The following is a 113,248-nucleotide window of genomic DNA, read 5'->3' as shown; positions in this document are numbered from 1 at the left end:
GCGGTGTTGGCTACGCTCGCTAACCCTAATCACATACTTATGTATGCTCATAGGGATTAGCTTACTTGCCGCCTTGCTACAACACGAATTATTTAGGGTAATCCCGTCATATCCCATGCTGTAGCGGCGTTGGCTACACTCTTGCCGCCTTGCTACAACGAAAAGTAATATTTGTAGCGTTGTTGATTATACTCGCTAATTTATTCAGGTAGCTTATTTGTCATTCAGATTACGAATACTAGCCATCTTCGTTAAATGCGTTTTGTATCCATTCAAATTGGTTACCCGTTATTGCGCAGATATCAAAACGGCACGAGCTGGTATCGAAACTTTCTTGCCTTTGCGCAAGCCATAATTTTGCAGCGGCTAATAATTTTCTACGTTTATGCCAGTTTACTGATAAAAGTGCATTACCGTAATCACCATTTTTACGAAAACGTACCTCGATAAATACCCAACCAGTATTATCGCGCATTATTAAATCGATCTCACCGGCTCGATTTCTTGCATTACGTTCGACAAACGTTAGCCCTTGTTGTTTCAGGAAAGTGAGTACTTGGTGTTCATAGTACCGACCTGTTAACCATTTTAAGGGTTTCTGGATTGTTTTCATGACGTCCTTGTCTGAAAAGTCACCTTCTCGATGACTTGTTTATACCCTATTGAGCAGGAAGGATCTTCCCTTGCTTGAACTGTAACCAAGGTAATTCGCGGAAAACAACACAATTAGGTGTTGTTGTGAGTACTCCGGATGCACCATTAATACGTAATTGTTCTGGTTGCTGTAATTTATCGAAATTATTAGCTAATGACCATGCATCAACACCCATTGCATATAAGCGAAATAGTGAGTAGTCATTATTTAACTTTTGTTGAGCCTGTTTGCGTAAACTATTGTTTGCATCAGCTAATAAAGGGACCTCGCTGAACTTAACACCGTCCATTTCGAAGCGGTAATCAGCCCCTGAACCTGCTTGGTTACTACGTGAGCTCGTATAAAGTTCTGGACGTGAACGGGTGCTAATTGCCATTTCTATCATCGGTTTGATAAGCGTCAGCTCGTCACGTGTCGCCACAATATAAACACCATCAATAGCACCTGTTGAATCTTCAATTTGAGGGCTTAATTGTGGGCTAACTGTTTCCCCTGTATTAACAGGTGTTCCAGTCATACGGATACCAGCACCGCGGTTAATGGATTCTTTTAGCGAAGGTACTGAACCAAAGGTTTGCATTAACACGGTCGAGCCGCCTTTCTCTTGCCAACCTTTAGCGAAGGCTTTGGCAATTCTATCGCCAAAGGCATTTGCTGGCACTAATACGAGAGGCATTTGTTTGCCTTCAGACCTCATATAAGCGGCTGCATTTTGCGCTTCATCTTCTGGAGATAACGAAAAATAACAGAGGTTTGGACGAGGTTGTAATTGGTTGCTATCGAGTTCGTTAAGCGCAAGAACGCTAACAGGAGCACCCATTTGTGCTATCACATTTACATCTGTTTTCAGCAGCGGCCCGACAACAAGGTTAAAGCCTTCATTTTTAGCTTGTTCAAGCAGTTGAGGCATTTGTTGATTGGTGGTATCAAAGACTTTGATCGTTTGTGTATTTGTCGGAGTAGCATCAATACGTAAAGCGGAGGTTACCAAGTCATTATCGGTGGTGGCAGGCGCTTCACCCGTAGTCGCTGCGACTTCTGCATAAATTTGGTCGAGTATATCATTACCGCTACTTTGAGCGTTCGCTGTGTTAGCCGGAAGAGATGTGGTTTGCGGGAGCCCTTTTTGAGCATCCATAAACCCTTGCATGATGGCTTGACCGAAAACCTGACCTTGCCCACTCATCGGTAAAAATAGGGCTATTTTCGGGGTTGTGCCAACACGCGGTAACATTGCTTGGAGCAACTGGGTCGGGGGAATTGTGGCCCCTGGGTTATTTGAATAACGCATTTTCCAGTCGTTGAAACCGGTGCGTAGCGCATCAGGGTCATCTTGGTTGTTTTGATAAATATCTAAAAGATCGACCCAACCTTGGAGAATATATTCATCAGCCTCAATTCCGTGGACTTGTTCTGGCGTTAACTGTGTTAACATCTTCCAGAGGCCATCAATATTGGCTTGGCGCTCAGCAGCTGTTTTTAATAAAGGCTCTTGGCTAATATAAGCTCGCAGGGCTTCCATTGAGGGCTTGCCTTGAGCAGCATCAATGATGGCTTGGTAGCTGCTGACATCAGACGTACTTTGCTCAGGTGTTTTTTGGGTGGACGGGAAGTAATCCGATACCATTTGGCACCCTGACAATGCAAATATAGATAGCATTGCTGTGCAGATTAACCCTTTTTTCAAATGCAAAAAAATTGAAGGACGCATACTGTATCCAATGGTGTATTTTTCAATTGCTTAATTTTAAACCGGCTATTCGGATGAAACAATGAACCAACCTAATCAAGCTGTGGTTATGGCATCCACGCTGTATATCGTCCCAACCCCAATTGGTAATATGGGTGATATCACGCAACGTGCGTTGGATGTTCTTAAACATGTTGACCTTATTGCGGCAGAGGACACTCGGCATTCAGGCATTCTTTTACAGAATTTTGCGATTAATGCACGACTGTTCGCTCTACATGATCATAATGAACAGCAAAAGGCAGATCAATTAATTAGCAAACTTCAACAAGGCGATAGTATCGCATTAGTCTCTGATGCAGGTACACCTTTAATTAATGATCCAGGTTATCATTTAGTCAATCGTTGTCGTGAGGCTGGTATCCGTGTTGTGCCTTTACCCGGCGCCTGTGCAGCGATTACTGCGCTGTCTGCTGCCGGTTTGCCTTCAGACCGTTTTTGTTATGAAGGTTTTTTACCTGCTAAAACAAAAGGCCGTAAAGACGTTTTACAATCACTTGAACAAGAAACTCGGACACTGATTTTCTATGAGTCAACCCACCGTTTGTTAGATAGTTTAGCAGATATGGTAGAAGTCTGGGGACCAGAACGTCATGTTGTTTTAGCTCGGGAATTGACTAAAACGTGGGAGTCAATTGAAGGCCGTCCAGTAGGTGAATTGTTGGCGTGGGTAAAAGAGGATGAAAACCGCCATCGCGGCGAAATGGTGTTAATTGTTGAAGGCTATAAGAAGCCAGAGGATGATTCGGCTATTTCCCCTGATGTGGTTCGCACGTTAAATTTATTACAAAAAGAGCTTCCCCCTAAAAAAGCGGCAGCGATTACAGCCGAAATTTATGGGTTAAAGAAAAATATGTTGTATAAATTGATGCTTGATAATCAAAGCAATGAATGATTTTTAGGCAAATAAAACGGTTACATTAATATAAGTGGTAAATTGCAAGTGCTAGAGTCTGTACAAGCTACAACAAAGTGCCTATAATTCGCCGCGGAGTTGGCCAGACAACCGCTGCTTTATCGTTGTCCCTTCGGGAGACGGGTAAAGGGGAGGAAAGTCCGGGCTCCATAGGGCAGGGTGCCAGATAACGTCTGGGAGGCGCAAGCCTACGACTAGTGCAACAGAGAGCAAACCGCCGATGGCCTGTTTACAGGATCAGGTAAGGGTGAAAGGGTGCGGTAAGAGCGCACCGCGCGACTGGCAACAGTTCGTGGCACGGTAAACTCCACCCGGAGCAAGACCAAATAGGGGTTCATATGGTGCGGCCCGCATTGAACTCGGGTAGGTTGCTGGAGCCAGTGCGCAAGTGCTGGCCTAGATGAATGGTTGTCCACGACAGAACCCGGCTTATCGGCCAACTCCCATTTTTTCGTCATACTTAGCGCTGTCACGGCGTTAGCTTCATTCAGCTACACGGGTCACATACTTTTGTATGCTCCCCGTGCTGTCTTCACATCGCTGCCTTGTTACAGCACTAACTATTTAGAAAAAATCTCAGTTTGTAGTGCTTTAAGCTGTCCTATGTTGGCGTTGCTCGTCAACTCGAGTCACATACTTTTGTATGCTCCTTTTTTTCGTCATACTTCAAGTTGTGCCTGTGTTGGCGTCACTCGTCAACCCTAGTCACATACTTTTGTATGCTCCTAGGGATTTCCTCATTTTGCCGCCTTGGCACAACTCGAATTATTTAGAAAAAACCAACGATAATATTTTTCTATTTCTATTTTTCTGGTCAACCTTCACCATTTTGTTGTATCAAACCATCAACGTCACAACCCCCTGATGCAAATCAATATGTTTTCTGAATATGTAAATACAATAATGGTATTTAAAATGCATGTTAAAGAGATGGGCGTATATGACCAAAAAACCACGTATAAGGTATCAACGCCGCCCCGGTACGACAGGGGGAAAGCTTCCTTGGAATGATTGGCGGAACGCATCAACTTGGCGGAAAGTTGTACAATTCACACTCTTGGCGATAAACCTTTATATCGGTATTACTTTCTATTACTGGGTTCGTTACTACGAAACTGGTGGGGCAACGCTTTATCTTCCTCGTCCGGGTGGGATTGAGGGTTGGCTACCTATTGCTGGGTTAATGAATTTAAAATACACATTAGAAACAGGCAGTTTTCCGGTAATCCATGCGGCCTCAATGTTTCTTTTGGTTTCTTTCATAATTATTAGCTTATTATTGAAAAAAGCCTTTTGTTCGTGGATGTGCCCAATAGGGACAATTTCTGAATACACGGGGAAAATAGGGCAAAAACTGTTTCGTTATCAAAATCAAATCGATTTACCTAAATGGTTAGATATTCCTCTAAAAGGCTTAAAATATTTACTATTAGCTTTTTTTCTCTATATAGCATTATCCATGCCTGCACAGATGATCCAGTATTTTATGATGTCGCCTTATGGGATCATCATTGATGTTAAAATGCTCGATTTCTTTCGCTACATTAGCGGTGTTACCTTGGTGAGTGTTATTGTTCTTGTGGTGATTAGTTTGTTTATTCGCAATGCTTGGTGCCGTTATTTGTGCCCTTATGGTGCATTGTTGGGGATATTTTCGTTATTTTCCCCCGTAAAAATTCGTCGAGATGTGGAAAGCTGCATTGATTGCGGAAAATGTGCCAAGAACTGCCCGTCGCGTATTCCAGTCGACAAGCTCATTAAGGTAAGAACGGTGGAATGTACAGGGTGTATGACGTGCGTGGAGTCCTGCCCTGTTTCTTCAACCCTAAATTTTTCATTACAAGTGCCAAGAAAAAAACGCCAAATCCCATTGTCTGGGGTAATTATGTTAGTTTTAACTCTGGGAATGTTATTTAGTGCCATCGGGGTTGCTGCTTACTTTGGTGTGTGGGATAGCCCTGTCCCCGATAATTATTGGTTTCATATTATACCGAATGCACGAATGATAGGTCATTAATATATAATGAAAAAAGCCCCACTACATACTAGATGAGTGGGGCATTTGTTGTTTTGTCATTTGTCACAATGACTGTTTTTTATAACATCTCGCTTATATTTATTTTCCGACTTCTTTTTACTGCTTTAACGCATCAATTAACCGCTTGCTTAACCATCTGCAATAATTGACGAACTTCTTCTGGGCGAGTATTGCCCGTATTTTTATCAATGATTGAGCTATAAATATGAGGAATGATTTTCTTCACGCCTGCATCAAGGGCTATTTGCAAAATTTCCGCAAAGTTATCTAAATCAATACCGCCAGTAGGCTCTAAAGAAAAATCAAATTCAGCACAAGCTTTAGCAATGGCTTTATATTCTTCAATATATTTTAACCCTTTCATATTAAAGAACTTAACAGAGTCAGCGCCCATATCTTTAAGCATCATGATTGCGGTTTCAATGGGGACAATGCCATCTGGGGCTTGTGAGCTTAATGGGCCTGTAGAGATTTTTACCATGCCAACCGTACCTGTCGGTGAGATTAATGCGTTAACGAAGGTCTCGGTTTGGCCTAATAAGGCTCGGCTAATGGGAGCACCTGTAAATACTTGATTTACATGCTGTGGTTGAATTTCCTGTGAAATTAAAGACACCATGGTTGATTGGTTTGGATCGCCAGCCCCAAGACCAACCGATAACGCATTATCCGTCTCTTGCGCGTAGATGCGCATATCAGCTATGGCACTTTCTAAGTCAGGGTAATTTTTGGATAATACACCGACAACGACAAAGGTTTCCGCTGCGACATAAATGTCTTTAGCATTTTGGTGGCTACCAGCCAACACATTTAAGCAGACACGGTCACGGTAAAAATTCGGTGACAATTTCATTTTAAAATCCTTCTACTAGCAAACGAATATTTTTTGAAATGACATCAAGTTGTTCATTGCTTACACTACGGATATCCGCTTCAACTTTTCCTTCATTAGCTTTGTATTCACGGAAATAAATGGCGGTATTCCCCTGTTTCAACTCAGCCATAATCTGATAGGTCGTTTTGCCAATAACATTTTCATCGAAGCTAATTTCAGTACGTGCAATATCGCGTCCTGCGCCATCCCATACCACTTGTGCAGAGATGCCGTTGATATCATTTAGGTCACTGATAAATTTACTCATTCGATTAACCATTTCAGCGCCAGTTTCTTTTGTGGCACTCAGATATTGTTCGATAGCAAGTGTGAGCCCTAAAATACCTTCTTTACCGACTTTCATTGCTCGGCCGATACCTTGGCTTTGGCGTTTAACCCACTCGATATATTGTTTTTTACCAATAACGAGACCGCTGGTTGGGCCTTCAATAGCTTTGGCACCACTGTAAATAACAATATCGCCACCAGTGTGATAATAAGCCGTTAATTCCTCTTCTGCCGCAGCATCAATAATCAGCGGTAGCTGGTGGTCATGAGCGACTTTGGCCGCTTGCTCCACAGTTAACATGCTTTTTTGTACGGTATGATGTGATTTGATATATAAGATGGCTGCGGTTTGAGGGGTGATTTTTGCCGCAAGTTGTGCAGCACTGCATTCATTAGCAAAACCAGCTTCAATGACTTTACCTCCGCCGAGTGTCACCATGGTGTCGACGGGGGCGCCAAAGTTAACATTATGGCCTTTAGGTAAAATAATTTCGCGAGGAACCACTTTGTCGGATGAATGCAGGTTGAGTAGTAAATCATCGTCGTCTTGCACGATCACCGCGGCAACAGCTTGGGCAATACCGGCAGATGCACAAGACACCACAACTGCAGCTTCAACATCTAATAAACTTGCAATGTATTCGCCTGTTTTATTGACTAAATCTTTAATTTCAAAATAGTGATTTAACCCATAAGCCACTCGCTCAACCACTTCAGGTGTTGGGGTCGATACACCAAGGGCAGTCATACGGCCAGAAGCATTAATAACGTGTTTTAACTGATATTTATCATAGATTGATTGCATGTTCAGATTCGCCTTCTGCATGAATAATATGTTTTCCACCGACAATTGCGGCAATAGGAACAAAGCGGTGAGTCCCTATGCGATGTTCACCTTCTGCATCAGTGAGTTCAGTCGGTTCTTCTTTTAAATCAAATAGCGTAATATCTGCATCGAAGCCCGGTTTTAGATAGCCTTTCGCTGGAAGTGACAGCAAGTCAGCAGCTTTTTCTGTGACACAACGTAAAACTTGCTCAGCACTAAAGCCCATGCAGAGGAATTTCGTCATTACAAAAGCAAGGCTATACACTGGCCCATTTACGCGGTTTCGGTGATAGATATCTGAACTGATGATGTCTGGATAAGTCCCAATACGCATGGCTTGCTCTGCAACTTTAAAGCTAAAGCTTTCGCCGCCATGACCAACGTCTAAAATAACACCACGCGCCAGTGCTCTGGCAATTGAGGGTTTTAGGTAGCCATCATCACCTAAAATTTTATTTGGCTTGCCATTAAAGCAGTGAGTAATGATATCCCCACGGGTGAGTAAATCGGCAACTTCATCAATATTTGGGGGGTTATTACCAATATGCACCATTAGCGGGAGATGATGTTTTTTCTGCATTTCTTTTGCTTTGATTAAAGGGGTAATTCCGTTTTCACCCACCACGCTTTTGCTCATACGCGCTTTCATACCAACAATGAAGCCATTATGGCGCTCAATGGCCTCTTGGAAGCAAGTTTCATTGATATTGTTCATATCTGACAATTCATTTTGTGCAATGATGCCAATACGAGAGATATTCAATAAAGAAAAGACATTGGTTTTCGATTTTTGGGTGAGTTGATAAAATTTATCAACATCATCAGCGCCTACACTACCTGCATCAACCAGTGAGGTGACTCCACCCGCAGCACCTGCTAAGTCGGGGTCATCGAAGTAGATAGGCGATTCAACAAAACAATGTGCGTGAGAGTCGATCCACCCCGCACTTACATAGCATTTTCCTTTCAGGTCAATAACTTTGTCTGCTTGTTGATTGTTGGCCAGCTCTGGACCTGCGGCGTCGATTTTTCCATCTTTGATAAGAATATCGATAATTGCACCATCGATACGTTTAGCTTGTTTGATGATTAGAGTGTACATAAGTTGCCTTCTTCATACTCGATGCTTGTCATACTCGTCATACTTCAAACCGCAGCGTTATTGCCTGTTGTTTCACTACCCTAGTCACATACTGGTGTATGCTCCTAGGGATATCGTCGTTTGCTGCAATTTGAATTATTTAGAGTATGTCTAACTGTTTGTTCTAAATGATATAAACCGTAGCGTTTTCGTTAACCTATGTTCCGAGAGAATGCGGATTAAGCGGCGATTGGGAAGAAATAACCGAATAACATCGCACCTAAAATTGCACCGCCTGCAACAGGTTTTTGCCATACATAGAAAACCAATGCGCCGATTAAAGAACCAATACCAATTGGGATGGATGCAGCCATTGCAGCAAGGATAATCAATGGCCCAAGGAATCGACCTGATGTGTTACCTGCACCCATCATGACATCAGCCCCGAAGGTTGAGTTGGCTTGGGCAATTGTGAATTTACGTGCAAATACGATTAACAGACCGATTAACACGCCAAGGAGTAAACCCGTAAGCAGTGACATCCAGAAGTTGGTCACTAAAATATCCCAGCCCGCGGCTAAGAATAGAGCAGGAACACCTAGACCAATCCCCGTTTGTAATGCGCCACCGATATCTAAGATACCGACTAATGAGCCTTCAATGATCCGAGCGAATAGGAAGCTAGCACCGAAAGCCGCTACTGCACCGTAAACACCAGTATCTAACCCTGCACGCAGCATGGCTACGAAGGCCACTTCGTTAAACGCTCCGAAGCCATAGACGACATACATGTGAGTACCTGCAAAGATCCCTGCGGATAACAGCCCAACAAAGATTGGGAAGGACCATTCAGCGTACCAAAAATCTTGTTTGTTAATTTCAGTTGTCATGATTATTTCCCGCTTAGCAGTCCGTGGACGTATTCAAGCCATAATGGTTTATCTAGGTTGAAGGAGGTGATCATCTTCAGGTCAAACTCACGGAAGAAACCACTTAATACAAACAACAACACGACAGTGATCATCATAGTACGAGTGATACGGTTCCAACCGTTGTCATCAACACCTTTACCAATCAAGATACCTAAAACTAAACCAGGGATAGCGTTACCCATAATTAACTGTGCGCAGCCTCCAAATAGGGTGGCCCAGAAACCGGAACGACGGCCCGCATCCATCGCAGCTAACCAGAAAATGACTGGCATTACGGTGTTGACGAGTAAGTTAGCGGCGGGGACTAATACATTGACCGCCGTGGTTTGTAATGCCGCTGGAACAGCAGAGGCGGTGGTATTTAAGAACGCAACCACGACCGCACCGATAATGGCACAAGCAATCGCCATTTTTTTCGGGTTATGCAGTGTGTCTGCTACGCTGCGGTTTTTGGTTAACAATGCGGCCGCGCCCCAGTTTGGGATGATGCGGTGGTCGACATCTTGGGTAAATGCACCAGCTGCAACAGATGAAGCCCATGCGTTAAAGAAGAACCCTAAGCCGAAAGAAAAGTGTGAAGCTGGGTCGCCTTCACAGGCGTTAAGTTCACCCAAAGTACGAAATGCCCCCATACCTTGTACGGTTGGTGCGTGGAACATCCGTGCTGCCCCGGCTCCTAAACCGAAGCCGCAGAGCCCACCGATAATTAGGGACATGCCCAATATTTCTAAAAAAGATGCAGTTTCACTCATGGAATTAACTCCAGACCTGATTGCTATTATTGTTCTGTAAATGGTATTTCGTTGACAGAAAGTAAGGTGACATCCAGCGAAACGTCGAGTACAACACGAAAATGTTCACGCTTGCGTGGCAAAAAGATAAAAAGAAACTTTTCTGTTCGCGATTGTGAGTGAGCACTAACAACCTCAACATCCTTTGGTTCTATCCGCAGGATGATATCTGTATTGTTTTTCAGTACGGTTTTTTGAATTGAATTTAAGGCGTCAGCAATGGCTTTTTGTTTGGTATCGCCTTGCCCTGTTACCCGTACAACCGTTTCGATAGATTTTTTCATTAAGCGTTGCCGTATTTTTTATTAAAAGCTTTAACTAAGCGCTCACCTAACTCTTCCTTGTCCATAAAACCAAAACCTAGCACGTTGCAACCATCCGCAATGGCGGTCTCTCCCTCTTCGATAGAACGCATCCCATAACGAGCTTTGTAACCATATTTAGTTTGAGCGGTAATAGCGCCTGCGCCGCCGCTACCACAAAAAGAGATACCTAAATCGGCTTGCTCTGCATTCATAACGTCACCGAGTTTCATATCCGCAGCAACACCAGGAACGACAATGGCTTTACCTCCCGCAGCTTCCACACCTGCAGCCACTTTTTGCCCTTTACCTAAGCGATCTCCGATAACAACAACCATCTGTTTCATAAAATATTCTCCAAATTCTACAATGTTAAAAATTAATCATTCGCGCGAGCGACTTCAAAGTGAACAGAGAGTAAATAGGTCTCTTCTTGTGCCAAGCCGGGTAACGTGTCGACAACGCGTTGTGCTAGTGCAATTGAATGTGCTGATATTTCGTCAAACAGGCTGATATCGATTTCTGGTAAGGCTTCACCCGTTTTTGCTCTTGCCACCATGGCTCGTAAGTGAGATTGCAACATTTGTTGTTGTACATCTGTAGTGTAGCAGTCCTCCTGCTTGAGCCAGTCAGTAATCACTGCCAGCAGTTTTTGTGTCACCTCATCGATATCGAGGTTATGTTCTAACATCTTAAAAACTACAACTGATTCACTCATAACTATTTAAAATCCAAAGTAATATTGCAAGTTAGACCACTCTGTTCCTTCATGCTTAATACCTTAATACGTCCATACCCATTTTTGCAGGCAATGAATTTCCACTTATAAGTGGAAATTATTTGGAAGTTAGAACTTACAAGAATGGTTCGTTTTTTAGACCATTTGGAAAATAAGTGGAAAAAACGGATGTTTGTCAACTATTGTTGAATAATTAAATTATGGGGTTTTCTTTAAAATTTTATATCTATCAAATAGATATGGTTTTTTATAAACAAGTGGAAATGGAAAATAGAATTGGAGGGTAAAGTGGAAACTCTAAATGGAAGCCATCTAATGTATCTGATAATGACTTCCACTTAGCCATTTAGCGTGTAAAATCACCAGTTTTGGATAGGAAAACATTTGGTGGAGTTGTGGTTAGGATCACGTAAAAACCATCAATCATCATTTTTCCATTACTAAGTGGAAGTTGCTCTTAACCTAAAGAATTCGCGCTAGGCTATCTTTAGCGATCACTTGGAATTCATTAAAGTTTTTGACGCCTATTAGGCGGCGAGTGGTTTTTTCCTTCACAAAGGTGACGAATAAATCATAGATTGCCATGGCTTCTTCATAATCCGCTTTGCTGATAGCCAATAGAAAAATGACATAAGCGTTTTCTTTCGTTTCTTTATTCCATTCAATACCTTGTGGAGCAACGACAGTGGCAACGACGGTTTTATTCGCCAATAACCCTAATGAATGCGGCAGTGCAATCCCTTCCCCAAGTAATGTGGAAACAATGGATTCGCGTTCTTGCAAAGAAGGATAGAAATCTGAAGTGACATAACCTTCCCGTTGTAATTTATGGCACACGGTTTGAAATAACTCTGCTTGGCTAATTTTTTCGTTAACGACCATAAAAAAGCGTTCATCAAAGAAGCGTTCAATGATGTAGGGGCGTGTTTGGTCTACCATGGCAAGGCGGCCCACTTGCTCTAGCTGGTAAGGTGTAGGAAAAGGCGCGATTTTGATGACGGGTTTATTTTTTTCCGAAACACGAACTGTAGTAATGACAAAATCTTCCGTAACTTCATTTAGCGATTCATATTCTTGCAGTGTTAAGCCGCGACTAAATTTAAGTTGTGGAAATTCACGCATAATTTTTGATTCAACGACTCGGAAGGTTGAGTTCCCTGCATCAGTGACTACGAGTACCTCGGTCTGGCGAATTGAACCTGCACCGTAATTTCGCTCAAGGCTAACCCCAATATGTACGGCTAAATAACCTAATTCGTCTTCGTTAATAGGGTGGGGAAGTAATTGCTTACTTGCACTCGTTAAAGCACTTAAGGTGACATCGTAAGCAAAAGGATAATATTGTTTAATATCAGAGAGTAATGGATTTGGCGTAGAAATATGGTATTGCAGGCGGGTGATTAGCGCAGCAAGATGAGTGTTGAGGTCTTTTTTAAGTTTTTCATCATTACGCAAATCGTAGTTATATAACTCGTTGATATAGTTTAAAATATATTCGGATAATTCATTGTGGCTCCCTACTTTTTGGCTGCTCGGGTCTTGATTGCTAATGCGTTGAGCTATGATTTGATCGTGTAGGTAACTGAGCTCAGCCCCTGAAAGGTCATTACCAAGAAAGTAAATTAGGCCTTTCGATATTTCATCACATGCCTTGCGGATCACTTCTTCGCTATCATCATTTTTTACCGTTGTCGTTAGTTCATGGCCGCGAGTAATACGCAAAATAGTTACAGCACAATTAAAAACAAGGTACAAATGGCCTTCATTGCTAATACGAATATCGAACCGATTCATACTGTTATGTAGGACTTTGTCAATATATGTTAGGTCTAAATTATCAAGGCAATCAGGGCGGAAAGACGTTAAGTCTGGGGTTAACTGTGCGGAATATCGGCGCCATAACGTTTCGGTCATGCAAGCACGAACGGCCCATTCACTACCATTTAACCGAATACCTTGATGGGGAATACTTTCTAATGAAATTTGATATTTATGTAATTGTTCCCTGACCGCTCCCATGTCTTGCTGTAAAGTACCTCGACTGATAAACCATTCTTCAGCGATATCATCAAGCTTTACTGGCAGGGATTGCATTAGTAATTTGAGAAGCAAGGCGTCAATGCGTTCTTTGCTTGTACGAGGAATGCTATTTTCCTCTTCAGTTTGCTTGGTGAAAGTGGCAAACAGGGCTTCATCCTCAATTTTTAACCGATAACCATGACCACGCTCATACACAATGTGTGCGCTATATTCCTGAATCAATTCATTGATTTCATTGATATCTGAACGAATGGTTCGTGTTGAAACTGAGCAAAGTTTTGCTAGCTCATCTTGAGGAACGACCTCATTGAGTATTTGTGCAAAAATTTGGTTGTGTCGCTGCTGCGTAAATAGGGCCACTAAAACACCTTTAAAATCAAAATCAAAAAGTATTTGAGTTAGAAAAGAACGTATTTTCTTTCTCTCTAATGGCAGGACTCTATCATAAGGGTGTCAATATGTAGGACATGTAAATGATTAAATTTGCGAATCCGTTCGCAAATTTAATCATGATATTGAAAAAAATTGAGTCTTAAAGGAAAGAATATGATGTTGAGATAGCTATAAAAAACGGTTTAGCTTTGGTCGCCGAGGTCAATCAATAACCCTCGAAAATATTTATCTGCTGTAATAACGATTTCATTATCATTTTGGATAAAAACGCCATCATTACAGCCCATAATTAAACTCTCACCTTGCTGACTGCGTATAGTTGCGCCGCCATGTATGGATTGCAGGAATGCATTGTTACCTTTTAATGTCATGGAAGCTGATTCTTGGGGCTCCAGATGGATATGGTTTATCCAAATTTGTTGGCGTAATTGAATGCTTTGATTTTGACCATCAGGTGACGCAATGAGTTTGTTTTCATCCTGTTGAATCGCTATTTTTTGTAACGGAAGCGATTCTTGTTGCGGGCAAGCATTTAACCAAAGCTGTAAGCGAGTTAATGGTGTTTGTGGGCAAATGTTTTGCTCGCTATAGCTGAGGTCTGAACGGGGTGAGAAACGCACACATTCCCCTTCACTGGCTTGTATTGTATTACCTTGACTATCACGGTATTGCGCATGCCCTTTAAGAATAATGTTTAATATATCAACATGAGGGTACATTCTAGGTTGTAAGGCGTTTTGTGGCGCAATAACTTCTTGATTTAACACTCGTAGGGTTTTAAAACCCATAAAGTCAGGGTCAAAGTAGTGGCCAAATGAGAAGGCGTAACGCGCTTGTAGCCAACCATAGTCTGCTTTTCCACAATGGTTAGCGGGTCTAAGTGTCATCATAATGGTTGCCCCTCAGCTAAAATTAATAAATTAATACTATATTGTTATAATAAATAGCTGGACGTTGAATTGTTAGCCAGTTAATCTGTTTCCTTTATTCAAATTTCCTGAAAGAGATACGTCATGAGTAAAGAGAGAGCATTAACGCTTGAATCATTAAGGGTGATGGATGCAATCGACCGGCGTGGTAGCTTTGCAGCAGCGGCAGAAGAGTTAGGTCGAGTACCTTCCGCGCTTAGTTATACCATGCAAAAATTAGAAGAAGAGCTCGATGTCATTTTATTCGACCGTTCAGGACATAGAACCAAATTTACCAATGTCGGTAGAATGTTGCTGGATAGAGGACGGATTCTACTTGAGGCGGCCGATAAATTGACTTCGGATGCTGAGGCCTTAGCAAAAGGGTGGGAAACACACCTGACAATAGTGTGTGAAGCATTAATTCCAGCTCAGTCATTATTTCCTCTGGTTGAACGTTTGGCTGAGAAATCAGAAACACAATTATCATTAATTACTGAGGTGTTAGCAGGGGCATGGGAACGCCTTGAAAGTGGTAAAGCGGATATTGTGATTGCCCCTGATATGCATTTTCGTTCTTCATCTGAAATTAACTCGAAATCGTTATATACCATTAACCATATTTATGTTGCGAGCCCTGATCATCCTATTCATCAAGAACCCGAGCCGCTTTCAGATGCGGTACGAGTGAAATATCGAGGGATCGCGGTTGCAGATACTGCGCGAGAACGCCCAGTGATCACCGTACAATTATTGGATAAACAGCAGCGATTAACAGTATCGACAATTGAAGATAAACGAAATGCATTGCTGGCAGGGTTAGGGGTGGCAACTATGCCATATCCAATGGTTGAACAAGATATTCGAGAAGGGCGCTTAAAAGTTGTCGGGGCTGAATTTAGTCATGAGACGAATATTATTATGGCGTGGCGCAGAGATAGTATGGGGGAGGCTAAGTCGTGGTGTCTCCGAGAAATCCCCAAATTATTTAGGGTGTAAACTCGTTATATTTTGAGCCGTAGGGGTGTTGGCTTCATTGAGTCACCCGAGTCACATACTTATGTATGCTCACGGGATGACTCAATTTGCTGCCTACCGAGGACACCTCAACTAAGTGATTTTCTCTTCACTGATTCAATACCTTTATTTTAGACAAAAAAATACCTCCCGAAGGAGGTATAAATTGGACAAAAAAATCAAATAAATTCACAAGGGTGATAATGAAATCGGAGTTACCATTTTTTATTTAATAAATGGTCGATACTAAATTTACCCGGACCAGTGACTGCTAACAGTAAGAAGCCGCCCGCAATCGTAAAGTTCTTCATAAACATTAGGCTGTTTGGTGCAACACTAAAGTCAATGTGGAACAGCAATGCTGTTAGTACAGTAAAGCCTGCTGTAAACAAGGCAACAGTTCTGGTTAAGAAACCAAATAGGATTGCTAAGCCGCCGCCAAATTCTAATAAAATGGTTAAAGGTAATAAAAACCCAGGGACGCCCATTGCTTGCATATATTGTTGTGTTCCTGCATAAGCATCACCTAGTTTCCCGTACCCAGCGACAATAAATAGGATTGGCATCATGATACGAGCCAATAATATCGCACCACTTTCTAAATTTTTCATCAAGACTCTCCAGACTAATAAGCTATTAAATTCTATTAAATTGCGATATATGTCGCTTTGTAGTGTTGTTTTCAGCACTAATAGGTAAGAAAACATTTGATGTGCTTATAGTAGTGATTTATTTATTCAATAAAAAGCAAAGCTTATTAACAAACAAGTACAAAAAAATTGAATAATAAATAAATTGTTGGAGTTGATTTCAGGAAAGGGGGATTTTATTAACCTATAGCGATTAATTGATTTCAAAATAGAGGATTATTTTTTACTTGCGTTGAGGGTGCTTTGTACTGTTCGAGCCAAACTCCAAATTGTGAGTGCTTTTTTACCTAACCGTAAAAGTTTTTGAGGCTTTTTCAATGAGTAGATTGACAGTATTCCTGTTGCGGCAATAAACAGAGGGCGGAAGGTAATAAAAAATTTCCATGTGCGGTCGTAGCGTTCAGTGGTTTGTAGCCAATCTTTAGAAGAAGCAGCAAGGTCACTCCGTTGCTGCTCAATCCTTTTGATTAACATTTGTTTTTTGGTGGCTAATAATTGGCGCTTATTTCTGCTCATTATCCTTTCCCGCTAAAGCATTAGCATCTTGGCTTAACTGCTCTCGAGTAGAACCCAATAACGTTGATTGCTTCGCTTTTTTTAATGCCCAAAGGGCAAAAATAATAGCGAGTATGATCAGACTCCCTGTTGTCATTGCCAGTGCTTGATAGCGATAGACGGGGTCGACTGACCAAAAGATTAAACCGATTAAACACATCAAACCAAAAGCAGTAAATAGGAGAGCTAGCCCAACTAACAGTAATAGTTGAATAAAGTTGATTTTCTCCTCTTCAAGCTCAACGGCAATAAGCTGAAGACGAGTTTCAACAACATTCACAGTGATACTTGCGATACGTTGTAATATTTCAAGGACCCCTTTCCCGGGGCCCTGACGTTGTTGGTTTTGTTCCATATACGATTAACGTTTAGCGAGTAATACGCCAAGAACAACCCCGACGGCTGCACCAATACCGATGCCTGTCCACGGGTTTTCCTTCACATAGTTATCCGCTCGTCCCGCGATTTCCTTGGTTTGTTCTGTGATCCGCTCAGTGGTTTGGCTGAGTTTAGCGCGTGATGAACACAATGCATCTTTTGCCTTGGATTTTAGGCTTTCAATCTCTTCTTTCGATTTTTCACCGGTATCATTGAGTACCGCTTCCAGAGAATCTGCTAAAGCCCGTAATTCCGCACGTAAGTCTTCTGATGAATGGTTAGCTGACATGTACAACCTCCTGTTAATAGAAAAATCGTAATTGCTGTATTAACAATAGCTTTTTTTGTACTAAGTGCAATGGATTATTTAGGCCAAGTGCATGTAACAAAGGAAAATTTACATAATGAAATGATTAAGAATAGTTTTTTATCAAGGAGTTAAGGAGGTAACTCTTTGATAAATTAACAGAGGGTAAATAAAAGTAAAACTAAAAATATGGGGGCCAATAGACCCCCATCGTAGATTTAGTTTGCTTTTTTGCTTGAGAGTTTTTTCTTTACAACAACAGCAATACTACCGATTAAACCTATAATCAGCAGACCCACAGGGATTAACATCAAGACATTCATAATATGATGTTCATACTGCAGGAAAATAGGGCTTTTACCAAACCCATAGCCAATAGCGGTTAAAATCAGAACCCATAGTAGACCACTTAGCCAGTTAAAGACTTGGAAACGGCCATTCTGCAAACCTGCAAGGCCCGCGATGGTGGGTAATAATGTTCTGACGAAGGCTAAAAAACGGCCAACTAATAATGCAGCGAGGCCATGGCGATGGAAAAGCCCATATGCGCGCTGGTGGTAGTGTTCTGGTAAATGTGCAAGCCACCCTTTAACTAAGCGTGTATTCCCTAACCATCGCCCTTGTATATAACCAACCCAGCAGCCTAAGCTTGCCCCGGCAGTTAAAATTGCGATCGTCAGTGGATAACTTAGCGTACCTTTAGCGATGAGCACACCGACTAGAATCAATAAGCTATCGCCAGGTAAAAAAGCCGCAGGCAAAACCCCGTTTTCAAGAAACAAGATAGCGAACAGCATGAAGTAAATCGACCAGACTAACGCGGGGTTAGACAGGGTGACATAATCTTGGTGCCAAAGGGCAAAAAAAAGTTCTTTAACTAATTCCATTAATGTTTCCTAAACGGCAATAACAGCAACAAACTTGTTGTTGGGCAGGGAGAAATGGATTAAGTGAATGCCAAAGTGAAAGTGTTGTTTCCTCAGGCTGTTAGTGTAAAGCACGCTCACTTTAACAAAACAGAAAATAACTAAACAGTAAATTTTAAGCTTATTTTTAGAATTCATTTAAGTTTTGGCTTATTTTTACAATTTATCGCTCATTGTATACAGGTTTAAAGTGCTTAAAACCCGCTTTTAACCTATTTTTTAGATGATAAATGTGAAATATGATTGTTCTTTCATTTTTTAATGTGAAAAAAGAGTGATAAAACCCTCGTTGCTAATTATTGCATTTTAAGATTATTTACCGTATCTTATCGCCATAGCAAAGGGGAGTAACTTCTTCTTGTCGGTTTATCGTCATTACGGTGTACAAATTACACCCGGTAGCCGAGCACCACAGTTTCCTAATCTCAGGTAATTTGTGTTGTAAGTGAGACCTTGCCAGAAGGCGAGGTTTGCTCATAATTTACAACCAATAGATAACTCCTTGAGGTTAAACAATTTTAAGCGGCTGATGTCTTCTGGATATCAGCCGTTTTTTGTTTTTAAGGGATAGGAAAATGCATTCAGTCGGTAACCCTGTTTTATGGGGTAGTTTTGCAGTTATTATTTTACTCATGTTACTTATCGATTTGTTTTGGCAGGGAAAACATAAAGGCCAAGCCATGTCGATGAAGCAAGCGGCTGCTTGGAGTATTGTATGGGTGACACTTTCATTACTCTTTGCCGCAGGGTTTTGGTGGTATCTTAATGATAACGTGGGGCGTGAGTTTGCTGATAACCAAACTATCGCATTTTTAACCGGTTATTTATTAGAAAAAGCATTAGCGATAGATAATGTATTTGTCTGGTTAATGCTCTTTAGTTATTTTGCTATTCCAGCAAATTTACAACGTCGTGTCCTTGTGTACGGTGTACTGGGTGCCATCGTATTGCGTACGATTATGATTTTTGCTGGTAGTTGGTTAGTTACGCAATTTAGCTGGATTTTATATGTATTTGGCCTGTTTTTATTATTTACCGGGCTTAAAATGGCATTTGCTAAAGAGGACGATTCCCCTATTACGGATAAACCTCTGGTCAAATGGGTGCGCTCACATTTACGTATGACCGATGAATTACATGGGGAAAAATTCTTTATTAAAAAGAATGGGATATTGTTCGCAACCCCATTAATTTTAGTGCTAATTTTAGTTGAAATTAGTGATGTGATATTTGCGGTTGATAGCATTCCCGCTATTTTTGCGGTAACAACTGACCCGTTCATTGTCTTAACATCGAACCTATTTGCTATTTTAGGGCTACGTGCGATGTACTTTTTATTAGCTGGTGTGGCAGAAAAGTTCTCAATGCTCAAATACGGTTTAGCGGTCATTTTAAGCTTTATCGGTATAAAAATGCTGTTAATTGATATTTTTCATATTCCAACGGCTATTTCTCTTGGGGTTATTGCGTCCATACTAGTTATAACGTTAATTATTAATACAATTGTTAATAAACGAAACGAAGCCAAAAGTTAATTTAGTGGTTTTAGTTGAAGCCTCCGCTGGAAAGTTGGGGGCTTTTTTTGTTTTAACCTTCTGAAAGTATTCACTCATTTTAAAATTCTCTATTCTACTTTAAGAAACAAAACTCTATTGAGATCACAGATGTGTAAAATGTTTGTTAAATAAAGTCAATCATTGTGTATATTTTGAATAATTGCCTTTTCAGGCGACTATTATTCCTTATACTTGCTGTGCAAACACATTTAATTCCTAATAAAGATAACTAATATAGGTCTACTATGGATACAAATAAAATAGGGTTATGGCGAGTAATTAGCCAAGGTAGTCTAGTCAAGCAGATACTGGTTGGTTTGATCGCAGGTATCTTACTGGCATGGTTATGGCCTTCAGCGGCGAAAAATGTTGCCCTACTAGGCGACCTATTTGTTAGCGCGTTGAAAGCAGTCGCTCCCGTGCTGGTCTGGGTATTAGTCATGTCGTCAATTGCGAATCATCGTCAAGGGCAAAAAACCAATATAAAACCGATACTGGTTCTGTATATCTTGGGGACTTTTTTTGCCGCGGTTGTCGCAGTCATTGGTTCTTTCATTTTCCCATCTAACTTAGTTTTAGTGGTGGGAGACTCTCAATTAAACCCCCCAAGTAATATTGCTGAAGTTTTAAAAGGCTTACTGATCAATATCTTTGCTAACCCTATCGATGCATTAATTAAAGGTAACTATATTGGTATTTTGGCATGGGCGATTGGGCTTGGTATTGCATTGCGTCATGCCAACGATACAACAAAGAATTTAGTGCATGATTTCTCTAATGCGGTGACTCAGTTAGTACGCGTTGTGATCCGTTTAGCACCAGTGGGGATTTTTGGTTTGGTCGCTTCTACCATCGCAACAACTGGTTTTGAAACCTTAAAAGGTTATATCCATGTCCTAGCGGTATTAGTTGGTTGTATGTTAGTTGTGGCACTTGTTGTTAACCCATTGATTGTTTATTGGAAAATTAGGCGTAACCCATTCCCCTTGGTATTTGCCTGCCTGCGTGAAAGTGGTGTAACTGCCTTCTTTACGCGTAGTTCTGCGGCCAATATACCTGTTAATATGGCAATGTGTCGCCGTATGAACCTTCACGAAGATACCTATTCTGTTTCGATCCCATTAGGTGCAACCATTAATATGGCGGGTGCTGCAGTGACAATCACTGTATTGACTTTAGCCGCTGTACATACACTCGGTATCCCTGTTGATATTCCAACAGCTCTGTTGCTGAGTGTTGTTGCTGCTGTCTGTGCTTGCGGTGCTTCTGGGGTTGCTGGCGGGTCGTTATTGCTTATCCCATTAGCATGTAACATGTTTGGGATTTCGAATGAAGTTGCCATGCAAGTCGTTGCTGTTGGTGTGATGATTGGGGTATTGCAAGACTCAGTGGAAACGGGGCTTAACTCTTCAACTGATGTCCTTTTCACAGCTGCAGTCTGCTTAGCCGAAGATGATAGACTGGCAAATTCAGAAGCGCAGTTATCTCATCGTGATTAAGTGTTCCTGAATTTAGATAAATAGGGTGGAGGCTGCGAAAGCAAACTCTACCCTTATTGTTTTAACAGCTTATAGATTTAAAACTCATTACGTAGACGACGGTAGCCTTCAACAAGTTGAATGTTCGTAGTTGCGACCTCTTCAGAGAATTGCAATGAAGCGTGATCAACTTGGTTGAATGCCGATAAATCACTGTATGCGTTCACATGTATGCATGACGGAATATATAAACCATCCGGCAGTGTTAAGCCATCGACGACTGCGTTATAGCGGATCACACTGTTTTTACCAATTTTGCAGTTAAATAAAACGCTATTAAAGCCAATAAACACGCGCTCAGCAATTTCACAAGGGCCATGGACAATTGCTCGGTGCGCAATCGATGTGTGTGAGCCAATTTGTACACCCGCGCCACTTTTTGAGTGAATTACCACCCCATCTTGAATATTTGAGTGTGAGCCGATCACGATGGGGGACATATCTGCATTTTCATTGAGTTCATCAGCACGGATCACGGCATATGGACCAACGTAAACATAATCTTCAATAATCACTTTACCGCAGATAATGGCGGTAGGGTCAATATATGCTTTTTCCGATACAACAGGCGAGTGCCCCGATGGGTTTTTACGCAACATACAGACTCCGTTTCCATTGTGTGTGGGCAATCGCATTATGGGCATGTAAGCTTTCTTGGTGATCAATGTGGATCGTCGCTTCGTCAAATTGGCATTGATGGCGAAAGGCATTCACTAGTTTACGAGCGGCATCTTCACAAAACATCAAGTTCTGCCCATTAACAATAGCAAAAGCTTGTTCATCTTTACGTTTCACCACCGTTTGTACTGGGGTGGAAAGAATATTTTCGATTTGGTTGATTAACTCAATAATAGGAAGCTCTTTATAAGTTGTTTTTAGCTTGATGGTTACCCATGCCCAACTGCGTTGACTGTGTGGTATTGCTGGGACCCCTTGTTTAATTAACCAATCAAGGACTTGAGATTGAGTTAATGTTTGTTCTGTATCATCAAAATCAATCGCAAACTGTTGTTGCATAACTTGGCTGCTGAGTGCGGCAGAGCTTGGGCAAGTTGATGAATAGGGGACTCCGACTTTCAAATAAAGAGATAATGACTTATCAAATGATGCTGAAATCTCAAACGGATAGGCTTTCCAACCAAATTGAGCTGATACTAACGAACGGCGCGATAATAAAATATCACCATAAAATCGGATATGAGCCTTCGATGAAATAGTTTGATGCGACAATAATACTTGTTCTAATGTTTGCTTTATTAAATCTGGCGTCAGTTCATTTTGTGTTAGGCCATCCAATATTTGATAGAGACGAGACATGTGGACCCCTTTTTGCCCTTGTAGATCAACGCCAATATCGATAGTCGCATTAACTGGGCGGCTTTCAATTTCAATGGGCAAAGCAATCCCTGTCATTCCAACCCAGTCAAGCTTGATATTACTGTGAGTGTCATTTTGTGCTTGTGCGTCAGGCAAAACAGAAGAGGGTAATTCAGTTGAAAGTGTCATAAAGCCTCAAATTATCTATGAAATAATGAGATGTTATAACATAACAATTTGAGTTATTAAAGTCAGATAAGAGTAGATAGTCAGGTTGAGCTTAAAGTTGGGGCACAGAAAAGCCCCTTAAGCTAATGGCTTAGCACAAGGGGGAAGAAGTTAAAGTTGGTAAGCTATTTTCATGCCTTGCTCGATGGCTCGGCGTGCATCGAGTTCTGCTGCTATATCTGCACCACCAATAACATGCGCATTAATGCCGAGTTTTGCTAACTGTATTTTCAACGGGCGATAAGGTTCTTGCCCTGCGCAAAGAATGACATTATCAACGGGAAGGCACTGTATTTTATCTTGATAACGAATATGTAGCCCGTTGTCATCAACTCGCATGTATTCAACGCCATTCAACATTTTTACACCGCGCTTCATAAGAGACAAACGATGTACCCAACCAGTTGTTTTCCCTAAATTAGCGCCAACTTTACTATTTTTACGTTGCAATAAATAGAGGTGACGAGCAGGCTCTATTGGCCGTTTTTGTGGAGGGTATATACCACCTTTAGAGTGAATTGAAGTATCAATATTCCATTCTTCGTTAAATAACGAAGTATCTAAACTGCTACTTTTTCCTGTTTGGGTTAATAGCTCTGCGACATCAAAACCAATCCCCCCAGCACCAATGATAGCGACATTTTTCCCTACAGGGCGTTGTTGGGTAATAACATCTATATAGGAAATGACCTTATGGTGGTCTATCCCCTCAAGCTGAATTTGGCGTGGTACAACACCCGTTGCAATAATCACATCATCAAAGCCTGACAAGTTGTCTACATCGGCTTGCTGTTCAAGGCGTACATCCACATTCAATAATTGTAGCTGTCGGCAAAAATAACGGATCGTTTCATGGAATTCTTCTTTACCCGGAATTTGCTTTGCGAGGTTAAATTGCCCACCAATATGATTAGATTTTTCAAATAGGGTGACTCGATGCCCACGTTTAGCGGCATAAATAGCACAAGAAAGCCCTGCGGGGCCTGCACCGACTATTGCCACTGATTTGCTAATCGTGGCTTTTTCGTTAGGATAATCAAACTCCCTGACGGCTTGAGGGTTAACTAGGCAACTGGCTAATTTTCCGCTAAAAATGAGGTCTAGACAGGCTTGATTACAGCCAATGCAGGTGTTTATTTCATCTGCTCGGTTTTCCGCAGCTTTGCGAACAAATGACTCGTCAGCAAGAAAAGGTCGAGCCATGGAAACCATATCCGCTTGTTGATTAGCGATAATTTGCTCAGCTACATACGGGTCATTGATACGGTTAGTTGTGATCAATGGAATATTAACTTTACCCATTAACTTTTGAGTAACCCAGCTAAATGCACTGCGAGGGACTTGAGTTGCAATTGTGGGAACTCTGGCCTCATGCCAACCAATCCCTGTATTAATTAAGCTCGCGCCGGCAAGCTCAATTTGTTTTGCTAGTAACTCTATTTCTTCCCAAGTGGAGCCATCCTCGACGAGATCAAGCATGGAAAGCCGGTAAATAATAATAAAATTATCCCCAACGGCTTCTCGTACTTGACGAACAATTTCAATGGGAAAACGAATGCGGTTTGCATAGCTTCCTCCCCACTCATCGTCCCTATGGTTAGTGCGCTTGGTAATAAACTGGTTGATTAAGTAACCTTCAGAACCCATGATTTCAACGCCATCATATCCCGCTCGTTGGGCTAATTTTGCAGTAGTGACAAAATCTTGTATGGTTTTTTTTACTTCATCAGATGTCAGTGCTTTAGGGGGAAATGGAATAATTTCAGCTTGAATAGCACTGGGGGCAACTAATGCGGGGTGCAAGCCATAACGGCCTGCATGTAGGATTTGTAAAGCAATTTTTCCGCCTGCTTGATGAACTTCGTTTGTAATATGCTGATGGAAGGGGAGCTGCTCTTGGTTATTGAGTACAGCCCCATGAGCAGTTAGTGCCCCTTCTGGGCTTGGCGCTATTCCCCCAGTAATAATAAGACTGACCCCATTTTCTGCACGTAAACGATAAAAATGTGCGAGTCTTTCACTTCCTTCAGGATGCTCTTCGAGCCCAGTATGCATTGAGCCCATTAATATTCTATTTTTTAGAACGGTATGGCCTAAATCTAGAGGGGTAAAAAGGTGTGGAAAATTGCTCATTATTATACTCCCATTTCGGGCTCTATTAACAGGTCAGATGAGTTAACTGTAGCCTAATGGGATGATGAATTGGTAATAATGTTAATTTTTTGTGATTTTTATCATGACTTTTAATTAAAAGTGCGGAGTTAATCTAAATATAGCGGAGAAATTTATTATTTTGTCATAAAAATAAATTATCAATAACATTCAAATTAATATTCACGCACAATCAACATTTACTTATCAGGAACTCACAGCCTATGAAAGAAATTTGCCAAACTATCACTTTAGAAGGTTCACACGTTCGCTTGGAGTTTTTATCTCATCAATACGATCAAGCGTTGTCTGCTATGATCCAAAAGGATGGGCTACATAAGTTATGGTATACCTCTGTCCCTGAACCTGAAAATGTCGCTAAAGATGTGGATAACCGTCTTAAGCGGTTTCAACAAAAAGAAATGTTGCCTTTTGTTGTTATTGATAAAAAAACAGGTAATGCAGTTGGTATGACTTCCTATCTGCGTATTGATAGTGTGGTTAGGCGAGTTGAAATTGGCGCGACATGGTACGGTAAAGAAGTGCAGCGTACAGCGATTAATACTGAGGCTAAATACCTGTTATTACAGTATGCTTTTGAACAATTAAATTGTGTTGCTGTGGAGTTAAGAACGCACTTTTTAAATCAACAAAGTCGCAGAGCGATTGAACGTCTGGGAGCAAAACTTGATGGGGTCCTCAGAAACCATATGCTCACTCGTACAGGGGAACTGCGTGATAGCTGTATTTACAGCATTATTGAGTCAGAATGGCCCGCGATAAAACGGCATTTAGAGTGGCAAATGGTCAAGCCCCGTTAACGATTACCATTAAATCGGCCAAAAAGCCCACCACTGTGTTTTGGGGTGGGCTAAATAGGTTTATAAATATTCGTGCATTGGTTTGGTCATATAGACGTTATTTGGCATTTTTTCCGTCGTAGTATATCCCGCAGGGCTATTAATCAGTGCAGGGATGCGGTTGACTAAATTGGCACAAGTTAACTCAACTGTCGCTGGGTTATTCACTTCAATAGACGTATCTGGCTCACCAATTAATTGCCAACTATTTTTATCACATTCATCAGCGGTCAAAATTTTACCAATACATTCTGTTTCAAGGGTAACGCCTTCTGCTGTTTCGGTGATCACAACAGCAGATAAACCGAGTACATCCCCTTTTTTGACGGTCATTTTTAAGGTGTCTGAATAGGTATCTTGTTTGGCGATTTGTGGAACACAGCGCTGAATTTGGCTTGTAATGGTTAACCCTAGGCGGCTACATAACCAACCATTTTGCGTCCACATGTACGGAGGTGCATATTCACCGCTTTCAATTTTTTGTGAGATAACGTCGTATGGTAAATCATTGTAGTTACCGATTTGTTGATTAAATTCATTAACAGTTAACCCTGCGCCATGACCAACAGCTAAGGCAATACCGTAATCTTCAACGTTATAGCAACTAGAGCCTTTAACTTTTACTAATTTATGCATTGAACCTGCTAAGGTGTCGATCAACACTCCCCAATACATATCTGGGTAGCCACTCCCTGCTAAGGTACAATTATTTTCTTTGGCCAATGTATCAAGTTTTTGGGTTATTTCTGGTGATGAATTCCAAGGGTAAAGCGCTTCCTCTCCAGTTGAAATTGCATTAACACCGTGGCGGGCAAATAAGGAAAATGCATCTTCTAAATCAGCCATCGTGCTCAGTGTGGCAATGATCCCAACATCAGGTTTTAAGGTTTCGAGTGTTTTATCTGCTTCATGGAGTGCTTGGACTTTGACTCCGGTTAGTGCGGTTCCTGCAATTTCGCCTATATCTTTGCCGATTACAGCTTCATTGATATCAAAAGCTGCCACAACTTCAGCGCCATGTTCTTGTAAGTAACGGATTAGGTATTTACCCATTTTCCCGCAACCATATTGAACTGCACGTACTTTTTTCATCATTTTTGTCCTATCAGCGAATTATCTATAAATCATATTGTGAGATCTTGATGAGAAAATTGTTGTTCTATATCAAATGATTGGGGGAAGAATGTTTAATAAGCCTGATTGTGTTTATGCTGTGGTTTATATTTTTAATTTGATATAGATTGATTTTTAATGTCATGGATACTATGAGCATTGGTTGAATTAAAAATGACAAAATAAACGAGGCTTTATGGCAAGTATGAAAGAATGATAGTTTTTGGTGATGCTATCACTTTGAATTATAAGTGATGCGATTGATTTGAACACAATTTCGCCATACAGTTTTGAAACACTAGACCTAAGAGAAAACTGCACGTATAATCCTTTCCACTTTGGCCCCTTAGCTCAGTTGGTTAGAGCAGTCGACTCATAATCGATTGGTCACTGGTTCAAGTCCAGTAGGGGCCACCAAATTTATCAAGGAGTTAGGTGTTAATCATCTAACTCCTTTTTGTTTTTACCTGATTTTGGGTCAGAATGACTCAAGTTATCTAATTCAATACATCCACGCTGACTTCTTCAGTAGACATAATCCGATCCGTTTCGTCTTCCCTAGAAATTACCAGAACGCCAGTCTTATTTTTGGATAGGTTGACTATACCTGTATTATGATCCAAATAAATGTATTGGCTTTTATTTGTTTTTGTATTGGCATCCAATAGGGTGGGAACTAAACCATGTAGGGTGGTTAGCCTAGCACTCAATGGCATGAATAATTTTATCACTCATAACAGGCACCTCTTATTCATTTATTAACATATTACTTGTTGTAACAATAAGTTATCGTTTTCTTGGCATACAATTAGTTGGTTTTCGTGATTATCGCTGACCAATGACAAGATTGTGCTATGGCGAGCAATCCCACTCGTACCGAAAAAGGCATCGGCATCATAAAATTGGTTTAAGAGACAATGAATATCTTGTTGTACATAGCTTTCAATACATTGGCTTTTGTTTTTATCTGTGACCCCGCTATGCCACACTGAATTTAATTGGTGACCCGGTAATTGAAATTCACATTGTGCTTTCAATGCATCATCGAAGGATTTTACCTCGGTGGATATCGGGCGTAATAGCTTCGCTTTGATAGGTGCTCTTAGACTCTCGTAGAATCCTTGAGGGGCGAGTAATAGACTCGCGGCTTCTTCACTCGCCGTTGAGTCTAATTGAAATGCTAAAATAGCGTATAACTTAGGTTCAAAGGGATTTTCATACAGTGCTAACAACCATTCACTTAATGAGTCATATGGCAATGTTTCAACAGATTCAAGCTCTAATGATAAGCGCGTGGCTTCCTGCTCAATCAGTTCCTGCCAATTAGGCTCATTATCTTCAGCTTGCCAATATAGGGTAATAGGTTGGGAGAGAGAATGTTGATGGTAATATTCAGCAATGGGTGCAAGTAACTTTCGCACCGCCATTTCTTGTTTCTCCCATAAAGAAAGTGATTTGAAGGCGTTTAATTGCAATATATTGTCTTTATTCGGAGGCAGTGAAGACAAAACAACGTTTGTTTGTTTTTCTTCATCAAATTGTGTCAATCGTGTATGCGCTAAAATTCCTAGATGCTTCCTAGCCCAATATCCCCATTCTTGACGTGCATCATCGAGCATATCAGTAAACTGCCGATGGTCATATGACATTATCGAATAAGCCAATAGACGAATAAACAAAATAACAATCACGGGAAGAACAACAAATAAAGCAATTATTTGGTTGTTACTGACTTCACTAGACAATACCCCAATTGAAGATAAATAAGCACCTATGCCAAATCCGATAACACCAATAATCACGACTAAAAACAACCAAAGCATCAAGCGAGGTAATTTAGGCTTAGGTGGGTGCTCTAAAGAGGGAATTTTCCAGCTTATCATGACTGTTCACCTGACGAGGAAAGGCTCGCAATGAGGGTACAGCCACATTCGGTTTGAAAGCCGTTCAATGCCGCTTGGCGACCGGATATTAAAATGCGCGTTGAGCCGGGTAAAATGGCATTGACACCATGTCCTTTTTTAGGACAACTGACTTTATCTCCCACTAAGGCAATGGGCTTACCGTACATCATCGAGCCAGAAGCGGAAATCACTTCGCCGCAATGAGTAGTTTTGTCACCTAATCGAACAAGTGCGCGCATGTTAAGATCCTTTTATTGGTTATCCTGTTGTTTTTTATATTCAAACGTACCATCCCATTCAGGGAGTTCGGCAGGGGGAAGTGGAACGATTTTATCGATATCGGGGAACTTGGCGGTTTCGTCAGAAGCATCCATTTCTTTGACAATTGCTTCATAACGGGCTGAGCGTTCTGGGTCTGGTTTAACCGCTAGGTAATAATAGTCTTTTGGTGTTGTGTCTATTTTAAATGTATCAATGAGTATTGAAGCTGAGATTCTATGTCCATTTTCCGATGCTAATTGAAAAAACTCTAATGCTATGTCAAAGTTTTTTTCCACACTCTTATAAAACATCGCTGCTGTAAATGCAGCTTCTTTATTACCTTGTTGAGCAGCACAAGCAAGCATTTTTTTTCCAATTTCAGGTTGATAAGCAGGATTGTCTTTATCTGATAAACGTTGAGCGAGAAAAATATCACCAATAACATATTGCCCTTCTGGGCTGCCTAAATCGGCAGCCTGCCTAAAATAAGCTAACGCTTTCGTTCTATCAGCAGGTACACCATAACCCGTATCGAGATAATGTCCCATTTGGTAATAACCATAGCTGATATTCAATTTAGCCATTTTTTGGATAATATCCCACACTTCTTGCGCTGGGCCTTTCCCGCCAATCGGGGGCACTTTGCCATAACTGATTAAGTTACTTAAGTTAAGCATGGCTTTAGGGTGATTACGCTCTGCGGCTTTGCGGTAGAGATCACCAATTTGCTTATAATCTCGTTGATGTTTATTCACTTTTTCAAGCTCACGCGCTTGTTTAAACCAAATATCCGCTTCCGGATCAACAGGGGGTAGCGTGTCTTTTTCATACACACAAGTGAAAGTTAAATCAGGTTCTGTTTTTTGAGTCACAGTGACGTCCTTTTTATCGATAGGCTTACAGCCCGTCAGCAGAATAAATCCCAATAATAATGCGATTTTTATTTCTATGTTCATCAGTTAATCCGCATTTTTTAGGCTAATAGTTTTATCTTCAAAAAGGATTAATGATCCGTTAGGTGATTCTTTATTTTTTTTATTGCTCGCATTTATAGCAACTATTTTTTTCCATTCTTTAAATTCGGCTGTCAAATTACTTGAAGCACTCCCAGTCCTCTTATGCAATCCCCATAACTTTTCTCTTAACGGTTTTACAATTGGAAAATCATCGGTATCTTGCAATATCACGGCGATTTCACTATCAAATGCCATGCTACGTAAATTAATATTGGCGGAGCCTTGAATTAAAAAGGTATCATCGACTAAAGTTAATTTACTGTGTACATATACTTGCTGCCATCTATCCGAATCAGGAGAAACAAGAGTACAGATCATTGTTTCTAGCCCCTCTATTTTTTCGGGTTGGATATCATCAGGGCTTTTGATATCTTCACTTCGAATATAGACCCCCCAATAACCCGACTTAGGTTTGTACGACTGATCGTAAACGTGCTCTTTCATTAAATCTCGACGACCAAGTTGTTCTAACATCTTATAAGTTTGATAACCGCCTACCTCATTCGAACTTCCGACAGAGGGTTTTTCCGTTGAATTAGTGACAACAAAAAGATAGAACGGAGGTGGTTTAATGCTTTGTAATTTGCTGTCAGTTTCAGCAGCTTGTAAAAAACGTCGGTTTCGTTCTTCAACCATATCCCGTAAATTGGTCGCTATAGATGACAAACGAAAATATTGGTTTTCAAAATAGATGTAGTTACGGGCATGTTTAACACCATGATCATAGGCTTTTAATATATCGTATTCATCGTGTTGTGGCTGGGTTCGGCAAATTTTTCCGCCCGTGGGAACTAAAGGATTATTCGCTAAAAAGGTGTAATGAGCGTTGAGGTTTTTGATATGCTCAGGTGTCGGGATATAGTCACATCGTGAACGACTTTCTCTCTGTGCAAGTTGCTCTACATCGTCACCTTTGCTGGCGAAAAAACCATCAGTTTTTTTCCACGCCGACACAAAGTTATCATTTAAATCATACAGTAGCTCACCATACACACAGTTTGAGGTATCCTGCCACGCAGTTACGCCATCGCGACCAAGCCATGACTCTTCTTTATAACGAGTGATGGCATGTGCATCTTGATCCCAATATTCCGAGTGCATATTGTGCCCCATCACAAAACCAATCGCATTTTCAGGCTCTTCATAATCGATTAAAACCGCTTTTTGATGATGCGTTGAACCAGCCGCTAAAGCAGCCCAGCGAGCACTTAGCTCAGTTTCTTGACTCGAAAATTGATGATTGGTTCGCGCCGTAACATCTTTTAATCGCGAATCAGGTATACTCATTGCAATATCACGAGTCCGTACTGACAAGTTTTTGACAAGGCCCATATGAACTTTACGGTTCCAAGCGATATCAAACTGATATTGTTTTTGGGTTTGATAATCGAGCTTTGCACCAAAGACAAGAAAATCATTGAGTTGGGATGGCGATATCACTTGTTTCCCCCAACCGGGAAAGCTTTTCTCAAAATGTTTTCCCACATGATCAAACCACACAAGTACACGCACTTGCACACCTTCATTGGCCTTTTGCTCTAACAACTCGCCAATCATCGGATATTGACCTTCTCGGGCATTCGAACTACGTTCAAAATACATAGAGGGTTGAAAGCCCCATGTAATAATATCAATACTTTTTTTCGATTTTCGAATGGCTTCCGCAACGGCGGCAAAGGTTTGTTGTCCATTAATTAATGGTGCATAGGTAAATAAACTCATGGGGTATTTCGTGCGTTCAGGTATCCAGCTTGGCGTCATATGTGCCACCATGCAACTTGATACTGGTATATCAATCATCGGTGGCGTTGCTGATGTTGGGAGTTGAACTCCTAGCGGGAATTGACTCCAATTACCTCCAGACATATTACTTATCCTTTTTGAATGCGGTTAAAAACTCTGAAAGGTTTTGACCCCAAGCATCGCCAATACGTGCATTTTCACGCTCTTGGCTAGGTGCGCTTGGTCTAAATCCAATATTGACTGTAGGCTCGTTACTGTCATCATCTTCAGCAGGTGGTGGCACTGTAATGTCATAACGATCGCCACTGAGTAGGTATAGTTGATAGCTATCTGTGGGAATATCATGGTCAATTTGGACATTACCTTGCGCATCACTTATACCTTTTAAAATAAGCGCTCCGTTGGCATACAGTTCATACGGCTCAAAAGCACGCGCCTTCATCGGACTCTGCGGAGAGGAGCTCAGTTGAAAGCGCAAGGTTTGTTTTGGCATTGATTGCGGAAACTGTGGATGAGTGACATCCATTGAAGCCGCTCCTTCAACCACCCAGTTAGTTGCTTTGACGGTTTGGTTGCTGGGGCTGCCGTACTCAATCTGCCCACCTTTCAAGCGAATATAAGCACCACCGCAGGTCAGCAATAACTCATCTTTAGCGGCGACGACAGTTTTACCGCCCGTGCTGGTGATGGTCATGTCTTTGAGTGAGGTGAGGTGCATTTCATCGCTTTGCGCTTGGATTTCCACCTTGCCTTTAGCCGCGAAGGCTTTTATACCCAAAGTATGGGCAAACAAACTAATCGCTTGACCTGCCGCTAAGGTGATTTTTTTACCTACCGAGATATCAGTCTGTTTATTGGCCGTCAGGGTAATGTTTTCACCGCTGTGAGCCTGCACCGTTTTCGGGGAGGTGAGAGCAATACCTGCAGGGGCGCTGAGTAATAACGCCGCTTGCTGCAATTTATCAATAGATTGAGTCAGTAACGTTTGTTGCGCTTTTAAATCTGCTAGTTCGGCTTTTGCCACCTCTGCCGCTTCGCGTAGCGAACTGACTAAATTCAGCGCATCATCAAGCTGTTGCTTGGCTTCGCGCATATCCAGTTGTTCAGACGAGGCTTTCGTGCGTAAATCTGTGCTGATAAACAGCCCTTTTCCTGCTCGAATAGCGCCCCAGCTGTCGGTTCGCAGCTCAAAGCCATCACCGCGCTTTTCACGCCCTTGATTAACCAGATGCCCTAAATTGAGTTGCGATTTCCCCCCGTATTCGGTGCTGAATTTGATGTGTTCTTCCCCGCGTTTGTCTTCCATGCGTAGCTTATTATTTGCCGGAGTACGAATGACATTGCGGGTATTATTTTTGTCGGTGATGTGGTCGGGACGATGCGAGTCATGCAACGCATGGGCGATATACGGCCTATCCGGGTCGCCCTGATGGAACCCAATGGCAACTTCTGTCCCTTGGATTAAGGGGAAGTGCATGCCGTAGGTATCGCCTGCGTAGGGTTTCGCCAGCCGCACAGGCATGCTTTCATACCCAGTGGGCTTTTCATCACGGTCGGCATCGAATTTAACCCAATAAAATCCATGTTCATTTTGATGGGCATAGATATCATGTGGCTTGGCGCTAGTAATCCGCGCCATTAACGTACCTGCAATCACGGGGCGAGGTTTAAGAGCTGGTCGCCAGCACAAAGCTTCGGTGTACGACGTTGCTTCAAACTGCACGACTAAGGCACTGCTGCGGCTACCTGAAAATCGCAGGCGGCTCAGGAGGATTTCAGATTGAAAGTCAGACGGTAATGTTGAAGGCAGTTGGTTATCGGTAATTTTGAGCACCAATAGCGGCGTTAGCATCGGTGAATTACTTTTACCGTACAGTTGAGTTTGACGAACCAAAAAGCGTTCATGGTCAAGGCGTGACCAAAAGTGAGCGGTTTCCGTTTCAGGTTGGTACTTCTCACCGCGCTCAAGGTGACGAGGTTTATAATGGTAGACATCGCCGTAGTGGATGTCCTCTCCCTCACCTCGAGTCATATCCGTTTCAATCGATTGCAGAGTTTGCATCGCTTGGCGGTGATTGTAATCTTTGGTGGTGACACTGCGCTCAACCACTTGATGACGTAGTGATAACCCCCAGACACTTTCTACACCCTCGTCATTCATCCCTGATGGGCTATTGAGAGGTAGCTTGAGGTCATACACATAGGCTCGTTGGCTATCCCCAAAATGAATAACTTCGGTTTTGGTATCCGGTTGCAAACTGAACGAATAGAAAATCCCCACTTCACTTAGCAGGCGTTCAATAAACTGCCAATCACTCTCATTGATTTGGTTAATTTGCTCCCGCTTTGGGTATTGACGCTGCAAATGAAACTCAAATTCCCAGCCTTTCATGTCATGCTCACGTAAGATGAGGTCAATGACGTCTGGCACGGATTTATTTAAGAAGAAGCGGTGAGTGCGCATTTGGTGGCGTAATAAGGAGACAAACGGTTCTATCACAATTTGGTATTGTGTTTCATCAGCGGAGCCAGACAGCCGCTTGAAGTGGGTGATCACGCCATGAACACGTTTTTGCGGCTCATTCAATGTGTTCAGCATAGCCAATGGCAGGGTAGGCGATGAAAAGGTAAAATCAGCACTGCGGCGTAGAAATTGTTGCGCTTGCAGGTTTTTGTTTGGGGAGGTAAAGGTAATCTGATAACGATAAGTTTCACTAATGGCTTCACGTCCCGTGAAGTGCTCAACGTCTAAGTGGGTCTGGCAACCTTGTACAGCAAGCTGGTAGCGATTATGGGATTGAAACGGCTTAATGACAATGTCGAACAAGCTCATGACGTATTCCTTTCAGATGCTTTGTGGCAACCGAAAATGAAATGCTAGAGTAAGGTTATCCACGCTAATGCCAATTTATTTACCTTAAGCTAACCGATTGTTATAAATAAAAACAAATTTATTATTTAAAAATTTTGACGCATTTAGCATAAAATAGATTTATCTGAATGGTTTTACACGAATAATAAGTTTTTTTGGCAGTTAAATTATATGCATGTGGCGGGTTTAACTAACCGTTTGTCTTAATGCTTTACTTTTGGTTGTGGCTTATACTTGGGGTATTAGCGCTAGGTGTTCAGAGTCGTTTAGAAAAGACATATTGTTCCGATAACCGAGTCCAGAAGAAATTCTAAGGTAAGCTGGTGTCCTTTTAACCGTGAGATCCCTGTCGGAAAAATTTTATAGATATTGCGTGGAAACATTTAATAATGATCTTAATACGTTTCATCATTACTCTTTGATTAATCGTGGGGCCTTCTCATGGCAGGGCGATCCATCATCATGGCTATTAAGTATAACATTTACTATGGTTGAGCGAGTATTTGTGAAACGTAGTGATTATCAAATCAACCAACATGGTGCTGATGATTGAAAGCCTTGCTTGTGTGATGGAAGCATTCTGAGTTGGATTTTTATTATTTAAGGCTTGTTATGCTGTAGAAGTACCAAGGCAGGCAACGTGAGACCCATATTGCTTTATTTTGCCTTTTTAGTTTTAGCCAGTTAATTTTTACAACTAATAAAACGCCTCATTACCTATTTTCAGCTTTTAATTGGCATACTCCATTTTTTAGAGGTAGATTCAATTGCTAAATAAATCACTTTCGGCACAGAGTCATCGCTGGGGAAGACCTTACGTTTCTTTATAGCATGACGGATAACGCTGTTTAATGACTCGATGGTATTAATATAACTATCTAATTCGACTATATGAATTAAATTTTTAGGGGGAATATATACCGATGATATATAAATTGATGTGGTCGACTTTCGTTTTAATAAAGTTTTAAAGTTAATTTTTGGAGCGGTTATTTTTGATTGTCATAATAAGACAGTCTAATTGTTACCTGAAATAGGCCAAGAGTAAAATTGTTTTAAATTTCTAGTGTTAAATCATATCGAGATAGTTAAATTAGTTCATATTTCCGTTTAATAGGCTTAGTTAATCAGTTTAAGCGGTTAATTTGATATTGAACTTTGCATAATATTGTACTTGTTCAACATTATAACCAGTATGGTCTTATACTGATTTGATTAATGTATATGCTTATTAATCAATGTATTGGGTTGTTATTGAGCTTTTTTTTGACGGGTGGGGAGTCGGTGAAACTCAGTTAATAAAAAATAAAACCAATGTTTATCTAGTTGAAATTTATTTATTTTATAATCATAAAAAAAACGCTATAGTAATAAGCAATCAATTAATAATCATATAATGATAGGTAATATTGATGTGAACTTGCTTAAAAAATATTGTCATCATTTTAGCATTAGCTTGCTAGCTTTTTTATTAGTAGGCTGTACACAGGGAAACTCCCCACTATTTCCTATGCTAGGTGCTTATTTTCCTTATTGGATGTTGTGTGTCTTAATTGGACTAATAGGCGCAGTGTTATTACGTGTTCTTCTGGTCCGCTTAGAAATCGATGATAAGTTACCGTTGCCCTTGCTGTTTTACTTTGGTGTCTTGCTATCGATTGCCATTACAATATCTTTACTTTATTTCTCTCATTAAATTATGAATACAGAAAATAAAAAAAAGCTCGCAATCATTATCACAATCGGTGTGTTTGTGGCTCTATTGCTTTTGCTATGGAAAAGCCTGCAATCATCAGTTTTGAACCCATTAAGTGAAGATGCGGTGATTGAGGCAAATAAAATCAATATATCTTCTGTGGTACCTGGGCGGATCAGCCAATTTCATGTTAAAGAAAACATGGAGGTCAAGGAAGGTGACCTATTATTTACGATCGACCCTACCATGTACCAGTTGCGAGCGGATCAAGCTCGAGCTGAATTACTTGTTGCAGAAGCAGCCCTCAGTAATAAAAAGAGGATCATCGTTGCTGAAACTTCAAATTCTGAAGTAGCAGAAGAACAAATCAAACGTGCACAAGTTAATCTTGCTCTTGCCACACAGTCATTAAAACGTTTAGAGCCTTTATTAGCTAAAGGTTTCGTGACTGCTCAACAGGTTGATGATGCACGTACTTTAAAACGTGATGCAGAAGTCAGCTTAAAACAAGCCCAAAAACAAAATGTAGCTTCTGAAGCATTAATTAATAATACCAAATCCGAAGAGGCTCTCGTTCAGTCATTAAAAATGTCATTGGCTATGGCGGAGTGGGAATTAAGTAATACGGAAATCAAAGCACCGAGTAATGGTTATATCGTCGGGTTAACCATGTCTGCTGGTGAGTTTGTGTTATCAGGCCAGTCTATATTTACATTAATAGATACTGATACATGGTTTGCATCTGCTTACTTTAAAGAAACGGAGTTAGGCAATATTCAGATGGGGAGCTGTGCAGTAGTTTACTCTATGATCAATAATAAGCAGCCAATTAAAGGTAAAGTGCAAGGTACAGGTTGGGGGGTTATGTCTACTGATTTGCTCAATATTCCTAGGGATTTGCCTTATGTGCCTAAATCACTAAATTGGGTACGAGTCGAACAACGTTTTCCTGTCAGGGTGATTTTAAATAATCCACCTAAGGAATTAATGCGAATAGGTGCCACAGCTACTGTTAATATAGTATCTAAAGATGATGACTGCTAAAACTTCACTAGTTTTTCAACAAATAAAGCAGGATTTGTTGCCATTCGAGTTTCGGTTTTCGACGGCGTGGCGTATTTCTCTACTCTGCGCATTAATGGCAGGTATTGCCATGTTATACGAAATACCAGAGTCGGCGATCAGTTGTTACCTGATCATTTACCTTGTTAAGTCTGACGCAGTTGAAAACATACTATTGTGTATCGGTGTCATAGTCTTATGCAGTATTGCTGTTTGTGTGATTTTTATATTATTTAACTTAACCATTCAAAATGTGATGTTACGCTTTTTCTTTATGGCGTTATTTTCTGGCTTATTTATGTATTTATCTTCCGCCAGTAGTTTGGGCGATATTGGTAATTTAATCGCGCTTGTGATCGCATTTTTAATGACATTAATTGATGATATTCCTTTTGGCGATGCTGCAACTAGGGGGCTGCTGTATGCTCTCTTAATGGCAGTATCACCTATGTTACTGGTTATTATCTTTAATTATTTTTTTGGTATTAGCCCAAGAAAATTATTACTCAATAAATTGTCAGAGCGCTTTTTAAGTGCGCATCAATTTTTTTTAGGGGATAAGCTCCAGCCAATTAAAATAACCGAAGCTTTAGCTACTCAGTCTGAATGCAAACGTTATTTAATGTTTATTAAGCTTTTTTTCCTAAAAGGGAAAAAAGAAATACAATGGCTAGATAGCATGATTGATAATTCCTATGAAATACTGATCATGTCTTTGAATTTACCGGATGATACATCATCAGCAGTGCGTATTGAGCTATCAGAAAAATGCCAATTTATTGCACAGTGTTTATCTACAAATCAACTTGAACAGTTAGAAAACCTTAAAGATAGCAAACCAACTAATAAGAGCAATCAACAGTTATTGGATGATTTCCTAAATATTTTATTTAAGAATAAAACATTCAGTGACCCAAAAACGAAAATGCCGTTTTTTGTTGAGGATGCTTTTACTAATCCTAATCATAAATATTTTGCAATAAAAACCACTTGCGCAGCACTGATATGTTACGTTCTTTATGACTTTTTTGAATGGCAAGGCATCCATACGGCGATGATCACTTGCTATGTTGTCGCATTAACATCAGTTGGTGAAACTGTGCATAAACTGACACTGCGTATCACGGGGTGTTTAATTGGTGCACTGATTGGGATTATTTCGTTACTTTATATTATTCCTCATTTATCCGATATTTTTAGCTTAATGGTATTGATTTTCTTCTGTATTTTACCCGCAGCATGGGTGGCTGCCGGTAATGAGCGTATTTCCTATGCAGGAGTCCAAGTTGGACTTGCATTTTTGCTAACGGTATTACATGGGTTTAAACCTAGTTTTGATATGGATGTCGCTTCCGATAGGATTTTAGGCATCTTATTAGGCAATATAGTGATGTATATTATGTTCACTAAAGTGTGGCCCGTATCCATCATGACCACGATTAATAAGCAAATTAAGAATATCTTAGATAGTTATGCGGCACTTAAATTAGGCAATTATGAGAATAATGTGCAAGCGCTCAGTTTAGTCTCAACAATTAATGAAGGCGTAATAAAAGCAAAAGATGATATAGACTTGTTAATCTTTGAAACTCACTCTAAAGATAAAGGTGATGCTTTAACTCGCTTCTTTAAACAGCTGTTAGCTGAAGCCTCAGTGGACAGTTATCAAAATTATGCTTCTAAATTTATCTATTTTAATCATAAAGATAATTTAGATCCCCATGCATGCGCTAAATCAATTAGTGACTTTAAACGTGATGTATTAAATTCGCTACCGATAATATTATCAGCTCAAGAAAAAGAGCAAGTCATGCAAGAACTCATTAGTGAGAAGTAATAATGACGGCACAATTAACAAAAAGTAAAAACAAACAGTATTTGCTCACTACTTTTCTGAGCGTATTTCTTGTCGGATGTGTCGATACCAGCCGCTCATTTATGGAAAAAGCCCAGCAGCCGCTACGATATGAATCCGAAAAATACCTTTCTTCTCCTGAAGAGAATTTGTATGCCGAACATAATGAAACACTTAAAGAGCAGTATGACTTGGCTGATCTTATCGATGTTGCGCAAAAAAATAACCCTGAAACACGTATTGCTTGGGAATTAGCCAAAAAGGCGGCGGTTGATGTTGGAATGGTTGAAAGCACCTATTTGCCTGTTATTACAGCAACAGCATTAAGTGGTTATCAACGAGGGACTGTAAAGCTTCCGCATAATGATCTTGTTGATAAAATCGATGTTTCTAACCATGTTTTTATCCCAGCGGTGACGTTTCAGTGGTTGTTGTTTGATTTCGGTAAGCGTGAATCTCTCGCGAATGCAGCAAAACATGCGGCTCTAGCTTCCGATTTGAACTTTAATTTACTTCATCAAAAGGTCATTCATGATGTTACTACGGCTTACTATACTTACGGAGCCGCACAGAAAAAAAACAAAATTACTGCTGAATCCTTAGCGCGCAGTAAAAATGTCCTTTATGCGGTGGAACAGAAAAAGGCGCGAGGTCTTGCGACCGTGCTTGATGTTGCATTAGCTAAGCAACAGGTTGCTCAATTAGAATTCCAAAGCGTATTAGCCGCAGGGAAAGAAAAAGACCAGTACCAATTATTGCTATCATCCATTGGTATGTCTCCACTTCAGTCTATCAATATCCAATATAGCGACAAAGATGTTCTCCCTGATGATATCGCGCCATTGACCCATGAAAGGATCAGGAATGCATTAGCTCAACGCCCTGATGTACTTTCTAATTATGAGCTTATGCAAGCAGCGATGAAAACGACTCAATCCGTTGAGTCTGATTATTTTCCTAAAGTCTATTTGGCCGGCGCTGTTGCTGGGGGAAATAGTAGCTTAGATGTACAGGGGTTACCCGGTATCAATCAAAGTACTTCCTCTTCAAATATTTTACTTGGGGTGAGTATTCCGCTTTATGAAGGGGGGATCAGGCAAGCCCGTATGAAGAATGCACAATCAGATATTCTGATTGCTCAAGAAAATTTACGAAAAAGCCAAGAGTTAGCGATCCGAGAAATGAGCTTAACTGAGAACGCGTTAAAATCAGCATTGGAAGCGCATAAAGCGGCAAAAAATTTAGTTGAAACAACTCAGTTAAGTTATACCGCAAGCGTTGATTTTTATCATAATGGGCTAGGCACGGTGACTGAAATTAATGCGGCAGAAATAGCATTATTTACAGCAGAACTTGCCCGTATTGATGCTTATACTGGCTCAGTTATTGCTGCTGTTGATTTAGCTTTTTCATTAGGGGAAATAGAAAAAGCATTACCTCGTTATGAACAGGCTAAAGCTAAATAAATAGTTTTAAACTGTAGAAGATAGGGATTACTATCTTCTACAATTGGTGATTAAATTAATAAATATCGAGTTGTTTAAAAATAGCTTTACCTTCATGGCTAAATTGGTCAATCGAATATTGAGTATAATTCATTTCACCATACCCTCTAATATAGATAGTTCCATTAGATAAATCAGATAAGCAAGTCCAGACAGTATATTCAGACAGTAAAATATCACCTTTCCCTTCACCTTCTCCGATATTATCAACAGTGATATTTTTAGTGCGATCAAAGTTATTCATTATATGGGCAAGGGTATTTATTGCCTCTTTTGCATTATCAGCTTGCGGTGCGTAAGTACTATAAAAAACGGCACGAACAAAACGCCCAACCGAGGTATCTGAAGAAGGGAGGTTTGCAGTTGCAATTCCGCTATCTGGCTGAGTCACTCGGATATTACCTAATAGATTGGTTGACTTATCAAGGTTAGATAATTGGCTATAATTATTGAGGTTTTTTAAATGCCATTGAAAATCAGGCCCATTAGTCATTACACGAGTTGGGTTATCAAAGACTTGTAATTTGCCGTTAACAGCTTCAACGACGATACTGCCACCTTGTTTATCATAAAAAGCATAATGGAATGGTGATTTTAAATTCCTAAAGTTGACGAGGATTGGGGACCAAAAGAAGCCACTTTCAATAGCTTTTTTCACTTCGTTAACATTGCTAAAACTAGATAAAGCCCATTCACCTATCGAGGTGACAGGTAATGACTTGGAATAATTTTCAGGTTCAATCGGTGAGAGTTCTGCTTCTGTGATCATATTGGCACTAAAAGTTAACCCCTCACTATTTAAACCTTGAAACATATTATGGTTATCACCATCAAAATAAATTTCAGTTGTTATAGCAAGAATGTCGAATTTAGATGTATAACTAATACCATTTTGACCATCAGGTGATTTTTTCTGAAAGAAGGTATTTACTGGGTAATATGTTATCCAAGAAGGTAAGTTTTCAGTTAATTCTAGTGTTCGTCCTTGGTAAATATGATTTTGACTATCTACTATTGATAAGCTTGTGCACATTTTATTAGTCTCTTATTGATAACATGTCAGTAAATTAGTAAATAATAATGACGCATACTATAAACTTATATTAGCTTCACTGAATAAACAATAACGAATATAATTTAATGTTGTTTTATCTAATAAATATCGGTTGGTAATTCTGATTTTTTATGTAATTAATTCTTTGTGGTGCTATTATTTTCGCTTAATCACTGAGGTTAATTGGGGGGATTAGATGCCATCAAATACGGGTATTAGCAGAATAACCTTTCGGGTCACTTTAATCGAATGAAAGATGGATTTATCAGTGGTTAAGTTGCTGAATTAAAGTTTGATACATCATTGCATCATTGCATCATTTCTCATACTTTTTTGATCTTAAGTGAAGTTTTCTTTAACTATTAGCGTGAAAATATACCCTTAGTAATAAAGAGGGTGTGTAAGTGGAAAACGGAATACAGCTTCGTATAAAAGGTAAGGTTCAGGGGGTAGGGTTTCGGCCATATATTTGGCAACTTGCTCATCAATGCCATCTTTATGGTGATGTTTGTAATGACGGTGAAGGGGTGCTAGTTCGTTTATGTGCAGGCACTAATTTAAGCGAGTTCATACAATTACTACATCAACACTGCCCGCCTTTAGCACACATTGAAAGCGTACAATCAAGTTCATTTCAATGGCAGATATTACCTGAGAGCTTTACTATTCGCCGTAGTGGCGAAGGTCGAATGGATACACAAGTGATCCCCGATGCGGCAACTTGTGATGCGTGCTTGCAAGAACTTTTTACTCCCTCAAATAGGCGTTTTCATTACCCATTTACTAACTGCACCCATTGTGGTCCAAGGTTTACCATTATCCGCCATATGCCGTACGACCGACCAAACACGGCAATGGCTAACTTCCCATTATGCGCACATTGTTTATCTGAATATCAATCACCAGCCGATAGGCGCTTTCATGCTCAACCCAATGCTTGTGCGCAGTGTGGTCCAGAAATTAAGCTTTGCGATGGTTTAGGGCAAACTTTAGCGCAAAAAGAGGATGCTCTGTTATTGGCAACGGAGCAAATATTGCTTGGCAAAATTATTGCAATAAAGGGGTTAGGCGGCTTTCATCTAGCTTGTGATGCGACGAACGATGACGCGGTGAAACAATTACGCCGACGTAAGCGGCGGCCTACAAAACCGTTTGCAGTGATGGTTCCGTCCATAGGTTGGCTAGAGGATGAAAATATAAAGGTTAACAATGGGTTAAAGGCATTATTAAAAAGTCCTGCGGCACCTATTGTCTTAATTCATAAATGGGCGAATAACTCACTGAGTGCAGCGGTTGCTCCTAAACTGACAGAGTTAGGTGTGATGTTACCTTCCAACCCTTTACAGCACCTATTGATGGCAAAAGTGAAACGGCCATTAATTATGACTTCTGGTAATGCCTCTGGAAAACCCCCCGTATTAACTGAGGCTGACGCATTTACTGATTTAGCGAATGTCGCTGACTTTTGGTTGACACATAACCGAGACATTGTGCAGCGAGCTGATGACTCCTTAGTCCGTTACCACGATGGGCAGGCTGAAATGTTAAGGCGTGCAAGGGGTTATGTCCCTGATGCATTGGCCTTACCTAAAGGGTTTGAAAATGCGCCCTCAATACTCGGTTTAGGTGCGGATCTAAAAAATACTTTTTGCTTGTTGCGGGGCAATAGTGCAGTGATGAGCCAGCATTTTGGCGATCTTGATGACATGGATATTTGCCAACAATATCAAGATACGATTACTTTATTTGAGTCAATTTATCGCTTTATACCGAGTGTCATTGTGGGGGATATGCACCCAAACTATGTGAGTTACCGTTACGGAGAAACATTGGCGCAACAACGACAAATTCCCTTCATTAAGGTACAGCATCACCATGCTCATATCGCTGCTGTAATGGTAGAACATGGCTTGCCGTTAGATGGTAGTAAAGTGATTGGCTTAGCCCTAGATGGCTTAGGTTATGGCGATGATAATCGACTATGGGGAGGGGAATGTTTATTAGTCGATTACAACACTAGCCAGCATTTAGGGGGGCTACCGCCAGTAGCGCTACCCGGAGGTGAATTAGCATCGCGGCAGCCTTGGCGCAATTTATTGGCCCATTGGTTACAGTTTGTTCCACAGTGGCAGCAACAGGAAATGGCATTGCAGTTAAAGGAATTTCCTTGGCAGGGTTTGCAAAAAGCGATTCAACGAGGAGTTAACAGCCCCGTAGCTTCATCGGTAGGTCGGTTGTTTGATGCAGTTGCCGCTGCGTTAGGGATTTGTACGGCGGCGACCAGTTGGGAAGGGGAAGCTGCGTGTCAGCTCGAAGCATTAGCTTCGCAATGTGATGTTATGACGCACCCAGTCAGTATGCCTTTAATTGGCCAGCAATTGGATTTAAAAACGTTTTGGCAACAATGGGTTGCTTATCAAGCCCCTAAAGTGCAGCGTGCCCATGCATTTCATGTTGCTCTAGCACAAGGTTTTGCCGAACTTGCTAGAAAGTCAGCTCACCAATATGGTATTCACCGGATAGTGCTGTCTGGAGGGGTTATTCATAATCAGTTATTAAGGCGGTTGCTGGTCAGTAATTTGAACGAATTTGATGTACTGTATGCTAAACAATTACCCATGGGGGATGGGGGGGTATCATTAGGGCAAGTAGCTATTGCAGCAGCAAGATTAAAAGTTTAATTGAATATAGATACGATGATAATGAAATTATATAAGTGGATGGTAATATCTTCTTATACACCCATATTCTATTATTATCTTTATTATTTTTTGATATTGATTCTTATTTACTTTATTTCTCTGTATTAAAAATAGGCTTTTTATTAATACGCAAATTTCGGTTAATTAATTTAATTTAAAATAATGGTTTTCATTATCCTTATGAAAATAAATAAATTTTATATTTAAATTAATGTGATATGTAGCGCAATATTGAATTAAACAGACTATTTGTTTCTATGGTTATATTTTTTAATCCTCACGAACTGAATCGATTTTTCTAACAAATATATAAAAAAGATAAATTTTCTTATTACCTCTTGATAAAGATCAAGCGATAAAAAGCAAGTAGGAATAGGATCTTGTTTTATATTTATGCATCAGGTTACTTAAATAAGAACTTATTTCATTAGGCATGGTTTTATTTTCAATCTTACGGTAACAATACTAGCCAAAGGCGTATGCACATTAGGGCATAGGCGTGGTGGTATTTATAACCTCAAGATAATAAACAAAATTTGCCTAATGAATAGGTTCTAAGCCACCCATAATAATAGGAAAAAAGAATGATAGGAGATAACTCTATTATTTCTTCTCATGGTATAAACCGCCGTGATTTTATGAAGTTATGTACAGCATTGGCAGCAACAATGGGGCTAAGCGCGAATGCGGCCGCTCAAATTGCTGAATCTATTAGTGACCCATCACGTCCCCCCGTTATTTGGATTGGGGCTCAAGAGTGTACGGGCTGCACAGAGTCTTTGCTGTGTTCTACTCACCCCACCTTGGAAAACTTAATTCTTGATACGATTTCACTGGAATACCATGAGGTATTGTCCGCCGCTTTTGGAGAACAGGTCGAACAGAACAAGCATGCTGCGATAGAGAAGTATAAAGGCAAGTATGTATTAGTCGTTGATGGTTCTATCCCATTGAAAGATGGTGGTATTTACTGCATGGTTGCAGGAAAACCGATTGTTGAGCATATCCGTGAAGTGGCTGAACATGCGGCGGCGGTAATTGCTATTGGTTCTTGTGCATCATGGGGCGGTGTTGCGGCTGCTGGGGATAACCCAACAGGTGCAGTTGGCCTCAACCAAGTAATTAAAGATAAAACGGTTATTAATATCCCTGGTTGCCCACCAAACCCACATAACTTCCTTGCGACAGTTGCTCATTTAATTACCTTTAACAGACCTCCAAAACTAGACAGTAAAAATCGCCCAATGTTCGCGTACGGTCGATTAATTCATGAACACTGTGAACGTCGTCCTCACTTTGATGCGGGACGCTTCGCAAAAGAGTTCGGGGATGATGGTCACCGTGAAGGTTGGTGTTTATACCATTTAGGTTGTAAAGGGCCCGAAACTTACGGTAATTGCTCCACATTACAATTTTGTGATGTCGGTGGCGTGTGGCCAGTGGCAATTGGTCATCCTTGCTATGGTTGTAATGAGGAAAATGTGGGTTTTCATAAAGCTATCCACCAACTTGCGAGTGTTGAAAACCCAACACCGCGTGCGGACAAGCCTGATGTGAATAACCGTGAAGGTGGGCAAATATCATCAACCGCAGTGGGGTTAATTGGTGGCGTTGTAGGGCTAGTGGCTGGTGTGAGTGTGATGGCTGTGCGTGAATTAGGTCGTCAAAAACGCCAACAAGATACTGACTCACGGGGAGAATAACCGTGAATAGACGAAATTTTCTTAAACTCTCCGCTGGGGGAGCACTATTAGCTGGTAGCTCGCCTAGTTTAGCTGGGGCAGAGAACCGGCCGCCAATTCCGAATTCTCTTGGCATGCTGTATGACTCGACGCTATGCATTGGTTGTCAGGCTTGTGTCACTAAGTGCCAAGATATTAACCACCCTGAGCGCAACCCTGTTGGGGAGCAAACGTGGTCAAATAACGACAAACTGACCCCTTATACCAATAATATTATTCAGGTCTGGAGTAGCGGGACTGGGGTTAATAAAGATCAGGAAAAAGACGGCTACGCTTACATCAAAAAACAATGCATGCATTGCGTTGACCCTAACTGTGTGTCGGTTTGTCCTGTTCAAGCATTAAAGAAAGATCCGAAAACAGGCATTGTCCATTACGACGCTAGTGTGTGTACCGGTTGCCGTTATTGCATGGTGGCATGTCCATTCAATATTCCTAAATATGCTTACGATGACAAATTTGGTGCAATTCATAAATGTGAGCTATGTAACCAAAAAGGTGTAGAGCGCTTAGATAAAGGGGGGTTACCGGGGTGTGTAGAGGTTTGCCCTACAGGAGCAGTGATTTTCGGTACGCGTGAAGAACTGCTGGCAGAAGCAAAAAAACGTTTAACACTCAAAGCAGGGGATGAATACGGTTACCCTCGCCAAACTTTGCATAGTAATGACCCGAATGTCATTAAAGTACCTAAATATGAGTCGCACATATATGGCGAGCTTGAAGGTGGCGGTACGCAGGTGATAGTGCTTTCAGGGGTGCCTTATCAGAATCTTGGGTTACCTGAACTAGACCAGCTTTCTACCGGCGCTCGCTCTGAATATGTGCAGCATACCCTTTATAAAGGCATGGTGTTGCCATTAGCCGCACTAGCAGGGCTGAGCTTCTTGGTATACCGCAATACCAAGAATGACAAACACGAAGGAGATGACTCAAATGACGACGCATCATAAAGAACAGCCGCTCGGTGGGCGTTTAGTCAGTTGGCCAATAATGGTCTTTGGGCCGTTGGTTCTAATTTGTGTCATTCTGATTATAAAACGTCTGGTTTTTGGACTCGGTTCCGTTTCTGACTTAAATGGCGGCTATCCATGGGGAATTTGGATTGCTTTTGATCTGCTGATTGGTACAGGGTTTGCTTGTGGCGGTTGGGCACTGGCTTGGGCAGTGTACGTATTTAATCGCGGAGAATATCATCCGTTGGTACGTCCTGCATTACTCGCTAGTTTGTTCGGTTATTCGCTTGGTGGTTTATCGATAACTATCGATGTGGGGCGTTACTGGAACTTACCTTATTTCTATATTCCCGGCTTCTTCAATACCAATTCGGTGCTGTTTGAAACGGCAGTATGCATGACGATTTATATCGGGGTCATGGCCTTAGAGTTTGCCCCAGCATTGTGTGAGCGTTTTGGTTGGAAGGTCTCGTTAAAACGCTTGAATAAAGTCATGTTTTTCATTATTGCATTAGGAGCCTTGTTACCCATGATGCACCAATCCTCAATGGGGTCATTGATGATTTCTGCGGGATATAAAGTTCATCCTATTTGGCAAAGTTATGAAATGCTGCCGCTGCTCTCACTGTTGACCGCGTTCATTATGGGTTTCTCGATTGTTATTTTTGAAGGTTCATTGCTGCAAGCTGCCTTAAAGGGGCAGGGGGCTGACGAACGACCATTATTTGTGCGATTAACGCAAATTCTGCAAGTGCTCTTGATATTGTTCTTAGCCTGCCGATTTGGTGAGTTGATTTACCGCGAAAAATTACATCACATTTTTAATGGCGATTTTTACGCCATGATGTTCTGGATAGAAACCGTGTTAATGGTGATCCCTCTGGTTATTTTCCGTATTCCATCGCTGAGAAATGACTCGCGTTGGTTATATATCAGTGGGTTGAGCATGTTAATCGGGGCGGCAATGTGGCGGATGAGCTACTCCCTTGTCGCGTTCAATCCGGGGGGCGGTTACGACTACTTCCCAACAACAGAAGAACTTTTAATTTCAATAGGTTTTGTGGCAATTGAGGTATGCGCTTATATCTTATTGGTCCGCTTACTACCTGTTATCCCAGCATTGAAAAAAACAACGATGAGCCATTCACAGGCCCGAGGTAAAGCATGAGCCAACGTATAACAATAGATCCAGTCACTCGTATCGAAGGTCACTTACGCATTGATTGTGAAATTGAAGATGGAAAGGTCACTAAGGCTTGGGCTTCAGGCACTATGTGGCGCGGTATGGAAGAAATCGTCAAAGGGAAAGACCCTCGTGATGCATGGATGATCATGCAGCGTATTTGCGGGGTTTGTACGACTGTCCATGGTATTGTATCTGTCCGCACGATTGAAAGCGCTTTGAATATTGATGTACCTGTTAATGCGCAGTACATCCGTAATATGATTTTAGCCGCGCATACTATTCAAGACCATATTGTCCATTTTTATCAGTTATCTGCATTAGATTGGGTGGATATCACCTCCGCATTAAATGCCGACCCAAATAAAGCCGCTGAAATCTTAAGCGGTATTTCAACTTGGCCGCTCAATAGCGCCGCAGAATTTACACGCGTGCAAGATAAAATTAAAAAATTAGTCGCAAGTGGTCAATTAGGCATTTTTGCTAATGGTTATTGGGGGCACCCAGCGATGAAATTGTCGCCAGAGGTAAACTTAATTGCGGTGGCTCACTATTTACAAGCCCTTGAGTGCCAAAGGGATGCAAACCGTATTGTGGCATTGTTAGGGGGGAAAACACCGCATATTCAAAACCTTGCTGTTGGTGGTGTGGCAAACCCAATCAACCTTGATGGGGTTGGTGTACTTAACCTTGAACGCTTGATGTATGTGAAATCTTTTATCGATCGTTTGGGGGATTTTATTGAGCAAGTGTACAAAATCGATGCGGCTGTTATTGCTGCGGGTTATCCTGAGTGGTTAGAAGTTGGTCAAGGTGCTCAAAATTATATGTGTATGCCTGAAATGCCAATGGATGGTAAAAATGGTAGCTTCTTATTGCCCGGTGGTTACTTAGAAAATAGTGACTTTAGTACTTATCGCCCAATTACCAGCCATACAGATGAGTATTTGATCAATGGTATTAAAGAAAGTAGCAAACATGCATGGTACAAAGAAAACGAACCACAAGCGCCATGGGAAGGAACCACTAACCCTGACTACACTGGTTGGGATGATGACGGTAAATATTCATGGGTAAAAGCACCGACTTTCTACGATAAAACTGTTGAAGTGGGACCGTTGGCAGACTTACTGTGCAAACTGGCAGCAAAACATGAGCCAACGGAAAAACATTTTAACGATGTAGTGAACCTGTACCAAACTCTGTCAGGTAACAGTATTAGCATCGACCAACTGCATTCCACATTAGGTCGTATTATTGGTCGTAGCGTGCGTTGCTGTGTATTGAATGAAACGTTGTCGATTCAGTGGCAAGCGCTGGTGGATAACATCGGCAAAGGGGACTTTACCACCTTTGTTAAACCGAACTTCCCAGAAAATGCCACCATCAAAGGGGTTGGCTTTGGGGAAGTACCTCGTGGGCTACTTTCCCACTGGGTGGTTATCAAAGACGGTAAAATTGAAAATTACCAAGCCGTTGTGCCATCGACATGGAACTCAGGCCCACGTAACTTTAACGATGAACCGGGTCCGTACGAACAAGCCCTTGTGGGAACACCCGTTGCTGACCCAACAAAACCTTTAGAAGTAGTCAGGACCATTCACTCCTTTGACCCTTGTATGTCTTGTGCTGTACATATTGTGGACACTGAAGGTGGTGAAGTCACTAAGGTTAAGGTGCTGTAATGCGTATTTTAGTCTTGGGTGTTGGCAATATCTTATTGAGTGACGAAGGGATAGGTGTGCGTATAGTGGAAGCGTTAGAAGAACGTTATCACTTGCCCGAATGTGTAGAAGTGCTAGATGGTGGTACTGCTGGTATGGAATTGATCGGCCCAATGGCCGACCGTGACCATTTGATTATTGCGGATGTGGTGTTATCGAGCCAGCAAGCTGGCTCAATTTTAGTACTACGCGATGACGAAGTGCCCGCATTATTTACCCGAAAAATTTCCCCTCATCAACTTGGCCTATCAGATGTGCTATCGGCTTTGCATTTAACGGATGAATTCCCCCAACGTCTAACCTTAGTCGGTGTGGTACCTGAATCCCTTGAACCGCATATTGGCTTAACGTTAACGGGGCAAGCTGCCCTTGAGCCCGCGTTGAGAAAAGTGGTTGAAGTGCTGCGCAGCGAAGGCCTAGAGGTGATTGCCAAAGAAGAGAGTTTACATGTCTGATGATATTAAAGGCTATGAAGCCAATCCCCGGCCTCTTGTTGAGGCCGCATTTCAGCGTGTTGTAGAGCAATCGATGCATGATTTATCTTTTTTACATCCGACTATGCCGGTTTACGCCAGTGATTTTGTCTTGTTTGAACATCAATGGGTAGGCGTTGTTATCACTCCATGGATGTTAAGCGCTGTTATTTTGCCCGGCCCTGAACAATATTGGCAGCGGCGTAGTGTGGGGGACAAATTAGGGTTAATTCTGCCTTACGGTGAAATGACTTACACCGTAGGGGAACTTGAGGGGTTAACGCAATATTTGGCTTGCTCTTTAATGTCACCATTAGATAAAGGCTTGAGCATTGAGCAAGGTATTCACCTTGTGGATGATTGTCGCCGGATTTTGCTGTCATTGCCTGTTAGCGACCCAAATATTCCGCAATCACCTGCACGTCGCGCTTTATTTGCTCGTCATTTGAAGGGGGCATAATGCATGAGGTTGCTCTGTGCCAAAGCACAGTAGACATTATTGAGCAGCAAGCCAAGCTAAATGCGGTAACACGAGTTTCAGGGGTTTGGTTAGAAATTAGAGCGCTCTCTTGTATTGAAGAGGGGGCTTTTCGCTTTTGTTTTGATATTGCTTGCCGCGGTACGGTGGCGGAGGGGTGTCAACTTCATGTTATCCATACTCCTGCGCAGGCTTGGTGTTGGGATTGCAGTAAAATGGTGGAAGTCGAAAGCCACCAATCAGGCTGCCCGCAATGTCAGAGTTTTAATTTAAAGGTTGAGAATGGCGACAGTTTACGCATCAAAGAGCTCGAAGTTGAATAGTTTTTCAGGTTGGGTTTGAGGTGCATCAACCAGTCTCAATGGATTATGTATTAACCTAATTTAACAATCTCATTGTTGGGAGTGAAACTTATGTGTAGTACTTGTGGGTGTGCTTCAGGGGAGCGCAAGATCGAGGGCGATGACCCTCATCACGACCATAATCATCACCATGACCACCCTCATGATCATCATCACGACAATGATCACCATCATGGACACGATCATCATGATCATGGGCTTTCGCACCAAGACGATAACCAAGGGCAAACGGTTATTATCCATCATCATTATTATCATCAAGGTGATGTGCATAATCACTATCACCAATATGAACCGGCTCCCGTCGAGGCGAAATCAAAAAAACATAAACATAAGCATAAGCACAAACATGTTTATCAAACTCTAGAATCAAGCTTTAAACCTGCGGGGGAGCATCACGATCTGGATTATGGCCACGGGGAGGCAGGGACTCATGCACCGGGGATTAGTCAAAAACGCATGCTGCAAATCGAAATGGATGTATTAGATAAAAACAATCATCTTGCAGAGCATAACCGTGATGGGTTTAACCAAAAAAATATTTTAGCGTTAAATTTAGTTTCCAGCCCCGGTTCGGGTAAAACAACGTTATTAACTGAAACCCTATTAAAAATGCGGGGCAAAGTAAATTGCGCAGTCATCGAGGGGGATCAGCAAACCACCAATGATGCGCAGCGTATCCGTGAAACGGGAGTACCTGCTATTCAAGTGAATACAGGTAAAGGTTGCCATTTAGATGCACAAATGGTGCATGATGCGGCCGCACGTTTAGGTCTAGAAGATAATAGTTTGTTATTTATTGAAAATGTGGGGAATTTAGTATGTCCTGCAAGTTTTGATTTAGGGGAACGTCATAAAGTCGCAGTGCTTTCGGTAACGGAAGGGGAAGATAAACCCTTAAAATACCCACATATGTTTGCGGCTGCAGACATTATGTTACTGAATAAAATCGACTTACTGCCTTATTTACATTTTGATGTGGACGCTTGTATTGCCAATGCCAAACAAGTGAATCCAAACATCCAAGTGATCCAAGTCTCTGCGACGCAAGGAGATGGTATGGACGCATGGCTAGCGTGGCTGGAGACTCAGTTATGTGCTTAGGCATTCCGGGAAAAATTGTCGCAGTGGGTGAAGATATTCACCAATTGGCGCAAGTGGATGTGTGTGGTGTAAAGCGGGACGTTAATATTGGTTTAATTTGTGAAGGGGAAACTTCAGATTTATTAGGCCAATGGGTATTAGTACACGTCGGCTTTGCCATGAGTATCATTAATGAAGAAGAAGCACAATCGACGTTAGATGCCTTAACGGCAATGAGCCAATTAGATCATGAAGTGAGCGATTTTAGTGGGTTAACAGTAGGAGACTCTGATGCAGTACGTCGATGAGTTTCGAGACCCAACGTTAGCGCAGGCATTATTAAGCCATATCCGTAAACGAGTGAGTGACATTCCACAAGCGAAGTTCCGCCCATTACAACTCATGGAAGTGTGCGGCGGCCATACCCATGCTATTTTCAAATTTGGTATTGACCAACTTTTACCTGATGAAATTGAATTTGTGCATGGGCCGGGCTGCCCTGTCTGCGTATTACCGATGGGGCGTATCGATGGCTGCATTGAAATTGCGGAGCGCCCAGAAGTGATTTTTTGTACTTATGGGGATGCCATGCGAGTGCCTGGTCAAAAAGGCTCATTATTAGATGCCAAAAGACGTGGGGCTGATGTACGTATTGTTTATTCTCCTCTTGATGCGCTAGCGTTAGCTGAACAGCAGCCTGAACGCCAAGTGGTTTTCTTTGGCTTAGGCTTTGAAACCACCATGCCGAGTACGGCGATCACCTTGCAGCAAGCAAAACGCCGTCAGCTCAATAATTTTACGGTATTTTGCCAACATATTACTATTATCCCAACGCTTAAAAGCCTGTTAGAACAACCTGATGTACGTATTGATGGCTTTTTAGCACCGGGGCATGTCAGCATGGTGATTGGCTCTCAGCCTTATCAATTTATTACGGATGACTTTCATAAACCGCTGGTGGTAACGGGGTTTGAACCACTTGATATTCTGCAATCCATAGCGATGCTTGTTGACCAACTTGCAGATGGCCGCTGTGAAGTAGAAAACCAATATAAGCGTATTGTATCTGATCATGGCAATATGTTGGCATTAAAAGCATTGGGTGATGTTTTTGAATTAAAAACAACGAGCGAATGGCGTGGACTTGGGGAGATTGCGGGTTCAGGTGTTCAGCTCTCGAAAGCTTATCAAAGTTTTGATGCAGAATTACGTTTCCAAATACAGCCTCATCAAGTGGCTGATGACCCGCAAGCTCGTTGTGGTGATGTCTTAACGGGGCGTTGTAAACCGAATGAATGTGCTCTATTTGGCAAACGTTGCACGCCTCAAACAGCATTTGGTGCATTAATGGTTTCTTCAGAAGGCGCTTGTGCGGCTTATTATCAATATCGTCGGGAGGCATAAATGAGTCGTGATGCTAACAATGTGGTGACGATGGCACATGGGAGCGGCGGGCAGGCTATGCAGCAACTGATAGAACAGTTGTTTTTGCAGGCATTTGCCAATCAAGCACTTAATGAAAGGGAGGACCAAGCGCGGTTATCATTGGCGGAGTTAACGGCTTTAGGTGACCGTTTAGCTTTTAGTACTGACAGCTATGTGATTGATCCTATTTTTTTCCCTGGTGGCAATATTGGTAAGCTTGCCGTGTGTGGTACGGTTAATGACGTAGCGGTGAGTGGCGCTATTCCTAAATATCTTTCTTGCGGTTTTATATTGGAAGAAGGTTTCCTTCTATCTGAATTACAAACTATTGTTGAATCCATGGCAGCAACAGCTGCCGCCGCAGGCGTTGAGATTGTGACCGGAGATACTAAAGTGGTGCAGCGTGGAGCTGCCGATAAAGTCTTTATTAACACTGCTGGTATTGGGGTGATCCCAAGTGAGATCCGTTGGGGGGCCCAGCAAATTCAAGCGGGTGACAAGGTAATAGTGAGTGGCACTTTGGGCGATCACGGCGCAACCATCTTAAACTTACGAGAACAGCTTGGTTTGGAAGCTGAGCTAAATAGTGATTGCGCGGTATTAACGCCATTGATTGAACCACTGCGCAATATTGAGGGGGTCCGTGCATTACGGGATGCCACCCGTGGCGGGGTTACTGCTATTTTGCATGAATTTTCACAGGCCAGTGGGTGTGGAATAGCGGTGAATGAAGGGGATTTACCCGTTTCTTCTGCTGTTAGAGGGGTTTGTGAACTATTAGGTTTAGAGCCACTTAACTTCGCTAATGAAGGTAAATTGGTGATTGTGGTTAAACCTGACGCAGAAAGCGCAGTACTCGGCGCGTTGCGCAGCCATCCATTAGGCGAAAATGCTGCTACCATTGGTTGTGTCACAGAGCAAAAACAAGTGAAATTAGTCGGGGTTTTTGGTGCCTCAAGGCTATTAGATTTACCACACAGTGAGCCATTACCACGTATTTGTTAATCAGATGCCCTATAGGCAAAAAACTATAGGGCAAACTAACAGACTAACGCCTTAGCATACCTTTATCGATAATAAACTCGATAATGGTCTCTAAGCCTACTTTTTTCTTCAAGTTGGTGAAAACATAAGGTTTGATTGGGCGCATTCTTGCGGTATCTGCTTCCATAACCTCTAATGATGCCCCAACATACGGAGCGAGGTCTATTTTATTGATCACCAATAAATCAGAATGGGTAATACCCGGGCCGCCCTTACGTGGGATTTTTTCCCCTTCAGCGACATCAATAACATAGATCGTTAAATCGGCGAGCTCTGGGCTAAAAGTTGCACTTAGATTGTCGCCACCGCTTTCCACAAATACGACATCGAGGTTTTTGTGGCGCATTGCCAGTTCCTCAACTGCCGCAAGGTTCATGGAGGCATCTTCACGAATGGCAGTGTGAGGGCAACCGCCTGTTTCTACGCCGATAATGCGGTCAGCGTCTAAGGCTTCGGCACGCGTGAGTATTTTTGCATCTTCTTGGGTATAAATATCATTGGTGACGACCGCAATTTGGTAGGTATCGCGCATCGCTTTACATAAAACTTCGAGTAATGCCGTTTTTCCTGAGCCTACTGGCCCACCGACACCAATTCGTAGGGGTTGGTTATATTCTTGCATTGTATATTTCTCATGAACGAAAAAGTCGTGTGTATTGGGTTTCATGCCGACTACTGGCAATAATTTGGGCAGGAGTAAAACTGCCGATATCTTCTAAAGGCCAAGTGGCTGATTGCGCGACAATGGTTGGGATGCGTTCTGTCAGGGTAAATAGGATGTTCTGTCCAGCACTTTGCCCAAGAGGGATTAGCTTAACACCAGACATGACGGTGTTTTCCAGCCAACCCCATGCATAGGCACTGCACAGCTTTTCAATATCAATATTCCAACTGACTGCCGCAAGAGCAAACGCCATTAACTGTGTTTGCTTAACGCAGGTCTGTGTGGTTGTATCAAGCTCAATCCCTAGCTGAGGTAGCAAGCGGGCGAAAGCAATACCTCGCTGGCACTCCTCTAAGCGTAGCTCCTTCGTTTCACGGCTGGCGATCATAAAATCACACCAATAGGTGACTTTTTCTATATCGGAACATAGCAAATGTGTATGAATTTGCCGCAAAACAGGAAGTTCTAATGTCGCAATTGCGTGGGTCATTTGTGCTGTTAACCAGCTTGCAAGAGTATCCGGCGTGGTGACCCAGCCGTTTTCAATCGCCCATTCCAAGCCTTGGGAATAAGTGAATGACCCAACAGGTAAAGAGGGACTGACAAGTTGATATAAGCGCAAATCTGCTAACATGGATAAACTTCTCCAGTGTTATTAATGGTGGTGATGTTCATCGTGGTCATGTTGATGGTGATGATGATGCCCACCGGATGACCCACCATAAGCCCCCGGCTCAGGTTGGTATTTTTCCAGCCCCACACTGACCGTTGCACCTAATCCACGGGCCATATCATCTAACACATGGTCGTGAAAATAACGGCACCAACCCGCTTCAATTTGCAGAGGAACGTGGCGGTTGCCTAAGTGATAGCAAACACGCGCCAACAGCAGTGGGTCATCACTGTAAACCGTCGAAACTTGCTCTTTTGCGGCTTCGATAGTGACGAATTCCCCAGTTTCCGTGGCTAATACATCACCTTCCTTAAGTATTGTTCCACGGGGAAGGAATAACCCCGCTTCTTGTCCATCACTTAAGGTGACTTTTAAACGGCTCTTAGTGCGCTCATCCATGGTTAAACACAATGATAAATGCATATCAGGTGCCTCATGGTTATCTATAACTTTAATAAATTTTTTCATGCACTGGCTCTTCAATTAGGGATCAGAATAAAAAGTAACGTTGTGCCATGGGGAGTTCAGTGGCTGGCTCACAAACCAATGGAATACCATCAGCTTTGACAATGTAAGTTTGTGGGTCGAGCTCAATATGAGGCACATAGTTATTGTGGATCATGGATGCTTTGGTGATGTTACGGCAGCCCTCAACTCGGCCAATTTGACTTTGTAAGCCTAGTTTCTCAGGCACGCCTGCATCGATACCGGCTTTCGACATAAAAATCATCGAAGTGTGGTATTTGGCTTTACCTAATGCGCCAAACATTGGGCGGTAATGGACAGGTTGAGGCGTTGGAATAGCCGCATTAATATCCCCCATAGGGGCATAAGCCACCATGCCACCCTTCATAATCAAGGCCGGTTTAATGGCAAAAAAGGCAGGGTCCCACAACACGATATCCGCGAGTTTACCTTTTTCAATCGACCCGACTTCATGGGCAATGCCATGGGCGATAGCGGGGTTAATTGTGTATTTAGCAACATAGCGTTTAATTCGGTTATTGTCACTTTCCGGTGTATCCCCTTCTAGGGTGCCACGCTGCAATTTCATTTTATGAGCGCATTGCCAAGTGCGAATGATAACCTCGCCAACACGCCCCATTGCTTGCGAATCAGAGGACATGACAGAAATTGCTCCCATGTCATGCAAAATATCTTCTGCTGCAATGGTTTCACGCCGAATTCGCGACTCGGCAAAAGCGACATCTTCAGGAATAGAAGGGTCGAGATGATGGCAAACCATCAACATATCCAAATGTTCGTCCACCGTGTTGATGGTATACGGCATAGTTGGGTTGGTTGAAGCGGGGAGAATATTGGGCTCACCCACAGATTTGATCACATCAGGGGCATGACCACCCCCAGCACCTTCAGTATGGAATACATGGATCACTCGTCCAGCAATGGCTTTGACGGTTTCCTCATAAAACCCACCTTCATTTAAGGTATCTGAGTGGATAGCGACTTGCACATCCATTTCATCTGCGACATTTAGGCAGTTATCAATTGCCATTGGGGTTGCGCCCCAGTCCTCATGGATTTTAAGGCCAATTGCACCTGCTTCGATTTGTTCGCGGATAGCTTCAGGTTTGCTTACGCAGCCTTTACCAAACAGGCCCACATTGATGGGTAACTCGTCTACTGCTTCTAACATGCGGTACATGTTCCAGATACCGGGCGTTACTGTCGTCGCATTGGTACCAGCTACAGGGCCCGTTCCACCGCCTATAAATGTAGTAACTCCAGATACCAAACCTTCTTCTGCTTGCTGTGGGCAAATGAAGTGAATATGGGTATCGACACCGCCTGCGGTAATAATTTTACCTTCACCGGCAACCACTTCTGTTCCCGGGCCAATAACAATATCTACGTTGGGTTGAACGTCAGGGTTACCTGCTTTACCAATACCGGCAATACGGCCATTTTTAATACCGATATCTGCTTTGACGATCCCCCAATGGTCTAAAATAATGGCGTTGGTGATTAGGACATCAACACATTGGTCACTCGTGACTTGGCTTTGCCCCATGCCGTCACGGATGACTTTACCACCGCCAAATTTAACTTCCTCACCGTAAGTGGTGAAATCTTTTTCGATCTCTAAAAATAACTCGGTATCTGCTAAGCGTAAGCGGTCACCTGTTGTTGGACCAAACATATCAGCGTAAGCTTGCCGTGAGATAGTTTTCATTATTAATTCTCACTCTTTAACTTGCCCATGACTTTGCCATGGAAGCCATAAATTTCTCTTTTGCCACTAAATGCGACTAACTCAACCGTACGGCTTTGGCCTGGTTCAAAACGAACGGCCATACCCGCAGGGATATTTAAACGAAAGCCTAACGTCGCTTCCCGCTCAAATTTAAGGGCGTCGTTCACTTCATAAAAATGGTAATGAGAGCCAATCTGAATAGGGCGATCACCATGGTTAGCGACTTGGACGGTTTGGGTTTCTCGACCTGCATTGAGTACGATGTCACCTAAAGCTGAGTTAACTTTAATTTCACCGGGGATCATATTGCTACCTATACAATTGGATCATGAATGGAAACAAGTTTAGTGCCGTCAGGGAATGTGCATTCCACTTGGACGTCTTTGATCATTTCGGGGACACCTTCCATGACTTGATCGGCGGTTAAGATGGTACGGCCTTCACTCATTAATTGTGCGACGGTTTTACCATCGCGAGCGCCTTCCATAATCTCACAACTGATCAACGCAACCGCTTCTGGATAGTTGAGTTTTAATCCACGATCTAAGCGCTTTTGCGCAACAAGCCCGGCGGTAAAAAGCAATAATTTATCTTTCTCTCTTGGTGTTAGTTCCATTTTTGCTCCTAAAAATAACGTTTAAGTTGCCCAAATTCGTGGTGGTTCAGGGCAATAACCTAGCCAGTGCTGCCTTGTTGCTTGCCAAATTTGCACAAAGCAAGCCATCATAGGTTCAGTTTGAGAACCTAATAACCGCAATACTAAAATGCCATCAACATCCGTTAAGCCATATTCGATAGGTTTATTCTTTGAAACGAAAAGCGGGTTTAAACTTTGATGAATAACTTCTTTCAATTCATCCGTTGCGGGGTATATATATAATGAACCGAGCATTGGATATTCATGCATTATCGCTAATTGGTTTTGTAGGCCATTGATCCATAAGGATTCAGTTAGCGTTAGTTTGTTATCAATATAGAAATTTAGTCGCCCTCTGATATCGCCATCTTCAAACCACTCATTTAATACTGGTCGCCCTAGGCATTGCATTTCCCAACCAATAAACCTTGCCTGTAAACCAAGGTGAATATGGGTTTCTAGCCGAGCTTGGGCTTTCGGGAAAAAAATATTTTCCTGCGGTAACCATTCAAGAAAACCATCGTTGGCGACAGTTAGCGTCTGTACTTGACGCGCAACGCCACCAGCACTACGGTAAAATTTTGTCGCTCCAGGTGTTGTAAGTAGTGCATGAGCATTGGGTTGAACATCAATATTGATAAGTAGTTTATCCCCCCCGACGACACCTCCTGGGGGATGAAGTAAATACGTGTGTGCAATCCCTTGCTCGGGATAGAATGGCCGCTGTACCATTAAAGGGCCGATATGTTGTTTATCCGTTAAACGGGTTATTCCACGTTTTAATTCATATCGTAAAAAAATTTCAGCTAACCAGCCTGATCCTGAAAAATCAGACATACTTTCTCCTGCAAATCAGCCAACTAAAAATACGCGAACATGTTTAGCTATACCCCTAATCTCAAGGATTGGTGTATATGAAGTATATACTCGTGATACTGCAAGCCTGAGCGTCGTTAACGAGGTACTTTTGCCCTTGTCACACACTTAAGTATGCGACGAAAAGCCTGTTCGCTTGTCATCTAGCTACAACTTGGATCATTAAGAATATAAGCTAATGCAAGTAGGGTAGGGTGTGAATAAACGCCAGAAAAGTGATCCTTTAAACCGGCGTAGATTCATCTGCCGCGCGATTTTACACCTTATAGTGAAAATTACCTTTCAATTAAATAGCAATTTATTTAGAAAAAGTAACAAGCATAAAAATAACAGTAAAAAATGAACGTATATCTATATTGCGATTTTTCAGCAACAGGACTATATTCTGAGCCGCAAGCAGGTAGGGTATGTGTACAATCAATTTATGGCGTTTTACTGTTCATCAAAAATGTTATGTTCTGACTTATTCAATCGCCCCTTTTTCTAGGGATATTTTTCACATGTTGACTGCAGTGTATTGAGATTATGGAATACAAATATTTTCTTTCAGAGAGCCAAATGGTGCTAAAAGCGTTTTATATTGAAAGCGCGATGATTGCCATGCTGTGTGGCGCGAAAGGGAATGTGGTGATCAATGGGCAATCTATTGATATTTCATCGGATATCACATTAATTATGCCTAAATACAGCCAAGTTTCTTGTAATATTGTTTGTAACACTGTGAATCAACCGATTGAAATCCATACTCTATCGATGACAGAGTTTGAGTTACAAGCCGTTTTTTTATTACTGATCACCTTGATGAAGTCTAGTGCACCTTTGACGAGCCATCAGCCAATTTACCATGTTTCACCCCCTGAAACTGTCAGAGATAACTTTAGTTTATTAAAACAATGCTTACCATTGAAAAAACAAAGTGAATCTCAAGAAGCGCTGTTGATGAAGCAAAGCCTATATTTTATTTTAATGGCGATATATCAAGAGGGTGTTGATATCCTTACTATTTTTCGTTTCAATTATGATGAACCGAAAAACCAAGCAATTACCCATTTGATCACCCAAGAACCCCAGAAGAAATGGAGTTTGGATGATGTTGCAAAGGCGTTATTTACAACCCCTTCAACTTTACGCCGTCATTTAAACCGTGAAGGTGTGTCATTTCGCCAATTATTATTAGATGTTCGAATGGGGATGGCTCTTAATTATTTAACGTTTTCGAATTACTCTGTATATCAAATTAGCCATCGTTGCGGGTTTGGTAGTAATGCCTATTTTTGTGATGTATTTAAGAGAAAATATAATATGACGCCTTCTCAATTTCGTTTGCAATCAAGGCAATCTAATGACCCAGCTTTTATTACTACCTTATTGTCGAGTTCAAATCCTATTGAATTTGATAAAGAAATTGAAGAATAGCCATTACCGAATTTATTCGGCATAGCCAAGGTGTGTTACCGTTTTAATAAGTTTTTCATTAAATTCGAAGTTCTCTTGATATAGAACGTAGAAAATAATGGCTTTAAATTTAATATGACTCACTACACACAGTGAATATCTCACCAATAGCAATAATTAATGAAATAAAGCTCATTAATTGTATGAAATAAAAAATAAAACCAGTCTATAGAGGGATGTATGATTAAAAATATCATTGCAGCAATGTGCCTTATGGGGCTAAGCCTGCAAGTCCAAGCCGCAGAACCTATTCACTCGCAAACCTTACGTTTAGCAATCGGTGCTGAACCCACAGAAGGTTTTGACCCAATGTTGGGGTGGAGTCACGGTAGCTACTTCTTACTGCATAGCCCGTTATTAAAACAAAAAGCAGACCTTTCATGGCATAGCTATATGCTTGAAAGCTATCAACATAATGCTGATGGTAAACAATGGACGCTAAAACTAAAAAAAGATTTAAAATTTTCTGATGGCTCACCGTTAACAGCTAAAGATGTGGTATTTACCTATAATAATGCGGCGGCAAGTGGGGGTAAGGTGGATATGGGGAATTTTGCTCAAGCAGAAGAAATTGACCCATTAACCGTCAAAATTACCTTATCTTCTCCCCAAAGCACTTTTATTAACGTCCTCGGTTCATTAGGGATTGTTTGTGCCGATAAATATGATGCGAAAACCTATGCTCATAACCCAATTGGGGCAGGTCCTTATCGCTTGGTTGCGTTCCAACCGGGTCAGCAGTTGATTGTTGAACGAAACCCATACTATGCGGGGCCAAAAAATGATTTTGGCAAAATGGTATTTGTGTTCCTTGATGAAGATGCTGCGTTTGCTGCTGCACAAAGTAATCAATTAGACATTGTCCGTATTCCTGCTGCGGTTGCTACGAATGCGAATAACGTTAAAAACATGAAACTGATTGAGCGCTATAGTGTGGAAAATAGGGGGATTTCCTTCCCAATTCCACCAGCAGGTGAAAAAGATGCCCAAGGTAACCCTATAGGTAATGATATTACGTCAGATATCGCAATTCGTAGGGCTATAAACTATGCCCTTGATCGTAAATTATTAGCAGAGTCTGTACTTGAAGGGTTTGCTGTGCCGGCTTATACCGGTGTTGCGGGTTTACCTTGGAATAACCCAGACTCAGCATTTAAAGACGGTGATTTAGCAAAGGCTAAGTCGATTCTAGAAGCCGCAGGTTGGTCACTAAATAAAGATGGCTTAAGAGAAAAAGACGGTAAGGTTGCGAAATTGACTTTATGGTATGCCAGTGGCGATACCACACGCCGTGATTTAGCGCAGGCTATTCGTTCAAGTTTGAAACCACTCGGTATTGAAATGGATTTAAAATCAGGTAGCTGGGAAACTGTTGAACGTTATATGCACGCTAACCCGACTTTATTTGGGTGGGGGAGTTTAGACCCTATGGAATTGGTGCATAATTACAGCAGTAAAGCGGCGGGTGTTGGGTTTTATAACCCAGGTTATTATAAAAACAGCGCAGTTGATGAGCTGATTGAAGACGCGCTTCGTCAACCTGACCAAACAGCCGCTATCCCTCTTTGGCAAAAAGTTGACTGGAATGGCACGACAGGCGTGGGGGTTAAAGGGGACGCAGCTTGGGCTTGGTTAATGAATCTACAACATATTTACTTGCTGAATAATTGTGTGGATTTAGGCGCGAGTGCACCCGAAATTCACGGTTCTTGGTCAGTATTAAATAACGTTGATGAATGGGCATGGACTTGCCAGTAATGCGAACCACACTTGGGCTTTTATTGCGGTTTATTTGTTTGTTAACCGTCACTGCAGCGGGGATTTTTATCCTACTGAGTTACTCGCCTATTGACCCAATAAAAGCCTATATTGGCAATGATTTGATGCATGTCCCCCCTGAACAATATGCGTTAATTGCAGCTCGTTGGGGGCTAGATCAACCATTATGGCTGCAATTTTGGCGCTGGTTTTCGCAAATGTTACAAGGAGATATGGGGTATTCCATGCTTTATAATACCCCTGTTGTCCAAGTGATATCAGACCGCCTTGTGCCTTCCCTTGCCCTTCTAATTTGTGCTTGGCTTTTTTCTGGGGTTGTGGGTTTTGCTTTAGGGGTTATTGCAGGGCGTTATTTAAACCGTTGGCCTGATAAGCTGATTTCAACCTTATGTTACTTGCTTGCGTCACTACCTGTTTTTTGGGTTGGTCTTTTATTACTTTCTTTATTTGCGGTTTCACTACAATGGGCGCCAATTTGTTGTGCATGGCCGATAGGGTTGGATGAACAAACCGCCACTTTTACACAGAAGCTTCATCACCTAGTTTTACCTGTTATTGCTTTGGGTATGCTAGGCATTGGTAACATAGCTCTACATACGCGTGCGAAAGTTGTTGAAGTATTGAATAGTGAGTTTATTCATTATGCACAGGCACAGGGTGATAAAGGTTGGTCAATGATCGGCTTTCATGTGTTAAAACATGCGATTACCCCAGCAATTTGTTTACAGTTCGCTTCCGTAGGGGAGTTACTTAGCGGAGCACTATTAGCAGAAAAAGTCTTTGCTTATCCAGGGCTTGGTCAGGCAACCATCGACGCTGGGTTACGGGGGGATATCCCCTTGCTGATGGGGATAGTTATGTTATGTGCAGCACTGATTTTCTTTAGTAATACGATTGCTGATGTACTGCTAAAAAAGGTGAATAAGGGAGTGATGAGAACCTCATGACATATAACCCAAATCGTGCTTTGTTTAAGTTGGTCATTTCTTTGCTTTTATTGTCTATTTTGGCTATTTACGCTTTTGGGTTTTCCATCAATGATGTTGAAATGAGCTTACTCGATAGGCGGCAAGCACCTTCTTGGCAACATGTCTTTGGAACGGATAATTTAGGGCGTGATTTATTCGAGAGAACTTTTCAAGGTGTTGCTACAAGCTTGCAAATTGGTTTGATTGCCGCTTTTTCAAGTGGGTTAATTGCTGTGGTGATGGCAGGTTTATCCTCTTTAAATAAAACAATGGATTACGCTGTCCGAGGCATAATTGATGCCTTACTTGCTTTGCCTCATTTACTCCTATTGGTATTAATTTGTTTTACATTAGGTGGCGGTAAAATGGGGGTGATTTGGGCGGTGGCTCTGACACATTGGCCAAAACTGACGCTAATTTTACGTGCTGAATTGCAGCGTGTAAGCCAATCAGACTACATTATGCTCTCTCAACGTATTGGTAACAGCGCTATTTACCGCTGGCGTTATCACTATTTACCTATGATTTTACCTCAGTGGATAGTTGGGACTCTACTGATGTTTCCTCATGCGGTGTTGCACAGTGCGGCATTGAGCTTTTTAGGGTTTGGTTTATCCCCCCACGAGCCTTCTCTTGGCATTTTACTTTCTGATGCACTGCGTTATTTGAGCACTGGAGCATGGTGGTTGGTGGTATTTCCTGGTGTTGCTTTAATGGGGTTGGTACTGTTATTTGACCAGTTCGCTAAAGCCGTGCAGCAGTTATGGTTAAAGGGGGTTGCATGTTGAGTTTAGACAATTTAACGATTGATGTGGCTCAATTCCGTTGGTTAGGGCGTAAGCGCTGGTCACCTTTATTAAAAGGCATTTCATTAGATATTCAACCGGGTGAAATGGTAGCACTGGTTGGTGGGAGTGGGGAAGGGAAAAGCCTGTTATTGCAAAGTGTTTTAGGGTTACTCCCTGAAAATATGCGTTGTCGTGGCGATATTAATCTTAATGGCAAACGGCTAACAGAAAAAAATAAGCCACAACATCGTGGGAGTTCCTTATGTTATATACCTCAGGGGGTGAGTGCCCTTAACCCGTTGATCAGAATTGGCCCTCAGTTAGAGCGTGCAGCTATACTCAGTGGGCAGCATATTAAAATGCATGATGTGGCTCGCCATCTACAGAAATATAACTTACAAAGCTCGTTAGTCGGCCATTATCCAAGCCAATTATCAGGCGGAATGGCAAAGCGAGTGTTAGCGAGCAGCGCCACGCTATCTTGTGCGGAATATATTTTAGCTGATGAAATTTCATCGTGGCTGGATGATGAACATGCTGTTCAACTTCTTGAAAATATACAAACGCTTTGTCACGATGGGCGAGGTGTTTTATGGGTCACTCATGATCTCTCCATGGCAGTACGTTTTGCAGACCGCATTGCACTATTGCGCAATGGGGAGATGGAAGAAGTATTGAGTAGCCAAAAATTAAAGCAAGGTGGTGGGGGCAAGTGGTTGCAATCACTATGGAATGCACTACCTGAACACCAATTTATGGCAATGAAATGAGTGTAATTGAAAGCGTTTTAGATGTTAAAAACTTATGTATTGAGCAAGGTAACCAAGTATTATGGGATAACTTTAGCTTTTCACTTGGCCATCATGAACGCCTTGGGATTTCAGCGCCAAGTGGTTTTGGAAAAACGACATTAGGGCGGGTATTAGCGAAGTGGCAAAAGCCAACCCAAGGGCATATTCTATTTGAAGGCAAGCCATTAAATAACCAGGGGTATTGCCCAATCCAGCTAGTTCCTCAACACCCTGAAAAAAGTTTTAATCCTTACCGTACTGTCGGTGCCAGTTTATATGATGCATGGCGACCAGAAGCTGATTGGTTGGCACAATTTTCAATAAAGCCCGAATGGCTAGACAGGCGGCCAAACGAGCTTTCTGGTGGGGAGCTTGCTCGGATTGCACTATTACGTGCTTTAGACCCTCGAACTAAAATTTTAATCGCAGATGAAATAACGGCTCAATTAGATGCCAATTTACAAAAACAGATTTGGCAGCGTTTAATCACATTATCGCAAGAGCGCCCATTAGCTATGATTATTTTTAGCCATAACAGAGCGCTATTAGAGAAAGTTTGCTGCCGTGTCATCACATTAGGTCAATTATCAAAATGATGGGTTAATTGGCCCCAGTGATTTGGCTAAGCTTATCAATTTCTGCTAATAAATCATCTACATTAGGGCGATAACCGATCCCATAATCAACCCCCTCGGTATATGTCGACTTTTTGATAATTTCTCGCATTCCCCACGCAGATAAAACGATTTCATTTTGTTTGGCGTAGTCTTGGATTAATGCAAGGGCACCAGAACACAAAGGTGTTGCACTTGAGGTCCCTGAGTAATCTTTTGAATAATTACGATTATTACCGGGTAATTTCTGCAATGAGCTATACCCCGTGGTGGTGACACTCCAGTCTCCCCATGAATTTATCAATGAGGTTTTTTGGTTGTAGTTTGAGAAATAAGCGCGTGTCCCCGAAAGATGATTACAAGCGCCCACTAACATGCTGCCGCTATCCCCATAGTCAGCCATCACGCCCGGTAAATTTAAGTCTAAACCACCGTTACCAGCAGCAAGGATTACAACTGCTCCTTTATCAACCATGATTTTAATGCGTTCCCACCAACTTCGAATGGCTGTTGCCGGAAGCAATTTCTCATTAATTTTAAATTGTATATCTAGGCTAACAATGTCTCCGGGGGCGACGTGTTTAGTTAATATATCGAGGTCTCCAGTATCGTAAAAGTAGTATTGGCAATCATAGGCGATCCCCGTCACACCGAATGCATTATTGGTGGCGACAATACAACCTGTTGATGCAGTTCCATGGTTGCAGTCTTCAGTTTCAGGGCGGCTATAGACTACTGTTATTTTTGAATCTTTTAGATCTTCATGGTTTTTATATACGCCAAAATCTAAATGTCGAACTACCGCTTTTGAACCATTGACATGTTTATTCCATGCGTTGCGAATATTCATGCCTTTTGGGGCATCTAAATAAGTTTGTAAGTGATTAAAATTTGGTGTTATGTCATCAACATTATCTACCTGCTCGGTATTTTCTGGGGGATTCTGATTAAATGGTAACTGCGGAGGTGTATATAACGCCGTATTTGGGGTAACACAACAATATTCAACATATTCAAAAGTTTCAATTAGATTAGCAAGTTGTAATAGGCTCTCAAAATCAGTTTCCTTGTCATAAGTTACATAATCATATTGGCTGATGGGCTGGCTATTAGTTGAATTAACTGGGGCAATATTAATAGGTATTAAGTCTATTAACAATTTAGTTTCAAGTAAAGTATACTTGCCTTTTAGTACTTTGATATCTAACTTATAATTATTTACCCCCGCTACTTTTTGATTAATTGTTTTTACTGGGCTGTTATATTCCTTAACCTGAGTTTGAATACTGTTTATATTGAAAGTGATCGCTTTTGAATTAAGTTTTTGCTTACTTTCACTTAGCGTTTCATATGTAATCTCAGCATGGTAATCTCCTGATTTATATATATTAAATAGGTGGTGATTTTCTTTGGTAATTATAGAGTCTATTTTATTGTTATTTAAAAATAAACCAACCTCAACATTAGTTTCTTCTGTATTATTAAAATTAACTAAAATCCCACTTAAATTAAAGTCTATATATTTATAAATTTTTATACTCATCGTATCTCTTTATATTAATAGTTATTGGTTGTTCATTGAATTGGTATTCTATTTAAGGTTTGTTTTTTACTTGTTGCAATATTAATAATTTACTAGTTATTAATGAAAAAAAATTCACAATATTAATTATGCTTTATTTATTTTTATTTTTGACAAATGTCATAGGGATATCTTCCTCCTTCAATTATTTTACCCTCACAAATGAAAATGATAACCATTACTATTTATGGGGTGAATATATGCCTTATCCATTAAAACAGCATAAATTAACGTACTATATTGCTTTAACCTTCAGTATCAGCACGTTAGCGACTACTAAAGTGGTGGCTGCTCAGCAACCGACAAAACCAGAGGTAATAATTGTCAATTCTTCTACGCAGCACAGCCGCTTAACCCCAAGCGAACAGCAAGAGAAAGAGAAACTTGAAAAAGTTGCTGGGGGAACAAACCTCGTGATGATAGAGAAAGACTCCCGCCTTGCCACATTACAGGATGCGCTTGATTACCAGCCAGGGTTAGTTATTCAAAATTTTTTCGGTGGGATTGATCAGCCAAGACTAAATATCCGGGGGTCTGGGGTACAGAGTGCTCCTCTTGCTCGCGGTGTTTTATTATTACAAGACGGCTTACCAGCAACTGATGCAGATGGTAGTTTCCATATTAGTACATTAGAAATGCGGGATGCACGCATGGTCAGTGTACGTCGAGGAGCAAATAGCCTTAACCCTCAAAGTAATAGCCTTGGGGGGGAACTAGATGTTCTGTCTTATACCGGAAGAAATGAACAAGGTCGTTTACGCTATGAGTACGGCTCTCATGGGCGTGAAGCGCTACAAACGGCTTTTGGTGGTGTATCTGATAATGGGTTATTTGATGGGCGTGTTAATTTTACCTATGACCATTTTGATGGTTATCGTAAACATTCCTCCTCTCAACGAAAAACATTACGTAGTAATTTTGGCTATATTACTGATAATTTTGAGAATAGAACGTGGTTAAATTGGACGGACTTACGTTTTGATGTTGCTGGGCCTGTTTCTGAAGAAGTACTAAACGATAACCCTACCGAGGTCTACCCGATGGTATGGCTACGTGATCCGCATCGTAATGTTGAACAATTTCGGGTTGCTAACCGTTCCGATTGGCAGGTAGGTAACCAAGCCATAGGGGCTGGTCTATGGCATATTCGTACTCATGATAACTTCACTACGCCTGCATATTACCGTTTTAGCCGTAGTCACAGTGAAGGTTTACAGCTAACGTATAATATTGAAACTGAGCCTGTTACCTATCGCACGGCATTAGCGTGGGATCAAATGACGCTGCAAACAGAACTGATGCAAAATCGAAAAGGTACGCCAGCGGATAAGAAAAAAATAGGTAAATATGACGGACGTGCGCAAAATATCTATGGCAGTGTTGGTGTCGATATCCATATTACACCAGCCGTGACAGTGAATTTAGATATGAAAGGGACACATGCACGTCGTGATGTTGAAAAGCGGCAAAGCCATCTTTCACTTGATCAAAACTGGACATTTTGGACACCAAAGGCCGGTATTGTTTGGCGTCCAACGGAAAGTCAGCGCTATTTTGCGAATATTAGTGCTAGCGAAGAGCCTGCGACGTTCTGGGAGATTATCAACTCGGGTAATGGAAAGCTAACCAAACTTTCGCCACAAAAAGCGGTTACTTATGAGATTGGTGGTGAGAGCGATATAACAGAAGCCTTGAAGTGGAACCTTGCGCTATATCGTAGCCAAATTAAGGATGAATATATAACAACCTATGACAGTGAAGGGACGGTTGTGGGGGTATTCAACTATGCAGCTAAAACACGTCATCAAGGTTTAGAAGCCGGCTTGGCTGGGCGCATTGGAGCAGGCCCTGGCGATTTTAATTACCGGGTTTCTTGGACTTACAATGATTTTCGTTTTATGGGGGGAGAATATAATGGCAATTATATCGCAGGTATTCCCCGTAATATCATTGCTGCCGAGGTTTTGTATGAGATAGGCGATTGGAGCGTAGGCCCGAATATCCATTGGGCGCCTACGGATATGGCAGTTGATCATCAAAACAATCTTGATATTCAAAAACGCAAGCACTATGCGATATTGGGGCTCAAAGGGAGCTATAAACCAACCGAACAATGGTCCCTTTACTTATCAATGGATAATTTGACGGATGAACGCTATGCAACAACATCAGTTGCTAACCAAACGGTAACAGCGAGAGACAGCACATTATTCCCCGGAATGGGCTTTAATGTGAATGGTGGAGTGACCTTTAATTTCTGATAATTAATAAACGCATTAGCGCAAGTTAATGCGTTTTCCTTAAAATGGGCGCTGCGCAGAAATAGATAACTGTGTCAGGTAATTTTCGTTATAAATGTGCACCGTATCTTTTTCGATACTAATAAACCCTTTTTGACGCCAGCCAGAGACTAAACGGCTCAGTGTTTCATAACGTATTCCTAATTTTGCTGCTAATTGCCCTCGAGATAATGGCAGAACAATATTTAGGCTTAATTGTTTGTGTTTTAAATCAATAAGATAAGCGGCAAGCCTTTGCTCTGCTGAGCTGGAAGTCAGCCAATCAATATGATTGATATTTTCATAAAGCTTACTGCTAAAACGCATGAGTAACTTTTCCATGATGTGTGGGCATGCATGGCAAAGGCGCAGAATATCACGTTTATCTAGTAATAAAGCTTCCCCATCAGTTTTGGCTCGTAAGCTCATAGGGTAACGGTTGTGAGGCATAAACACGGCAGCAATTGCGACGATTTCCCCGACATCAAACAAACCAAAAACTTTCTCTTCGCCTAAATAGGTGTGCCGATATACCTCTATTTGGCCACTGATCATCAAAGGGCAATGTTTGAATGGTTCCCCTTCGTGGTTAATTATTTCACTACTTTTAAACCGTATATAGCCACAATTTTCCAGCAATAAAGATAATTTTTCATCTTCAACTGATTGAAATAAAGAACATATTTTTAGCGAGTCTAAAGATTGTGTATGGGGGAAAATATTTTTGACAAATGTCATAGGTCTTCCTCTTTTGTCGCCTTAGAATAGTCAGAGTATAAATGATAATCATACACATTATCAATTAAGATATTGGCGGAGAATTGAATAACCTTATGATAAATAATGCTTTTAGAATAGTGACAGTCTTCGTAACTTTTTGGGGGATGCTAAGCCCAGCCACTTCCCAATCAATTGATTTTACCGATATGTCAGGTGATAAAGTTCATTTATCTGCCCCTGCAAAACGTATTGTGGTGATCCCGATCCCTGCCGCTTCGATGCTAGTGGGGATGGACGAAAGTAGTGAGAAGCTGGTGGGGATGCACCCGTTTGCGAAGGTCGCCGCACGAGAGGGCATGCTGGGTCAAATGTTTTCACCGGTCTTACAGGTGAACTCTAATGTGGTGGGGAATAGTTTTACACCAAATATTGAGGCATTGTTGAATGTTGAACCAGATTTAGTATGGCAATGGGGGCATCGAGGGGATGACATTATTTCACCAATGCGAAATGCAGGGTTGACGGTTGCTACACTTGATTATGGGCAAGAAAGTTATACCCAAGAATGGGTCCGCCTAATGGGGCAAACGTTAGGCCATAATGAAAAAGCGCAAAAGATGATCGAGTGGCGCCAACACGTCATCGCATTGCTTTCCTCAACCACCGCCAAAATTCCAGAATCCGAACAGCCTCGCGTTTTATATCTATCTCATTTTAAGCAGAGTATTCAAACCTTTGGCTCAACTTCACATAATAATGCAGATTTTGCTTTAGCAGGTGGTGTGAGTTTAAACCGCGACCTCACTGGGCCAAGAACCTTAAATATAGAGCAAATCTTAGTTTGGAACCCAGATATCATTTTATTGGGCAATTTTGAAGAGGGTTTATCCCCTGAGGATGTGTATCAAAATCCGATGCTAAGCGAAGTGACTGCGGTGAAAAACCAACGAGTCTATAAATTACCGATTGGTGGGTTCATTTGGGATGCGCCTAACCAAGAAACGCCTTTGTATTGGCAGTGGCTAGCAATGATCTTCCATCCAGAAACCGTAAAAGTACCAATACGAGAGGAAATTCGTCAACGTTATCAGCAACTTTACGGTTATAACGTTTCAGAGCAACAAATCGATGGTATTTTGCAAATGGGAATGAACAAAAAAAGCCTGCACTACCTTTCTTTGATGGGGAAACCTGATGCGTAATTCGCAAATTCTGTGGGGTGGCTTAGTTATTTGTTTATTACTCACTTTTTTATTGGCGCTGAGTTGTGGGCGTTATCCTGTTTCGTTTTCTGCTGTTTTTCATATTTTCTATGACACCATTTTAGGCAATGACACTGGTTTAGCATACAGTCGCACGGAACAGAATGTAGTATTAAATGTCCGTTTACCTCGGGTTTTGATTGCGGGGGTCGCAGGAGCAGGTCTTGCTGTGGCAGGGGCTGCGCTACAAGGTATTTTCCGCAACCCATTAGTTGGCCCGCAAATTATCGGGGTGTCATCGGGTGCGGCGTTAGGTGGTGCCTTAGCTATCTTGCTGTTTTCTTCATTATTTATAACTATTTCCTTTGCTTTTGTGGGGGGGGTATTGGCGATTGTATTGGTTTTCTTGTTAGGGTTGAATCGCCAAGGTAGCCAGTTATTAATGTTGATTTTAGCTGGTGTGATTATTAACGCTTTTTTTGCTGCTTTGATCTCATTAATTACGTATTTTGCCGACCCAAATAATACCTTACAAACAATTGTTTTTTGGCTAATGGGCAGCTTTGCTAGCGCGTCCTATTTAAAACTATCCATCATCTTTCCAGTAGTTCTAGTTGCTGTTCTGGTCATTTTTGCTCTTCGTTTTCGCATCAATGTGTTGTCTCTTGGTGAGGAAAATGCACAGGCTTTGGGGATGAAAATTAACCGTACACGCTGGGCGGTTTTACTTTGTGTAGCCTTGATCACCAGTGCAACCGTTGCGGTATCTGGAACGATTGGTTGGGTAGGCCTAATTGTTCCGCATATTGCTCGGATTGTGGTGGGGCATGATCATCGTATCTTACTTCCGGCGAGTGCAGTGATTGGTGGGGTATATATGGTTGGTGTTGATACCTTCGCTCGAAGTATTACCAATGCGGAGATCCCGCTCAGTGTGATCACTGCATTAATTGGAGCCCCTATTTTTGCCTTACTTATTCACACGCTAAATAAAAGGGTGGCTGACTTATGATCGATGTTGAACAGCTCAATTTCACGATAGGTCAACGCCAACTATTTACTGATTTAAGCTTTAAACAGCCAAAAGGCAGTATTGGTGCAATTTTGGGGCCAAATGGCCGCGGGAAAACCACGTTATTGAGGTTATTACTCAGTTTACAACAAGGTGCGACAGGGAAAGTACGGATAAATGCTCCTGTTGCTTATGTGCCACAACTTAGTAGTTCATTGTTTCATTATTCAGTGCGGACTATGGTGAGTCTTGGGCGCATTCGCCACTTACCTTGGTATTCCTCGCCCAGCAAAAAAGACCATCAGATAGTTGAGCAATGTTTAACCTATTTAGAATTGAATCACTTTGCTGATCAACCGTTTAACCGCCTTAGTGGGGGCGAGAAACAAATGGTGATGATTGCTAGAGCGTTAGCTAGTGAGCCAGAAATTCTCATTCTTGATGAGCCTACATCGGCTTTAGACCTAGCAAATCAAGACAATGTGCTTAGCGTATTGCGTGATTTAGCCGCGCACCGAGGAATGACCATCTTATTTACCAGCCATTACCCTCAGCATGCCCTGCATATTGCCGACCATTCCTTACTACTGTTTAACAATGGCAGTTTTTTATTTGGCGGTTCTCAAACCATTCTAACGGAAGAAAACCTCGCAAAGCTTTACCAATTACCGGTGGCTATAACGGCTATTAATGACCAAGGTCGACAGACACATGGGGTCATTCCGTTATTTAGGTGATTATTTTCGAAGATAAATAAAATTATTAAATTGAGGAATATAAAACAATGAGTGATAACACAATAACTCCATCAGAAGCGCTTACCATCAGCACATTAATTAATTATACAGAACAGGGGATTGCCAGTCGTGTTCTGGCTAAAAATACTGGGGGCAATATGACCTTGTTTGCTTTTGATAAAGGCCAAGCACTTTCAGAACATAGCGCTCCCTTTGATGCCATCGTCATGGTTGTGGAAGGAAGTTTATTATTAACCATAGAAGGGAACCCTGTCACCGCAAAGCCGGGGGAAATTGTCAGAATGCCAGCAAATATTCCCCATGCAGTTGATGCACCTGAGCCTGCAAAAATGTTGCTGGTAATGCTACGCGAACCTAATACTGATTGTACACATTAACTTAGAGGCGATTATGGATAAATCATTTACAGCTCATGAGGCTGGACATAAATTTTTAGCTCGCCTAGGGAAAAAACGCTTGCGGCCCGGCGGGAAAATAGCAACTGAATGGCTACTTAGTCAGTCTGGCTTACATGCAGAAAGCCACGTCCTTGAAATTGCCTGTAATATGGGGACAACTGCTATTGAAATTGCTTCACAATTTCGTTGCCACATCACTGGTATTGATATGGACAAACAAGCTTTGGCACAAGCTAAAAAAAATGTTGCGGATCATGGTTTAACTGATTTGATTACCATTCAAATGGCAGATGCCTCAAAATTACCATTTGCAGATAACAGCTTCGATGTGGTGATTAATGAGGCAATGCTAACGATGTATGGTGATAAAGCAAAAACAAAGCTATTACAAGAATACTATCGTGTATTAAAGCCGGGGGGCCGTTTATTAACCCATGATATTGCTTTGAAAAATGAACAGGATGTCCAGCAAGTAGCAGCTCAAATGCAGCAAGTTATTCATGTTAAAGCGCAACCTTTGCCACAAACTCAGTGGGTTAACTTATTCAAACAAACAGGCTTTCAAAATGTGACGTCGATAACGGGGCCAATGACATTATTGTCTCCGAAGGGGCTAATCTATGATGAAGGGCTATTAGGGGCGATGAAAATTATTAGAAATGCGTTAAAAAAAGAAAACCGCCCACAATTTTTGCAGATGTTCCGCCATTTTCGTCGAAACCGTGGAAAGTTAAACTATGTTGCCGTGGTTAGCATGAAATAATTAAAAGGAGCCGTTAAGCGCAAGGATGCGTGATTAACCCCTTCCGTCATCATTCTCTCTCTTATTAAGTATTGGTAATGATAATAATACTTATATACATCTTTATTATTAGTTATAATTGATGATAGTTTTTATACAAAATAATAAGCAATGATTTAATCATGCTTTGTGAATTGTTTGTAAATTGATCATGCTGACTTTTATGACCACATTTAAAGGCCTAATTTAATGAAAATAAAACACCTTTTCATTCTTTCACCATGTTTACTCCCTTTCGTTTCCCCCTCAGTATTCGCCGCCGATAAAAAAGAAGAACAAATTACGGTATCTGCAACTCGTGGTTATAAGGCTGTTTCTGAAATGGCACAAACCACTTGGGTGATTGATAATGCTGAAATTGAGCAACAAGCGGAGGGCGGGAAGGAGTTAAAAGATATTTTAGCTCAGTTAATCCCTGGGATGAGTGTTAGTGGCCAAGGTCGTACGAATTATGGTATGAACATGCGTGGTCGTTCGATGATTGTCATGGTAGATGGCGTGCGTTTAAACTCTTCTCGTAGTGATAGCCGCCAACTAGACTCTATCGACCCTTTTAATATCAATCATATTGAAGTGATCTCTGGCGCTACCGCGATGTACGGCGGTGGTAGCAGCGGTGGTTTGATTAATATTGTCACGAAAAAAGGCCAAGAAGAAAAACAAGTTTCTCTTCAGTTAGGTGGAAAAACAGGCTTTAACAATGGCAAAGATCATGATGAAAATGTTGCAGCGGCTGTCAGCGGTGGTAATGAAAACGCACATGGACGCGTTGCTGTAGCTTATCAACGTTATGGTGGTTGGTATGATGGAAAAGGGAATGCGATCAATATCGATAATACGCAAACAGGCCTGCAATTTTCTGACCGTCTAGATATCATGGCATCAGGTACGATTAATGTGGATGAAAAACAGCAGATTCAAGCTGTATATCAACATTATAAAAGTGAGTCGGATGGTAAACATGGCCTATATTTAGGGAAAGATTTTTCTGCGGTAAAAGGGCAAAGTGATGCCTACAATAGCGGTAAATTAAATTCTGACCGTTTACCGGGTACTGAGCGTAACTTACTTAATTTGCAATATTCAAATGCAGATGTATTCGGGCAAGATTTTGTAGCGCAAGTTTATTATCGTGATGAATCACAAAAGTTTTATCCATTCCCAACCCTCAAAGGGAAAGAGGTGACAAGCATTAGTTCATCCGACCAGCAAACCAATTTCTATGGAACTAAGCTGACATTTAATAGCCAACCAATGGATGAGCTAACGTTAACTTATGGTGTGGATGCAGAACATGAGCAATTCCGTGCCAATCAAATGTTCTTTGATTTAGACAAAGCCAAAGAATCGGGGGGAATGGATTTAACCAAAGCTTTCCAAATTGGCCGATATCCGAGTTATACCACCACGAACATGGCGACATTTTTACAAAGCAGCTATGACATTTCGCCAATGTTTACATTAAGCGGTGGCGTGCGTTACCAATATACTGAAAATAAAGTGGATGATTTTATTGGTTATTCACAGCAAGAAGCTATTGCGAATGGTAACGGTAAATCCGCAGATACAGTTCCGGGCGGGAAAACGGATTATAACAACTTACTGTTTAATGCGGGGGTTTTAGTTAACCTAACGGAAGAGCAACAAACATGGTTTAACTTCTCACAAGGTTTTGAAATTCCTGATATTGCTAAATATTATGGTACAGGTACCTATTCATCTACTCCAGATGCAAATGGCCATTGGAATTTAAAGAATAGTGTGAATATTAATGATACCAAAGTTAAAGGTATCAAGGTTAACTCCTTTGAGTTAGGTTGGCGCTATACCGGTGAAAACTTACGCACGCAAATAGCCACCTATTATTCCCTATCTGATAGAAGCTATGGTATCAATAAAGATGATATGACCATCTATATGAAGACCGATAAACGTCGTATTTATGGGGTAGAAGGTGCCGTTGATTACTTCTTTGATGATTCAGACTGGAGTGTAGGAAGCAACTTCAATCTACAAAAATCAGAATCGAAAGTTAATGGTAGTTGGGAAAAATGGAGTGTTGATTTTGCTAGCCCATCTAAGGTTAACGCTTACGTTGGCTGGGAGCCAAATGACTGGGCATTACGTTTACAAAGCCAGCAGACATTTAACTTAACGGATGCAGCAGGCAAAAAATTAGATGGTTATAATACCGTTGATTTATTAGGAAGTTATATGTTGCCAGTCGGTAAGGTCAGCTTTGCTGTAGAGAACTTACTCGACAAAAATTACTCTACAATTTGGGGGCAGCGTGCTCAAGGATTGTATAGCCCTAAATACGGAGCTCCGAACCTTTATGATTATAAAGGTCGCGGTAGAACCTTTGCGCTTAATTATAGCGTGACATTTTAAATGATTGACATAAAGCCACTTTAGAGTGGCTTTATGCTTATAGAATGATGCAGATTTAAGGTAAAGAGATATCCTATGAAATTATTTCTGGCAGGGTTATTGTGCTTATTTAGCGTTTGGGTACAGGCTAAAACGCCAACGCTGATCACCGATCTACAAGGCCGAGAGGTGATGGTAAATCTTCCGGTTGAAAAATTATTTCTAGTTGATGGTCGCGATATTTTGCCAATTGATATTGCTGGTGGTAAGGAGGGCATTTCACGTATTTCGGGGTGGAGTGATTCATTAACACAATATGCGCCAGACTTAAAACAAGCTTATTTTGCGGCGGTTCCTGAGCTCGAAAATATCCCAACATTGAAAAAAACACGAGAAGCGGGCATCCAAATTGAGAAATTAATAGAACTCGCGCCTGAAGTCGTGATTATGCATAAGGCTAATTATGGGTCGATGCGTGATAGCCAATTCTTACCACAATTAGAAGCCGCGGGTATTAAGGTTATTTTTATTGATTTTCGAATGGATATTGCGAAAAACACCCCGAAAAGTATCTTATTATTAGGGCAATTGTTAGGTACGCAAGAAAGAGCAGAGCAGTTTGCAACGTTGTACCAAGAAAAATTAAAGGCGATAGAGTCTCAGTTGGTTCAGCCGTTTCCTTCCGTGTTAATTGAAGCGAATGCAGGGCTATTTGCAGATAACTGCTGTCAGCTATATGGTCGTTCAGGCTATGGCGTTTTGGCGTCGTTAGCGGGGGGAAATAACCTCGTTGCTGATAGCTTTCCAGCTAAAGGGGCAGAAAGTTCCATTGAGAATATTATTACATTAAACCCTGATTTTTATCTCTTAACAGGGGCGGATTGGCATAATTTTAACCGCCGTTCAATTGCAGTCAGCTTAGGATACCGTGCAAATAAATCTGATGCACAAAAGCAATTGGTGGTATTAGTCGATAGGCAAGGCATCTCCTCATTAACATCGGTAAAAGAAAAACGGGTGATGGCGATTTACCACAACTTTTACAATAACCCGATGAATATATTTGCTATTGAAGCAATGGCAAAATTTATGCACCCTGAGATATTTACTAAGTTAAACCCAGAGCAGAACTTAACGGATTTTCAAAAGCAGTTTACTCAATTGCGCTCGGAAGGCGTTTTCTGGGTTACATTATAACTTATCATCACATCTGACTTTTTGTTAGCAAGGATAGCTAACAAAAAGTTTGGTCATTTTTTATGATTATAAAATCAAGTGACATACCTCTAAGCCTTGTTATATCGGGCTCCTTCATTAGTTTATTTCTTCTTTGTAAACGAACCTATTAAAGACCCCGCGGAAATGGAGGTAAAAACAGCATAATGTAATATTATAGCCACTTTTTATAAGTGGCTTTTTTTATAAATATTATCGCCCTCATTTATTCGGTTGGTAAAATCGGCAAAAGTCACAAAACAAGTTTGTGCCTTTTAGCGATTTCTCATCGTTTTACCTGTCAGTTTACATGATGTTAAAAACGCACTCAGAAGCTCGCAAAACCGTTCTAAACTTTCAGCATAGTTTAAGGGTGTTCGTGTCTTAAAATTGTTTTGAGTGGCTTTGATTGGGGGGAGCGGGCGATTTTAACTAACTGACTCACCCGTTTAACATAATGGATCTTGCTTATAAGAAACGAGAAAAAAATTGAATTAAATCCATTCAATAATAGATAATTTACCTTAAGTGTACGATACTGTTTTTTATTTCCAATGAACAGGAACTGTACATGAGAGTGTGCACTTTAGCTTTTTTCATTCTTCCACTCTTCATTTTAGGGTGTTCGCCCGACGATAAACCGAAAGATAATATCGCCTATGTGGGAGCGAATTTATTGGGGTATAACCATGTCGCGGACACGAATATCAATTGGTTTTCGGTCAATGGTTACCGGGGGCGAACCGGGGGATTCACTTGCTGTATCATGCTACCTGAAATATGGCAGCCCAATATGCAGGTCAATATCAAGTGGGAAGTGAATCCTGACCCGTTTCCTAAAAATATGCCTGGAGTTGCTGATCCTGCATTTAAAGATTTTATAAAAAAACAGGAAGCAAATTACCGACAATATCAGACCACCGTGACTATCCCGGAATATACGGATTCCTGTGGGTTGCAAGTCCACTTCTTACCGTGCCAACAAGTGAAAGTCACCGCGACGTGTCATGGCATTGAGCATCCAGACCACCCAATTAAAGATCCTTTTGACCAACCGGAGCCCGCACAATGTCCTCAATGATTATCGCCCCTCAAAAAGACCAAATCTCAACTCAAGGTGACCCTTGTTGGGTTCCTCCTGAATTTCCGCTTGATGGGCGGTTAAAACTGACAAAAGAGCAGTTAACTAAGAATATTGAAAAAATAAGACAAGAAGAATCTCGACATCGGAGTCACTGTCACCGAGAATAAAAAATTCGTGCTGTAAAAGTTTACATATCAGCTTGTTTTTTGATGGCACCAATAACAATGAACCGAACGACACAAGCAGTACACCGTCGCATCCTTCTAATGTGGCTAAACTGTACCATGCCAGTGCTCCCGAAAATCGTCAGGCCAATGAGCGTGGTTTTTATGCTTATTACATTCCGGGCGTCGGTACGCCATTCCCTCAAATTGGGACGTATGATTATTATTCTTCGGGGTTGCAGTTTGCGGTTGGAGGTGAAGACCGCATTAATTGGGGCTTAGTTCAACTGTGTAATACATTACATCATACGGTGACAAAAAATTTCATCGGTAATGGTCACATGAAAAAAACGGTTGAAACGATGAATTCATCCGACCCGTCTAGGCAGCTATCTCGAAACGCCGCCATTATGGCGGCAACAAGTCCAACAGCCTCATTAACTCGGTTGGTAAAATCGGCAAAAGTCACAAAACAAGTTTGTGCCTTTTAGCGATTTCTCATCGTTTTACCTGTCAGTTTACATGATGTTAAAAACGCACTCAGAAGCTCGCAAAACCGTTCTAAACTTTCAACATAGTTTAAGGGTGTTCGTGTCTTAAAATTGTTTTGAATGGCTTTGATTGGGGGGAGCGGGCGATTTTAACTAACTGACTCACCCGTTTAACATAATGGATCTTGCTTATAAGAAACGAGAAAAAAATTGAATTAAATCCATTCAATAATAGATAATTTACCTTAAGTGTACGATACTATTTTTTATTTCCAATGAACAGGAACTGTACATGAGAGTGTGCACTTTAGCTTTTTTCATTCTTCCACTCTTCATTTTAGGGTGTTCGCCCGACGATAAACCGAAAGATAATATCGCCTATGTGGGAGCGAATTTATTGGGGTATAACCATGTCGCGGACACGAATATCAATTGGTTTTCGGTCAATGGCTATCGGGGTCGAACCGGGGGGTTTACGTGCTGCATCATGCTACCTGAAATATGGCAGCCCAATATGCAGGTCAATATCAAGTGGGAAGTTAATCCTGACCCGTTTCCTAAAAATATGCCCCCTTTAGGAACTGATGAATTTAGGGAGTTCATGAAAAAAAAGGAAGCCAATTACCGACAATATCAGACTACCGTGACTATCCCGGAATATACGGATTCCTGTGGGTTGCAAGTCCACTTCTTACCGTGCCAACAAGTGAAAGTCACCGCGACGTGCCATGGCATTGAGCATCCAGACCACCCAATTAAAGATCCTTTTGACCAACCGGAGCCCGCACAATGTCCTCAATGATTATCGCCCCTAAAAAAGACCAAATCTCAACTCAAGGTGACCCTTGTTGGGTTCCCCCTGAATTTCCGCTTGATGGACGGTTAAAACTGACAAAAGAGCAGTTAACTAAGAATATTGAAAAAATAAGACAAGAAGAATCTCGACATCGGAGTGACTGTTATCGGAAATTAAAAAATTCGTGTTGTAAAAGTTTACATATCAGCTTGTTTTTTGATGGCACCAATAACAATGAGCCGAATGACACAGGCAGTACACCACCGCATCCATCCAATGTGGCTAAACTGTATCATGCCAGTGCCCCCGAAAACCGTCAGGCCAATGAGAGTGGGTTTTATGCTTATTACATTCCGGGCGTCGGTACGCCATTCCCTCAAATTGGGACGTATGATTATTATTCTTCGGGGTTGCAGTTTGCGGTTGGAGGTGAAGACCGCATTAACTGGGGATTAGTCCAACTGTGTAATACATTACATCATGCAGTAACAAAAAACTTCATCGGTAATGGCGTCATGAAAAAAGCAATTCAGACGATGGACTCCACATCACCAAGCAATAAAGCCTCATTGATTTCTAAACAAGCTGCTATTATTGAAAGGACAATTCCTGGGCATAATTACAATCGAGTCAACCAGGCATATTTAGATGCGGTTTCGCCAAATAATAATCAACAGACCGCACGCTTACATGCTATAGAGAAACTGCTAGAGCCGATTAAGAAAAAAGTGCCCGACTCTCAATGTAAAATTGTCGCCATTAAATTGTTTGTCTATGGTTTTTCTCGTGGTGCAGCGGAAGCTCGGGCGTTTGTGAGTTGGTTAGATGAACTGTTATCGTCCAATCTGTTAGGGTTTCCCGCTGGAACGCTATTGGGTGTCAAGGTCTCGGTCGAGTTTTTAGGCATTTTTGATACCGTTCCTGCGGTGGGGATAGCCAACGTCGTGCCGGGATTTACAGGGCATAACGGTTGGGCGGGGCAAACGCAACCCTTACCGCAATCAGGGTTGATTAAAAAATGTTGTCACTTTGTCGCGGCACATGAGCAGCGACAGGCATTTTCACTCGATTCAATCCGTACTGAGGTCGGGAATTATTTACCTAACACCGTGGAAGTGGTTTACCCCGGCATGCATTCGGATGTCGGGGGGGGGGTATCCGATGGGCGACCAAGGCAAATCCCGAGATAATGAGGGAGAGGTATTGTCTCAAATCGCGCTACACGATATGTACGCTGCAGCAATTGAAGCCGGTGCCCCATTAGCGGTCCATCCTGATGTTTTTAGCCAGATACATGCCGATTATCAGCAGTGGTATTCATTCCGGAAAATGAATGATGCTACAGTAAAAGAATTCGATTTTTCCTTAAAATTGATTTCGACGTTTAACCATTGGCTATCCACCACGTTGATTGATACTCAACAAGAGTCTGATTTATCAGACTGTCCTATCTATTCTCCATTTCGCTTTGAAACGGTGTGCTTAGAGCAAATCATGGAAGATCAACTCAGTTGGATAACGGGGTGGCGGATTATGCGCTTTGCATCCTCTATCTCATCCCCGATGAACATAGTGTCACAACCTTTTTTTCAGCAGGCGCCTCAACACCCGAAAATTCAAGCTCAACCTAATGAAACTGGGTATAGTCAACAAGCACAAGATGCATTGGCAGAGCAATGGACTCTTGTATCAAGAGAAGCTCAACGTATTGAAAAAATACGCAATGATGAAATTGCTAAGCATAGAAATGATAAAGATTGGTTCCCAAGTGGAAATTTCATCGGCTCTCCGTTGTTTGATGCCGATAATGCACGAGGACAGCTTTGGGAAGCCGCATTGGAATTTGCAGCAGACTATGAGCGTAGACCTCGGCCAGCCCCTTTATTTACGCCTGAAAATAGAAAAACGAGAGACGAATGCATCATTGAAATTCGTCACTTGCAATCGTCTAATGCGGGTTTCTTCGCTAAAGAAGGTATCACCGAACCCTTTCCGACCACACATTGCGAAACGTTACCTGAATACAGTTTTGATGCAGCAACCAGTTTACAAGCGAAATATCTTTTACAAAAAGTCGATCCTCTTCTTGCGCGTAGTGCTTATATTTATACATATCAGAATGAGGCATACGAATATTTAAAATTCAAAGATACTGGGCGTTATAAATTTGAACAGTTTTTCATAGGTCGACCCGATCCTAAAGTGGATTCTCTGATTGATTTATATGATAACTATATCCACGATTCTCGAGCGTGGTTTATGCATTCTGAAAGTGGTGTGAGAGAGCCGTTTGGCAGTTATTTTTTATCAAGAATGATTTACTTTGGGAATAAGTGGAATAAAGCCGTACAATTGCGTTTTGATGGCGACCATGTGCTTGGTGTTGAAAAACATTTGCAAGATATGGCTGTTTTTGCTCACCATCCAACCTATGGGGTCAAAATTTACCACCGTACGACAGGGCAAGAAATTCCTGTTAATGATAGTCAATTGCCGCCATCAACTCATGAATTTATTGCACAACTGAAACCGTTGGTTCAGCAACGAAAAGACGATAGAGAAGCCAAAATATATGCGAATATACAAAAAATAGCGAATGGTACTTTTGTTTCTTAGCCTTTATTTTTGGTGGTTATGTCTATCTGCCTATTTTTCTTCAGTTTGTTGTTTTATTTAATATAAGGGTGCTTAAGCGTAACGTGACTTAGGCACTCAACTCCAAAATCCTCTCAAACAGTTTAAACCATCCTTTTCTACCGTAAAAAGTACCACTTATTACGTTGGTCATTTTTTATCATTATAAAATCAAGTGACATACCTCTAAGCCTTATTATATCAGGCTAATTCATTGTTTTATAAAGTGCTATTATTATTGACCAAACCCATTCATTCACTTTAGCGCTTGTGGTTTGTGCAACTGTCGCATTTCTTGCTTCATTGGTTTATTTCTTCTTTATAAACGAACCTATTAAAGACCCCGCGGAAATGGAAGTAAAAACAGCATAATGCAATATTATAGCCACTTTTTATAAGTGGCTTTTTTATAAAAAATAAATCTTATACAGATGCTCTAATTAAGATTTGCCTTCGTGATTATTTGTTTTTATTATTTATTGTTTGAATTTTTAATCCTGTATTATTTTAACTATCAAAATTAGAATATGTAATTTTCATAAATAATATGCTAATAATACCTTGCCACATAATTCTGTGTTTTAAATTTTTTAAAGGAGTTCAAAATGAGAAAGGTTATTATATCTAGCGTATTATTTGCAGTGTCTACAATTTCATTTAACTCAATGGCAGCAGACAACAATACAGTTACACCTGAAAATATGACTTGTCAGCAATTTATTAATTTAGACCCTCAAAGCTGGGCACCTGTTGCGTTATGGGTAACAAACCAAGAAACGCAATTTAAAGGTGGAGATTATGTTGCGTTAACAGAGCAAAGTGTTGCTGAAGTCCCTCAAATTGTTGAGTTTTGTAAGAAAAAACCGGAAGGCACTCTGCAAGATTATTTAGCATCTAAGAAATAAAGCAAACTATTATGCCATGGAGGGCATAATAGCTATTACCAACCAGAAAAATGAGTTTTGATACTGTGGTAGATTAGAAACTATATTTTCGAAATATCGAATCGATCTTTATACTTTTATTTATTTACGGCTAATTTATCGGCTAAAAAATCGATAAATGCCCGTGTCTTAGCAGGTAAAACAAAAGTATTTGGATAAAGTAATTGAATATTTTGTTTCGGTAAGCGGTATTCGGGTAATACATGGACTAAACGACCATGCTGTAAGTCATCATCAACCATCCAAGCAGGGCATATTGCGATACCTAAAGAAGCTAACACCATATGGTGAATAACAGCTGCAGAATTAGACTCATACTGATTTTTAATTAAAGGTAAGTAATATTTTTCATTTTTTGAATTCTGTAAAAAATATTGAGGATCTTGCCAGTTTAATAATGCATGGTTAATCCATGGAACATTGGCTAAATCCGTAAGTTGTTTGATCGGGTATTTTTTTAGAAATTCAGAGGTGGCGACTAAGAAAATCTCATATTCACCTAATTTTTTCATTTTAAGGGATGAGTTTTTTAAATTACCTAATCGAATGGATAAATCGAGTTTTTCTGTGATGAGGTCGTCTAAGGATGAGTTAAATGAATATTGTAACCTTAGTTTAGGATAAAGACGGCAAAACTCAGGGAGTAGCGGTAAAATAAAACGTTGGCCAAATTCACTCGTTGATGAAAAACGCAGTAGACCCGCAATATTAGTGCCTAAATTTTGGCTTCTTTCGAAAGCTTCATCTATTTGGCTTTGAATACGTTTAAAGTCGTCATAAAAATGTTTTCCCACCTCTGTTAATGCAATATTTCGTGTATTTCGTGTTAACAAGCTGACATTAAGCTGAGCTTCTAATTGCTTGATATCGACACTAACCATAGAACGGCTTAGCCCTAAAATATCTGCGGCTTTAGTGAATGAACCGGAATCAACCACTTGTAGAAAGCTAATAATCTGCTTGAAATTTTTTTGCATAATAGAGTCGATTGTTTGTTTTTATTAAACAATGATTTTACTTCCTTTGTATCGACAAAGAAAGACCCTAACTCTATTCTTTGCCACCGGAGGAAGTGTATGACTTATCGATACAAAATAGCGACAGTCTTTTTACTTGGTTTCTTTATTGATTGTATTAACATTTTTATGTCGGCTATTGCCTTACCTGATATCGCATTTTCATTTTCAGCCAGCCAATCTCAGGTGGCTTGGGTAGCAAATGCTTATATTTTAGGACTCGTTTTGGTGATGCCAATGAGTTTGTGGCTTGCGGGTAGGCTAGGTCACCGAAAATTATTGTGTTATTCAATGCTGCTTTTTTCTTTAGCTGTGTGGTTAAGTGGGGCGAGTGGATCAATTTATCAATTAATTTTTTGGCGTTTTACGCAAGGAATGGCAGGGGGATTATTAATACCGGTCGGTCAGGCATTAGTTTTTGCATTATTTCTAAATAATGATCGCCAACGGATCTCTACCTTGATAATGACGGTTGCGTTAATAGCACCTGCATTTTCACCTGCAATAGGTGGCTTAATTATTGATTCTTTATCGTGGAATTGGATTTTTTATTCGAATCTTCCTTTTTCATTATTAACTGCATTTCTTGCTTGGATATGGGTAAAAAATGAGAGTAAGAAAACCAGAGAAAAACCTGATATTTTAGGTCTATTAATGGTGAGTATCAGTTTATTATGTTTATTATTGTCATTTTCGTTCTACAACGATTATCACAGTATTTCATTAGCCATATTGAGCTTTACGGTTTCAGTATTAGTATTTATTTTTTATCTACAATACGCAAAGAAATGCCGTGAACCTATTCTAAATTTTCAGTTATTAAAGAATGCGAACCTACGTACTGCTTTTATTGTTTATTATGCAGTACCGGGGGTTTTTACAGGCGTAAATTTACTGAATATATTTAACTTACAAGTGAACCTTGGGTTTAGTGCGGGGCAGACAGGGCTATTTATGGTGCTGTATGCTGTAGGCGCTTTAGTTTCAATGACTAGTGGCGGGAAACTGTATCAGCGTATCGGGAAAAAGCAGTTATTTGTTATTGGAATTTTACTACACAGTTTGGGAATATTTTTTCTCTACTGGGTATCGAATTTAGATCAATTAAGCTTACTTGTTATTGCTTATCTATTAATGGGAACAGGTGGAGGTTTATGCACGAATACCGCACAAATTAGCTCATTGATGGACTTTAAAGATAAAGATTTACTACAAGGCAGTGTGTTATGGAATATTAATCGCCAAGTGGCGTTTAGTGTTGGGGCGGTGGTATTAATTTCTATATTTAGTTTAACTACTTTTTCTAGTGATTTACTACGTTACCAATATACATTTTTAATTGCTTCAATACTTGGGCTATTCTCGTTAATTTCAGTCATAAAGGAAAAATAAATGAGCGAAACAATGAAAAAAGCGCTGCAAAGCGTGGTTGACCTGCATACTTTAATTGAAAATGTATTTACTGGCCGTGATGACGATAAAAGTTTAGCCCCTCTATTAGCCAGTTTTGATGACAACTTTAAAATGGTCACAATTCAAGGACAAAGTATTGGGCTTGATAAAGTGAACACATTATTTAGCAGTAATATAGGCAACAAAACTTCATTTAGTACAAGGTGCCTTAATATGCTTCCGTTACACGAAGATAACCAGTATTGCTGGGTGCAATATCAAGAAAAACAGCTTAATGATGGGGTTGAAACATTAAGAATTTCAACTGCATGTATTAGAGTTGAAGCAGAGAAATGCTATTGGGTTTATCTTCATGAAACACCAGTAGCATAAAGATTAAAACTCATGTTCACATCAAACGACCTTAAGGTCGTTTTTTTATAAGTAAAAAAGATAAAAACATTCAAATGATATTTGTTCTCACTTTGATTGACCGTCGGTCGGTCAGGCGTTATCATGTTGCCATGATCGGGACGAGGAAAATAAAATGAGACGGCTTTTTTTGATCTTAGCAGTTTGTTTAGGCACCTTTATGGCAACGCTAGATATCAGTATCGTGAATGTTGCATTACCAGCTATTGGGCGTGAATTAAACGTGAGTATGTCGATGCTACAATGGGTTATTGATGCTTATGCACTATGTTTATCGGCATTACTTCTTTCTGTAGGGCCAATAAGTGATCGTTATGGGCGAAAGAAAGTATGGTTAATAGGCATTGTCATTTTTACTTTAGGCTCGGCTATCTGTGCATTGTCAACATCCCCTGAAATATTGATTACAGGTAGGGCAATACAAGGGATAGCAGCCGCTGCGTTAATTCCCGGGGCTCTTTCTATAATTTCCCAAGCATTTACCAATGATATTGAACGGATAAGAATTATTGGCATTTGGTCAGCAGTGAGTGCACTGTCTCTGATCATTGGCCCAATTTTAGGTGGTTTTTTAGTTGATAGCTTCAATTGGACAACGATCTTTTGGATCAATATTCCAATCGGGTTGCTGACATTATTATTAGGCTGGTTAGGTATTCAAGAAAGTGCTGACCCTGACAAAGCTGCATTAGACCCAATAGGGCAAAGTTTGAGCATTGTGGCTTTAGGTGGATTAACTTTTGCTTTGATAGAAGCTGGTGAGCAAGGCTGGGGAAATTATATAACACTTAGCGGATTAATTATCTCAGTAATAGCGAGTATCGGGTTTATCTATGTTGAACGTCGCATAGAGAGGCCATTATTGCCGATTTTTCTATTCAAACAGAACCCTTTTTTCTTTCAATATAATATGGCGTCTTTTGCGCTCGGTTTTGCGACTTATAGCAATGTATTTTTTATCGCCCTATTTTTACAAAAAGGACAGGGGTGGGGAGCGTTTGATGCGGGGATAAGAATGGCGCCAGAGTTTATTGCTATGGCTATTTTTTCATTCTCATTTAGTAAACTCTCGCGCTATATGAGCGTCAGAAATCTGATGATCCTAGGCTTTATTTTTATTGCTTTCGCTTCCTTATTATTCACGCGTGTTAATTCTGAAACAGCCTATCCTCCGATTGCGGTGATATTATTTATATTAGGTGCAGGGATGGGAATGTCGACGCCTGCAATTGGTGCATTAGTGATGGCTAGTGTTGAAAAAGCCTATTCGGGAATTGCATCCGCGGTTATGAATGCATTGCGGCAAACTGGTATGACGTTAGGAATTGCTTTGTTAGGGACATTAATGACCCAGCATGCCATTGGTAAATTACGCCATGATGACAGGCTAGTTGGTATCCTATCGGTACAGGAAATCGAACAGTTGATTCAAACTTCCTCTCGCGTTCCATCTTTGTTTATTGAGCAAATTACTCGATCAGCCTTTGTGTCCGGTTTTAATTTGGCGATGTTAGGCGGAGCAATGGCTATTCTGGCAACATTATGCCTAATGGTAAAAGTGAGGTGGGCTAAATAGTTTTATGGTGAATTAGTATGCATAAAAAAACACCTGCCGAAGCAGGTGTTAAATAATCAATTATTCATCAAGGAAGCTGCGTAGCACTTCTGAGCGGCTTGGATGACGTAATTTACGTAATGCTTTTGCTTCAATCTGACGAATACGCTCACGGGTAACGTCAAACTGTTTACCGACTTCCTCAAGGGTGTGATCGGTATTCATATCGATACCAAAACGCATACGTAGAACTTTCGCTTCACGAGCAGTTAAACCTGCTAATACTTCATGAGTTGCAGAGCGTAAGCTTTCCGATGTCGCAGAGTCTAAAGGCAGTTCTAAAGTGGTATCTTCAATAAAATCACCTAAATGTGAATCTTCATCATCACCGATAGGCGTTTCCATTGAGATTGGCTCTTTAGCAATCTTCAGGACTTTACGAATTTTATCTTCCGGCATTAGCATGCGTTCTGCCAGTTCTTCTGGCGATGGCTCACGGCCCATTTCTTGCAGCATTTGACGAGAGATACGGTTCAGTTTATTGATAGTTTCAATCATATGAACCGGGATACGGATAGTACGTGCTTGGTCAGCGATTGAACGCGTGATAGCCTGACGTATCCACCAAGTTGCATAAGTTGAGAACTTATAACCACGGCGATATTCAAACTTATCAACGGCTTTCATCAGACCGATGTTACCTTCTTGAATGAGGTCAAGGAACTGCAAGCCACGGTTGGTATATTTCTTCGCGATAGAAATAACCAAACGCAAGTTCGCTTCAACCATCTCTTTTTTCGCACGGCGCGCTTTTGCCTCACCGATAGACATACGACGGTTGATATCTTTCACCTGTTCAATCGTCAGGCCTGTTTCTTCTTCAATATGACGCAATCTTTGTAAACAACGCAGAATTTCTTCTTCAACTTCAATCAGTTTTTCAGACCAAGGTTTGTTCATCGCTTTTGCAGCGGTTAACCAAGTCTCACTTGTTTCATTGCCGCTGAATAAAGTGATGAAGTTTTTCTTTGGCATTTTGCATTGTTCAACACACAGTTTCATGATGGTACGTTCTTGAGTACGAACTCTATCCATCATTTCACGCATGTTATTGACTAAGTAGTCAAATTGTTTTGGTACTAAGCGGAATTCTTTGAACACCTCTGAAAGCTGTTCAATGGCTGCCGCTGTTTTCGCATCACTACGACCATATTGCTTAATATGTTGACGCGTTTTTTCGTATTGCTCACGAAGGTCAGAGAATTTTTGGCGAGCTAATTCAGGGTCGATGCTGTTATCGTCCTCTTCTTCTTCCTCTTCCTCTTCTTCGTCTTCTTCGTCTTTATCTAATTCTTCTTGTGGCAATTCAGAACCAACATGTGTTGCTGTTGGTGCGAGGTCTTCTTCCGCATTAGGGTCAACAAAGCCAGTGATTAAGTCAGATAAACGACTTTCACCTGCTTCAACGCGGTCGTATTGCTCAAGAAGATAAGTGATAGCTTCAGGATATTCAGCCACAGAGCACTGAACCTGATTAATCCCATCTTCAATACGTTTTGCGATGTCGATTTCGCCTTCTCTGGTGAGAAGCTCGACAGTCCCCATTTCACGCATATACATGCGCACTGGGTCAGTTGTACGGCCAATTTCACTTTCAACACTGGACAGCACTTGTGCAGCGGCTTCTGCTGCATCTTCATCAGTATCGGAAGTATTCTCAGCCAAAATTAAATCATCGGCATCAGGTGCTTCTTCCATGACCTGGATGCCCATGTCATTAATCATCTGAATGATATCTTCGATTTGATCTGAATCGACGATATCTTCCGGCAGATGGTCGTTGACCTCGGCATAGGTTAAGTAACCTTGCTCTTTACCCTTGGTTACGAGTAGCTTAAGCTGCGACTGCGGGTTTTGCTCCATAAGACGGTATCCACACTTCTGAGTATTTAGATTGGTGTCGGTCGGCGAAACATTCGGCCAACAAGAACATACAAAGGGAACATTTATTATTTCGCTACGCCCTTTATTTTTCGTAGCGTTTTACAGGCATCTGCCTTGTGTTTATCGGCACTTAAGCCGTTTTAAATATTAATTCTGTCTTGGTTATATTATGTTTTCACTCTTGAGAGAGTGATTAAGCGGACTTCTTCGCGCTCTTCTGGGGTCAGCCCTTCAGTTCGTTCTTTTGCTATTAAATAGTCGAAACGTTCGTCAAGTGCGCTATTAAATAGATGATTTAAGGCATCTATAAAGGTATTTTCCGCTATCTCCTCTATTTCTATATCGTTCCATGTTGCTAGTTTTTCAAGCTGTTTCGAAAATTTATTATCACGATAACGCTCTAGCAACTGCCCAGTAGTCATCCCGGGGGTGGAACGGCATACATCAACCAATTCCTGAAATAGAGAAAGCCCCGGCATTTGAATATGGGCAATTCCCTCCAATGAGGGAACGAGTTCCGAAAAGTTCGGATTTTGTACCAACAGCGCGATTAATATTCGCATTGTGGTTGGTTTTAATTTTGGTGCCTGATAGTTAACTGGTTCTTTGCTCTCTCTATCAATCATAGCAAGAACCTGAGAAATATCCGGTATACCAATAAAATTTCCTAGCTCTTGAGCCATATAAAGGCGCAGAGTTTCGCCTGGTATCTGTTTAATCAATGGGATAGCAAGTTTACTAAATTTTGCTTTCCCTTCTTGAGTTTTCAGGTCAACTTGTGGCACAAGTGAATCAAATAAAAATGCAGAAAGTGTTTGAGCATCTTTCATGCGTTGCTCAAAAGACTCTTTACCTTCTTTGCGTACTAATGAATCGGGGTCTTCACCATCGGGTAAAAACATAAAACGAAGTTGGCGGCCGTCAGTTAGATAAGGAAGAGCTGTTTCCAGCGCCCGCCATGCAGCTTCTCGGCCAGCTCGGTCTCCATCATAACAGCAGATAACAGTATCTGTAGAACGATAAAGTAGCTGAATATGTTCTGATGTTGTCGATGTTCCCAATGAGGCAACCGCGTAGCGGATATCATACTGGGCAAGGGCAACAACATCCATATAACCTTCAACAACCAACAACTTAGCTAATTCATTATTATTTTGTGTCGCTTCATATAGGCCAAATAACTGACGGCCTTTATGGAAAATATCTGTTTCGGGGGAGTTTAAGTATTTAGGTAATGCATCCCCTAAAACCCGCCCACCAAATGCAATCACTCGACCGCGCCTATCCCTAATTGGGAACATGACCCGCTCTCTAAAGCGGTCATAGATTCGGCCGTTATCATTGGTCACTAACATGCCTGCATCATCAAGCTGTTTGCGACTTTCTGGGTTTACTGCGAATTTCTTGAGTAAATTATCCCACCCCGCAGGGGCGAAACCAATTGAAAAATGCTCAATAATTTCGGCACTTAAACCACGTTGGCTTAAATAATCTATGGCTTTACTAGCCGAGGGATGATTTAAGGCAGCGCAGTAAAATTGATTAATTTTCTCCATCAACTGATACAGGTTTTGCCGTTGATGTAGTTCTATTTGGCTTGCTCCAGTCCCTTTTTCATAAGGTACATCAAGACCATGCAGTGCTGATAGTTCTTCAATTGCTTCGACAAAATCAAGTTTGTCATAATTCATTAAAAAATCGATAGCGTTGCCGTGGGCTCCACAACCAAAACAATAATAAAACTGCCTTTCACTGTTAACAGTAAAAGAAGGGGTTTTCTCATTATGGAACGGACAACAAGCGTGATGATTTTTACCCTGTTTTTTTAACGGGACTTTTGCATCGACTAAATCAATGATGTCTGTTCTTGCTAACAAGTCATTGATAAATGAACGCGGAATTCGTCCAGCCATAAGCCTCTTTTTCGCCTGTTGATGAACGATAATAAGCCGCGCTTCCTTGAGGAAAGCACGGCCTTTAACTGCTTAGCTATTTACTACTACGAAAACTGAGTGACTACGAGAGAAACTAAAGTTTTGTATTAGCTATCGTCTACTTATGAATGCGGTTTTCACCGCAATCAACTAGTACAGACGAGTACGGCGTGCGTTTTCGCGAGCCAGTTTCTTAGCGTGACGCTTTACAGCAGATGCTTTAGCGCGTTTACGTTCAGTCGTTGGTTTTTCATAGAATTCACGACGACGAACTTCAGCTAAAACCCCTGCTTTTTCACAGGAACGTTTGAAACGACGTAGTGCAACGTCGAATGGCTCGTTTTCACGTACTTTAATTACCGGCATGTGCCTCTCACCTCAATAGAAATCGGTTTGTTGCTGGTATTGATTCACCAGCCTTCATTTAAAATGGTGCGGAATTTTACTTCAATGAGTACGGGTTTGTAAAGTGCCGTATAAAATTGAATCACACAAGATCACCTGATTTGTTGCTTGTTCGATGAAAAAGTAAACAAAACCAGATAATAATGAGAATTAGCCACACGAAATTTTTATTACAGGGGGCTGATTATAGACTATACAGCAATGAAAGTCAGCCTTTTGACAACATTAATTACGCGATTGAGCGAAAATAGTGATAGACTTGCGGTCATGCAATAAACAAGGGTAGTGCAATGCGTGTTTTAGGTATCGAAACCTCTTGCGATGAAACTGGTATCGCAATCTATGATGATGAGCTTGGCCTAATGGCTAATCAATTATACAGCCAAATTAAAGTGCATGCCGATTATGGTGGCGTAGTACCGGAATTGGCTTCCCGCGATCATATCCGTAAAACAGTCCCTCTGATTCAGGCCGCGCTGAAAGAAGCTAACCTGACTCGTGAAGATATCGATGCGGTAGCTTATACTGCTGGACCAGGGCTGGTTGGTGCTTTAATGGTGGGGGCAACGGTTGGCCGGTCATTGGCTTTTGCATGGAATGTGCCTGCGGTAGCCGTTCATCATATGGAAGGCCATTTGCTAGCGCCAATGCTAGAAGAAAAAAGCCCAGAATTTCCCTTTGTAGCACTCCTTGTTTCTGGTGGGCATACCCAATTAATAAGCGTGACAGGGGTCGGTGAATATGCGCTTCTTGGTGAATCTATTGATGATGCAGCAGGTGAAGCGTTTGATAAAACAGCTAAATTACTAGGTTTAGACTATCCTGGTGGCCCCGTTTTATCTCGTATGGCACAACAAGGCACCGCAGGGCGTTTTGTGTTTCCAAGACCAATGACGGATAGGCCTGGGCTTGATTTCAGCTTTTCAGGTTTAAAGACCTTTGCAGCAAATACGATCCGTGAAAATGCGGATGACGACCAAACCCGAGCTGATATTGCTAGGGCTTTTGAAGATGCGGTAGTCGACACTCTCGCAATCAAATGCAAACGCGCGCTGGAGCAAACGGGGTTCAAACGTTTAGTGATGGCCGGTGGGGTGAGTGCCAACCGAGCGTTAAGAGCAAAAATGGACGAGGTCTTGAAGCAGCGTGGGGGCGAAGTGTTTTATGCACGTCCTGAGTTTTGCACCGATAACGGCGCGATGATTGCACTAGCCGGTCTTATCCGCTTGAAAGGGGGGGCAAGCACAGGGTTAGGTATTACAGTGCGCCCACGTTGGCCACTTGCTGAACTACCTCCGCTAGAAAAATAATATTAGGGCTGCTGTGCAGCCCATTTGTTATCCCTCAAATATCAATGTAAGACAGTAACCGCTTCTTCTAATCGAATTGAACGCCCTTTGACCATGTTCGACGTTTCTGTGCTTTGTTCAACTAACAATGTGCTTTGCTGCGTAATGGTTTCTAGTTCACTAACGGCTTGTGTAATGTCAGCAATGCCAGCGGCTTGTTCAGAAGTGGCTTGGCTAATATGCGTAATTAATTGAGTGACATTTTGTATCTGGTCGACGATATCTTTCATCGTGTCACCAGCGGTGTGCACTTGTTCTTTCCCTGAGTTAACTTTCTTTTCGCAATCGTTAATGAGTTCACGAATATCATTCACTGCGCTAGCACTGCGGCTTGCTAGGCTACGTACTTCATTAGCAACCACAGCAAAGCCTTTGCCTTGCTCACCTGCACGAGCGGCTTCTACAGCGGCATTTAGTGCTAATATGTTGGTTTGAAAAGCGATATCTTTGATGACATCGGTGATTGAATTAATTTTACTTGTACTGCGGACAATTTCATCCATGGTATCAACAACAGCTTCCATCATCGCGCCACCGCTAACTGCGGTTTCGCTGGTTGCATTAGAAAGCTGATCAACTTGAACCGTGTTGTCTGCATTCATTTTTACGGAAACTGCCATTTGGTTCATAGTAGCAACAGTTTGTTGCATATAACCGACTGTTTGCTGGGTATGGGTATCTAGCTCATGGCAATCGGAAACTAAAGATTCACTGCCTTTTCGTACACTATCCACTTGTGCAGAGACATCTTTGATTAACCAGCGACATATTAGCCCCAATTGGCCGATTGAGCGTAAAACCAGCCCTATTTCATCGGTACGTTGCATATGGTGAATGCTATGGCGTTCGCCTCGAGCAATACTTAAAGCCTGTGTCGCAATGTTTTCCAGTGGTTTAGCGAGCATTCTTTCAAAGGCAATATTGCCAATAATTAGCGTAATAAGTGTACAAGCACTGGCGATGGTAAATGGCAGCGCTTGTAACCCAGCTAAGCTCGCCATGGCTAGCCAAAATATCAATAGTAAACTCATGGTTAATCGAATGCGCCAACGTGTAGAAAAAGTGGAGAAGTGAAACGGCATTTTTTTGGAAAGCACAAGCCCCTTAACTATTTTACGCTGACATTTATTTCGATTCATTGCGGCATAGAGCGGTTCAACAGTCGCAATTTCTTGGCGAGTCGCGCGTGTTCGGATCGACATATAACCTGTAATTTTGCCTTGACGTTTAATCGGGACGATATTGGCTCTAACCCAGTAGTGATCGCCATTTTTACGTCGGTTTTTGACAATGCCGGTCCAAGGTTCTCCTTTTTTTAATGTGGCCCACATATCAGCAAAAGCTTCTTTAGGCATATCGGGATGACGAATAATATTGTGAGGACGTGTTAATAATTCATCTAATTCATAGCCACTGACTTGCACAAAAAAATCATTAGCACTAACAATGTTGCCTTGTAAATCGCTAGTAGTCATTAACGTGATGTTTTCGTCTAACATATGTTCATTTTGAGTGATATAAGGGGTTCTGCTCATATAAATACCATTATTATTGTTTAATTTTGCTTTTATATAGTCGACACTTTTTAAATATTCCTTAGTAATAAATTTGCAATAAATTAACTTTTTATTAAAAGTGTGCGCTAGTTATGGCAAAAATGTAACGCAGCACAAATTGCTGCCAGTACAGTTTTAAGGTGAGATATAACCCTGCTGTTATTATTCGGTGTTTTAGGCAGTCTGTGATGAAAATGAAACGATAAAAAAAGAGCTGAATTTTCAGCTCGTTTTTATCATGATAGAAAAGAGGAGGGATTAATCGTCGAGTTCTTGTTCTTTGGCTTCTTGGGCAATTTCTTTATTGGTTTTTTGCTTTTTATTTTTTAGTTTTTGCCAAATCCGGCTTTCTTGACCGCGCCAAAGACGTTGTATGTTGCCATGATGGCGCACAAGGACTAAGCAAGATAACATTGCGACAGGGAAAGTAAATTCAGGCTTAAACCACCATACGTAAAATGGTGCCAGTAGCGCACTCACAATTGCCCCTAATGAGGAATAGCCGCTTAGCAGTACAGTGAGTAACCATGTACCAGCGACTAACCCAGATAAGTCCCAACCAATAGCAGCGATTGAGCCAAAAGCGGTAGCAACGCCTTTCCCGCCTTTAAAATGGAAGAAAACAGGATAAATATGCCCAAGGCAAGCTGCAATTGCGACAAACCCAAGATAGAATGGTTGCACATTTAAATAATAAGCAAGCCAAACTGGGACCATACCTTTTAATACATCGCAAATAAGAACAGCAGCAGCGGCAGCTTTGCCACCGACACGTAATACGTTAGTTGCACCGGGGTTACCAGAGCCGTGTTGACGGGGGTCGGGTAGTCTCGCCAAACGGCAGATCAGTATCGCACTCGAAACTGATCCACATAGATAGGCGAAGATTATCATGCCAAGCGCGGTTGCACTCATAGCTAACTCCAAAAACGGTTAAGGCCATATATTCACTTCAGCCTTGGATAATACGCATATTTTTGCCGAAGTGGTATCAATTCAGTACATAAATGAGAAAATGACGTGATGGATATCGTATTTATTGAACAATTATCAGTCATCACCACGATAGGTGTATATGACTGGGAACAAGATATTGAACAAAAATTAGTGCTCGATATCGAAATGGGATGGGACAACCAACGCGCGTCTATGAGCGATAATGTTGAGTACTGCTTGGATTATGCACAAGTCAGCCAAGCCATTATCAGCTATGTAGAGGAAAATAAATTTGGTTTAGTCGAGCGAGTGGCTGAAGAAGTCGCTCAGCTCTTATTGACTCAGTTTAAAAGCCCATGGGTACGAATCAGGGTGGCTAAGCCGGGCGCAGTCGCTCGCGCACGCCAAGTGGGGGTAGTAATCGAAAGGGGAATTAAAACCGCTTAAACGGCGACTGGCGGTGTTATACCGCCAGTATGACCATGGCTTACTAAGCTATTACCATTATTTGCTGTTGTTTCAGCCAATCTTGCACAGCTTGAATACGCTGCCGTGTTAGTTCTTGGCGAATTTCCGGCCCTGTAAACCCTTGTTCAATAATCGGTTTGACCTCAACAGCACGCGCAATTGCAAATGCTTGTCTGAGAAATTCCCCTTGTGGATAGGCTTGTTGCTCAAGGCCTAATCTGCCTCTTGCATCGGCTTCACTGATTAAACTTAATTGCGTAATTCGTTCAGGTTTGCGCCAACTATCTAATCCGTCCATAACCGCAATTAAATCATTTGCAGGTAGCTTATTGATAATATGAATTTTATCATGGTAGCGAGCTGCAAGGCGAGCCAGATCACGGGCGCTACTAGGCACCCTCAATCTATCACAAAGTTTTTCAATGAGTACGACTCCATTTTCCCCATGATTAGGATGACTGGGCCAAACGGAAGGGGGCGTTAATGCTTTACCTACATCATGGCAGAGCGCAGCAAAGCGAATATCGATATCATCAGATAAGGTTGCGATAACCTTCATGACCATCAAGGTATGAACCCCTGTATCAATTTCTGGATGCCATTTTTCGGGGGCGGGAACACCAAATAAGCCATCAATTTCCGGAAAAAGGACGCGAAGTGCACCGCATTGACGCAATACGTCGAAATAAACTTGGGGTGAGCTTGATTTCAGTGCTTTTTCTGTTTCTGCCCAAACACGTTCAGCGGTTAGGTGGCTTAATTCCCCCGTTGCCGCCATAGATTGCATTAGTGCTAAAGTTTCAGGTGCGATAGAGAAACCATATTCGAAATAGCGTGCAGCAAAACGGGCTACACGCAATACCCGTAACGGATCTTCTGAAAATGCACTAGATACATGACGTAATAACCGGTTTTCTAAGTCTTTGATGCCGTTAAACGGGTCAATAATTTCGCCAGAATCACTTTGTGCCATTGCATTAATGGTTAGGTCTCGTCGTAATAAGTCATCTTCAATGGTGACATCCGGGGCGCTATAACAACTAAAGCCAGTATAGCCAGCGCCGGTTTTACGCTCAGTTCTGGCTAGCGCATATTCCTCATGAGTTTTCGGATGCAAAAAAACGGGGAAATCTTTCCCTACTTGTTGAAAACCTTGCTCAAGCATAGCTTCTGGGGTTGTACCAACTACCACAAAATCCCTATCAGAAATAGGAAGACCAAGGAGTTGGTCCCGCACGGCGCCACCAACGAGATAAACTTGCATATTAATGACCTTTGTTACATCCAACCATTATTACGTTTTTTACGACGAGGGATGATGTGAGGTAAAATCAAACCAAAAACTAACCCCGCTCCAGCAACGCCTCCACCATACATAAACCATTGTAAAATCAACTCACGGCGGCGATCATCCAAGTTGACCTCTGCTATTTCCAGTTTTTTACCTGATTTAATTAATTCATTTTTTAGTTTTTCATTTTCAGCTTTTAGCTGGTTAACAATATTGTCGTTATCCGCCACTTTTTGTTGCATTTCTGCGGTACGGGTATTCCATGTATTGTCAATGCTATCTAATTGTTGACGTAGTTTTTGATTTTCAGCCTCTAATTCAGGAATACGCGTTTTCATGCTTGGGGTATTACTTAATTGGTCTACAGGTAGCCAAACAGTTCTGCCTTTTTGATCTTTGATTTGCGCAAATTTATTATCTGTGGAGATCAGCTCAACCGTTTCTCCCGCATTAAGTGTGCCAACAATGCGGTAATTTGTACCAGGGCCACTATGAACGTAAGTTGATAGGTCATCTGATACATAACGTTTTTCTGCTGAGTGTGCATTTAAGGAAAGGCCTAGCCCCATGAGTGAAATTAATAATAATGGAATTTTTCGCATGGTATTTACAGTCTTTTGTGGTGAGTGAATTTTATATTCATTGAATACTAATAAGTAAAGTGTGTAGGTGCAAACTCTAAACATCGATGTATTCATGCTCTAAAGGATAATGAGAACTATCCTAACTGTCTAAATTACACTTCTTTTTATCTCATTTACAATATAACTCTCTGAAAGAAATGTAATAGGTAGAATTTTTGATTTATAGATAGTTTCTTTTCTCTGCTTGGCTTGATTGGGGTAATATGATGGCAGTGAAATAATCAATTAAGGATATGTATGAGCCACGTAGAGGTTGAACTCAAATTAGCCGCAAAAGGGTGTGCAATCGAGGCTGTTCGCCAGTGTATTTCTACACTTTCCCACCAATACAGTGAGCCAACTAAGTTAACCAATATCTATTTTGATACAGAAAAAAGACAATTGCGTCAATGGGATATGGGGTTACGCATCCGCGGTTGTGATGGTCGCTACGAAATGACGATTAAAACAGCGGGGCAGGCAATTGGTGGGCTACATCAACGCCCTGAATTTAATGTTGATATTGATTCGCCAGAGCTTAACTTAGCGGCATTTCCAACGGAAATTTGGCCGGAAGGCACGGATGTCGCTCAGCTACAATCTGAACTTAGTATACTTTTTAGTACTAATTTTACCCGTGAAAAGTGGCTTGTCACGTTTGAAGATAGTGAAATTGAGGTTGTTTTAGACCAAGGTGAGATTTCTGCCGGAGCAAAAGATCTACCCATTCAAGAGTTTGAATTGGAACTTAAAAAAGGCTTTATCGCAGACGTACTCAATCTAGCCAAAAAAATTGCCGATATTGATGGCCTTCACCTCTCATCTGTCAGCAAAGCAGCCCGAGGTTACTCATTGATTAACCCGACTACTACACCATTAACACGGCCGGATGCCATATTTGATTACGAAGAACAACCTATTGAAAAATCATTGACTCATATGCAGTTACTTTGCCAGCAACACGAAGCATATTGGTTAGCTGGTGAAAGTGATGCTCGGCAGGGTTTTTCTGAGTTTTTGCGTTTTGTGCAAGCCTTTTTAGTTCATTATCAAAATTCTGCGCCTCACTTTGTGCACTATACGCCGTTAGAACAGTTGCGTTTAGATATTGCGAATGAAGCCATCAGTGCTGAGGATTTTTGCTATAGTAGCCAATGGTTAAAGTGCAAATTAGCCTTTATTCAATGGCTAAGTGCTTTAACTTATCAAGAAGCTCAATAAGGTATTGATAAAATGCTCTCTTTTCCTAATTTGCTGCGAGCCCAAAGTGAACGTGTTTTAAGTCAAATAGCCGAACAAGCTCATGAGTTACTGCCCTTAAATGAGCAAGAAACCCAAGTGCTTACGTTCAGTGATTTTGTATTTCAGCAGGTTTTAGCGCATTCGCGCTTTTTACTTGAAATTCGTTCTCAACCTCCGAAAGCCGATGAATGGAAAAGTTACGCAACATGGTTAGCGCAAGAAATGTTGCCCGTCACGGAGGAAGAGCATTTGATGCAGGTGTTACGCACATTTCGTCATCATATGTTAGTGCGTTGCGCATGGATGCAAATATTAGAGATAAGCACCCAAAAAGAGACAATTTATCAATTAAGTGTATTAGCAGAAACACTGGTTGTTGCTGCTAGGGATTGGCTGTATCGGGAATATAGCCAATCTTGGGGAACGCCTTGTAACCTTGAAGGAAAGCCGCAGCCATTATTAGTGCTAGGCATGGGTAAATTAGGTGGCGGGGAACTTAATTTTTCATCTGATATTGACCTGATTTTTGCGTATCCTGAAAACGGTGTAACCCAAGGTGGCCGAAAAGAGCTAGACAATGCACAGTTTTTTACGCGTTTAGGGCAAAAATTAATTCGGGTACTTGACCAAGTCACCGCACAGGGTTTTGTGTATCGGGTTGATATGCGTTTGCGGCCATTTGGTGAGAGTGGCCCGTTAGTTTTCAGTTTCTCAGCCCTTGAAGATTATTATCAAGAACAAGGGCGAGATTGGGAACGCTATGCGATGGTCAAAGCACGGATTATGGGGGCTGACAGCCTTCATTATGCTCAAAGTTTACGTAAGCTTTTGCGTCCTTTTGTCTATCGCCGCTATATTGATTTTAGTGTGATCCAATCGCTGCGTAATATGAAAAATATGATTGAACGGGAAGTTCGGCGTCGCGGGTTGGTGAATAACATCAAATTAGGTGCAGGGGGGATACGTGAAGTTGAATTTATCTCACAAGTTTTTCAGCTTATTCGCGGAGGGCGAGAGCCTGTTTTGCAGTCGCAATCCTTATTTACGACTTTGCAAGGTATACGCGAATTAGCACTATTAACCGACGATCAAGTCGATACTCTGCAAGATAGCTACCTTTTTTTGCGTAGAGTCGAAAATTTACTGCAAAGTATTGATGACCAACAAACTCAAACACTTCCTGATGATGATTTAAACCAAGCGCGTTTATCATGGGGAATGGGTTACAGCGATTGGCAAACATTTTATCATGTGTTGAGCCAAAAAATGGCCGCCGTCCATCTCATATTTGCCGAGCAAATCGGTCAGGACGATGAAGATGAAGGTTCAGATACCTTCAATGAGATTTATATTACACTTTGGCAAAGCGAGTTATCGAAAGAAGAGTTAGCGACATATTTGCCATCTAAAAATGAAGATGTCGCGCAAAAAATAATCCATGGCATTTTAATGTTTCGTCATGATCTTAACAAGCGCACCATTGGCCCTCGAGGGCGTGATGTGCTTGATGATTTAATGCCTAAATTATTAGCTAAAGTTGGTGAGCGTGACGATGCAGGTCAGGTGATCGAACGGATGACACCATTACTATTAAGTATTGTCAGCCGTACTACTTACCTTGAACTAATACTTGAATTTGATGAAGTTTTGACGCATGTCATTCGCTTATGCGCAGCATCGCCGATGATAGCAGAACAACTTGCTCGTCACCCATTATTACTGGATGAACTACTTGACCCACAATCTTTATATCAACCCCTACCATTAACCGCTTATCGTGATGAATTGCGCCAATATTTAATGCGAATTCCTGAAGAAGATGAGGAACAGCAACTCGAAGCGCTACGTCAATTTAAGCAAGCACAGTTATTACGTATCGCAGCCGAAGATATTTCAGGTGTATTGCCAGTCATGAAAGTGAGTGATCACTTAACTTACTTAGCTGAAGCGATTATTGATGCGGTTGTTCATCAAGCTTGGCAAAAGATGGTAAGGCGCTATGGCGAACCTGCGCATTTAGCGCAGCAAGATAAAAAACAATATGGTTTTGCTGTGTTAGGTTATGGGAAGTTAGGGGGATGGGAATTAGGCTATAGCTCTGACTTAGACTTAGTTTTCTTATTTGACTGCCCATTAAATGTGGTCACAAATGGTGATCGTTCCATTGATGCACGGCAGTTTTATTTACGTGTTGCCCAATGCATTATTCACCTATTTAGTACTAGAACCGCTTCAGGTGTTTTATATGAAGTTGATGCGCGCTTAAGGCCGTCTGGTGAGTCGGGGATGTTGGTAAGCACAATCCAATCTTTTGATGATTACCAAAAAAATGATGCTTGGACGTGGGAACATCAAGCATTAATACGCGCTAGAATGGTATTTGGTGATGCTAATTTACAGCAACAATTCGCGTTAACTCGCCATGAAACTCTTTGTATGCCTAGGGAACCACAAGTCTTGCAACAGCAAGTACGTGATATGCGATTAAAAATGCACCAACACTTAGGTAGCCACCAAGACGATGAATTTGATTTAAAAGCGGACCCTGGAGGGATCACCGATATTGAGTTTATTGCTCAGTATTTAGTCTTACGGTTTGCTTCACAAAATGCAGCATTGACGCGTTGGTCGGATAACGTCCGTATTTTCGAACTAATGACCCAATATAACATTATGTCAGAAGATGAAGCGGCGGCGTTAACTTATGCCTATGTCACAATGCGTAATGAATTACACCATTTAGCCTTGCAGTCATTGCCAAGCCGAGTCAACATCAGCCAGTTTGCTGAAGAACGCCAGCAAGTTTTAGTCAGTTGGCAAAAATGGTTAGGTGAGTAAACACTGACAGCAGTTTACGGCATTTTATTTAGCTAAACAGCGCAATATGCTAGTATTGTTGCAAATTATTATCAGACTTTTTGAAAACTGGAGTGCAGGATGAAAGTAACTCTTCCGGATTATAAACAAGCCGGTGTGCTAGTAGTGGGTGATGTGATGTTAGACCGTTATTGGCATGGTCCTGCAAACCGAATTTCACCTGAAGCCCCTGTTCCTGTAGTTAAAGTGACCATGGTAGAAGAGCGCCCTGGTGGTGCAGCTAACGTTGCTATGAATATTGCGTCATTAGGCGCAAATTCCCGTCTTGTTGGTTTGACGGGTATTGATGATGCTGCGAAAGCACTCACTGAAAATTTAAATGCAGTGCAAGTACGTTGTGATTTTGTTGCGATCCCAACGCATCCGACGATCACCAAATTGCGTGTATTATCGCGTAATCAGCAATTGATCCGCCTTGATTTCGAAGAAGGTTTTGACAATGTTGATGCTCAGCCGATGTTAGAGCGTATTGAACAGGCGCTACCGCATATTGGGGCGCTTGTGTTATCAGACTACGCAAAAGGGGCTTTAACCCATGTCGAAAAGATGATTGCTTTAGCAAATAAAGCAGGCGTGCCTGTCTTGATTGACCCAAAAGGAAATAACTTTGAGCGTTATCGAGGTGCCACGTTACTGACACCAAATATGTCAGAATTTGAGGCCATCGTAGGGCCTTGTAAGAACAATCAAGATGTTGAAGAAAAAGGTATGAAGTTGCTTCAATCTCTGGATCTAACGGCTTTATTAATCACTCGTTCAGAGCAAGGGATGAGCTTAATTCGTCGTGATGAAGCCCCATTGCATTTACCAACCCAAGCGCAAGAAGTGTTTGATGTCACGGGGGCGGGTGACACAGTGATTGGGGTATTAGCTGCTTCAATTGCTTCTGGTCGTCCGTTACATGAAGCGTGCGCACTCGCTAATGCTGCGGCAGGTGTTGTAGTCGGGAAATTAGGGACTTCAACCGTTTCACCAATTGAATTGGAAAATGCTATCCGTGGTCGTGCGGATACTGGTTTTGGCGTAATGACCGAAAGCGAATTAAAACAAGCAGTTGCTAACGCAAGGCAGCGTGGTGAACGGGTTGTTATGACCAATGGCTGCTTTGATATTTTACATGCGGGGCATGTATCTTATTTAGCAAATGCACGTAAATTAGGTGATAGATTGATTGTTGCAGTAAATAGCGATGCATCTACTCGTCGTTTAAAAGGGGAGACTCGGCCTGTAAACCCATTAGAGCAACGCATGGCAGTACTTGGAGCATTAGGCGCCGTTGATTGGGTGGTTCCCTTCGAAGAAGATACACCACAACGCTTAATTGCAGAGGTATTGCCGGATATCTTAGTCAAGGGTGGTGATTATCAACCAGAAGATATTGCGGGCAGTGCTGAGGTGTGGGCTGCGGGAGGTGAAGTTAAAGTGCTTAATTTTGAAGATGGTATCTCAACAACCAATATCATTAAAAATATTATGAAAACCAGCTAATTGATTATTTGCGAGTGATAAACCTCACTTGGGTGTTTGAAACCCAGTGAGGTTTTTTTGTTTTTTAATGATTATTCGTTTTTGTCTTCGCTAAAATGGGCTTCTAATGCGCTGACGCGCTGTTCCATTTTGGCTAATTTTTCACGGGTGCGTAATAAAACTTGAGTTTGAATATCAAATTCTTCTCGGCTGACTAAATCCAGTTTACCGAGCTGTGACTGTAAAAGAGAACGCAGCTTTTTATCAAAGTCTTCGCCTAGATCACGTACGCCTTGTGGTAATGCACCTTGGATTTGGCGTGCCACCTGTTCCAGTTTTTTCGGATCGAGCATTCGCGGGTCCTTAATTAATCAAAAAATAATTATTAGTAGTGTAATGCCTCTTGTTGCGGTAATAAACCTTTTTCCACGCCATACTGAGAGCTATCACTGCGTTGGTCACTTTCTGCGACTCTAAACACAAACAATCTCTACTCCCAAGTGATAATGCCCTTTTCTCTTTTAGTCACAGAGAATGGAAAAATAAATAGAGCAGTGAAATTAACCTTTATAACGCTAAGTTTTTATTCATGTTTTTTGACTAAAAGTGTGAGTTGTTCGCCAATTTTGATCTTCATCGTTGCGCACTTGAATTATTGGCGTTATATTAATTGCGTTTATCTCAGGGCGGGGTGTAAGTCCCCACCGGCGGTAACATGCAACGCGCATGAAGCCCGCGAGCGCTTTATCATTTTGTGGTAAAGGTCAGCAGATCCAGTGTGAATCTGGAGCCGACGGTTATAGTCCGGATGGGAGAGAATTAACTGTATCTGCATGTTTGTGCGGTGTTGCACAATATTGTTCTGCATACCTGAATGAGTTGATAGCCATCTTGGCTATTTGTTTATTCATCATTTCTCGTACTCCTAAGACTGCCTTGATTCTGGTAACTAGTTAATAACTATTTAAGAGGTTTTTTACCATGGATCATACGCTACTTTCCGAATTCGGTAATCCTATCGAACGTGTTGAAAACGCTATCGAGGCTCTGCGCCAAGGTAAAGGTGTCCTTGTTCTTGACGATGAAGATCGTGAGAATGAAGGGGACTTAGTGTTTGCCGCAGAAACTATGACAACAGAACAAATGGCATTTACCATTCGCTATAGCAGTGGGATTGTTTGCATTTGTATCACTGAAGAACGTCGCAAGCAGCTTGAGCTGCCAATGATGGTGGAAAATAACACAAGCCAAAATCAAACCGGTTTTACTGTAACAATTGAAGCTGCCAAAGGGGTTACCACTGGGGTTTCTGCCGCAGACCGTATCACAACTATCCGCGCAGCAATTGCAGATAAAGCAGTACCTTCAGACTTAAATCATCCAGGCCATGTATTCCCATTACGCGGTCGAGAAGGCGGCGTATTAACTCGCCGTGGTCATACAGAAGCATCTATTGACTTAGCCACTATGGCTGGTTTCAAACCCGCAGGTGTTCTGTGTGAGTTAACTAATGACGATGGTTCTATGGCACGTACACCAGATGTTGTCGTCTTTGGTAGGCAGCATGGTTTAACCGTTGTGACGATTGAAGATTTAGTTCAGTACCGTTTGCAGCAAGAGCAAAAAAAGAAAGCTAGCTAATCCTCATCATATTTCGAGGAGTAGGTAAATTTCGAATATCACCTAAATAGCGATATTGGTTATTTAGGTAATAAGTAGTCTGTTAAGCATATAGAATCATATTGAGGCCATTGAGTTGCACACCTTGATGGCCTTTTCAAATTTTTTGATGATCATCCTCATAATTAGCCCACTGTGTTTTTTACTAAACGGCGTATGCTGTAATAAGAAACTAATTGAGGTGGAGTCAAATCATCATGTCGGTAAATACGTCTGTCGTACAAACTAAACTCCCTGCTATTTTTATTGGTCATGGCAGTCCAATGAATGCGATTGAAGACAATCCTTATACTCAAAAATGGGAACATCTTGGTAAAACTTTACCGCGGCCCACTGCGATATTGGTGATTTCAGCGCATTGGTATACACGAGGGACAGCAATTACTTCGATGTTAAAACCTAAAACGATTCATGATTTTGGCGGTTTTCCTGAAGAGCTCTATCAGGTTGAATATCCTGCTCCGGGTTCACCTGAATTGGCGCAGCAGGTTGCTGACTTATTATCCCCTGAACCTGTTTACCTTGATACCCAAGAGTGGGGACTGGATCACGGGACATGGGAAATCTTAGTGCGTATGTATCCAAAAGCAGATATTCCTGTGGTTCAACTGAGTATCGATGCAACTAAACCTATGGCTTGGCACCATGAATTAGGCAGAAAACTGTCTGTTTTAAGGGAGCATGGGGTACTAATTATGGGAAGCGGTAATATTGTCCATAACTTACGAGCAATGAATTGGCAGAATGCACAAGCAGAGCCGTATCCATGGGCTATTTCTTTTGAGCAGTTTGTCTATGACAACCTACAAAGCCGTGAGCTGCCTCATCCATTAACAAATGGTTTAGAGCGGGAGGACGGTAAGCTATCTAATCCCTCGCCAGAACATTATTTACCTATTTTGCCAATACTGGGAACATGGGATGGAAAAGAAAAAATTAGTATACCTATAGAAGGGATTGTTTCTGGATCATTGAGTATGATGTCAATTCAAATTGGTTAACTTGTTGTTATATCTTCGCATAATAAAAAGCTCAAACTATATTAGAAAGTTTGAGCTTTTTGCGTTTTAGTGATTGATGATAACTAATCGATGATCGTATGTGGGTAAAAACGCGATAGATCTTGAGTGATCAGTTCTTTATCTTCACGGATGCAGATCCCCGCAGGTTGGTCATTCACTAGCCAACTGCCCACTAAGGTATAGCTACCTTCAAATTGTGGAAGAGGGTGGAACTGCTGAATAATCATACCTTCTTCACCATATGGGCCATCAGCAGCAGCAATTTCTTTGCCATTTTCGATGATACGAATATTGGCTCCTTCACGAGAAAAAAGCGGTTTAATAACGTATTTATCGAGTTCAGGTTGTGTTTTACCATCGGCAAAATAAGCCGGTAGTAAATTAGGGTGATCAGGGAACATTTCCCATAACATTGGGAGTAAGGCTTTGTTGGAAATAATGCTTTTCCATGCAGGCTCTAACCAACGAACACCTGCATCCTGTAGTTTGGTTGAGAAAATTTCTCTTAGCATAAATTCCCACGGATATAATTTGAACAGATTACTAATAACCTGATCTTGAGTATCCGAAAACTCACCTTTTTCACCTAGGCCAATTTCATCAATATATAAGAATTCAGTGGCTACGCCAGCTTCGTTAGCACAGTCTTGAAGATACTGAACAGTACCTCTGTCTTCTTCGGTATCACGACAGCAAGACATATGCAGTAGACGGAAACCGTATTGATCTTTAAGTTGAGTAAAACGCTCGATCAACTGTTCTTGAATACTATTAAATTGATCTGCATTTTCTGGTAACTTGCCAGCTTCGATTTGATCTTCAAGCCAAATCCATTGGAAAAATGCAGATTCATATAATGACGTTGGCGTATCTGCGTTATTTTCAAGTAGTTTTGGTGGGTTAACCCCATCGTAAGCAAGGTCTAACCTTGAGTACAAGGACGGTTGTTCACTTTTCCAAGAGCTACGAACAAACTCCCAACAATGTTTGGGAATTTGAAAGCGAGCCATTAATTCATCACTTTCTACTACGCGTTCGACAACTTTTAAGCACATTTGATGCAACTCTGCCGTTGCATCTTCGATTTCTTCAATTTGTGCCATTGTGAATTGATAGTAGGCATCTTCTGACCAGTAAGGTTCACCATACATAGTATGGAATTCGAAACCAAACTCAGAGGCTTTTTCACGCCAATTCGGGCGTTCGACAATAGGAACTCGTTTCATTACTTATCAACCACCCATTGAACGGGAAGATGAAGTTGATTTCGCAGAAGAAGATGAACGTTGTGCCATTGCTTGTTTATTCACTGTATCACCAAAACCACCGCGTGTGACGGTTGATGTTGTTGGTGGCTTAGGTGCCATGGCCGTTTTAGGTACGCTCATTGAACGACCACCAGCAACGGCTGGGCCGTAACTTTTACCCGTGGCATCAACAAACTTACCGTTAGCTGGGCTAGCTGGGTTTTTTGAACTAAACAATGGTTGGGAAGCCGCGCTACCACCCATCATACGGCCCATCATGTAACCCATCATTAATGGCATCCACATGCTGCCACCGCTGCTTTGTGCTTGTGCGGTTTGTTCACCATTAGTAGAACCCGTCCCTGCTATACCTGCTTGAGCAGGAGCTTGGGTACACATTGACTCACCAAACTCAGCAATACAATCAGCTTGGGTTTCATATTTTGGCGCTGTTTTGGCTGCTTCTTGTAGGGCATTGTTGTAAGCAAGAGTACATTGTTCTGCTTGTGATGGATTAGCTTGGCTGCAATCCTGTGCATTGGTATACAGTGATACGGTTTCATCACTTTCTTCACAAGCTGAAAGCATAAATACCGCACTGACGGCAACGGCAACTGGTGCCATACGATATGAGCGCCAAGACTTACGGAATGCGCTTTGATTAATATTTTTGGTACGCTTCATGGTCATGGTAATTACCCTGAATATAATTAAGTAAGATGTTATTTAGGTTACCTCTAGGATAGGGGATAACCGCTGAAAATTAAAGCAGAAATACAGGGGAAATAAGCTGATTTTATCATTTTTGTCGCTTCCCCTCTATTTTTTGAGGATTGAATATACACAGTTACAGTAATAATTAGCTAATTTCATTAAATATCAGTACATTAATTACTGTTTGTTTTTTGTGCTATTGTGCAATAACCCTAGTGAGAATAGGCTGAAATTTCTAATTAAGGTAATTTAAAAGTAGTTATAAATCACCTAAGCTGGCTAAAACGGGCAATTTAACAGATTAGTACCGGAAATATATGGCCTTTTGCAGAAAAAAAATAACCCGCTAAAATAGCGGGTCATTGTACCACTTAAGCACCAACCAAAAATTTAGTTAATAGCTGGCGCATTGGTATTACGGATGATACTACTTGGCGCAGTTGATATTTCTTTGCCTAAATTTGCATTTAGACGCGCAATATCATCTTCATTTAAAGTACCACGAGCAAATTCAATGTTGAGTTGGTTAATCATATAATCATAGCGTGCATTAGATAGATTCTGTTTTGCTTGGTATAGGGCCGTGGTGGCTGTTAATACATCAACGATAGTACGCGTACCAACCTGATACCCAGCTTCCATCGCATCTAATGAGCTTTGTGCAGAAACAACGACTTGTTTATATGCATTGATGCTACTGATTGATGAAGATACGTTGTTAAATGATGAGCGAACTAATTGAACGACGTTACGGTATACTGTTTCGAGTTGTTCACTCGCACCTTGGAAACCATATTGCGCTTGTTCAACTTGTGAACTAGTCGCACCACCTTTATACAGTGGGATACTCAAGGTTAAACCAACGCTGTTTTGCCCGTTATAACTATTACGTGCACCAGAAAGACCTGTGTATGGGTCGCTATAGCCACTACCATGTTGGTAGTTATTCGTCACACTGGTTGATGCGCTCAGACCAACTGTAGGCATATGACCAGTTTCTGCTAAGCGAATATTTTCACGCGAAACATCTTGTGCTAAACGTGCACTTAGCAGATTAAGGTTACGTTCTTCTGCTTCTTTTAAAATCGCGTTGATATCGCCTAATTCAGTGGTTTTAAAGCGATCAATATTCAAAGAAGCAAGTTGGCTATAATATACGCCGCTGACTTGACGCAGTTTTTCAATCGCATTTTCTAAGTCGTTACGGCCTGCAACTTCTTGTGCAATCACGCTGTCGTAGTTTGCACGAGCGTTTTGTACATCCGTAATCGCCACTAACCCAACATTAAAACGTTGTGTTACTTGATCTAATTGACGGTAAACAGCTTCTTTATTTGCTTCGATGTATGATAATGCGTCAATCGCTTTCAACACATTAAAATAGGCGGTTGCGGTATCTAAGATCAGTTGTTGCTGGCTGGTTTGATACGTCACATCGGAAATACCCGCTGTTTTTTCTTGAATCGACAATTGACGCCATATCGACATATCAAAGACGACTTGCGTTAATTTTAACGTCGCATTTAAGCCCGTACTTTCAGTATTTCGCGCATCGCGGTAACCGCTTCCGTAGCTAGCACCAGCATCTAACCCTAATTGTGGTAGTAATGGGCTACGAGATTCATTAATTTTTTCAAAAGCTTGGTTACGTTCAGCTAATGATTTTCTTAATTCGGGGTTACTTTCTTTAGATTTTTTGTAAACCTGCAGTAAATCTTCTGCGTAGCTATTGGTACTGAGACCCACAAAACTCATCGCAATAAAAAGGGGAAGCAGTTTCTTCATTTTGATTCCTTGATTAAACAGCAAATTAAGTTGAGTCTGCGGTCTAAAACGTACCATGCCTAAATGAGTCGTAGGTATCAAATTATGCGTTTTAGAGAGCCAATAAAACAGACCCTATTGTTGCTCTTCGATTTGAATAATGGCGCACATTGTAACAGAGTATCACTTGTGTTAACGGTAGCCTTTTGTGCCATTTTGTCTTAATTTCATTAAACATTACCTCATCTGAGGTTAAAAAGCCTTAAAAACAGTTTTAATCCACAATTATTTCCTTAATATGGAAATTAATAGTTTTGGGAAATGCAATGACAAATAAAATAAAACAGCCAATTAAATATGGCAAAAATGATGTCGAAATTATATCCAAGCGTAAATTATTTAATGGTTTTTTTCAAATGATTGAGTACCGATTTCGTCATCGTCTTTTTGCAGGCACGTGGAGCAATGAAATCCGTCGCGAAGTATTTGAGCGTGGCCATGCAGGGGTTGTTTTACCTTATGATCCACAAACGGATAATATCGTTTTAATTGAACAAATTCGTTTCCCTGCCATAGAAACCAGCGCAACACCTTGGTTACTTGAGGCTGTCGCAGGGATGATTGAGGAAAACGAATCACCCGAAGATGTTATTCGTCGAGAAGCCATGGAAGAGGCAGGGTTAGTGATTGGCCGCGCCGAAAAAGCGCTAAGCTACCTTTCTAGCCCAGGCGGTACAACTGAGCGTATGCATGTATTTATTGGCGAAGTAGATAGCCGCCAAGCAAAAGGTGTCCATGGGCTAGCATCAGAAAATGAAGATATTCAAGTGCATGTAGTAAGCCGAGAACAAGCTTATCAGTGGGTGGAAGACGGGGTTATTGATAATGCGGCGACAGTAATCGCCATTCAATGGTTGCAGCTTAATTATCACAAGCTTCGTGGAAAATGGATGAAACAGTTTTAAATAACAATTAATCTAGTGAAGTGTGTGCTAATTAGCAGATATTTAACTAATTACTCGTCATACTTCAAGCTGCAAGTGTGTTGGCCGCGCTTCGCCACCCAAGTCACATACTGGTGTATGCTCCTTGGGATAGCTCAGCTTGCCGCCTTCTTGCAACTCGAATTATTTAGAGTAATTCGAGTAAGTTAAAAA

Annotated in this window: 102 protein-coding genes, 1 tRNA gene, 1 other RNA gene, 1 pseudogene and 1 riboswitch; of the genes and pseudogenes, 56 read left to right on the top strand and 49 right to left on the bottom strand. The window is 41.4% G+C overall.

The window, feature by feature from the left end; translation table 11 throughout:
• Positions 1-238: 238 nt before the first annotated feature.
• Both ACHB7C_RS17110 and ACHB7C_RS17105 read right to left on the bottom strand, forming a co-directional pair.
• Positions 239-613 carry a YraN family protein gene (locus tag ACHB7C_RS17110; protein ID WP_042846196.1) on the bottom strand — a complete coding sequence of 125 codons (375 nt, stop codon included), beginning with the start codon at positions 611-613 and terminating at the stop codon, positions 239-241.
• A 46-nt stretch (positions 614-659) separates the two neighbouring features.
• A complete protein-coding gene (locus ACHB7C_RS17105) occupies positions 660-2,366 on the bottom strand; it encodes a penicillin-binding protein activator (protein ID WP_395348009.1) in 1,707 nt (568 codons plus the stop codon).
• A 61-nt stretch (positions 2,367-2,427) separates the two neighbouring features.
• On the opposite strand from ACHB7C_RS17105, the gene rsmI reads away from it, so the two are divergent.
• The 3 genes from rsmI (at position 2,428) to ACHB7C_RS17090 (ending at position 5,338) form a co-directional block, all read left to right on the top strand.
• Positions 2,428-3,300, top strand: a complete 873-nt coding sequence (gene rsmI, locus ACHB7C_RS17100) for a 16S rRNA (cytidine(1402)-2'-O)-methyltransferase (RefSeq protein ID WP_042846193.1) — start codon at positions 2,428-2,430, stop codon at positions 3,298-3,300.
• 95 nt (positions 3,301-3,395) lie between these two features.
• An RNA gene (gene rnpB / locus ACHB7C_RS17095) (RNase P RNA component class A) lies at positions 3,396-3,769 on the top strand.
• 492 nt (positions 3,770-4,261) lie between these two features.
• Positions 4,262-5,338: a 4Fe-4S binding protein gene (locus ACHB7C_RS17090; protein ID WP_395348007.1), complete on the top strand. Its 1,077-nt coding sequence runs from the start codon at positions 4,262-4,264 to the stop codon at positions 5,336-5,338.
• Between the two features lie 133 nt (positions 5,339-5,471).
• Here the strand turns inward: ACHB7C_RS17090 and ACHB7C_RS17085 are convergent, their stop codons facing one another.
• The 10 genes from ACHB7C_RS17085 to ACHB7C_RS17040 form a co-directional block, all read right to left on the bottom strand.
• Positions 5,472-6,212, bottom strand: a complete 741-nt coding sequence (locus ACHB7C_RS17085; protein ID WP_042846191.1) for a KDGP aldolase family protein — start codon at positions 6,210-6,212, stop codon at positions 5,472-5,474.
• Between the two features lies 1 nt (position 6,213).
• Positions 6,214-7,326: a DgaE family pyridoxal phosphate-dependent ammonia lyase gene (locus ACHB7C_RS17080; RefSeq protein WP_166685147.1), complete on the bottom strand. Its 1,113-nt coding sequence runs from the start codon at positions 7,324-7,326 to the stop codon at positions 6,214-6,216.
• Complete coding sequence (locus ACHB7C_RS17075; RefSeq protein ID WP_042846189.1) at positions 7,310-8,449, bottom strand: amidohydrolase/deacetylase family metallohydrolase; 1,140 nt, start codon at positions 8,447-8,449, stop codon at positions 7,310-7,312. The genes ACHB7C_RS17080 and ACHB7C_RS17075 overlap by 17 nt, the downstream gene beginning before the upstream one ends.
• A 218-nt stretch (positions 8,450-8,667) precedes the next feature.
• Entirely contained in the window at positions 8,668-9,318 is a 651-nt protein-coding gene (locus ACHB7C_RS17070; protein ID WP_042846188.1) for a DUF4310 family protein, read from the bottom strand.
• A 2-nt stretch (positions 9,319-9,320) separates the two neighbouring features.
• Positions 9,321-10,112: a DUF4311 domain-containing protein gene (locus ACHB7C_RS17065; protein ID WP_042846187.1), complete on the bottom strand. Its 792-nt coding sequence runs from the start codon at positions 10,110-10,112 to the stop codon at positions 9,321-9,323.
• Positions 10,113-10,138: 26 nt separating this feature from the next.
• Complete coding sequence (locus tag ACHB7C_RS17060) at positions 10,139-10,435, bottom strand: DUF4312 family protein (RefSeq protein ID WP_042846186.1); 297 nt, start codon at positions 10,433-10,435, stop codon at positions 10,139-10,141.
• The gene (locus ACHB7C_RS17055; RefSeq protein ID WP_042846184.1) at positions 10,435-10,800 is read right to left on the bottom strand and encodes an SFCGS family glycine-rich protein; all 366 of its coding nucleotides are present in this window, start codon (positions 10,798-10,800) and stop codon (positions 10,435-10,437) included. Before ACHB7C_RS17055 ends, ACHB7C_RS17060 begins: the two co-directional genes overlap by 1 nt.
• A gap of 32 nt (positions 10,801-10,832) precedes the next feature.
• Positions 10,833-11,171 carry a transcriptional antiterminator gene (locus ACHB7C_RS17050; RefSeq protein ID WP_042846182.1) on the bottom strand — a complete coding sequence of 113 codons (339 nt, stop codon included), beginning with the start codon at positions 11,169-11,171 and terminating at the stop codon, positions 10,833-10,835.
• 483 nt (positions 11,172-11,654) lie between these two features.
• Positions 11,655-13,592: a transcription antiterminator gene (locus ACHB7C_RS17045; RefSeq protein ID WP_129466424.1), complete on the bottom strand. Its 1,938-nt coding sequence runs from the start codon at positions 13,590-13,592 to the stop codon at positions 11,655-11,657.
• 215 nt (positions 13,593-13,807) lie between these two features.
• Positions 13,808-14,515, bottom strand: coding sequence for a pirin family protein (locus ACHB7C_RS17040; protein ID WP_071548610.1), 708 nt, complete (start codon positions 14,513-14,515; stop codon positions 13,808-13,810).
• A gap of 123 nt (positions 14,516-14,638) precedes the next feature.
• On the opposite strand from ACHB7C_RS17040, the gene ACHB7C_RS17035 reads away from it, so the two are divergent.
• Entirely contained in the window at positions 14,639-15,532 is an 894-nt protein-coding gene (locus ACHB7C_RS17035) for a LysR family transcriptional regulator (protein ID WP_042846177.1), read from the top strand.
• Between the two features lie 233 nt (positions 15,533-15,765).
• Here ACHB7C_RS17035 and ACHB7C_RS17030 read toward each other — a convergent pair whose 3' ends face one another.
• The 5 genes from ACHB7C_RS17030 to ACHB7C_RS17010 form a co-directional block, all read right to left on the bottom strand.
• Positions 15,766-16,161 (bottom strand): DoxX family protein, encoded by a 396-nt coding sequence (locus ACHB7C_RS17030; RefSeq protein WP_129466423.1) that lies wholly within the window; start codon positions 16,159-16,161, stop codon positions 15,766-15,768.
• 255 nt (positions 16,162-16,416) lie between these two features.
• A complete protein-coding gene (locus ACHB7C_RS17025; protein ID WP_042846174.1) occupies positions 16,417-16,716 on the bottom strand; it encodes a YqjK-like family protein in 300 nt (99 codons plus the stop codon).
• Positions 16,703-17,110, bottom strand: a complete 408-nt coding sequence (locus ACHB7C_RS17020; RefSeq protein ID WP_042846173.1) for a phage holin family protein — start codon at positions 17,108-17,110, stop codon at positions 16,703-16,705. The genes ACHB7C_RS17025 and ACHB7C_RS17020 overlap by 14 nt, the downstream gene beginning before the upstream one ends.
• 6 nt (positions 17,111-17,116) lie before the next feature.
• The gene (locus tag ACHB7C_RS17015; RefSeq protein WP_042846171.1) at positions 17,117-17,422 is read right to left on the bottom strand and encodes a YqjD family protein; all 306 of its coding nucleotides are present in this window, start codon (positions 17,420-17,422) and stop codon (positions 17,117-17,119) included.
• A 236-nt stretch (positions 17,423-17,658) separates the two neighbouring features.
• Positions 17,659-18,327: a DedA family protein gene (locus ACHB7C_RS17010; protein ID WP_042846170.1), complete on the bottom strand. Its 669-nt coding sequence runs from the start codon at positions 18,325-18,327 to the stop codon at positions 17,659-17,661.
• Positions 18,328-18,941: 614 nt separating this feature from the next.
• Between ACHB7C_RS17010 and ACHB7C_RS17005 the strand changes: the two genes are divergently transcribed.
• Together ACHB7C_RS17005 and sstT are read left to right on the top strand one after the other, a co-directional pair.
• Positions 18,942-19,901 carry a TerC family protein gene (locus ACHB7C_RS17005; RefSeq protein WP_042846168.1) on the top strand — a complete coding sequence of 320 codons (960 nt, stop codon included), beginning with the start codon at positions 18,942-18,944 and terminating at the stop codon, positions 19,899-19,901.
• Between the two features lie 266 nt (positions 19,902-20,167).
• Positions 20,168-21,421 carry a serine/threonine transporter SstT gene (gene sstT, locus ACHB7C_RS17000; RefSeq protein ID WP_395348000.1) on the top strand — a complete coding sequence of 418 codons (1,254 nt, stop codon included), beginning with the start codon at positions 20,168-20,170 and terminating at the stop codon, positions 21,419-21,421.
• A 77-nt stretch (positions 21,422-21,498) separates the two neighbouring features.
• Here the strand turns inward: sstT and ACHB7C_RS16995 are convergent, their stop codons facing one another.
• The 3 genes from ACHB7C_RS16995 to ACHB7C_RS16985 form a co-directional block, all read right to left on the bottom strand.
• Entirely contained in the window at positions 21,499-22,059 is a 561-nt protein-coding gene (locus tag ACHB7C_RS16995) for a carbonate dehydratase (protein ID WP_042846165.1), read from the bottom strand.
• Positions 22,049-22,966: a GTP cyclohydrolase FolE2 gene (folE2, locus tag ACHB7C_RS16990; protein ID WP_042846163.1), complete on the bottom strand. Its 918-nt coding sequence runs from the start codon at positions 22,964-22,966 to the stop codon at positions 22,049-22,051. The genes ACHB7C_RS16995 and folE2 overlap by 11 nt, the downstream gene beginning before the upstream one ends.
• Before the next feature lie 150 nt (positions 22,967-23,116).
• The gene (locus ACHB7C_RS16985; protein ID WP_042846162.1) at positions 23,117-25,138 is read right to left on the bottom strand and encodes an NADPH-dependent 2,4-dienoyl-CoA reductase; all 2,022 of its coding nucleotides are present in this window, start codon (positions 25,136-25,138) and stop codon (positions 23,117-23,119) included.
• Between the two features lie 242 nt (positions 25,139-25,380).
• On the opposite strand from ACHB7C_RS16985, the gene ACHB7C_RS16980 reads away from it, so the two are divergent.
• Positions 25,381-25,977: a GNAT family N-acetyltransferase gene (locus ACHB7C_RS16980; protein ID WP_042846161.1), complete on the top strand. Its 597-nt coding sequence runs from the start codon at positions 25,381-25,383 to the stop codon at positions 25,975-25,977.
• Between the two features lie 60 nt (positions 25,978-26,037).
• Here ACHB7C_RS16980 and ACHB7C_RS16975 read toward each other — a convergent pair whose 3' ends face one another.
• Positions 26,038-27,111 (bottom strand): dihydrodipicolinate reductase, encoded by a 1,074-nt coding sequence (locus ACHB7C_RS16975; RefSeq protein ID WP_048606199.1) that lies wholly within the window; start codon positions 27,109-27,111, stop codon positions 26,038-26,040.
• Between the two features lie 358 nt (positions 27,112-27,469).
• Here ACHB7C_RS16975 and ACHB7C_RS16970 point away from each other — a divergent pair.
• Positions 27,470-27,546, top strand: a tRNA-Ile gene (locus ACHB7C_RS16970).
• Positions 27,547-27,887: 341 nt separating this feature from the next.
• Here the strand turns inward: ACHB7C_RS16970 and ACHB7C_RS16965 are convergent.
• From ACHB7C_RS16965 to ACHB7C_RS16940, 6 genes and pseudogenes are all read right to left on the bottom strand, one after another.
• On the bottom strand, positions 27,888-29,012 hold the full coding sequence (locus ACHB7C_RS16965) for a hypothetical protein (protein WP_198860913.1): 1,125 nt from the start codon (positions 29,010-29,012) through the stop codon (positions 27,888-27,890).
• Positions 29,009-29,272 (bottom strand): PAAR domain-containing protein, encoded by a 264-nt coding sequence (locus ACHB7C_RS16960; RefSeq protein WP_006662121.1) that lies wholly within the window; start codon positions 29,270-29,272, stop codon positions 29,009-29,011. The genes ACHB7C_RS16965 and ACHB7C_RS16960 overlap by 4 nt, the downstream gene beginning before the upstream one ends.
• Positions 29,273-29,284: 12 nt before the next feature.
• The gene (locus tag ACHB7C_RS16955; RefSeq protein ID WP_006662120.1) at positions 29,285-30,250 is read right to left on the bottom strand and encodes a DUF6396 domain-containing protein; all 966 of its coding nucleotides are present in this window, start codon (positions 30,248-30,250) and stop codon (positions 29,285-29,287) included.
• A 3-nt stretch (positions 30,251-30,253) separates the two neighbouring features.
• A complete protein-coding gene (locus tag ACHB7C_RS16950) occupies positions 30,254-32,176 on the bottom strand; it encodes a phosphatidylserine/phosphatidylglycerophosphate/cardiolipin synthase family protein (protein WP_198860912.1) in 1,923 nt (640 codons plus the stop codon).
• 1 nt (position 32,177) lies between these two features.
• Entirely contained in the window at positions 32,178-34,886 is a 2,709-nt protein-coding gene (locus ACHB7C_RS16945; protein ID WP_198860911.1) for a type VI secretion system tip protein VgrG, read from the bottom strand.
• A 762-nt stretch (positions 34,887-35,648) separates the two neighbouring features.
• A pseudogene (locus ACHB7C_RS16940) lies at positions 35,649-35,792 on the bottom strand (transposase); the annotation flags it as partial.
• Between the two features lie 529 nt (positions 35,793-36,321).
• Between ACHB7C_RS16940 and ACHB7C_RS16935 the strand changes: the two are divergent.
• The 4 genes from ACHB7C_RS16935 to ACHB7C_RS16920 are packed head-to-tail and all read left to right on the top strand — an operon-like array spanning position 36,322 to position 41,004.
• A complete protein-coding gene (locus ACHB7C_RS16935) occupies positions 36,322-36,621 on the top strand; it encodes a YtcA family lipoprotein (RefSeq protein WP_208291984.1) in 300 nt (99 codons plus the stop codon).
• Positions 36,622-36,624: 3 nt separating this feature from the next.
• Positions 36,625-37,665 (top strand): multidrug transporter subunit MdtN, encoded by a 1,041-nt coding sequence (gene mdtN, locus ACHB7C_RS16930; RefSeq protein WP_272579404.1) that lies wholly within the window; start codon positions 36,625-36,627, stop codon positions 37,663-37,665.
• Positions 37,652-39,520 (top strand): FUSC family protein, encoded by a 1,869-nt coding sequence (locus ACHB7C_RS16925; protein ID WP_166685118.1) that lies wholly within the window; start codon positions 37,652-37,654, stop codon positions 39,518-39,520. The genes mdtN and ACHB7C_RS16925 overlap by 14 nt, the downstream gene beginning before the upstream one ends.
• A gap of 2 nt (positions 39,521-39,522) precedes the next feature.
• On the top strand, positions 39,523-41,004 hold the full coding sequence (locus tag ACHB7C_RS16920) for a TolC family protein (protein WP_042846143.1): 1,482 nt from the start codon (positions 39,523-39,525) through the stop codon (positions 41,002-41,004).
• A gap of 55 nt (positions 41,005-41,059) precedes the next feature.
• Here ACHB7C_RS16920 and ACHB7C_RS16915 read toward each other — a convergent pair whose 3' ends face one another.
• On the bottom strand, positions 41,060-42,076 hold the full coding sequence (locus ACHB7C_RS16915; RefSeq protein ID WP_042846142.1) for a linear amide C-N hydrolase: 1,017 nt from the start codon (positions 42,074-42,076) through the stop codon (positions 41,060-41,062).
• Between the two features lie 425 nt (positions 42,077-42,501).
• Here ACHB7C_RS16915 and hypF point away from each other — a divergent pair, with 425 nt between their 5' ends.
• The 12 genes from hypF (at position 42,502) to hypE (ending at position 55,227) form a co-directional block, all read left to right on the top strand.
• Positions 42,502-44,778 carry a carbamoyltransferase HypF gene (gene hypF, locus ACHB7C_RS16910; protein WP_395347991.1) on the top strand — a complete coding sequence of 759 codons (2,277 nt, stop codon included), beginning with the start codon at positions 42,502-42,504 and terminating at the stop codon, positions 44,776-44,778.
• 605 nt (positions 44,779-45,383) lie between these two features.
• Positions 45,384-46,502 (top strand): hydrogenase 2 small subunit, encoded by a 1,119-nt coding sequence (gene hybO, locus ACHB7C_RS16905; protein ID WP_042846126.1) that lies wholly within the window; start codon positions 45,384-45,386, stop codon positions 46,500-46,502.
• A gap of 2 nt (positions 46,503-46,504) precedes the next feature.
• On the top strand, positions 46,505-47,491 hold the full coding sequence (gene hybA, locus ACHB7C_RS16900) for a hydrogenase 2 operon protein HybA (protein WP_048606208.1): 987 nt from the start codon (positions 46,505-46,507) through the stop codon (positions 47,489-47,491).
• The gene (hybB, locus tag ACHB7C_RS16895; RefSeq protein ID WP_042846124.1) at positions 47,475-48,662 is read left to right on the top strand and encodes a Ni/Fe-hydrogenase cytochrome b subunit; all 1,188 of its coding nucleotides are present in this window, start codon (positions 47,475-47,477) and stop codon (positions 48,660-48,662) included. The genes hybA and hybB overlap by 17 nt, the downstream gene beginning before the upstream one ends.
• A complete protein-coding gene (hybC, locus tag ACHB7C_RS16890; protein ID WP_042846122.1) occupies positions 48,659-50,362 on the top strand; it encodes a hydrogenase 2 large subunit in 1,704 nt (567 codons plus the stop codon). The genes hybB and hybC overlap by 4 nt, the downstream gene beginning before the upstream one ends.
• Positions 50,362-50,856 carry a HyaD/HybD family hydrogenase maturation endopeptidase gene (locus ACHB7C_RS16885; protein WP_042846121.1) on the top strand — a complete coding sequence of 165 codons (495 nt, stop codon included), beginning with the start codon at positions 50,362-50,364 and terminating at the stop codon, positions 50,854-50,856. The genes hybC and ACHB7C_RS16885 overlap by 1 nt, the downstream gene beginning before the upstream one ends.
• Positions 50,849-51,334, top strand: coding sequence for a hydrogenase-2 assembly chaperone (hybE, locus tag ACHB7C_RS16880; protein WP_048606210.1), 486 nt, complete (start codon positions 50,849-50,851; stop codon positions 51,332-51,334). The genes ACHB7C_RS16885 and hybE overlap by 8 nt, the downstream gene beginning before the upstream one ends.
• A complete protein-coding gene (hypA, locus tag ACHB7C_RS16875; protein WP_395347986.1) occupies positions 51,334-51,675 on the top strand; it encodes a hydrogenase maturation nickel metallochaperone HypA in 342 nt (113 codons plus the stop codon). Before hybE ends, hypA begins: the two co-directional genes overlap by 1 nt.
• A gap of 90 nt (positions 51,676-51,765) precedes the next feature.
• Entirely contained in the window at positions 51,766-52,818 is a 1,053-nt protein-coding gene (gene hypB / locus ACHB7C_RS16870; RefSeq protein WP_042846118.1) for a hydrogenase nickel incorporation protein HypB, read from the top strand.
• Complete coding sequence (gene hybG / locus ACHB7C_RS16865) at positions 52,809-53,105, top strand: hydrogenase maturation factor HybG (RefSeq protein ID WP_042846117.1); 297 nt, start codon at positions 52,809-52,811, stop codon at positions 53,103-53,105. The genes hypB and hybG overlap by 10 nt, the downstream gene beginning before the upstream one ends.
• Positions 53,089-54,201: a hydrogenase formation protein HypD gene (gene hypD / locus ACHB7C_RS16860; RefSeq protein WP_071548597.1), complete on the top strand. Its 1,113-nt coding sequence runs from the start codon at positions 53,089-53,091 to the stop codon at positions 54,199-54,201. The genes hybG and hypD overlap by 17 nt, the downstream gene beginning before the upstream one ends.
• A complete protein-coding gene (gene hypE / locus ACHB7C_RS16855) occupies positions 54,202-55,227 on the top strand; it encodes a hydrogenase expression/formation protein HypE (RefSeq protein ID WP_072065734.1) in 1,026 nt (341 codons plus the stop codon).
• A 43-nt stretch (positions 55,228-55,270) separates the two neighbouring features.
• Here hypE and ureG read toward each other — a convergent pair whose 3' ends face one another.
• From ureG to ACHB7C_RS16820, 7 genes are read right to left on the bottom strand one after another with little or no spacing between them, the layout of a single operon-like run.
• Positions 55,271-55,888: an urease accessory protein UreG gene (ureG, locus tag ACHB7C_RS16850; RefSeq protein ID WP_042846115.1), complete on the bottom strand. Its 618-nt coding sequence runs from the start codon at positions 55,886-55,888 to the stop codon at positions 55,271-55,273.
• Positions 55,889-55,898: 10 nt separating this feature from the next.
• Complete coding sequence (locus tag ACHB7C_RS16845; protein WP_395347982.1) at positions 55,899-56,564, bottom strand: urease accessory protein UreF; 666 nt, start codon at positions 56,562-56,564, stop codon at positions 55,899-55,901.
• Positions 56,565-56,585: 21 nt separating this feature from the next.
• Positions 56,586-57,071 carry an urease accessory protein UreE gene (ureE, locus tag ACHB7C_RS16840; RefSeq protein WP_042846112.1) on the bottom strand — a complete coding sequence of 162 codons (486 nt, stop codon included), beginning with the start codon at positions 57,069-57,071 and terminating at the stop codon, positions 56,586-56,588.
• A 22-nt stretch (positions 57,072-57,093) separates the two neighbouring features.
• The gene (gene ureC / locus ACHB7C_RS16835) at positions 57,094-58,797 is read right to left on the bottom strand and encodes an urease subunit alpha (RefSeq protein WP_048606220.1); all 1,704 of its coding nucleotides are present in this window, start codon (positions 58,795-58,797) and stop codon (positions 57,094-57,096) included.
• A 2-nt stretch (positions 58,798-58,799) separates the two neighbouring features.
• Positions 58,800-59,123, bottom strand: a complete 324-nt coding sequence (locus tag ACHB7C_RS16830) for an urease subunit beta (protein ID WP_042846109.1) — start codon at positions 59,121-59,123, stop codon at positions 58,800-58,802.
• 8 nt (positions 59,124-59,131) lie between these two features.
• Positions 59,132-59,434 (bottom strand): urease subunit gamma, encoded by a 303-nt coding sequence (locus ACHB7C_RS16825; RefSeq protein ID WP_042846107.1) that lies wholly within the window; start codon positions 59,432-59,434, stop codon positions 59,132-59,134.
• A 21-nt stretch (positions 59,435-59,455) separates the two neighbouring features.
• Entirely contained in the window at positions 59,456-60,292 is an 837-nt protein-coding gene (locus ACHB7C_RS16820; protein WP_042846104.1) for an urease accessory protein UreD, read from the bottom strand.
• A gap of 564 nt (positions 60,293-60,856) precedes the next feature.
• On the opposite strand from ACHB7C_RS16820, the gene ACHB7C_RS16815 reads away from it, so the two are divergent.
• The 6 genes from ACHB7C_RS16815 (at position 60,857) to ACHB7C_RS16790 (ending at position 66,708) form a co-directional block, all read left to right on the top strand.
• Entirely contained in the window at positions 60,857-61,747 is an 891-nt protein-coding gene (locus ACHB7C_RS16815) for an AraC family transcriptional regulator (RefSeq protein ID WP_042846103.1), read from the top strand.
• Between the two features lie 219 nt (positions 61,748-61,966).
• On the top strand, positions 61,967-63,544 hold the full coding sequence (locus tag ACHB7C_RS16810; protein WP_395347979.1) for an ABC transporter substrate-binding protein: 1,578 nt from the start codon (positions 61,967-61,969) through the stop codon (positions 63,542-63,544).
• Positions 63,529-64,512 carry an ABC transporter permease gene (locus tag ACHB7C_RS16805; RefSeq protein ID WP_370661213.1) on the top strand — a complete coding sequence of 328 codons (984 nt, stop codon included), beginning with the start codon at positions 63,529-63,531 and terminating at the stop codon, positions 64,510-64,512. The genes ACHB7C_RS16810 and ACHB7C_RS16805 overlap by 16 nt, the downstream gene beginning before the upstream one ends.
• Positions 64,509-65,321, top strand: coding sequence for an ABC transporter permease (locus ACHB7C_RS16800; protein ID WP_042846098.1), 813 nt, complete (start codon positions 64,509-64,511; stop codon positions 65,319-65,321). The genes ACHB7C_RS16805 and ACHB7C_RS16800 overlap by 4 nt, the downstream gene beginning before the upstream one ends.
• Positions 65,315-66,091, top strand: coding sequence for an ATP-binding cassette domain-containing protein (locus ACHB7C_RS16795; protein ID WP_042846095.1), 777 nt, complete (start codon positions 65,315-65,317; stop codon positions 66,089-66,091). Before ACHB7C_RS16800 ends, ACHB7C_RS16795 begins: the two co-directional genes overlap by 7 nt.
• Positions 66,088-66,708, top strand: a complete 621-nt coding sequence (locus ACHB7C_RS16790) for an ATP-binding cassette domain-containing protein (RefSeq protein ID WP_048606227.1) — start codon at positions 66,088-66,090, stop codon at positions 66,706-66,708. The genes ACHB7C_RS16795 and ACHB7C_RS16790 overlap by 4 nt, the downstream gene beginning before the upstream one ends.
• A gap of 4 nt (positions 66,709-66,712) precedes the next feature.
• Here the strand turns inward: ACHB7C_RS16790 and ACHB7C_RS16785 are convergent, their stop codons facing one another.
• On the bottom strand, positions 66,713-68,269 hold the full coding sequence (locus ACHB7C_RS16785; protein ID WP_395347975.1) for a S8 family serine peptidase: 1,557 nt from the start codon (positions 68,267-68,269) through the stop codon (positions 66,713-66,715).
• Positions 68,270-68,508: 239 nt separating this feature from the next.
• On the opposite strand from ACHB7C_RS16785, the gene ACHB7C_RS16780 reads away from it, so the two are divergent.
• Complete coding sequence (locus tag ACHB7C_RS16780) at positions 68,509-70,569, top strand: TonB-dependent receptor family protein (protein WP_395347973.1); 2,061 nt, start codon at positions 68,509-68,511, stop codon at positions 70,567-70,569.
• 39 nt (positions 70,570-70,608) lie between these two features.
• Here the strand turns inward: ACHB7C_RS16780 and ACHB7C_RS16775 are convergent, their stop codons facing one another.
• Positions 70,609-71,325: a Crp/Fnr family transcriptional regulator gene (locus tag ACHB7C_RS16775; protein WP_210855487.1), complete on the bottom strand. Its 717-nt coding sequence runs from the start codon at positions 71,323-71,325 to the stop codon at positions 70,609-70,611.
• 95 nt (positions 71,326-71,420) lie between these two features.
• On the opposite strand from ACHB7C_RS16775, the gene ACHB7C_RS16770 reads away from it, so the two are divergent.
• The 14 genes from ACHB7C_RS16770 to ACHB7C_RS16705 all read left to right on the top strand — a co-directional run bounded on the left by ACHB7C_RS16770 (position 71,421) and on the right by ACHB7C_RS16705 (position 85,138).
• Positions 71,421-72,509 carry an ABC transporter substrate-binding protein gene (locus ACHB7C_RS16770; RefSeq protein WP_129466408.1) on the top strand — a complete coding sequence of 363 codons (1,089 nt, stop codon included), beginning with the start codon at positions 71,421-71,423 and terminating at the stop codon, positions 72,507-72,509.
• On the top strand, positions 72,502-73,521 hold the full coding sequence (locus ACHB7C_RS16765; RefSeq protein ID WP_105880882.1) for an iron ABC transporter permease: 1,020 nt from the start codon (positions 72,502-72,504) through the stop codon (positions 73,519-73,521). The genes ACHB7C_RS16770 and ACHB7C_RS16765 overlap by 8 nt, the downstream gene beginning before the upstream one ends.
• Positions 73,518-74,258: an ABC transporter ATP-binding protein gene (locus tag ACHB7C_RS16760; protein ID WP_042846084.1), complete on the top strand. Its 741-nt coding sequence runs from the start codon at positions 73,518-73,520 to the stop codon at positions 74,256-74,258. Before ACHB7C_RS16765 ends, ACHB7C_RS16760 begins: the two co-directional genes overlap by 4 nt.
• Before the next feature lie 47 nt (positions 74,259-74,305).
• Positions 74,306-74,656, top strand: a complete 351-nt coding sequence (locus ACHB7C_RS16755; protein WP_198860905.1) for a cupin domain-containing protein — start codon at positions 74,306-74,308, stop codon at positions 74,654-74,656.
• A gap of 13 nt (positions 74,657-74,669) precedes the next feature.
• Positions 74,670-75,440 (top strand): class I SAM-dependent methyltransferase, encoded by a 771-nt coding sequence (locus tag ACHB7C_RS16750; RefSeq protein WP_166685107.1) that lies wholly within the window; start codon positions 74,670-74,672, stop codon positions 75,438-75,440.
• Between the two features lie 228 nt (positions 75,441-75,668).
• Positions 75,669-77,870, top strand: coding sequence for a TonB-dependent siderophore receptor (locus tag ACHB7C_RS16745; RefSeq protein ID WP_071548588.1), 2,202 nt, complete (start codon positions 75,669-75,671; stop codon positions 77,868-77,870).
• Between the two features lie 75 nt (positions 77,871-77,945).
• Positions 77,946-79,046 (top strand): ABC transporter substrate-binding protein, encoded by a 1,101-nt coding sequence (locus ACHB7C_RS16740; RefSeq protein WP_042846076.1) that lies wholly within the window; start codon positions 77,946-77,948, stop codon positions 79,044-79,046.
• 589 nt (positions 79,047-79,635) lie between these two features.
• Complete coding sequence (locus ACHB7C_RS16735) at positions 79,636-80,145, top strand: DUF3304 domain-containing protein (protein ID WP_395347971.1); 510 nt, start codon at positions 79,636-79,638, stop codon at positions 80,143-80,145.
• On the top strand, positions 80,133-80,315 hold the full coding sequence (locus tag ACHB7C_RS16730) for a hypothetical protein (RefSeq protein ID WP_395347969.1): 183 nt from the start codon (positions 80,133-80,135) through the stop codon (positions 80,313-80,315). Before ACHB7C_RS16735 ends, ACHB7C_RS16730 begins: the two co-directional genes overlap by 13 nt.
• A gap of 32 nt (positions 80,316-80,347) precedes the next feature.
• Entirely contained in the window at positions 80,348-80,803 is a 456-nt protein-coding gene (locus ACHB7C_RS16725) for a phospholipase effector Tle1 domain-containing protein (protein WP_395347967.1), read from the top strand.
• 292 nt (positions 80,804-81,095) lie between these two features.
• Positions 81,096-81,605 carry a DUF3304 domain-containing protein gene (locus ACHB7C_RS16720; RefSeq protein WP_395347965.1) on the top strand — a complete coding sequence of 170 codons (510 nt, stop codon included), beginning with the start codon at positions 81,096-81,098 and terminating at the stop codon, positions 81,603-81,605.
• On the top strand, positions 81,593-82,789 hold the full coding sequence (locus ACHB7C_RS16715; RefSeq protein WP_395347964.1) for a T6SS phospholipase effector Tle1-like catalytic domain-containing protein: 1,197 nt from the start codon (positions 81,593-81,595) through the stop codon (positions 82,787-82,789). Before ACHB7C_RS16720 ends, ACHB7C_RS16715 begins: the two co-directional genes overlap by 13 nt.
• Positions 82,761-84,215: a hypothetical protein gene (locus ACHB7C_RS16710; protein ID WP_348772197.1), complete on the top strand. Its 1,455-nt coding sequence runs from the start codon at positions 82,761-82,763 to the stop codon at positions 84,213-84,215. The genes ACHB7C_RS16715 and ACHB7C_RS16710 overlap by 29 nt, the downstream gene beginning before the upstream one ends.
• A 623-nt stretch (positions 84,216-84,838) precedes the next feature.
• Positions 84,839-85,138 (top strand): HdeA/HdeB family chaperone, encoded by a 300-nt coding sequence (locus ACHB7C_RS16705; protein WP_042846068.1) that lies wholly within the window; start codon positions 84,839-84,841, stop codon positions 85,136-85,138.
• Positions 85,139-85,254: 116 nt separating this feature from the next.
• On the opposite strand, the gene ACHB7C_RS16700 is transcribed toward ACHB7C_RS16705, so the two are convergent.
• Complete coding sequence (locus ACHB7C_RS16700) at positions 85,255-86,154, bottom strand: LysR family transcriptional regulator (RefSeq protein WP_048606242.1); 900 nt, start codon at positions 86,152-86,154, stop codon at positions 85,255-85,257.
• Positions 86,155-86,253: 99 nt separating this feature from the next.
• On the opposite strand from ACHB7C_RS16700, the gene ACHB7C_RS16695 reads away from it, so the two are divergent.
• The 3 genes from ACHB7C_RS16695 (at position 86,254) to ACHB7C_RS16685 (ending at position 89,593) form a co-directional block, all read left to right on the top strand.
• Complete coding sequence (locus ACHB7C_RS16695) at positions 86,254-87,585, top strand: MFS transporter (RefSeq protein ID WP_395347961.1); 1,332 nt, start codon at positions 86,254-86,256, stop codon at positions 87,583-87,585.
• The gene (locus ACHB7C_RS16690) at positions 87,586-87,978 is read left to right on the top strand and encodes a hypothetical protein (RefSeq protein WP_048606243.1); all 393 of its coding nucleotides are present in this window, start codon (positions 87,586-87,588) and stop codon (positions 87,976-87,978) included.
• Positions 87,979-88,132: 154 nt separating this feature from the next.
• The gene (locus ACHB7C_RS16685; protein WP_042846060.1) at positions 88,133-89,593 is read left to right on the top strand and encodes an MFS transporter; all 1,461 of its coding nucleotides are present in this window, start codon (positions 88,133-88,135) and stop codon (positions 89,591-89,593) included.
• Positions 89,594-89,653: 60 nt separating this feature from the next.
• On the opposite strand, the gene rpoD is transcribed toward ACHB7C_RS16685, so the two are convergent.
• The 3 genes from rpoD to rpsU all read right to left on the bottom strand — a co-directional run bounded on the left by rpoD (position 89,654) and on the right by rpsU (position 93,816).
• Positions 89,654-91,582 carry an RNA polymerase sigma factor RpoD gene (rpoD, locus tag ACHB7C_RS16680; RefSeq protein WP_225833198.1) on the bottom strand — a complete coding sequence of 643 codons (1,929 nt, stop codon included), beginning with the start codon at positions 91,580-91,582 and terminating at the stop codon, positions 89,654-89,656.
• A gap of 101 nt (positions 91,583-91,683) precedes the next feature.
• Positions 91,684-93,429 (bottom strand): DNA primase, encoded by a 1,746-nt coding sequence (dnaG, locus tag ACHB7C_RS16675; RefSeq protein ID WP_042846057.1) that lies wholly within the window; start codon positions 93,427-93,429, stop codon positions 91,684-91,686.
• Between the two features lie 171 nt (positions 93,430-93,600).
• Positions 93,601-93,816: a 30S ribosomal protein S21 gene (gene rpsU, locus ACHB7C_RS16670; protein ID WP_001144069.1), complete on the bottom strand. Its 216-nt coding sequence runs from the start codon at positions 93,814-93,816 to the stop codon at positions 93,601-93,603.
• Between the two features lie 329 nt (positions 93,817-94,145).
• Here rpsU and tsaD point away from each other — a divergent pair, with 329 nt between their 5' ends.
• Entirely contained in the window at positions 94,146-95,165 is a 1,020-nt protein-coding gene (gene tsaD, locus ACHB7C_RS16665) for a tRNA (adenosine(37)-N6)-threonylcarbamoyltransferase complex transferase subunit TsaD (RefSeq protein WP_042846055.1), read from the top strand.
• A gap of 41 nt (positions 95,166-95,206) precedes the next feature.
• Here tsaD and ACHB7C_RS16660 read toward each other — a convergent pair whose 3' ends face one another.
• Together ACHB7C_RS16660 and plsY are read right to left on the bottom strand one after the other, a co-directional pair.
• Entirely contained in the window at positions 95,207-96,739 is a 1,533-nt protein-coding gene (locus tag ACHB7C_RS16660) for a methyl-accepting chemotaxis protein (protein ID WP_395347935.1), read from the bottom strand.
• Between the two features lie 279 nt (positions 96,740-97,018).
• Positions 97,019-97,675: a glycerol-3-phosphate 1-O-acyltransferase PlsY gene (gene plsY / locus ACHB7C_RS16655; RefSeq protein WP_042846052.1), complete on the bottom strand. Its 657-nt coding sequence runs from the start codon at positions 97,673-97,675 to the stop codon at positions 97,019-97,021.
• A gap of 108 nt (positions 97,676-97,783) precedes the next feature.
• On the opposite strand from plsY, the gene folB reads away from it, so the two are divergent.
• A complete protein-coding gene (gene folB / locus ACHB7C_RS16650) occupies positions 97,784-98,143 on the top strand; it encodes a bifunctional dihydroneopterin aldolase/7,8-dihydroneopterin epimerase (protein ID WP_042846051.1) in 360 nt (119 codons plus the stop codon).
• A 43-nt stretch (positions 98,144-98,186) separates the two neighbouring features.
• Here the strand turns inward: folB and ACHB7C_RS16645 are convergent, their stop codons facing one another.
• Together ACHB7C_RS16645 and ACHB7C_RS16640 are read right to left on the bottom strand one after the other, a co-directional pair.
• Positions 98,187-99,428: a multifunctional CCA addition/repair protein gene (locus ACHB7C_RS16645; protein WP_129466400.1), complete on the bottom strand. Its 1,242-nt coding sequence runs from the start codon at positions 99,426-99,428 to the stop codon at positions 98,187-98,189.
• A 14-nt stretch (positions 99,429-99,442) separates the two neighbouring features.
• A complete protein-coding gene (locus ACHB7C_RS16640; protein ID WP_198860902.1) occupies positions 99,443-100,057 on the bottom strand; it encodes a TIGR04211 family SH3 domain-containing protein in 615 nt (204 codons plus the stop codon).
• A 279-nt stretch (positions 100,058-100,336) separates the two neighbouring features.
• On the opposite strand from ACHB7C_RS16640, the gene ACHB7C_RS16635 reads away from it, so the two are divergent.
• The 3 genes from ACHB7C_RS16635 (at position 100,337) to hldE (ending at position 105,685) form a co-directional block, all read left to right on the top strand.
• Positions 100,337-101,299: an inorganic triphosphatase gene (locus ACHB7C_RS16635; RefSeq protein ID WP_395347931.1), complete on the top strand. Its 963-nt coding sequence runs from the start codon at positions 100,337-100,339 to the stop codon at positions 101,297-101,299.
• 12 nt (positions 101,300-101,311) lie between these two features.
• The gene (gene glnE, locus ACHB7C_RS16630; protein WP_198860901.1) at positions 101,312-104,158 is read left to right on the top strand and encodes a bifunctional [glutamate--ammonia ligase]-adenylyl-L-tyrosine phosphorylase/[glutamate--ammonia-ligase] adenylyltransferase; all 2,847 of its coding nucleotides are present in this window, start codon (positions 101,312-101,314) and stop codon (positions 104,156-104,158) included.
• A gap of 99 nt (positions 104,159-104,257) precedes the next feature.
• A complete protein-coding gene (hldE, locus tag ACHB7C_RS16625; protein WP_042846046.1) occupies positions 104,258-105,685 on the top strand; it encodes a bifunctional D-glycero-beta-D-manno-heptose-7-phosphate kinase/D-glycero-beta-D-manno-heptose 1-phosphate adenylyltransferase HldE in 1,428 nt (475 codons plus the stop codon).
• A 71-nt stretch (positions 105,686-105,756) separates the two neighbouring features.
• Here the strand turns inward: hldE and ACHB7C_RS16620 are convergent, their stop codons facing one another.
• Complete coding sequence (locus ACHB7C_RS16620; RefSeq protein ID WP_042846045.1) at positions 105,757-106,017, bottom strand: accessory factor UbiK family protein; 261 nt, start codon at positions 106,015-106,017, stop codon at positions 105,757-105,759.
• A gap of 321 nt (positions 106,018-106,338) precedes the next feature.
• Positions 106,339-106,488, top strand: a riboswitch (FMN riboswitch).
• A gap of 157 nt (positions 106,489-106,645) precedes the next feature.
• Here ACHB7C_RS16620 and ribB point away from each other — a divergent pair.
• Entirely contained in the window at positions 106,646-107,305 is a 660-nt protein-coding gene (gene ribB, locus ACHB7C_RS16615; protein WP_395347928.1) for a 3,4-dihydroxy-2-butanone-4-phosphate synthase, read from the top strand.
• 236 nt (positions 107,306-107,541) lie between these two features.
• Positions 107,542-108,345, top strand: a complete 804-nt coding sequence (ygiD, locus tag ACHB7C_RS16610; RefSeq protein WP_048606279.1) for a 4,5-DOPA dioxygenase extradiol — start codon at positions 107,542-107,544, stop codon at positions 108,343-108,345.
• Between the two features lie 83 nt (positions 108,346-108,428).
• On the opposite strand, the gene ACHB7C_RS16605 is transcribed toward ygiD, so the two are convergent.
• The 3 genes from ACHB7C_RS16605 to tolC all read right to left on the bottom strand — a co-directional run bounded on the left by ACHB7C_RS16605 (position 108,429) and on the right by tolC (position 112,112).
• On the bottom strand, positions 108,429-109,592 hold the full coding sequence (locus ACHB7C_RS16605) for a glutathionylspermidine synthase family protein (RefSeq protein ID WP_042846031.1): 1,164 nt from the start codon (positions 109,590-109,592) through the stop codon (positions 108,429-108,431).
• A gap of 6 nt (positions 109,593-109,598) precedes the next feature.
• Positions 109,599-110,303 (bottom strand): DUF1190 family protein, encoded by a 705-nt coding sequence (locus ACHB7C_RS16600; RefSeq protein ID WP_042846030.1) that lies wholly within the window; start codon positions 110,301-110,303, stop codon positions 109,599-109,601.
• Between the two features lie 414 nt (positions 110,304-110,717).
• On the bottom strand, positions 110,718-112,112 hold the full coding sequence (gene tolC, locus ACHB7C_RS16595) for an outer membrane channel protein TolC (RefSeq protein WP_042846029.1): 1,395 nt from the start codon (positions 112,110-112,112) through the stop codon (positions 110,718-110,720).
• Positions 112,113-112,417: 305 nt separating this feature from the next.
• Between tolC and nudF the strand changes: the two genes are divergently transcribed.
• Positions 112,418-113,056, top strand: coding sequence for an ADP-ribose diphosphatase (gene nudF, locus ACHB7C_RS16590; RefSeq protein ID WP_042846028.1), 639 nt, complete (start codon positions 112,418-112,420; stop codon positions 113,054-113,056).
• Positions 113,057-113,248: the final 192 nt, after the last annotated feature.

This window comes from Providencia sp. 2024EL-00732, from assembly GCF_044006275.1.
GTDB classification, from domain to species: domain Bacteria; phylum Pseudomonadota; class Gammaproteobacteria; order Enterobacterales; family Enterobacteriaceae; genus Providencia; species Providencia huashanensis.
Note: the sequence above shows the minus strand (reverse complement) of the source record. Positions and strands in the feature narration are given on the sequence as shown.

What these genes read in the sequence shown, in the direction of transcription:
- ACHB7C_RS17110 (WP_042846196.1), bottom strand. Translation starts at nt 613, where the DNA reads ATGAAAACAATCCAGAAACCCTTAAAATGGTTAACAGGTCGGTACTAT.
- ACHB7C_RS17105 (WP_395348009.1), bottom strand. Translation starts at nt 2,366, where the DNA reads ATGCGTCCTTCAATTTTTTTGCATTTGAAAAAAGGGTTAATCTGCACA.
- rsmI (WP_042846193.1), top strand. Translation starts at nt 2,428, where the DNA reads ATGAACCAACCTAATCAAGCTGTGGTTATGGCATCCACGCTGTATATC.
- ACHB7C_RS17090 (WP_395348007.1), top strand. Translation starts at nt 4,262, where the DNA reads ATGACCAAAAAACCACGTATAAGGTATCAACGCCGCCCCGGTACGACA.
- ACHB7C_RS17085 (WP_042846191.1), bottom strand. Translation starts at nt 6,212, where the DNA reads ATGAAATTGTCACCGAATTTTTACCGTGACCGTGTCTGCTTAAATGTG.
- ACHB7C_RS17080 (WP_166685147.1), bottom strand. Translation starts at nt 7,326, where the DNA reads ATGCAATCAATCTATGATAAATATCAGTTAAAACACGTTATTAATGCT.
- ACHB7C_RS17075 (WP_042846189.1), bottom strand. Translation starts at nt 8,449, where the DNA reads ATGTACACTCTAATCATCAAACAAGCTAAACGTATCGATGGTGCAATT.
- ACHB7C_RS17070 (WP_042846188.1), bottom strand. Translation starts at nt 9,318, where the DNA reads ATGACAACTGAAATTAACAAACAAGATTTTTGGTACGCTGAATGGTCC.
- ACHB7C_RS17065 (WP_042846187.1), bottom strand. Translation starts at nt 10,112, where the DNA reads ATGAGTGAAACTGCATCTTTTTTAGAAATATTGGGCATGTCCCTAATT.
- ACHB7C_RS17060 (WP_042846186.1), bottom strand. Translation starts at nt 10,435, where the DNA reads ATGAAAAAATCTATCGAAACGGTTGTACGGGTAACAGGGCAAGGCGAT.
- ACHB7C_RS17055 (WP_042846184.1), bottom strand. Translation starts at nt 10,800, where the DNA reads ATGAAACAGATGGTTGTTGTTATCGGAGATCGCTTAGGTAAAGGGCAA.
- ACHB7C_RS17050 (WP_042846182.1), bottom strand. Translation starts at nt 11,171, where the DNA reads ATGAGTGAATCAGTTGTAGTTTTTAAGATGTTAGAACATAACCTCGAT.
- ACHB7C_RS17040 (WP_071548610.1), bottom strand. Translation starts at nt 14,515, where the DNA reads ATGATGACACTTAGACCCGCTAACCATTGTGGAAAAGCAGACTATGGT.
- ACHB7C_RS17035 (WP_042846177.1), top strand. Translation starts at nt 14,639, where the DNA reads ATGAGTAAAGAGAGAGCATTAACGCTTGAATCATTAAGGGTGATGGAT.
- ACHB7C_RS17030 (WP_129466423.1), bottom strand. Translation starts at nt 16,161, where the DNA reads ATGAAAAATTTAGAAAGTGGTGCGATATTATTGGCTCGTATCATGATG.
- ACHB7C_RS17025 (WP_042846174.1), bottom strand. Translation starts at nt 16,716, where the DNA reads ATGAGCAGAAATAAGCGCCAATTATTAGCCACCAAAAAACAAATGTTA.
- ACHB7C_RS17020 (WP_042846173.1), bottom strand. Translation starts at nt 17,110, where the DNA reads ATGGAACAAAACCAACAACGTCAGGGCCCCGGGAAAGGGGTCCTTGAA.
- ACHB7C_RS17015 (WP_042846171.1), bottom strand. Translation starts at nt 17,422, where the DNA reads ATGTCAGCTAACCATTCATCAGAAGACTTACGTGCGGAATTACGGGCT.
- ACHB7C_RS17010 (WP_042846170.1), bottom strand. Translation starts at nt 18,327, where the DNA reads ATGGAATTAGTTAAAGAACTTTTTTTTGCCCTTTGGCACCAAGATTAT.
- ACHB7C_RS17005 (WP_042846168.1), top strand. Translation starts at nt 18,942, where the DNA reads ATGCATTCAGTCGGTAACCCTGTTTTATGGGGTAGTTTTGCAGTTATT.
- sstT (WP_395348000.1), top strand. Translation starts at nt 20,168, where the DNA reads ATGGATACAAATAAAATAGGGTTATGGCGAGTAATTAGCCAAGGTAGT.
- ACHB7C_RS16995 (WP_042846165.1), bottom strand. Translation starts at nt 22,059, where the DNA reads ATGTTGCGTAAAAACCCATCGGGGCACTCGCCTGTTGTATCGGAAAAA.
- folE2 (WP_042846163.1), bottom strand. Translation starts at nt 22,966, where the DNA reads ATGACACTTTCAACTGAATTACCCTCTTCTGTTTTGCCTGACGCACAA.
- ACHB7C_RS16985 (WP_042846162.1), bottom strand. Translation starts at nt 25,138, where the DNA reads ATGAGCAATTTTCCACACCTTTTTACCCCTCTAGATTTAGGCCATACC.
- ACHB7C_RS16980 (WP_042846161.1), top strand. Translation starts at nt 25,381, where the DNA reads ATGAAAGAAATTTGCCAAACTATCACTTTAGAAGGTTCACACGTTCGC.
- ACHB7C_RS16975 (WP_048606199.1), bottom strand. Translation starts at nt 27,111, where the DNA reads ATGATGAAAAAAGTACGTGCAGTTCAATATGGTTGCGGGAAAATGGGT.
- ACHB7C_RS16965 (WP_198860913.1), bottom strand. Translation starts at nt 29,012, where the DNA reads ATGATAAGCTGGAAAATTCCCTCTTTAGAGCACCCACCTAAGCCTAAA.
- ACHB7C_RS16960 (WP_006662121.1), bottom strand. Translation starts at nt 29,272, where the DNA reads ATGCGCGCACTTGTTCGATTAGGTGACAAAACTACTCATTGCGGCGAA.
- ACHB7C_RS16955 (WP_006662120.1), bottom strand. Translation starts at nt 30,250, where the DNA reads ATGAACATAGAAATAAAAATCGCATTATTATTGGGATTTATTCTGCTG.
- ACHB7C_RS16950 (WP_198860912.1), bottom strand. Translation starts at nt 32,176, where the DNA reads ATGTCTGGAGGTAATTGGAGTCAATTCCCGCTAGGAGTTCAACTCCCA.
- ACHB7C_RS16945 (WP_198860911.1), bottom strand. Translation starts at nt 34,886, where the DNA reads ATGAGCTTGTTCGACATTGTCATTAAGCCGTTTCAATCCCATAATCGC.
- ACHB7C_RS16935 (WP_208291984.1), top strand. Translation starts at nt 36,322, where the DNA reads ATGATAGGTAATATTGATGTGAACTTGCTTAAAAAATATTGTCATCAT.
- mdtN (WP_272579404.1), top strand. Translation starts at nt 36,625, where the DNA reads ATGAATACAGAAAATAAAAAAAAGCTCGCAATCATTATCACAATCGGT.
- ACHB7C_RS16925 (WP_166685118.1), top strand. Translation starts at nt 37,652, where the DNA reads ATGATGACTGCTAAAACTTCACTAGTTTTTCAACAAATAAAGCAGGAT.
- ACHB7C_RS16920 (WP_042846143.1), top strand. Translation starts at nt 39,523, where the DNA reads ATGACGGCACAATTAACAAAAAGTAAAAACAAACAGTATTTGCTCACT.
- ACHB7C_RS16915 (WP_042846142.1), bottom strand. Translation starts at nt 42,076, where the DNA reads ATGTGCACAAGCTTATCAATAGTAGATAGTCAAAATCATATTTACCAA.
- hybO (WP_042846126.1), top strand. Translation starts at nt 45,384, where the DNA reads ATGATAGGAGATAACTCTATTATTTCTTCTCATGGTATAAACCGCCGT.
- hybB (WP_042846124.1), top strand. Translation starts at nt 47,475, where the DNA reads ATGACGACGCATCATAAAGAACAGCCGCTCGGTGGGCGTTTAGTCAGT.
- hybC (WP_042846122.1), top strand. Translation starts at nt 48,659, where the DNA reads ATGAGCCAACGTATAACAATAGATCCAGTCACTCGTATCGAAGGTCAC.
- ACHB7C_RS16885 (WP_042846121.1), top strand. Translation starts at nt 50,362, where the DNA reads ATGCGTATTTTAGTCTTGGGTGTTGGCAATATCTTATTGAGTGACGAA.
- hybE (WP_048606210.1), top strand. Translation starts at nt 50,849, where the DNA reads ATGTCTGATGATATTAAAGGCTATGAAGCCAATCCCCGGCCTCTTGTT.
- hypA (WP_395347986.1), top strand. Translation starts at nt 51,334, where the DNA reads ATGCATGAGGTTGCTCTGTGCCAAAGCACAGTAGACATTATTGAGCAG.
- hypB (WP_042846118.1), top strand. Translation starts at nt 51,766, where the DNA reads ATGTGTAGTACTTGTGGGTGTGCTTCAGGGGAGCGCAAGATCGAGGGC.
- hybG (WP_042846117.1), top strand. Translation starts at nt 52,809, where the DNA reads ATGTGCTTAGGCATTCCGGGAAAAATTGTCGCAGTGGGTGAAGATATT.
- hypD (WP_071548597.1), top strand. Translation starts at nt 53,089, where the DNA reads ATGCAGTACGTCGATGAGTTTCGAGACCCAACGTTAGCGCAGGCATTA.
- hypE (WP_072065734.1), top strand. Translation starts at nt 54,202, where the DNA reads ATGAGTCGTGATGCTAACAATGTGGTGACGATGGCACATGGGAGCGGC.
- ureG (WP_042846115.1), bottom strand. Translation starts at nt 55,888, where the DNA reads ATGCAAGAATATAACCAACCCCTACGAATTGGTGTCGGTGGGCCAGTA.
- ACHB7C_RS16845 (WP_395347982.1), bottom strand. Translation starts at nt 56,564, where the DNA reads ATGTTAGCAGATTTGCGCTTATATCAACTTGTCAGTCCCTCTTTACCT.
- ureE (WP_042846112.1), bottom strand. Translation starts at nt 57,071, where the DNA reads ATGAAAAAATTTATTAAAGTTATAGATAACCATGAGGCACCTGATATG.
- ureC (WP_048606220.1), bottom strand. Translation starts at nt 58,797, where the DNA reads ATGAAAACTATCTCACGGCAAGCTTACGCTGATATGTTTGGTCCAACA.
- ACHB7C_RS16830 (WP_042846109.1), bottom strand. Translation starts at nt 59,123, where the DNA reads ATGATCCCCGGTGAAATTAAAGTTAACTCAGCTTTAGGTGACATCGTA.
- ACHB7C_RS16825 (WP_042846107.1), bottom strand. Translation starts at nt 59,434, where the DNA reads ATGGAACTAACACCAAGAGAGAAAGATAAATTATTGCTTTTTACCGCC.
- ACHB7C_RS16820 (WP_042846104.1), bottom strand. Translation starts at nt 60,292, where the DNA reads ATGTCTGATTTTTCAGGATCAGGCTGGTTAGCTGAAATTTTTTTACGA.
- ACHB7C_RS16815 (WP_042846103.1), top strand. Translation starts at nt 60,857, where the DNA reads ATGGAATACAAATATTTTCTTTCAGAGAGCCAAATGGTGCTAAAAGCG.
- ACHB7C_RS16810 (WP_395347979.1), top strand. Translation starts at nt 61,967, where the DNA reads ATGATTAAAAATATCATTGCAGCAATGTGCCTTATGGGGCTAAGCCTG.
- ACHB7C_RS16805 (WP_370661213.1), top strand. Translation starts at nt 63,529, where the DNA reads ATGGACTTGCCAGTAATGCGAACCACACTTGGGCTTTTATTGCGGTTT.
- ACHB7C_RS16800 (WP_042846098.1), top strand. Translation starts at nt 64,509, where the DNA reads ATGACATATAACCCAAATCGTGCTTTGTTTAAGTTGGTCATTTCTTTG.
- ACHB7C_RS16795 (WP_042846095.1), top strand. Translation starts at nt 65,315, where the DNA reads ATGTTGAGTTTAGACAATTTAACGATTGATGTGGCTCAATTCCGTTGG.
- ACHB7C_RS16790 (WP_048606227.1), top strand. Translation starts at nt 66,088, where the DNA reads ATGAGTGTAATTGAAAGCGTTTTAGATGTTAAAAACTTATGTATTGAG.
- ACHB7C_RS16785 (WP_395347975.1), bottom strand. Translation starts at nt 68,269, where the DNA reads ATGAGTATAAAAATTTATAAATATATAGACTTTAATTTAAGTGGGATT.
- ACHB7C_RS16780 (WP_395347973.1), top strand. Translation starts at nt 68,509, where the DNA reads ATGCCTTATCCATTAAAACAGCATAAATTAACGTACTATATTGCTTTA.
- ACHB7C_RS16775 (WP_210855487.1), bottom strand. Translation starts at nt 71,325, where the DNA reads ATGACATTTGTCAAAAATATTTTCCCCCATACACAATCTTTAGACTCG.
- ACHB7C_RS16770 (WP_129466408.1), top strand. Translation starts at nt 71,421, where the DNA reads ATGATAAATAATGCTTTTAGAATAGTGACAGTCTTCGTAACTTTTTGG.
- ACHB7C_RS16765 (WP_105880882.1), top strand. Translation starts at nt 72,502, where the DNA reads ATGCGTAATTCGCAAATTCTGTGGGGTGGCTTAGTTATTTGTTTATTA.
- ACHB7C_RS16760 (WP_042846084.1), top strand. Translation starts at nt 73,518, where the DNA reads ATGATCGATGTTGAACAGCTCAATTTCACGATAGGTCAACGCCAACTA.
- ACHB7C_RS16755 (WP_198860905.1), top strand. Translation starts at nt 74,306, where the DNA reads ATGAGTGATAACACAATAACTCCATCAGAAGCGCTTACCATCAGCACA.
- ACHB7C_RS16750 (WP_166685107.1), top strand. Translation starts at nt 74,670, where the DNA reads ATGGATAAATCATTTACAGCTCATGAGGCTGGACATAAATTTTTAGCT.
- ACHB7C_RS16745 (WP_071548588.1), top strand. Translation starts at nt 75,669, where the DNA reads ATGAAAATAAAACACCTTTTCATTCTTTCACCATGTTTACTCCCTTTC.
- ACHB7C_RS16740 (WP_042846076.1), top strand. Translation starts at nt 77,946, where the DNA reads ATGAAATTATTTCTGGCAGGGTTATTGTGCTTATTTAGCGTTTGGGTA.
- ACHB7C_RS16735 (WP_395347971.1), top strand. Translation starts at nt 79,636, where the DNA reads ATGAGAGTGTGCACTTTAGCTTTTTTCATTCTTCCACTCTTCATTTTA.
- ACHB7C_RS16730 (WP_395347969.1), top strand. Translation starts at nt 80,133, where the DNA reads ATGTCCTCAATGATTATCGCCCCTCAAAAAGACCAAATCTCAACTCAA.
- ACHB7C_RS16720 (WP_395347965.1), top strand. Translation starts at nt 81,096, where the DNA reads ATGAGAGTGTGCACTTTAGCTTTTTTCATTCTTCCACTCTTCATTTTA.
- ACHB7C_RS16715 (WP_395347964.1), top strand. Translation starts at nt 81,593, where the DNA reads ATGTCCTCAATGATTATCGCCCCTAAAAAAGACCAAATCTCAACTCAA.
- ACHB7C_RS16710 (WP_348772197.1), top strand. Translation starts at nt 82,761, where the DNA reads ATGGGCGACCAAGGCAAATCCCGAGATAATGAGGGAGAGGTATTGTCT.
- ACHB7C_RS16705 (WP_042846068.1), top strand. Translation starts at nt 84,839, where the DNA reads ATGAGAAAGGTTATTATATCTAGCGTATTATTTGCAGTGTCTACAATT.
- ACHB7C_RS16700 (WP_048606242.1), bottom strand. Translation starts at nt 86,154, where the DNA reads ATGCAAAAAAATTTCAAGCAGATTATTAGCTTTCTACAAGTGGTTGAT.
- ACHB7C_RS16695 (WP_395347961.1), top strand. Translation starts at nt 86,254, where the DNA reads ATGACTTATCGATACAAAATAGCGACAGTCTTTTTACTTGGTTTCTTT.
- ACHB7C_RS16690 (WP_048606243.1), top strand. Translation starts at nt 87,586, where the DNA reads ATGAGCGAAACAATGAAAAAAGCGCTGCAAAGCGTGGTTGACCTGCAT.
- ACHB7C_RS16685 (WP_042846060.1), top strand. Translation starts at nt 88,133, where the DNA reads ATGAGACGGCTTTTTTTGATCTTAGCAGTTTGTTTAGGCACCTTTATG.
- dnaG (WP_042846057.1), bottom strand. Translation starts at nt 93,429, where the DNA reads ATGGCTGGACGAATTCCGCGTTCATTTATCAATGACTTGTTAGCAAGA.
- rpsU (WP_001144069.1), bottom strand. Translation starts at nt 93,816, where the DNA reads ATGCCGGTAATTAAAGTACGTGAAAACGAGCCATTCGACGTTGCACTA.
- tsaD (WP_042846055.1), top strand. Translation starts at nt 94,146, where the DNA reads ATGCGTGTTTTAGGTATCGAAACCTCTTGCGATGAAACTGGTATCGCA.
- ACHB7C_RS16660 (WP_395347935.1), bottom strand. Translation starts at nt 96,739, where the DNA reads ATGAGCAGAACCCCTTATATCACTCAAAATGAACATATGTTAGACGAA.
- plsY (WP_042846052.1), bottom strand. Translation starts at nt 97,675, where the DNA reads ATGAGTGCAACCGCGCTTGGCATGATAATCTTCGCCTATCTATGTGGA.
- folB (WP_042846051.1), top strand. Translation starts at nt 97,784, where the DNA reads ATGGATATCGTATTTATTGAACAATTATCAGTCATCACCACGATAGGT.
- ACHB7C_RS16645 (WP_129466400.1), bottom strand. Translation starts at nt 99,428, where the DNA reads ATGCAAGTTTATCTCGTTGGTGGCGCCGTGCGGGACCAACTCCTTGGT.
- ACHB7C_RS16640 (WP_198860902.1), bottom strand. Translation starts at nt 100,057, where the DNA reads ATGCGAAAAATTCCATTATTATTAATTTCACTCATGGGGCTAGGCCTT.
- ACHB7C_RS16635 (WP_395347931.1), top strand. Translation starts at nt 100,337, where the DNA reads ATGAGCCACGTAGAGGTTGAACTCAAATTAGCCGCAAAAGGGTGTGCA.
- glnE (WP_198860901.1), top strand. Translation starts at nt 101,312, where the DNA reads ATGCTCTCTTTTCCTAATTTGCTGCGAGCCCAAAGTGAACGTGTTTTA.
- hldE (WP_042846046.1), top strand. Translation starts at nt 104,258, where the DNA reads ATGAAAGTAACTCTTCCGGATTATAAACAAGCCGGTGTGCTAGTAGTG.
- ACHB7C_RS16620 (WP_042846045.1), bottom strand. Translation starts at nt 106,017, where the DNA reads ATGCTCGATCCGAAAAAACTGGAACAGGTGGCACGCCAAATCCAAGGT.
- ribB (WP_395347928.1), top strand. Translation starts at nt 106,646, where the DNA reads ATGGATCATACGCTACTTTCCGAATTCGGTAATCCTATCGAACGTGTT.
- ygiD (WP_048606279.1), top strand. Translation starts at nt 107,542, where the DNA reads ATGTCGGTAAATACGTCTGTCGTACAAACTAAACTCCCTGCTATTTTT.
- ACHB7C_RS16605 (WP_042846031.1), bottom strand. Translation starts at nt 109,592, where the DNA reads ATGAAACGAGTTCCTATTGTCGAACGCCCGAATTGGCGTGAAAAAGCC.
- ACHB7C_RS16600 (WP_042846030.1), bottom strand. Translation starts at nt 110,303, where the DNA reads ATGACCATGAAGCGTACCAAAAATATTAATCAAAGCGCATTCCGTAAG.
- tolC (WP_042846029.1), bottom strand. Translation starts at nt 112,112, where the DNA reads ATGAAGAAACTGCTTCCCCTTTTTATTGCGATGAGTTTTGTGGGTCTC.
- nudF (WP_042846028.1), top strand. Translation starts at nt 112,418, where the DNA reads ATGACAAATAAAATAAAACAGCCAATTAAATATGGCAAAAATGATGTC.